Source organism: Mesorhizobium sp. M0016, assembly GCF_040324035.1.
Lineage (GTDB): Bacteria > Pseudomonadota > Alphaproteobacteria > Rhizobiales > Rhizobiaceae > Mesorhizobium.
In genome coordinates, this window is record NZ_JAMYVM010000012.1 from 1 (window position 1) to 109,729 (window position 109,729).

The following is a 109,729-nucleotide window of genomic DNA, read 5'->3' on the forward strand; positions in this document are numbered from 1 at the left end:
GCCCCGGCCTCGGCTGGCGATGCCTCCCGACCCCGCGCCTCGGTGTTCGGCGTCTCTCCGCACCCCTCCCCCGCGCGGCCCCCCCCCTCGACCCATGCGCTCAGTGCCCTTCCGATGTCCGTTCGCGGCGACTGCCAGGTGGTTCCCCCACTCCGTCTCGGCTTCGCCGAGCCACCTCTCCCCCCTCCGGAGGGAGAGGAAAGGAGCCTGGCTGGGACAGCGCCAACGTCCGGAAAGATGGGGGGGGAGCGCCCCGGCCGTAAGCACAGGTCCTGCACGAAAACTGCACATCCCTGCGGAAAACCTCCTCCGCTCCGCCCCGCCGTTTCCATGCGAGCCCGCGACAACAGCGGCATGCAACAGCGAAACGCTCACCTTTGGTCCTTGCCCTATCGCCTGCGCAGCGAAAGCTGGTGGTTGGTCGATCCGCCCCGGGCGGCGGCCCGCCCTTACCTGGAAGCGAGCCTGCTCCCTTTTATCCGCCCACCGGCCGAGCGGACCCAGCCCATCAGGAAAATCCGCGCATGACATCGTTTGCAAGCTTTTCCAGCCGCTTCGGCATCGCCGTCCTGCTCGTGGCGCTGGCGGATTTTTTCTTTTACGGCCAGCCCGCCGGGATCACGGTGCTGCTGTTTGCCATCCTGATCGCCGGCGCGGTGGTCGCTGTGCATCCTGCCGCACTGAATTCCACCCGACCCTGGCTCAAGCCGGCCGCTTTGTTCGTCGCGCTGCTGCCGCTGGCCGAGAACGTCAGCCCGCTGTCGGTGGCGATAGCTGTCGTGGCGCTGGTGGTGTTTGCGCTGTCCCTGTCCGGGCGGCTGCGGCACGGCATCGCCCGCATTGCCGGCCAGGTCGCGCTGTTCCTGCTGGCGGCGCCGCTGCGCCTTATCCGTGACTTTTTCCAATGGCGCCGCACGGTGCGCCGGCTTGGCGGCCGCCGCATCCACCTGGCGTCCATCATCGTCTGGGTCATGCCGGTGACGCTGGGCGCGGTGTTCCTGCTTTTGTTCGGCACCGCCAATCCGGTCATCGAATACTGGCTGTCGCTGATCGACCTGATGAAGCTGCTCGATCTCATCCAGCTGGCGCGGATCGTCTTCTGGCTGTTCGTGCTCGCCGGCGTCTGGGCTTTCCTGCGGCCTCGCCTGCCGCGCTTGCTGCGCCGACCCCCACGCCGCCTTCCACCTTTGGCGCCGCCTGCAGCCGTGGCCGCACCGGCCGCGACAAAATCCGCCACGACGATCGAGGCCGTCGTCTTCGGCAAGGCCGCGATCTTGCGCGCGCTGATCGTCTTCAATGCCCTGTTTGCGCTGCAGACCGGGCTCGACGCCGCCTATCTCTGGGGCGGGGTCGCCCTTCCCGACGGGTTGAGCTATGCCGCTTATGCGCATCGCGGCGCCTATCCGCTGATCGCCACCGCGCTGCTGGCCGCCGGCTTCGTGCTGGCGGCGCTGCGGCCGGGCAGCGAAACGTCAAGCGATCCGCTGATCCGCCGACTGGTCTATGCCTGGGTGGCGCAGAACATCGTGCTGGTCATTTCGTCGATTCTCAGGCTCGATCTCTATATCGGCGTCTATGCACTGACCTACTGGCGCATCGCGGCTTTCGTCTGGATGGGGTTGGTGGCGTCAGGGCTTGTACTGATCATTGCCCGCATCGCGCTTGGAAAATCCAACGAATGGCTGCTCTCCGCCAATCTTGCGACGCTATCGGCGACGCTTTATGCCTGCTGCTTCATCAACTTCGCCGCAATGATCGCCAATTTCAATGTCGACCATTCCCTTGAAATGACCGGCGACGGCACGCCTATCGATACCGAATATCTGCGCTCGCTCGGCGCTGCCGCCATGCCGGCGCTGGACCGCCTCTACATGCACCAATTCGGAAACCAAACCACCTATCTGGCCGACCAAATGATGATCGACGACACTATCGCCGAGCAGAAGCAGTGGCGCGCCTGGAGCTTTCGCGGCTGGAGGCTCGTGCAGGTTCTCGACAAGAGAGGTCCGCTCGTGCTTCCTCCACCTACCCAGCCCTCGCAACCTTCAGTGCCGGACCGTTAGATCCATGCCGCATCAGATCCTGGTCGCCGACGACGATCCGCACATACGCGAGATCATCTGCTTTGCGCTGGAGAGGGCCGGGATGAAGACGCAGGCCGTCGCTGACGGCGCAGCCGCCCTGCAGGCGATCGAAGGCCGCGAGCCCGACCTCGTCGTGCTCGATATCGGCATGCCGGAGATGGACGGGCTGGAAGTCTGCCGGCGGCTGAGGCAGCGCTCCGATGTGCCGATACTGTTCCTGTCGGCGCGAGACGAGGAGATCGATCGCATCCTCGGGCTCGAAATGGGCGGCGACGACTATGTGACGAAACCGTTCAGCCCGCGCGAGCTGGTGGCGCGCGTCAACGTCATCCTGCGTCGCGCCCGCCCGCTGGCGCCGGATCCGGCCGATGACAGGGCCTTTGCGCATGGCAAGCTCAGCCTGGTGCCGGCCAGCCACGGCGCCAGTTTCGACGGCAAGGCGCTGGCGCTGACGGCGATCGAATTCTCGATCCTGAAAGGATTTCTGGCGCGGCCGGCGCATGTGCTGGGGCGCGACCTGGTGGTCGCTAGCGCCTATGCCGCCAACATCCATGTCGCCGACCGTACCGTCGACAGCCACATCCGCAACATCCGCGCCAAGCTGGCGGCGGCAGGCTGTCTCGACGCCATCGAAACCGTGCATGGCGTCGGTTTCCGGCTTGGCCGATGCGGCGCCTGAGCGACGCCAAATGGATCGGCACCAAATGGCGGCCAAGGCTGGCCACGGTGGTCCTCGCCATCCTCATCATGGTGCTGGCGCTGCCGCTGGTCGGCCTGTTCTTCTTCCGGCTTTATGAAAACCAGCTGATCCGCCAGACCGAGGGCGAGTTGATCGCGCAAGGCGCCGTCATCGCCGCCATCTATGCGCAGAATATCAGTGACGCCGCCATTGCCCCGGAGAAGCTTGGGGTGCCGATGCAGGCTGACAGCGGCGAAGCCAGCCGCGGCGACGACACGCCTTACCAGCCGATCGAGCCTACCCTCGATCTCGCTTCCGACTACCTGCTGCCGACCCGACCCGCCGGCATCGCCGCGGCCATCGATCCAGCCTTCGCGGCGATCGGCGCCAGCCTGTCCGGCATTCTCGACACGACGCAAAAAACCACGCTGGCCGGCTTCCGGCTGCTCGATCCGCGCGGCGTTGTCATTGCAGGGCGCGACGAGGTCGGACTATCGCTGGCCAATGTCGAAGAGGTGCGCACCGCCCTTGCCGGCCACTACGCCAGCGTGTTGAGACAAAGAATTCCCGACCAGCCGCCACCGCCCCTCTATTCGGTCAGCCGCGGCACGAAAGTTCGCGTCTTTGTCGCCATGCCGATCGCGGTCGACGGCCATGTCGCCGGCGTGATCTACCTGTCTCGAACGCCGAACAACATCGTCAAGCATCTCTATGGCGAACGCGGCAAGGTGACGCTGGCGGCCATCGCCATGCTCTCTGGCACGCTGCTGATCGCGCTGGTGTTCCTGCGCACCGTGAGCCGGCCGATCTACGCGCTGATGGAGCGCACGAGGCGCATCGCCGCCGGCGACCGCGACGCGATCCGGCCGCTCGACCATCACGGCACGCGCGAAATGGCCGAGCTGTCCGCCGCCTTCCTCGACATGGCGGAAAAGCTGCAGGCGCGCTCCGACTCGATCCAGACCTTTGCCACCCATGTCTCGCACGAGCTCAAATCGCCGCTGACGGCGATCCAGGGCGCGGCCGAACTCTTGCGCGATTCCGGCGAGGCGATGGACGCGGCAGAGCGCAAGCGGTTTTCCGGCAACATCGTCAACGATGCCGGAAGGCTCAATCTGCTGGTACGGCGCCTGCTCGATCTGGCGCGCGCGGAAAACCTGGCGCCGAGCGGCGAAAGCACATCGCTCGATGCGGCGCTGGCATTGCTGCCGGTGGACGGCAGGCTGGCTGTGACCATCGAGACGGGCGGCGAAACCGGTCTGCGCATCTCGGCCGAGAATGCGGCGATCGTGCTTGCCAACCTGATCGACAATTCCGCCAGGCACGGCGCGACCCAGGTTTTGCTGGCGGCTGCCAGCGCCGACGGCAAAGTGACGATTGCGATCAGCGATGATGGCGCCGGCATTTCGCCGAGCAACAGGGCGCGCATTTTCGAGCCGTTTTTCACCACGCGGCGCGAGTCCGGCGGCACCGGCATGGGCCTTGGCATCGTGCTGGCCCTCCTGAAAGCGCATGATGGCACGATCGCGCTGGTTGACTCCGGGCGCGGCACGCGCTTCGAGATTTCCTTGCCAGCCGCGTGAGGGCTGGTGGATCGGAGAACAAAGTGCGCTACGACATCGTCATCATCGGCGGAGCCATCGTCGGCTCCTCGGTCGCCTACTACCTTCGCGAGGAAGGCTTTTCCGGCTCCATCGCGCTGATCGAACGCGACCCGCAATTCGCCCATGCGGCAACGACGCTGTCCATGGCCTCGATCCGTCAGCAATTCTCGATTCCGGAAAATATCCGGCTGTCGCAGTTCACGCTCAACCTGTTCCGGCGGCTGAAGGAGACCTTCGGCACCGACGCCGATATCGGTTTTCGCGAAGGCGGCTATCTCATCCTGGCCGGCGACGCCGGGTTGCCGATCCTGAAAGCCAACCACGAGGCGCAGGTCGCCGAGGGCGCCGACATTCTGCTCGAGGACGCCGACCAGCTGGCAAAGCGCTTTTCATGGCTGTCGACCGAAGGCATCAGCGCCGGCGCCTTCGGCCGTACCGGCGAGGGCTGGTTCGACGCTCATGCCATGTTGACGCTGTTTCGCAAGGCATTGCGTGACAGACAAATAGATTTCATCGCCGCCGATGTCACCGGCATTGAGAGGCAGGGCAACCGCGCCGCCGGAGTGGACCTCGACAATGGCGAAAGACTGCAAGCCGGCATCGTCGTCAACGCCGCCGGGCCGAATGCCGGCAAGGTGGCCGGCATGGCGGGACTCGTGCTGCCCGTCGAGCCGCGCAAGCGCAACGTTTTCGTCTTCGAGGCGCGGGAAAAATACGTCGACATGCCGCTGCTGGTCGACCCATCCGGCATCTATGTCCGGCCTGAAGGCTCGGTCTATCTCACCGGCGGCGCCGAACCGGAGGAGGGCGATGGCCCCGCCGACCCCAGGGATTTCGACGTCGACTGGCCGCTGTTCGAAGAGGTGATCTGGCCCGTGCTGGCAACCCGTATCCCTGCCTTCGAGGCGATCAAGCCGACACGCGCCTGGGCCGGCCACTACGACTACAACGCGCTCGACCAGAATGCGGTGATCGGCCCGCATCCCGAGGTCGGCAATTTCATCTTCGCCAACGGATTTTCAGGCCACGGCCTGCAGCAGGCGCCGGCCGTCGGCAAGGCGCTGGCGGAGTTGTTGGTGCATGGCGGGTATCGGACGGTGGATTGCTCGGCGTTTGGGTACGCCAGAGTGGCTGAGGGAAGGGCGTTCCGGGAATTGAATGTGATTTGAGGCGGCAAAAGCTCACTGTCGAGTTCCCGCCCACCCCCCTCTGCCCTGCCGGGCATCTCCCCCGCAAGGGGGGAGATTGGCAGCTTCGGCGAAGGCGCCATTCTTGCAACGTCGGCGATTGGCGAAAGCGGTCGCGGCATCTGATCTCCCCCCTTGCGGGGGAGATGGTCGGCAGGCCAGAGGGGGGTGCTGTCCCGCGAGAGTCTAAGCAACCATCGCACTGACAGCCATCGCGTTGCCCAGTGCATGCCCGGCGGCCGTGTTGTCGAAAATGCCCCAGACCTCGGCACCGGAAGCGGCCGCTGCTTCCACTTGCCGCGCAAACCGGTCGAGCGTTTCGGCATCGTAACCCGAATAGTAGATGCGCGACGCGCCGTGCCAGCGGAAATAGGCAAGGCCGGGCGAGCCACCCGGCCCTGCTGCCTCCGGAACCGAAGCCGGGTCGGCGGCGACCCGTGCGACCTGGTGACCGGCGAGCAGTGCGTCCGCCTCGGCACCGAACCAGCTGGGATGGCGCGGCTCGCATGCCAGCCTTGCCAGGCTACGCCTGCCCAACATGTCGAAGAAGCCGCCGGCGACCTCCGGCTCGAAGGGCAGGCTTGGCGGCAGCTGCACCAGAAGCACGCTCAGCTTTTCGCCGAGACCTTCGACCTGCCCGAGAAAGTCCTCTGTCAGCCCCTCGCAATCGGCGAGGCGATGCTCATGGGTCATGCTCTTCGGTGCCTTGACCGCGAAGCGGAAGTGCTCCGGCACGGCGTGCGCCAGCGCTCATAGGTCTCGCGGCGGTGCGGTTTGTAGAAGGAGGTGTCGATTTCCACGACCGGAAAGCATTTTGCGTAACGTTCGAGATGCGACCCGGGCTGCGGAAAGTCAGCCTTGTATCGAGACGGAATTCCCCATCCGGCGGTGCCTATCAGAGATCGGCGATTTCCCATGCTGCGGATTTGGACCGGATGAAGCGCGGGTCAAGGGCGACAAGGAGGCGTTGCTCCGCGGGGTCCTGAACACCGTTCCGCATTGCCCGAGAACCTTGCCCGCCTTGACTCCCCAACCCGATCGGCAATTGCGCCCGACGCGCGTCAGTGCTCGCGGGAGAACCAGAACGCGTCGGCCATTCGCTTCATGCCGATACGCTCATAAAAGCCGACGGCGTCGGGCATCGAGATCAAGCTGATGGCGACCGAAGGCCCAAGCTGCCGGCGGGCCTCGTCCATCAGGCCTTTGCCGATGCCGAGGCCTTGCGCAGATTGGGATACGGCGAGCTCTGAAATGTAGCACACCCAGGAAAAATCGGTGATGGCCCTGATAACCCCAATCAGCGGCGTGCCTTCGACATCGAGCCGCGCGGTCAGCACCAGGTTCGCGCCCGAAAGCATCGCCTGCAGCCGGGCGTCGTCATCGACGGGGCGTGTTTCGCCGAGCGTGGATTCAACCAGAACGCGGCGGAATTCAGCGACGTCGAGCTCAGGCTCACTGGCATAGATAATATTCGATTGTGTGGTCATGGGCGCAAGGTGCACCAGCGGCGGCCGGTTTTAAAGACGTTTGCCGCCGATCTTTCGATCGGGCCGCGCACCAACAGTTGCCTTTTATTTGCCGGCGGCTTTGTGTAAACCGGGCGCAGCAAACCCTGACGCAACGAATTCGATCAAGAACGGGCAAAAGCCATGGAAAAATTCACCAAGCTCACCGGCGTCGCCGCACCGATGCCGATCGTCAATGTCGACACCGACATGATCATCCCCAAGGATTATCTCAAGACGATCAAGCGCACCGGGCTCGGCAGCGGCCTGTTCGCCGAAATGCGCTACAAGGACGATGGCTCGGAAAACCCCGACTTCGTGCTTAACAAGCCAGCCTACCGCAAGGCGGAGATCCTGGTCGCCGGCGACAATTTCGGCTGCGGTTCGAGCCGCGAACACGCGCCGTGGGCGCTGCTCGATTTCGGCATTCGCTGCGTCATCTCGACCTCGTTCGCCGACATTTTCTACAACAACTGCTTCAAGAACGGCATCCTGCCGATCACCGTCAGCCCCGAAGACCTGGAGAAGCTGATGGACGACGCCTCGCGCGGCTCCAATGCGACGGTGTCGGTCGACCTCGAGGCCAAGGAAATCCGCGGCCCCGACGGCGGCGTGGTCACCTTCGACCTCGACGACTTCAAGCGCCACTGCCTGCTGAACGGTCTCGACGATATCGGCCTGACCATGGAGAAGGCCGGCGCCATCGCCTCGTTCGAGAAGAAGAACGCTGCCGAGCGTCCTTGGGCCTGAGTGGTACGAGATGGCCCGGCCGCCACAAAGCCGGGTTCGTGGCGGCTGAACGGAGGGGACAGTCATGACACGTTTTCTTCTTGCCGGCGCCTGCGCGCTGGCGTGGATGCTGATGCCGGTGGCCGGCGCGCAAGCACAGACCGACACGGTCCTCGTGCCGGCAGAAGATCCGTCCGCCGCCGATCCGGGCGCGTCGAGCAATGCGGCCCTGGCGGACGATGACAGCCAAGGGCCGGTCCCGTTCGAGGGCGGGCAGCTGACCATCACCCAGCCGGAGCAGGATGGCGAAAAGGTGCTGGCCTATGACGGCAAGCAGCTGGCCAGCAATTACGACGTGTTCTTCGACAGAACAGTCAAGGTCGGCGGCGTCGACGTGGCGCTGGTCGATGTCGGCGACGGCGGCAACCAGTGCGGCCCGGCCAAGGTCATCGTCTGGAAGCCGGAAGGCGGCGAGATACAAAGCCTCAAGGTCGAACAGGACGAATGCGGCGCGCCGCCGGCGGCGGTGGCCGACAACGCCATCTATTTCGTGCCGTATCTGTTGCCGGGCGATACGAAGCAAGCGCTGCAATGGTCACCCAGCGACGGGCTGACGATCTCGGGCGACCTGACCTACGCGCCGGAGCCGGGTACGGACTGGAAGGACGTCGATCCGGCCAAATACCAGAACATCATCGACGCCTTCCACAATGAGGCCGTCTACAAGGCGGCGCAGACGCTGCTCGGCGACACCATGCCCGACATGGCGACCAGCCTGCTGGTCGGCGGCGGCACCGAAAAGACGGCGTCGGGCGCCTTCTACGCCACCGGCTGCGTGCCGCACGCATGCGGCAGCAATGACGATTTCATGGCGGTCGACCCGGCCAAGCACACGCTCTACTTCGCCCGGCGCGGCGACAATGGCGAGCCGCAGGCGTGGCCTGACGTGAAGACCTGGCCTGCGGATGTGAAGGAAGCAATGGACAAGGCGCAGGAGTCGGGGAACTAGGGTTCGCGGCAGCGCGGCGAACACTCGGTGTTCATGCTTGTTCCGTCGCGATCCGTCACACCCCCCTCTGCCCTGCCGGGCATCTCCCGCTCAAGGGGGGAGATCAGACGTCACTCTGGCTTTCGCCAATCGCAAATGTGGAAAGCGAGAAAGGCGTCCGAACTGCTAATCTCCCCCCTTGAGGGGGAGATGGCCGGCAGGCCAGAGGGGGGTGCTGTCCCGCCGACGACCAAGATTTGCACCTGACTTGGCCCATGGCCCGGCCGGCCCTTTCCCTGCAAAAGTGTCCGAAACCACAGCGAGGCTCCATGCGCACACTCATCTCCACCGGTTCGCCCTTCGAAAAAACCGCCGGCTATTCGCGCGCGGTGGTGCAGGGCGACTGGTGCTTCGTCTCGGGAACCACCGGCTATGACTATGCGACGATGGCCATGCCGGAAACGGTGGAGGCGCAGACGCGCAATTGCCTGGCGACCATCGCCGAGGCGCTGAGGGATGGCGGCTTCGACATGGCCGATGTGGTGCGGGCGCATTACTACATCACCGACCAGGCCATCGCGGACGTCGTCTTCCCCATCCTCGGCGAGGCTTTCGGCGAGATCAGGCCGGCGGCGACGATGATCGTGTGCCAGCTCAACAAGCCGGAAATGAAGATCGAGATCGAAGTCACGGCGCTGCGGCGCACGGCTTGAGGAGGCCAAAGCCATGACGGTCCGGCGCATCGTAGCCAATATCGGGACGCAGGACGCGGCGGCGGCGAAACGCTTCTATCAGGACGTGCTTGGCCTCGATGTGCTGATGGATCAGGGCTGGATCGTCACCTACGGGTCCGACGAACGGATGCAGGTGCAGATCAGCTTCATGGCCCAGGGCGGCTCCGGCACGCCGGTGCCGGACCTCTCCATCGAGGTCGACGATGTCGATGCGGCGCTGCAAGGCATGAGGGCCGCCGGCTTTGCCATCGAATACGGTCCGGCCGACGAGCCGTGGGGCGTACGGCGGTTTTATGTGCGCGATCCGTTCGGCCGGTTGGTGAATATTTTGTCGCACAAGTGATTTGTTCCTCTCCCCCGCCTCTGGCCACGGCGAGGAACCCAGGTCTTGAGAGGCGGGCGCCGTCGTAGCGTTCTTCATCCCCTTGCGCCGCAAGCTCTTGGCGTTTAGCAAGGCCGCGGTTTCTCCAAACAGCATCGGACGGTTCTCCATGGCTTCGAAAAATCTTCTCCTGCTCGCCGGCGACGGCATCGGCCCCGAGGCGATGGCCGAGGTGAAGAAGCTGATCGCGGCCATGAACGCAAAGCTCGGCAGCGGTTTTGCCACTGATGAAGGCTTGGTCGGCGGCTGTGCCTACGACGCGCATGGCGCGGCGATTTCGGATGGCGACATGGCAAAGGCGATGGCTGCGGACGCCGTGCTGTTCGGCGCCGTCGGCGGGCCGAAATGGGACAAGGTGCCTTACGAGGTGCGTCCCGAGGCCGGGTTGCTACGGCTGCGCAAGGATATGGAGCTGTTCGCCAATCTCCGGCCCGCCATCTGCTATCCGGCGCTGGCCGCGTCGTCCTCGCTGAAGCAGGAAGTCGTCGAGGGCCTCGACATATTGATCGTGCGCGAGCTTACCGGCGGAGTCTATTTCGGCGAGCCGAAGCAGATCATCGATCTCGGCAACGGCCAGAAGCGCGGCATCGACACGCAGGTCTACGACACGTTCGAGATCGAGCGCATTTCCGGCGTCGCTTTTGAGCTGGCGCGCACGCGCAAGAACCACGTGACATCGATGGAAAAGCGCAACGTGATGAAATCCGGGGTGCTGTGGAACGAGGTCGTCACCCAGACCCACGCAGCCAGATATGCCGACGTCAAGCTCGACCACATGCTGGCCGATGCCGGCGGCATGCAGCTGGTGCGCTGGCCAAAGCAGTTCGACGTCATCGTCACCGACAATCTGTTCGGCGACATGCTGTCCGACATCGCCGCCATGCTGACCGGATCGATCGGCATGCTGCCGTCGGCCTCGCTCGGCGCGCCCGATGTGAAGACCAGGAAGCGCAAGGCGCTGTACGAGCCGGTGCATGGCTCGGCGCCCGACATTGCGGGACAGGGCATCGCCAACCCGATCGCCATGATCGCGTCGTTTGCCATGTGCCTGCGCTACTCCTTCGGCATGGTCGATGAGGCCGACAAGCTCGAAGGCGCCATAGCCGCCGTGCTCGACGACGGGCTGCGGACGAAGGATATTATGTCCGAGGGCATGACCGAAGTCGGCACTGTCGCAATGGGCGATGCCATCATCGCCAAGTTCCTGGCTTAGCGGCCGACTCAGCGGATCTCGCCGGCCAGCCGTTTCAGCAGGCCGACGAGTTGCGCCTCATCCACGGCTGAGAAAAAAGCAGCGTCGGCGGCTTCGACGGCGACGATAGCGCGCTGGACTGCGGCCGTCCCCGTCGTGGAGACGCGGATCACCTTGGCGCGGGAATCCCGCGGGTTGGTGTCCCGCACAATCAGTCCCTTTGCCTCGAGCCGGGCGACGACGTCCGATGTCATCTTCACCTCGGTGCCGGCCTGGGCGGCGAGCTGCACCTGGTTGGGCGGCTCGCCATAGCGGCCGAGCCACATCGCCGAAGCCAGCAGCACGAACTGGACATGGGTAAGGTCAAGCGGGGCCAGCGCCGCCGTCATGACGCGCTGCCAGCGCATGGTGGTTCGCCAGAGCAGCAAGCCGGGGCTCTCGGATGGTCCGCTGAAGCGCGTGTTCAGATCCCCCCGATCAGCCACCGTTCGCCAACACCCTTGCCTGCTCGAACAGTTTGGCCATCGAAGTGTCGAAATCGCCGCTGATCTGCGGCCCGAGCTCTGGTCCGACCTCGGCGGCCGATGGGCCGGAAATCTCGAGGCGATGAGTCACTTGAGTGCCACCCTCGACCGGCGTCAGCGTATGCCTGAACAGCAGTTTCGTGTCGCCGAACGAGGTCTCGTCGGCATACGTCACAGTGTCGACAAGATCGACGATCGTCGATTCGAAGGTGTCCTGCCCGACGGGCGTTACAGAGACGCGGGTGCCCTTGGCGAACGGGCCGTGCAGCACGAACGTATCGGACCCTTCGTAGGTGAGGCGGCCTTCGTGCAGCGCCTTGAGCGCGTTCCAGATGGCCTGCGCCGAAAGGGGGGAAATTGCGGTGTACTCGTTGGTCCACATTTGTCTTGGCTCCATCATCCGTTTTCGATCGTCGATTTGATGAGTGCACAGATTATCTGTGCGCAGACTAAACGGCAAGAGAAATATTTTGTTCGTCCGGTCAAAACAGCAGCTGCCTTCCTGGCTGCGACCTAAGCCATTGTTAAATCGCGGCTGTCCGCAAACAGCCGGCAGTTCATTTCTGGTGCGGTCTAGGCTCCGCCTCCTCCAGGCACCGGCCCCCACTGGTTTTCGTGGGCCTGGGTCGGGATCAATCCGAGTATCAGCGCGAGGATCAGCGTAGCCGGAGCGAACATGAAGGTGATTGCGAAGTAAGGTATTGCCAGCCAGCCGGTCAGGCCGATGTCGTGCAAGCGGCGCACGACGAGCCCGACCCAGGGCAGGAACGTCGCTAGCCAAAACAGCCCCCAGACGCCGATCATCACAATCGGCCAGTTGCCGGCATCGAAATTGCCGACGGCCTGGTCGGCGAGGGCGCCGGCAATTCCGACCAGGATGAAGCTGACGGTCCAGAACAGGCAGTAGCCCCAGAATTCCTTGCGGCGGGCGCGTTCGGCGAAGTTGATGTAGTTGCGCGTCACGCCTCGCCAGAAATAACCCGGCAGTCCGCTATCGCGAACCGCGCCGTCTTCCGCCAGGCGGCCGAAATGCTGTGGCGCGGCTGAAGCGGCAGCCGCCTTGGGCGGCGCGGCGCTTGCCGCTGGCGCAGCGGTGGCGGGACTGGCGGGCTGGGCGCGGATTGAAAAAACGTCGCGCGCCTGACCGCTTGCCGGCAGAAACTCGACCACTGCGCCGTTCGCGATCACGGTATCACGGCGCAGATCCTCGCGCGCGAAGGTGTAGCGGTTGCCGTCCGCCCCGGTGATGAAGCCGAAACCCTGGGCCTCGTCATAGTGAAGAACTTCGCCGCGCATTTAGCCTCGCCCCCGTGTAGGCACAGACTGTTCAAAGTTGCGGCGGACTGCAAGGGGTTGGACGAAATGGAGGGTAAACGGTTCAGGCATGAGTTGCTTCATTTTCCCGTCCGTTGGCGCTGCCCCTCACCTGCCTGCCGGCATCCTCTCCCCGTATAATGGCGGGGAGAGGGGTCGCTGTTATTGACGATTCCGCCAATCGCCAACGTTGCAAGAAGAGCGCCAAGGCTGCGGTCAGCCGTTTCTCCCCGTCACTATACGGGGAGAAACGCCAGGCAGGGCAATGAGGGGCAGCGCCTGCATTTGTAATTGGCCGATAAGAGCCTCAAACCGGCCGCTTCTTCGGCTTCTTGTTCTTCGGCGGTCCCGCCTTGTCGAATTTCGGTTTCCCGGCCCAAGGCTTTGCATCCCCGGCGGGCCGTTCCCGCTTCTCGAATTTCGGCTTGTGTGCGCTTTGCGGCGCCTCGAACGGGCGCTTGCCGCGATGCGGCTTCTTGTCGGGCTTCGGCGCCTGGTAGCCGGCCCGCGACAGGTCGGGCGTGCCGTCCAGGCGTTTCACCGCAATGTTGCCCTGCAATTTCTTGTCGGGGCCGACGGCGGCGAGGAAGCGATCGGCCCAGTCGGCCGCGATCTGCACGTAGGTCTCATCCTGCTGCATCTTGATGGAGCCGATCTCGCGCTTGGAGATGTTGCCGGTGCGGCACAGCATCGGGATCAGCCAGCGCGGCTCGGCATTCTGCTTGCGCCCGATCGACAGCGAGAACCAGACGCTGTCGCCGAAATCGTCGCGGCGGCTGGGCGCTTCGTCGCGGCGTTCGAATTTTTCGCCCGCCGGTCTGTCTCGCGACGGCGTGAAGGCCGCGACCTCCGTCAGTTCCTCGGGCGCCGAGCGGCTGGCGCGGCATTGGCGCACGAAGGCGGCGGCCACCTGTTCGGCGCCATGCCTGGCCAGAAGCGCGTCGATGAAGCCGCGCTCGTCCTCGGCAATCGGCTCTTCGAAGGCTGGATCGGCAAGGATGCGCTCGTCGTCGCGCTTGATGACTTCGTCGGCGGAGGGCGGGCTCGCCCATGTCGCCTTCAGCCCGGCATTCTGCAGCAGCCGTTCGGTGCGCTTGCGGGCGCCGTTGGGCACGATCAGCGCGCTGACGCCCTTGCGTCCGGCTCGGCCGGTTCGGCCGCTGCGGTGCAGCAGCGTTTCGGGATTGGTCGGCAGATCGGCGTGGATGACCAGTTCGAGATTGGGCAGGTCGATGCCGCGCGCTGCGACGTCCGTGGCAATGCAGACTTTGGCGCGGCCGTCCCGCATCGCCTGCAGCGCGTGGGTGCGTTCGTTCTGGCTGAGCTCGCCCGACAGTGCGACGACGGAAAAATTGCGGTTGTTGAAGCGTGCCGTCAGATGATTGACGGCGGCGCGGGTGTTGCAGAACACCAGCGCGTTCTTCGCCTCGTAAAAGCGCAGCACGTTGATGATGGCGTTCTCGCGGTCGGGATAGGCGACATTCAGCGCCCGGTATTCGATATCGAGATGCTGCTTTTCCTCGCCGCCGGCCGAGATGCGTACGGCGTCGCGCTGATAGCCTTGCGCCAGCGTGGCGATCGAGCGCGGCACGGTGGCCGAAAACATCAGCGTGCGGCGCTGAGCCGGTGCGGCATCGAGGATGAATTCGAGGTCCTCGCGAAAGCCGAGGTCGAGCATCTCGTCGGCCTCGTCCAGCACCACGGCTTTCAGCGCCGACATGTCGAGGGAGTTGCGGGTGATGTGGTCGCGCAGGCGGCCGGGCGTGCCGACGACGATGTGGGCGCCGCGCTCCAGCACGCGCCGTTCGGAGCGCATGTCCATGCCGCCGACGCAGGACGCGACGGTGGCGCCGGTCGGCGCGTAGAGCCATTGCAATTCGCGCATCACCTGCAGAGCGAGCTCGCGCGTCGGCGCCACGGCCAGCGCCAGCGGTGCGCCAGCCTGGTCAAAACGTTCGGCGCTTCCAAGAAGGGTCGGCGCCAAAGCGAGGCCGAAGGCGACGGTCTTGCCTGAGCCGGTCTGCGCCGACACCAACGCGTCGGACTCGCCGAGCTCCAGCACGGCCTTCTGCACTGGCGTCAGCTCGGTATAGCCGCGTTTTTCCAGCGCTTCTGCCAGCGCAGGAACAATAGCTTCGAAATTGGACATCTCACTCTTTCGGAATTCAGGGTCTGGGCTCATCATGGAGCACATGCCGGGGCTGACGCACGCCAGCCAAACACTATTTGGGCGTTCGTACTTCTTGCGGCCGCTATTGTACAGGGCAGGCGTGTGCCTGGCCGCAATTGACTCCTGACGCAAACCGCGTAAAAGCCGGCATCGAACGGGATCATTTTCGATGCGCGGCCTTCTGATGGCTCTTCTTGCATTCGACTTCCCCGGCCACAATCATGGGGCCGGGCGCGTTGGCGTGTCTTACCGTTCCAGCAAAACTATGGCCAAAACCACCACCAAAACGGTGTGATTCCCTTGGCCTAACCACCCTCTCCCGGGTCCGGCCCGGGGGACAAAACCCGCATTGGCCGGCGGGTTTTCTCCAAAAACCAAGCGGAGAGGGACAGGAGATTTCTGATGAGTTTCAAAGTTGCGGTAGTCGGCGCCACGGGCAATGTGGGGCGCGAAATGCTCAACATACTGGAAGAGCGCGGCTTTCCGGTAAGCGAAGTCGTGGCGCTGGCCTCGCGGCGCAGCCAGGGCACCGAAGTGTCGTTCGGCGACCGTTCGCTGAAGGTCAAGACGCTCGACCAGTATGATTTTTCCGACACCGACATCTGCATCATGTCGGCCGGCGGCAACGTCTCCAAGGAGTGGTCGCCGAAGATCGGCAAGCAGGGCTGCGTCGTCATCGATAACTCGTCGGCCTTCCGCTACGACCAGGACGTGCCGCTGATCGTGCCGGAAGTGAACCCGGATGCGATCTCGCTGTTCACCCGCAAGAACATCATCGCCAATCCGAACTGCTCGACGGCGCAGCTGGTCGTGGCGCTGAAGCCGCTGCACGATGTCGCCACCATCAAGCGCGTCGTCGTCGCCACCTATCAATCGGTATCCGGCGCCGGCAAGGAAGGCATGGACGAACTCTTTACACAGACCCGCGCGGTGTTCGTCGCCGATGGCGTCGAGGTCAAGAAGTTCACCAAGCGCATCGCCTTCAACGTCATTCCGCACATCGACGTCTTCCTCGACGACGGCTCGACCAAGGAAGAGTGGAAGATGGTCGCCGAGACCAAGAAGATGCTCGACCCCAAGATTAAGCTGACGGCGACCTGTGTGCGCGTGCCGGTGTTCATCGGCCATTCCGAAGCCGTCAACATCGAGTTCGAAAAGCCGATCACCGCCGACGAGGCGCGCGATATCCTGCGCGAAGCGCCGGGCTGCCAGGTCTTGGACAAGCGCGAGGATGGCGGCTACATCACGCCGCTGGAATCGGCCGGCGAGGACGCCACCTTCATCTCGCGCATCCGCGAGGATTCGACCATCGACAACGGCCTGTCGATGTGGATCGTCTCCGACAATCTGCGCAAGGGCGCGGCGCTCAACGCGGTGCAGATCGCCGAGCTTCTGGTCGAGCGCGGCCTGATCCAGCCGAAGAAGAAGGCGGCCTGACGGCTGGTTTGTTTTCGCTCACGGGGTTCGGCTTTCGGCCGATTCCGTTTATCGCTCACGGGCCGTATCGCCGCTGCCGCGGCTGGCCCTCCGCGGGGCGCCGGAAAGCCGGCGGCCCGTAGTCGCGGGCTCGGCCTTCGGCCGAAGCCTTCCTTCTCCCCGTTCACGGGGAGAAGGTCCCGGCAGGGGGATGAGGGCAGCGCTGACCTCTGTTGAGAAACGCCTTTGAACGATCCCACCAAAATCGTGCTGCGCCCCGCCACGGCTTTGGATGCCGCGACCATCGCCATTGTCATGCGGGCCGCACTTGGCTCGTTCTCCTGGATGCCGGTCATCCACACGCCGGATGAGGATCTTGCCTTCATCCGCGAGATCGTGCTGTCCCGGCAGCAGGTGACGGTCGCCGAGGCCGGCACCGGCATTGTCGGCTTCATTGCCCTGAGCGGCGATTGGGTGGAACAGCTCTATCTCGACCCCGCCTGGACGGGGCAAGGCATCGGCAGCCGGCTGCTGGTGCAAGCGACCGCCGCGCTACGGATCGTTAAACTGCATTGCTTCCAGGCCAACACCGGCGCGCGTCGCTTCTACGAGCGCCATGGCTTTCGCCCCGAGGCGTTCGGCGCGGGCACCACCAACGAAGAAGGCCTGCCGGATATTCTCTACGTGCGTCGAGCTTGATATTCAGCCGGCGTTATCCTTGGCCAGTTGGCGCAATAACTCCATCGCTTCCTCGGCCCGCTCAGCGGGCACGAACAGATGGTCATGATAGAAAGCAGAGACCGGATTGACGCCCATGCCGGCGGCGGCCAGCCGGGCGGTGATGGCGGCGAGGAAGCCGACGGCTTCCAGCGAGGAGTGGACGTTCAGGGTGATCATGCGGCAGCGGAACGAAGCGGTCAGCCCGGCCGCCCGTGCCGCGTCCTCGGTCACGATCAGTGTCACACCCTCGCGCTCGCGAAAGACCATCACGGGATCGAGGCCTGCCTGCCGGCTGATTCCAGGTGTGAGCGTAGCGAACACGTAGACGTCCGGCAGCAGTTCCGGCGTCATCGCCGCCAGCAGCTTTTTCAGATCAGTCTCGCCGGCCATTCGCTCGTCTCTCGCCCAGCCCTATCAATAGCCGTGACTGGTGGATGTCGATAGTCCGTCAAGGTGGAGGGACAGCGCCCCCCTCTGCCCTGCCGGGCATCTCCCCCGCAAGCAGGGAGATCGGCGGTTTCGATGCTCCGCTCATTCATGGAACATTGCCGAAGCGGTCGAGCGTGTAATCTCCCCCCTTGCGGGGGAGATGGCCGGCAGGCCAGAGGGGGGTGTGAAGGATCGCCATGCAGCGGCTTTTGCTTGCTGCTACCCAAAAAGAATCCGCACCCTGTAGGATCGCCGCCCCATCGCTCGTCCTTGGTCCGAAGCCAGCAAACGGCTCGAACCGCTTAGGAGGGAACACCCGTGAGTATTTCTCAAACCATGCCCGTCTCATCGGGCGCCCTGTGGACCGGCCGCGTGCTCAGCGGCCTCATCATCCTGTTCATGATCTTCGACGGCGTCATCAAGCTGCCGCCGCTCGATGTCGTCACCCAGACCATGGTGCCGCTCGGCTGGCCGGCCGATGTCAATGTCGCGCGCACGCTCGGCATTATCGGGCTGATCTCGACCGCGCTCTATGCGCTGCCCCGCACCTCGGTGCTCGGCGCCATCCTGCTCACCGGCTATCTCGGCGGCGCCATCGCCACAAATATGCGCGTCGGCAGCCCGTTGTTTTCGCACACGCTGTTTAGCGTCTATCTCGGCATCATCCTGTGGGGCGGTCTCTATCTGCGCGACCCAAGCGTGCGCGCCCTGATCCCGTTCAGCCGTTAAGCGAGGAGAAAAACATGCTCAGCACCATTCTCATCCTCCTGGTCGTCATCATCGCCGCCGTGCTCATCTATGCAGCGACGAGGTCGAATGATTTCGTCACCGCCCGCACCGCCAGCATCAAGGCCGCGCCGGAAGCGATCTTTCCGCTGATCAACAATTTCAAGCAGTGGCCGGAATGGTCACCCTACGAAAAGCTCGACCCGCTGATGAAGCGCACGCTGTCGGGCGCTGATGCCGGCAAGGGCGCCGCCTACGCCTGGGAAGGCAATGCCAAGGCCGGCAAGGGACGCATGGAGATCGTCAATTCCGTGCCATCCTCGCTGGTGTCGCTGAAGCTCGACTTCGAGAAGCCGTTCCGGGCCAACAACAGCGTCGACTTCACCCTGAAGCCCTCGGGCGACACCACCGCAGTCACCTGGGCAATGCGCGGCAGCCGGCCCTTCATTGCCAAGCTTTTGGGCCTCTTCATGAATTTCGATACGCTGATCGGCAAGGATTTCGAGGCTGGCCTCGCCAATCTGAAGAAGGCCACTGAAAGGTAAAACGTCCTGCATTTCAACAAGCTCGGCGGCGGTCGTTACGAATGTGACAGGCACGCGCACCGGGATCTCTCACGTCTTCGGGATCAAATCAGCTGTCTGGGAGTTAGAGCCGTGGCGGCGAGGACGGCGATCCGCGTGAGAGAGGAACGACAATGAAAAAAGCGATGATCATTCTGGTACTGGCGACCGCACTGGGTGCGTGCTCGCAAACCGAAAAGGGTGCCGCGGTCGGCGGTCTCGGCGGCGCGGCGGTTGGCGCAGCTGTGGCAAGTGATCCGGTTCAGGGCGCCGTCGTCGGCGGCGCCGTCGGCGCCGTAGCCGGCGCGCTGATCGGCCGTGCCAGCGAAAGCGGTCAATGTCGCTACCGCGGCCGCAACGGGCGCACCTATATCGCCAGCTGCCCCGACGGTTATTGAACACAGCCAGGTCCAACATCGGAAACCGGCGGCTATAGATCGCCGGTTTCGCTGTTGCCCAAGGCAGCTGGACCATGGATGCTGCGCTACAGCAATCCCCGGATATGCTCCCAAGCCAGGCGGCCCAGGCGTGTGTCGGCGTCGTCATTGCCGCCATGGGCGTGCAGCCCCGAGCGCGGCGTGTTTTCGCCCGGCAGCAGAATGCGGTGGCCGGCGTCGGGCACTGAGACGAGGCAGGTGGTCATTGCTGTGTCCTGGCGACGCCGAACGATCGACTGGGCAAAATCCAGCGATGGCCATAGCGCGTCGTCGCCGCCCGCAACCAGAACAATGTCGGCTGAAATAGCTTCGGCGGGAATGGCAGCCTTGGCCGCTGCGTCCTTGAAGGTTTGCAAGGCACGTAGGAAGAGCCCCCGGTAGGACACCAGACCATGGACATACTCAGCGTTCCAAGCGGGATTGCTTGGGACAAACGGCAACGGAATCCCTCGAGCGTCCACGACGATCGTTCCGGCCAGCTGACGCCGTCGCGGCCCGGCCCGATATTGCCCCAGACCACCGATGTCGGGCTGATCGCAACCACGAGGCCGATGCGTGGATCGTGAGCCGCCGCAAGCAGGGAGGCCTCGGCGCCTTTCGAGGTCCCGACATAGACGATGCGCCGGCATCCCATCTGGACAAGATAGTCGGTCGCCGCGAAAAACGTTTCGAGCGGGATCTCGCAAATGCCGGGCACCTGACCTTCGCCGTCAAACCATTGCAGCGCGAGAGCGGATGCTCCTTCCTTGGCAAAGAGCCGGGCGCGGGTGACGTCGATGCGGCCGCTCGATCCGCTGAGCACGACGACGCCTGTCGTGGCGCCGGCGCATCGCAACAGCGTTCCGGCTACGCCGCCGAAAAGGGTCTCTTCCGTGACGGTCCGCTCAGTCATCTTTCGTTCGAACGCATATGACATCGCCGCACATTAGCAAAACGGCGGGCACAGGCCCGCCGTTTTGTCGATGCGATGACGCGATGCTTATTCGGCGGTGGCGGCTTCCGCTTCGGCCGGGGCTGCAGCAGCGGCGGCAACGGCGGCGGCAGCGTCTTCCTGGGCCTTCTTCAGCAGAGAGGCGCGTTCCTGCGCCTTCTTGCCGGGCTCGGCCTTCTTCGGGTTGGAGCGGGCTTCGCGCTTGAGGAGGCCGGCCTCATCGAGGAAGCGCAGCACGCGGTCGGTCGGCTGAGCGCCGTGCGACAGCCAATGCTTGACGCGGTCGGCGTCGACCTTGACGCGCTCGCCGTCCTTGGGCAGCAGCGGGTTCCACGAGCCGATCGACTCGATGAACCGGCCGTCGCGCGGCGAACGGGCGTCGGCAATGACGACGTGGTAGTAAGGGCGCTTCTTCGAGCCCGCACGGGCCAGTCTGATCTTCAAGGGCATTTCATCTCTCCTAAATTTCTGATTTCAGTGTTGGGTTAATGGCTTTGTCTGGTGCAGGTCGTTGTCCCAAAACCGCTGCGCACTTTTGGGCGACATGCACTTTGTTAGCCGGTTTTGCTTGCGCCGTTGGACGCGGCGATCTGCTCGTGATGGCGGATCACTTCGCGGACGACGAAGTTGAGGAATTTTTCCGCGAAATCGGGGTCGAGATGAGCGTCCTTCGCCAGCTGGCGAAGGCGGGTGATCTGCTCCTGCTCGCGCGCCGGGTCGGCGGGCGGCAGGCCATGCTCGGCCTTGAGCACGCCGACCGCCTTGGTGCAGCGGAAGCGCTCGGCCAGCATATGAATGAGGGCGGCGTCGATGTTGTCGATCGAGGCGCGATAGCCGGCCAGGATGGTGCGTGCGTCGGCCATGTCTTTTTCTTCGTTCATAGCGTCCTCACTTCTTCTTTCCGAGGCCGGGCAGACCACCGCCGCCAAGGCCGGGAAGCTTCATGCCGCCGGGCAGACCGGGCAGGCCACCGCCGCTCGGGGTGGGCGGGCCCTTCATGCCGCCAAGGCCGGGCATCTGCTTCTGCAAGGCTTCGAGCTGCTTGGGATCCATCTTGGAGAGGTCGGGCATGCCGCCACCCATCATGCCGCCGGGGCCACCCGGCATCATGCCGCCGAGGCCCATCTTGGAGGCAAGGCCGCCCATCATGCCGCGCATCAGGCCGCCGCCTTTGCCCTTGCCGCCCATCGCCTTCATCATGTCGGCCATGCCGCGATGCATTTTCAAGAGCTTGTTGATCTCGGCCGCATCCGTGCCTGAGCCGGCGGCGATGCGCTTCTTGCGCGAATGTTTCAGCATGTCCGGATTGGCGCGCTCGGCCTTGGTCATCGACGAGATGATGGCGAGTTGGCGGCCGAACATCTTGTCGTCGAGGCCGGCGGCCGCCATCTGGTCCTTCATTTTGCCCATGCCGGGCATCATGCCCATGATGCCGCCCATGCCGCCCATTTTCGACATCTGCTGAAGCTGGCCGGCAAGGTCGTTCAGGTCGAACTTGCCCGACTGCATCTTTTTGGCCATCGCCGCCGCCTGCTCGGCGTCGATGTTTTCGGCGGCCTTTTCGACCAGCGAGACGATGTCGCCCATGCCGAGGATGCGGTCTGCAATACGCTTGGGGTGGAATTCCTCCAGCCCGTCCATCTTTTCGCCGGTGCCGATCAGCTTGATCGGCTTGCCGGTGACGGCGCGCATCGAAAGCGCGGCACCGCCACGGCCATCGCCGTCCATGCGGGTCAGCACCAGGCCGGTGATGCCGACGCGCTCGTCGAAGCTTTTGGCAAGGTTGACGGCGTCCTGGCCGGTCAGCGAATCCGCGACCAGCAGGATTTCGTGCGGGCTCGACATCTTCTTGATGTCGGCCATCTCCACCATCAGCGGCTCGTCAATATGGGTGCGGCCGGCGGTGTCGAGGATGACGACGTCATGACCGCCGAGCTTGGCTGCCTGGACGGCGCGCCTGGCGATGTCGACCGGGTTCTGGCCCGCAATGACAGGCAGGGTCGCGACTTTGACCTGCTCGCCGAGCTGGCGCAGCTGCTCTTGCGCCGCGGGCCGCCGCGTGTCGAGCGAGGCCATCAGAACCTTCTTGTTCTGGCGCTCGGTCAGGCGCTTGGCGATCTTGGCGGAGGTCGTCGTCTTGCCGGAGCCCTGCAGGCCGACCATCATGATGACGACCGGCGCCGGCGCATTGAGGTCGATGGCGACGCCCTCGGCGCCGAGCATGTCGACCAACTCGTCATGGACGATCTTGACGACCATCTGTCCAGGCTTGATCGACTTGACGACGGCGGCGCCGACGGCCTTCTCGCGCACCTTGTCGGTGAAGGAACGCACCACTTCCAGCGCAACGTCGGCTTCGAGCAGCGCACGGCGCACCTCGCGCAACGCCGCCGAGACATCAGCCTCCGACAGCGCGCCGCGGCCTGTCAGGCCGTTCAGGATGGAGCCAAGGCGCTCCTGAAGTGATTCAAACATTGGTCAACCCGCCGCGCGAGAGCGCCTTGGATTCATGGTGATCCCTGTCGGGCCGATGGCCCTCCACGCCTCTTGTGCGCTCCTGCAGCGATTCAAACATTCCGTTTCCTTTTTCTCAGGCACCCCGATGGTGCCCGAGAGGTAGTGCGTTCGCGCCGCTCATCCAAGCAAAGCTCAAAACCAAAAAGCACCCGGGGGCGCTCAGCGCTGCCGGGTGTTGGCCTCCAGGATCTGTTTACAGCACCCACCTCAAAAGGTTTTGGCGTCCTGGTCGGCTTGCTCGGAGGGATACTCGTCGCGGATTTCGGGGCTGTAGACAGGAAATCGGCCGAAGAGTCAAGACAAGGGCGGCTTCCCGGTCTCTGGATCGGTCCCTGTTTAGTTCACCCTGCATCCCGAGGGTCGGCCGTAACCTTCAGCGGCGAGCGCGGGTGCAGAAGCAGCAGGATCGTCAGCAAGGTGCAGACGATACCGATGGCGGCGATGATGACGGCATCCGCCGTCGTCCAGCCCGGACCTTCCAGCGGCTTGGCGTTGAACAGGGCGAAGGAATTGTAGTTCTCCTGATGCGAGATCAGCAGGAAGCCGGTGAGATTGTTGCCGAGATGGGCGCCGAAGGCGGCGCCGAGATTGCCGGTGACATAAACCACCAGCGTCAACAGCAAGGCGAAGGCGGCGATCGAGGCCAGCACGCAGGCGTTGATGGCGGGGGTCGAGCCCGGGCTCCAATGCAAGGAGGTGAACAGCAAAGCGGGCAATAGCGCCCACACGTAAGGGCTCTCGAAGCGCCTGGCCAGGCCGCGCAGCAGATAGCCGCGAAACAGCATCTCCTCGGACGAGGTCTGCAGCAGGGTCAGCGCCACGATCGGGAGCAGGAACAGCAGCCAGGTCGACAGGTTGATCGTGCCGCGGGCGATTTCGGGCTGTAGCCAGTAGAGCAGGATTTCGGAAAGCGCCGATGTGATCAGCACCGCGACCAGGCCCTTGAGGAAGCCCGACAAGGACACGCGGCGACTGGCGCCGAAAAGCGCCGAGAGCGGCTCGCCATGGACGAAACGCATGGCAAGCCAGAGGCCGAGCCAGATGCCGGTAAACGAGGTGAGTGCGGCGAGTATGCCGATGGGCGAGGCCAGAAAGCCCTGAAGCGGCCCGCGCGGATCGTCCGGCAATACATGCCAGACGATCGCGACATAGGTGCCGCCAAGCACCACAACCAGGGTGATCGCCACCCAGAACAGGACGACGACCGCCGTTCCGATTATCAGCCGCGGCAGGTTCGTCTTTTCGGTGGCCGTGTTGCTATAGCGCTCGAAGGCGGCTGGATCTGATATCACGCGAGTTCCTCTGCCGAACGCATCGGGTCGCATGATCTAGGGGATCGTCGGCTCTCGCGCAATTGCTGCTGTTCAGCGACCCTTTTGCCGCCCTCAGCCTCGGCAGGAGGGCGGCACGAGTTCACTTGTCATTCTTTCCAGGCAAAATCAGCGCACGACGTACATGATGCGCCGTGTCTGCGGGTCGACCAGCGCCTGCTGGCCATTCACATAGACGTAGCGGTAGCGGTAGTCGGGGATTTCGCGCAGTTCGACCGTGTCGGGCAAGGTGGCACCGGTCACCACCTCGCCCTCGAGATAGACAGGATCGAGCCGGTGCGTGCTGACATAGGTGCCGACTTCCGCCGGTGGCCTGTCGATGGCGTCGACGGGGCCGTCGTCGGACAGAATCGCACCGGTATAGGTATCGGGATAATCATCCTGCGGCGGTGTAACCACGGTGATGGCGGCGTCGGCGGGGCGGCGTGTCAGAACGACCCGGTTGCCGCCGAAATCGGCCGTGACATAGTCGGAATAGACCCAGCCCTGGCCTCCGGCTTCGGCAATGGTGCACCATTTGCTGTTTTCGATGCAGCCATTGAGCGTCGCCGACTGGCCGGCGGCGAGCACGCCGATCACAGGATATTGCGGGCCGGGGCCGGCGCGCACATTAAGATCGGTGACGGCCGAGACGGCGGTATCGGCGAGTGCCGCACCCGACATCGCGACAAGCGCCCCGGCGACGGCCGGAAACAATATGCGTCTCATGGTTTCTCTCCCTTTCATGGTCCCTCGCGACACCAAACGAAACCAGAACGCATGCGTTCCGGCTAAAATACCGACGCCAGCTCACGATTTGTTCCGGTTTCTTTCGGCAAACCGGTCAAAAGCTCATGCACGAAGCTGAGTTTCTGCGCCGTCACGTCCGAAATGACGAAGGGATAAAGGTCGGGCAGGCCCATGCAGCGGTTGATCGAGTTGGAGGCTTCCGAGAGTACCAGCCAGCGGGCGAGAATCTTTTCGAAGGGCTCGGGCACGGCGTCAGGTTCCGCGGGCGCCGCCTGCAACCGGCCGCCGGTGTCGCCTTGCGGCAGCACATTGGTCTCCATCGTCTCAAGCTGGCCGAGTGGAAAATTCAGCGCGTGCACCATCTCCAGCGTGTCGGTGATGTGGAGATGGTGCGCCCAGGTCTCGGCCCAGTCTTCCCATGGATGCGACGTCGCATAGGCGGAGATGTGGTTCTGCTGCCAGTCGGGCGCAGCGCCATTGGCGTAATAGGCCTTCAGCGCCTGCTCGTAGTCGGGGCGTTCGTCGCCGAACAGCGCCCGGAAGGCATCGAGCCGTTGCGGCTCGTCGCGGATCAGCCGGTCCCAGTAGTAATGGCCAAGCTCATGACGGAAATGACCGAGCAGCGTGCGGTAATTTTCGCCCATCTCGACGCGACGCCGCTCGCGCTCGGCCGAGTCCGCCTCGGCGACGTTGAGCGTGATCAGGCCGTTGTCGTGGCCGGTAAGGATGCGTTCGCCGCCGGGACCGCCGCCGATCGGATCGGCAATGAAGTCGAAGGCGAGGCCGATTTCGTCGCCGTGCTTGTGCTTGGGCGCGACCGGAAGGCCGAAGGCGAGCAGCGAATAGACGGCGCGCTTCTTGGCCGCCTCGACGCGAATCCAGCGGCGGCGGTTGCCGTCGACGGAGAGGTCGGGGATCAGCTGGTTCAGCAAGCAGGCGCGGCAGTAGGTATGGCCCGGTTCGGCCATCCAGTTGCAGGCGCATTCATCCGCATTGGTGCAGTGGAAGATGCCGTCGACGTCAGACAAGGCAAAGCGCGCATGCTCGGGATCGTAAAGCACGAGACTCCCGCAATTCAGGCACTGCGCATTCTCGAAGTAGAGGCGGTGGCCGCAATGCGGGCAGTCGAACAGTTTCATGTCGATCTCGATGCGTCAGGCGTTGGCGTATGGCGTCAGAGGAGGAATATGGTGCGGAGCGGCGCCTCGCCCAAACGCCCGCCACGGGCCGCCGTTCCATGCCCCCGTCACCTCTTTTTACCCGAGCAGCGAATTCGCCTGCCCGGCGCCCGGGCGTTTCGGCCACAATAAGCACTTGATCGTAAGCAAATTCCGCTGCATTGGCCAGGGTAGCGCCGGGGGTACGGTGACAATGGCGCGTTTCGCTGGCAAGTTCGCAACCGGGACGTGATTCAGGCAATCAGGAGAAAAAGCATGGCATTGCTTGCCAAGGGAAAGATTATTGCTGCCGCGGTGGTCGCGGTACTTGCGCTGGCGACGGGCGCGCAGGCGGCGGCCAGCTGCGGCAAGACCGGCGCGGGCTTCGAAGCGTGGAAGCAGGACTTTGCCGCGCAGGCCAGGTCCGAAGGTGTCGGCGGGAAGGGTCTGGCTGCTCTGGCCGGTGCCAGCTACGCGACAAAGACAATCTCCGTCGACCGCGCCATCCACAAGGCTTTCAGCGGTTCGGTGGACGCCTTCATGAAGCGCCGTGGCGGAGCTGCGATCATTTCCAGGGGCCGTGCGCTGAAGAAGTCGAATGCGGCGATGTTCGACAGGATCGAGAGCAATTACGGCGTGTCGCCGGGCGTGTTGCTGGCCATCTGGGGCATGGAAACCGGCTTCGGAGCCTCCCTGGGCAACCAGAACACGGTCTCCGCCATTCTGACGCTTGCCTATGATTGCCGTCGCCCGGGCTTCTTTTACCCGCATGCCATTGCGGCGCTGAAGCTGGTCGATCGCGGCGCGCTGAGCGCCTCGTCGGTCGGCGCTGCGCATGGCGAGATCGGCCATACGCAGTTCCTGCCCGGCAATGTCCTGAAGTATGGCGTCGGCAACGGAAATCTGCGCGACAAGGCGACGGCCTTGGCTTCGACGGCCAACTTTCTCAAGGCTCATGGCTGGCGGGCGGGTGCGAGCGCAAGTGCGAATATGGGGGCCATCGCCGGCTGGAATTCCGCCAGCGTCTACCAGCAGGCCATCGCCCAGATCGCCGACGCGATCGACGGCGGCTGATAGAAATATCCAGATCGAAGAACGGAAAGCCCGGCCATGCGCCGGGCTTTTCTGCAAGGACTGGAGCTTTTGGCGTTCAAACCGTTCAGCAGCCGAGCGGCTACCCGCCTTTTATGACCTTCCAGATGTCCGTGGACTGGTCGAACTGGAGGCGGTTTATGTCGGAGAAGGTCAGCCGGCCGCTCTTCATGGCATCGGCAAGGCGGCGGCACAGCAGTGGCGGCATGCGCTCCAGGGAAACGCCCATAAAAGCGGCGATCTCGTGTTTGGCCGATATATTCGATATAGCCACCTTGGTGATGCAGCGATCGAATGCCGCCTCGGGATCCTGTTTCACTTGCTCCTGCCCAGTCTGGCAACCGGCCAGCATGACGACCATTGCAGGCAGCGCCACAAACCACGGCTTCATTGTCAGCTGCCCCCATCGATTGTGAGGAGGCTAGATAAGGGCCCGAAAAGATCAAGCAGGAAAAGCACTGAGTTCTTTGCCGGCGCTCTATTTCTTTGTTTTTACGCAGTTACGGACGAAGTCGGGCATGCTCTTTCTCGAATTGCTCGATCGTTGGCGCAAATGCCGGCTGAGCGACTGGGCTCTCAATAATGTGCGTAGCCGCTCAACGGGCACTTCTCGGAAATAGGAACCTCGAAGGCGCCTTCAGTACCTTTGCAGCTCCGGAATTTGGAGTTGCGCAGCACCGGCGCGGCCCTGGCAGCCGCCTTTGACTTGCCCTTGATGACCAGCCATATCTCGGTCGGCAGGTCTAGCTGCACTCTGTTCAAATCGGAGTAGCTGATCCGCCCGCTGCGTACTCCTTCGGTGATGCGCTGGCAGAACAGGGCCGGCATGCGCTCCTGCGAGACGCCCATGAAAGAGGCGATTTCGTGCTTGAACGTGATGCTCCATAGATGGACGGCGGAGATGCACCCGTCCTGCTCGCGTTTTGCGGCCGCCTGCGAGGACTGGCATCCGGTAAAGACGATGGCCGCCGCAAGCATGAGAAAAATGGCGTTTTTCACGATCAGAATCCCTCCGTCCCGCGAAGGAATTTAGATGAGGCTTTTAAAAGGTCAAACGGAAACCATGTCAGCCAGCTTGGCCTCTTATATTAGAGGTACCAAATAAAAACCCTGCGTGACCGCCGGGTTTTCCTGGAACACTAGTTTGGTTCACCCTTGCGGCTCCTTGCCGCCAGCGTCCTCAGCCGCAGCGCATTGAGGCGGATGAAGCCGGCGGCGTCCTTCTGGTCGTAGGCGCCGCGGTCATCCTCGAAGGTGACCAGCGCGTCGGAATAGAGCGTCTTCTTGGATTTGCGGCCGGTGACCATGACATTGCCCTTGTAGAGTTTCAGGCGCACCGTGCCTTCGACGTCTTCCTGGCTCTTGTCGATCATCGCCTGGAGCATCAGCCGCTCGGGCGAGAACCAGAAGCCGTTGTAGATCAGCTCGGCGTAGCGCGGCATGAACTCGTCCTTGAGGTGGCCGGCGCCGCGGTCGAGCGTGATCGATTCGATGGCGCGGTGGGCGACGATCAGGATGGTGCCGCCGGGGGTCTCGTAGACGCCGCGCGATTTCATGCCGACGAAGCGGTTCTCGACCAGATCGAGCCGGCCGATGCCATTGTCGCGGCCAAGATCGTTAAGCGCCGTCAGCATGGCGGCCGGCGACAGCTTCTTGCCGTTCAGTGCAATCGGATCGCCCTTCAAAAATTCGATCTCGATCTCGGTGACCTTGTCCGGCGCCTCCATCGGCGAGACGGTGCGCTGATGGACGAATTCCGGCGGCTCGCTCCACGGGTCTTCCAGCACCTTGCCCTCGGAAGAGGAGTGCAGAAGGTTGGCGTCGACCGAGAACGGCGCCTCCCCCCGCTTGTCCTTGGCCACCGGGATCTGGTGCTGCTCGGCGAAGTTGATCAGGTCGGTGCGCGACTTGAACGACCAGTCGCGCCACGGCGCGATAACCTTGATGTCGGGATTCAGCGCATAGGCCGACAGCTCGAAACGCACCTGGTCGTTGCCCTTGCCGGTGGCGCCATGCGCAATAGCATCGGCGCCGACCTCCTGGGCGATCTCGACCAGGTGTTTGGAGATCAGCGGCCGGGCGATCGAGGTGCCGAGCAGGTAGGTGCCTTCATAGACGGCATTGGCGCGAAACATCGGGAAGACGAAGTCGGCGACGAATTCCTCGCGGACATCGACGACGCGGATATCCTTGATGCCCATCATCTCGGCCTTCTGGCGCGCCGGCTCCAACTCGCCACCCTGGCCGAGATCGGCGGTGAAGGTGACGACTTCGGCGCCGAGCTCGGTCTGCAGCCATTTCAGGATGATGGAGGTGTCGAGACCGCCGGAATAGGCGAGCACGACCTTCTTGACGTCTTTTGTCTTGGGCATTGCTGGGGACATTTTGGCGGTTCCGCGATGAGTTTCGGGGGCGAGGTATCACGGCATTTCCGGCCAGCGCAAGGGATGAACGGGCTCCGGCCGCCGCAGCCGCTGGACCAGATGCCACGCCAGTCAGTTGCTGGCGTGAGCCGGGAGGCTGCGTTATAGACCGACGATCATTCGCCAGGGCCCACCGATGTCCTTCATTCCCGACACCACCACGCTGATCCAGTTCGCCATCGCCACCATGATCCTGGCGATCACGCCGGGGCCGGATATGACGCTGTTCGTCTCGCGCACACTGAGCCAGGGCCGCGCCGCCGGCTTTGCCTCGCTGGCGGGTGCTCTGTTCGGAACGCTGATCCACACAACTTTGGTGGCGGTCGGCATCTCGGCGCTGATCGTCGCCTCGCCAATGGCCTTCCTCGTGCTGAAAACGTTCGGCGCCGCCTATCTGGTGTTCCTGGCCTGGCAGGCAATCACCAAGGGCTCGGCGTTTTCACCGCAGAAGAAGAACGGGCCGCAAATTTCGCTGTTCCGCAGCTGGGCCGCCGGGCTTGGCGTTAATCTGCTCAACCCGAAGATCATCCTGTTCTTCATGACGTTTCTGCCGCAGTTCGTCTCCGCTCACGATCCGAACGCGCCGGGAAAACTGTTCTTCCTCGGCCTCATGTTCATCGTGCTGTCGGTCCCGGTGACAGCGCCGATGGTCTTTGCTGCGGAAAGGTTTTCGGCGGCGATGAAGGCCAGCCCGCGCGTAACGCGGGTCGTCGACTATCTCTTTGCCGGTGTGTTTTCGGCCTTCGCGCTCAAGATCCTGACCGCTCAGGCGAAGTAGCGGCCTGCCACCAGCTTCCGGCCCAGCGGCCGGCGCTTAGCCAGTAGAAGATGCCGCCGACCATGCCGCAGCCGATCACCGCGGCGATGGCGCGCGGTTCGGTGACGTCGAAATCCACGTTCTGGTGGACGAAGCCGAGGAAGGCCGCGGCCACCAAGCCGCCCGCGAGTGCATAGAACAGCCAGTCGCGGCGGCTGAGGACCTCGGAGATCAGGATTGCGACCACCGCCGGTATGAAAGCGAAATAGGCGACAAACAGCGCCACGAACGGGATCGAAAAATACAGCGCCGCGGCCGCCGCTGGGTGCGCATCGTCCGGCATATAACCGGCGGAAGCCAGGAACAGCACGTTGAGAAAGGCGCTCGCCGCCAATGAGGCGACGACATAGCCGAACAGGATGACAGCGAAACGGAGGATATAGGCGAAGAGGCGGCTCACGCCTCGCCATGCCCCGCAATCATCATGGCTTCCAGCGCCAGGCGGTCGACCTTGCGCATGCGTTCGGAGTCGGATTTGAGCTGCCCGCAGGCGGCCAGGATGTCGCGGCCGCGCGGCGTGCGGATCGGCGAGGCATAGCCGGCATTGTTGATGTAGTCGGCAAACTTCTCGATCGTCTCCCAGTCCGAGCACTGATAGTTGGTGCCCGGCCACGGGTTGAACGGGATCAGATTGATCTTGGCTGGAATGCCTTTGAGCAGCTTGATCAGCCCCTTGGCGTCCTCGATGGAATCGTTGACGTCCTTCAGCATCACATATTCGAAGGTGATGCGCTTGGCGTTGGACAGGCCGGGATAGGCGCGGCAGGCCTCGATCAGTTCCTTCAGCGGATACTTCTTGTTGATCGGCACAAGCAGGTCGCGCAGATCGTCATTGGTGGCGTGCAGCGAGATCGCCAGCATGACCCCTATCTCCTCGCCGGTGCGGAAGATCTCGGGCACCACGCCGGAGGTCGAGAGCGTAATGCGGCGCTTCGACAGCGACAGTCCGTCGCCGTCGGAGGCAATCAGCAGCGCCTTCTTCACGGCTTCAAAATTGTAGAGCGGCTCGCCCATGCCCATCATGACGACGTTGGAAACTTTGCGGCCCTCGGCCGGGACGATGGCGCCGTCGGGTGTGTCGCGGTCGGGGAAGTCACCGAGCCGGTCGCGGGCGGTGAGCAATTGCGCCAGGATCTCTTCCGCCGTCAAATTGCGCACCAGCTTCTGCGTGCCGGTGTGGCAGAACGAACAGGTCAGCGTGCAGCCGACCTGCGAGGAGATGCAGAGCGTGCCGCGGCCTTCTTCGGGAATGTAGACGGTCTCGATCTCGACCGGACGGCCGGCACCGCGCGGCGGAAAGCGGAACAGCCACTTGCGCGTGCCGTCGGAGGAAATCTGCTCCTCGACGATTTCGGGCCGGGCGACGGTAAAATGCTTGTCGAGTTCGGCGCGCAGATCCTTGGAGATGTTGAACATGCCGGCAAAATCGGAGACGCCGCGCACATACATCCAGTGCCAGAGCTGTTGGGCGCGCATTTTCGCCTGGCGCTCGGGCACGATGCCGGCACTGATGAGGGCGTCACCGAGCTCGGCCCGGGTCAGGCCGATCAGCGACGGCTTCTCGGGCGTGGCGCGGGCGCGCAACGCATCGCGTGCGCCCTCAGTGGTGAGATCGAAGGAAAGGGTCATATCAGCGCCAATATAAGCGAATTGCGGCCGATTTCATCCATCGTGCCGAAAAGAAGCGCGGCGCATAGCACAGGTTGCGGCGAGAGTCATGCGGCGGGAACGCGCCAGCCTACTTGCACTTGGCGATCGACGTCAGCGCGGCCGAGATGCCTTTCAGCGAAAACACATAGGTCGTCGGATTGCCGCGGCCAGACTTCGCCGAGACCTTCATGTCGGTGCCGGTCTTCATGGCGGCGATCAGCACCGGCTCTTCGGCGGCGTTCTCAACCCAGGCCGACTTGCCGCGGGTGAACATCGAGAACGTCTTCTTGTCGATGGTGACGGTGGCCTTGGAACCTTCCTGGAAGGTGTAGCCGGCGATGAATTGCGGCTCGTAGGACACTTGCTGGCCCGGCCGCTGGCTGACGAAGAAGAACATGTCACCATGATCGAGCGTCGGCGGCTGCTTGTCGGTCGGCACGGTGAGCACATAGCAGACCTTGCCGCCCTGCGCCTGGTAGCTGTAGGTGCCCCAGGCATTGTGCTGGCCGATCTTGGTCGCCTGCTGCGCCAGCGCCGGCGCGGCAAAGGCCACCAGGACCAGGCTCGAGACTAGTGCAATCAATCCGCGCATCGCTTTTCCCGTATTCCAAATGGTGCGGGGCAGGCCGGCTTGGCGTCCTGCCCGTCGCTTCATTTTGATTTAATCTGGGTTACCAAACGGTGAATTTCCCTCGGAAAAGGACATTCACCCATGGAAACCACCGCCATTTCCGCGCCGCTTCTTGAAAAAACGGCTTTCGCAATGTCCCTGCGGCGACTTGGAGGCCACGAAAGCGGCAAGAGTTTGACTTTTTGAACGGCCGCAGCGGAACCCGAAGCCAAGCCGCTATCGTCCTGTTTGAGCGGAGGATTTCTTCTGAACCCAGTTGTTAACGCGACCGCCGATTCAGCTCTTGTCGGCGATCGCCTCCTTGGCGGCCTTGCGGTGCGCAGGGGTGATATGGGCGCTTACGGCGGTGATCGCGGCGGTCAGCACGGCGATGTCGTCGGTGAAGCCGAGGCCGAAGACGAAATCGGGGATGACATCGACCGGCAGCACGAAATAGCCAAGCGCTGCCAGCAATATGCCCTTGGCACGCAAAGGCGTCTTCCTGTCGAGCGCGCAGTAATAGCCGGCGACGACCTCTTCCATGAACGGAATCTGTCGGGCGGCCTTCTTGGCCGTGCGCCAGAATTTGGCGCGCACTTCACTTTCGTCGCCGAGCTTGCTGCCGAAGCCGAAGAAATCAAAACCGCGCTGCTGCGCCATCAATCCTCTCCTTGCCGGCCGTCGCGCTGCGTGTTGCGCGGCTGCCATGGAAAATGTGGTGAAAGCCCCGGTCCACTGCAAGAGGATAGCGCCGATTTGGCGTTGCCGCCCCAGCGTTCAGCCGCCTGCATACCCATTCATCTTCTTGGCCAGCGCGATGTCGAGCGCGGTGACACCGCCGGCATCATGGGTGTTGAGCGTCACGTCGACAGTCTTGTAGACGTTCGACCAGTCGGGATGATGGTCCATCTTCTCGGCGGCCAGCGCAACGCGGGTCATGAAGGCGAAGGCCTCGGAGAAATTCTTGAAGTCGAAGCTGCGCTTGATGGAGGCGCCATCGGCTGCCTGCGACCAGCCAGGCAGTTCGGCCAGTGCGGCGGCGATGGCGTCCTTGCTGAGTTTCTCTCTCGTCATGATGATTTCCCGTGCTATCCCAGATATCGACCCTCACCATAATGCAAGTCGCCCAAAAGTCCTTTGCGTTTTGGGCTTCCAAATGCACGAACGGCGCATATCGAATGAGCGTAAAGCCGATAAATTCCATACTCTTCGTCTGCCTCGGCGCCATCTGCCGCTCACCCCTGGCCGAAGGCGTGTTTCGCGCCGTGCTGGCGGAACGCGGCCGCGACATGGTGCTGGACGATATCGTGCTCTGCGGCGACCGGCGGCTGGAACCTCGGCGAAGCGCCCGACCCGCGCTCGATCGCGATTGCGGCCCGCCACGGCATCGACATATCAGGGCAGCGGGCACGCAAGGTCAGGCCGGGGGATTTTTCGCGCTTCGACCTGATCCTCGGCATGGATCGGCAGAATGTCCGCGACCTCAAGGCGTTGGCGCCGGCCGGTGCGCGCGAACGTATTCATCTCTTGGCAGAGTTTGCGCAGGGCAAAACCCGCGACGTGCCGGATCCCTATTATGACGGGGCCGAAGCGTTCGCTTCGGTCTACCGCATGATCCGCGAAGCGTCGGAGGCGCTGGCGACGAGATTGGTGGCGCGGGCGTCGACGCCGGAGAGCGGCCATGCCTCCTCGACAATGTAGGGACCGCCGCCGACCGAATCGCGCGACGACATCAGCACGAAGCGGCCGACGCGAAACGGCAGCGTCGCAAAATTGCCGCGCGCCGACAGGTACTGGGCGACGTCGAGCGGGCTCGAATTGCGCAAGCGTGCCAGCGTAACATGCGGGGTGAACTTGCGCGGGTCGGCGGGCAGGCCGAGCCGCTGGCAGATGCGGTCGATTTCGCTCTGCAGCGCCGAAAGGTCGGGCGAGGCGAAGACGCCGGCCCAGACGGCGTGCGGCTTCTTCTGGCCGAAAGCGCCAACTCCGGACAGGGTGAGCGAGAAGGATGGGCGGTGCACCCGGTCGAGCGCGTTGGCGATTTCGTCGGCGATATGGCCTTCGACGTCGCCGATGAAGCGCAGCGTCAGATGGTAGTTTTCGACATCGATCCAGCGGGCTCCGGGCAGGCCGCCCCTGAGCAGGGACAGCGAAAGAGCGGCGTCACGGGGTATTTCGAGGGCGGTGAAAAGACGCGGCATGGTGAGCCTCCCTTCCTCGAATCGAACTGTGCCCCTAGCGAATCATCGATAGTCAAACGGGGCAAGTGGTTTGTTGGTTGCAGGCATTTTTACGAACAGGCGCCTCCAAGCGATGAATAAGCACTATTGCCGTGCCGCTTCGGCGCTTGCATTACCCAGATGCTGCATATGCTCTTCGAGCGCAGCATGAATGACTCGGGTCATCGGCAGCCCGGTCTTTTGTTTCAAAGTTCGCGCGAGGCGAACGCCGCGTTATTCTCGTCAGGCCGGCGTTCAACCGCCACCCTGAACTGCCGCAACAGCCTTCTCCACGGCGGGCAGGATGCGCTCGACCATCACTGCGACGCCCTTCGGATTGGGATGCAGGCCGTCCTCCAACTGCAGGCCGGACTGTCCGGCGACGCCATCGAGAAAAAACGGATAGAGCGGCACATCGTATTTCGCGGCCAGCTTTGGATAGATCGCATCGAAGGCGTTCTGGTAGTCGGCGCCGAGATTGGGAGCGGCGCGCATGCCGGCCAAAAGCACCGCGATCTTGCGCGCTTTCAGCTTCGCCAGCATGTCGTCCAGGTTCTTTTCCGTAATGCTGGGCGAGACGCCGCGCAGCATGTCGTTGGCGCCGAGTTCGAGGATAACCAGCCTTGTCCCATCCGGCACCGACCAGTCAAGCCGCGCCAAGCCGCCGCTCGAGGTGTCGCCTGAAACGCCGGCGTTGGCTACGGTGACGTCATGGCCTTTGGCGCGCAGCGCAGCTTGCAATTTGTCGGTAAAGCCATCGCCAGGCCCGAGGCCGAAACCGGCCATCAGGCTGTCGCCGAAGCCGACGATGGTGAACGTCTCGGCGCTCACGGACGAAATGGCGCCGCAAAGGGTGACGAAAAGGACGAGCCCTGCGGCATTCAAGCGTTTGAAAGATATCTTGCGTTTGAAAGACATGTGGCAGGCCCCATATACCCGAGGAATTCTTCCGGCGGCGGCTTCCGGCAAGCAGAGCCTTCATCCTGATATAGGACGCTTTAATTGTGACAGAAGCCGTCATCGCGCTGAAAGACATATCCCTGACCCTGGGCCAAGGGGCTTCGTCGGTGCATGTGCTGAAAGGCGTCAGCCTTGACGTGACGCGCGGCGAGGCGACCGGCATTGTCGGCCCTTCGGGTTCCGGCAAGTCGACCTTGCTGATGGTGCTTGCCGGGCTGGAGCAGGTCGATTCGGGGACGGTGCGGATCGCCGGCGAATTGCTGAACGGCAAAAGCGAGGACGAGATCGCATCGTTTCGGGGCCGAAACATCGGCATCGTCTTCCAGTCGTTCCATCTCATTCCCAACATGACGGCGCTCGAAAATGTCGCGGTGCCGCTGGAACTGGCCGGCCATGCCGATCCGTTCGGTGTCGCGGCGCGCGAGCTGGCAGCGGTGGGCTTGAGCGACCGCGTCACCCACTATCCGGGCGAGCTGTCCGGCGGCGAACAGCAGCGCGTGGCGATCGCCCGCGCGCTGGCGCCGTCGCCGCGCATTCTCATCGCCGACGAGCCGACCGGCAATCTCGACCATGCGACGGGGCGGCAGGTTGCCGACCTTTTGTTCGCCAAGGCGGCCGAGCGCGGCATGACCTTGTTGCTGGTCACGCACGATCCGGCCCTTGCGGCGCGCTGCTCGCGCCAGGTCTCGATGCGCTCGGGCCGCATCGAGGATGCGCCGGTAGCGCAGGTCAAGGTGCCGGCCTGATGCCACTGTCGCAGACGCTGAAGCTCGCGTTCCGCTTCTCGCTGCGCGAGATGCGCGGCGGGTTGTCGGGTTTCCTGATCTTCCTTGCGTGCATCGCGCTCGGCGTCGCTGCAATCGGCGGGGTCAATTCGGTGGCGCAGGCGATCACCGCAGGCGTTGCAGGCCAGGGCCAGACGCTGCTTGGCGGCGACTTGCGCTTCCAGCTCAACCAGCGCGATGCGACGCCAGCCGAAAGCACCTTCCTCGACCGCCTCGGCACTGTGTCGCACAGCGCCAATATGCGCTCGATGGCGCGGCTGGATGACGGCTCCGACCAGGCGTTGGTTGAGGCCAAGGCCGTCGACGACGCCTATCCGCTCTATGGCGCGCTCGAGACCGCGCCGCAGCTTGGCCGAGAGGATTTGTTCGGCGAGAAATCAGGCGTCTTTGGCGCCGCCGCGCCCGACCTGTTGTTCGACCGGCTGAATGTGGAGATCGGTGACCGGCTGAAGGTCGGCAGCGCGACATTCGAATTGCGGGCCAGGCTGGTGAGCGAACCGGATGCGGTGTCGGACGGTTTCGGCTTCGCGCCGCGGCTGATGGTTTCGATGCAAGGGCTCGCCGCCTCTGGTCTGATCCAGCCAGGCAGCCTGGTCGAGAATGCCTACAAGGTTCGGCTGCCGGCCGGCGCCAGCGAGGCCGATCTCAAGGCCATCCAGGATCGGGCGGCGAGCGATTTCCCCGAAGCCGGCTGGTCGATCCGCACCCGCTCGAACGCCGCGCCGGCGCTGTCGGCCAACATCGAGCGCTTCTCGCAATTCCTGACGCTGGTCGGGCTGACGGCGCTGGTGGTCGGCGGCGTCGGCGTTGCCAATGCGGTGCGCGCCTATCTCGACGGCAAGCGCGGCGTCATCGCCACCTTCAAGAGCCTTGGCGCCTCGGGCGGCTTCGTCTTCACCGTCTATCTCGTGCAAATCCTAATGATCGCCGGCCTCGGCATCGCGCTTGGCCTCATCCTCGGCGCCGCCATGCCGTTTGCGGCGAGTGCGGCGCTTCAGTCGGTCATTCCGGTGCCGGCGCAAGGCGGTCTCTATCCGGACGCGCTGGCTATGGCGGCGCTGTTCGGGCTGCTGGTGACGCTGGCTTTCGCGCTGTTGCCGCTCGGCCGCGCCCGCGATGTGCCGGCGACCGCTTTGTTTCGCGAAATGGGGTTCGAGGGCCGCGGTTTTCCGCGCCTGCCCTATCTCACGGCGGCAGTCGGTATCGCGCTCGCTTTGGCGGCGCTCGCCATCCTGTTTTCCGGCGACCGGCGCATCGCCACGATCTTCGTCGGCGCGACGATCTTTGCCTTTCTGGTGTTGCGCCTGGTCGGTGCGCTGGTGCAGTGGGTGGCGCGCAAAAGCCCGCGTGTGCGCTCGGTCGCGCTCAGGCTCGCCATCGGCAACATCCACCGGCCCGGCGCGCTGACGCCGTCCGTCGTGCTGTCGCTGGGCCTCGGGCTGACGCTTTTGGTGACGCTGGCGCTGATCGACGGCAATCTCAGGCAGCAGATCTCCGGCAGTCTGCCGGAACGGGCGCCGAATTTCTTCTTCGTCGACATCCAGAATAGCGAGGTCGATGCCTTCTCGACACTGATCGGCAAAGAGGCGCCGAAGGGAACGCTGGTCAAGGTGCCGATGCTGCGCGGCCGGGTGATGGCGCTGAACGGCGTTAGTGTCGACAAGGCCAATGTGCCATCGGAAGGCGCCTGGGTGCTGCGCGGCGATCGCGGCCTGACCTACGACGCCAAACAGCCGGCCAATGCGACATTGACCGAGGGCAGCTGGTGGCCGGAGAACTACAGCGGCGAACCGCTGGTCTCGTTCTCCAACGATGAAGGCAAGGCGCTCGGCCTGAAGCTCGGCGATACCGTCACCGTCAATGTGCTCGGACGCAATGTGACGGCCAGGATCGCCAATTTCCGAGAGGTGCAATGGGAGACGATGGGCATCAATTTCGTCATGGTGTTCTCGCCCAGCACCTTTGCCGGCGCCCCGCATGGCTGGCTGGCGACGCTGACCGAAAAGGATGCCACGGCAGCAGAGGATGCCCGCCTGCTCAACGCCGTCACCCGCGCCTTCCCGGCGGTGACGACAGTTCGGGTCAAGGACGCGCTCGACGTCGTCAACCGGCTGGTCGGCCAGCTCGGCACGGCGATCCGGGCCGCGGCCGGCGTGGCGCTGATCGCTTCGGTGCTGGTGCTGGCCGGCGCGCTCGCCGCGGGAAATCGCGCCCGCATCCACGATGCCGTGGTGCTGAAGACGCTGGGCGCCACGAGGCGCACGCTGATCGCGGCGTTTTCGCTGGAATACATGCTGATCGGCCTGGCCACCGCGGTGTTTGCGTTGGCTGCCGGCGGCATCGCCGCCTGGTACATCGTTGCCCGCATCATGACACTGCCGTCGCATTTCATGCCGGAGGTGGCAGTGGCGACCTTGGTGTTTGCGCTGGTGATCACGGTCGGCATCGGCCTTGCCGGCACCTGGCGGGTGCTCGGGCACAAGGCGGCGCCGGTGCTGCGCGACCTCTAGGCCCCAAGCGGCAAGGTTGGCCGAATCTGCCGTTTCCGATTAAATCTTGGTAATGTGCAGTCATGGAAGCCCAAGAAAACCGGCTTCCTGCGATTCACCAAGCGTTGCAGCCTGTTACGGTCTTGTTCTTGACGTCAAGAACCATCATATTTCGCCACAGGCATGCTGGAGCCCCGCCAGCGGCGCCCAGGTCCGAAAGGGCCTGACACCGTACGGGGCAGAAGCAACAGAGGATTCCAATGGCTGAGCCCATTCGCAACTACCAGACTTCGGCCGTGCCGGGCGCGCGCGCCGACATCGACCAAGGCCTGCGCACTTACATGCTCAAGGTCTACAATTTGATGGGGCTTGGCCTCCTCATCACCGGCGTCGCCGCCTGGGGCGCTTTCCAGCTCGCCGTCACCGGCGACGGACAGCTGACCGCTTTCGGCACGCTGATCTATGCCAGCGCCTTCCGCTGGGTGGTCATCCTGGCTCCGCTCGCCGCCGTCTTCTTCCTGTCGTTCAGGATCCAGTCGATGAGCGTGGCCGCGGCGCAAACCACCTTCTGGGTCTATTCGGGCCTGGTCGGCCTGTCGCTGTCGACCATCTTCCTGGTCTACACCGGCGCCTCGATCACCCAGACCTTCTTTGCCACGGCGGCCGCCTTCGGCGCGCTGTCGCTCTACGGCTACACGACCAAGCGCGACCTTTCGGCCTTCGGCTCGTTCCTGGTCATGGGCGTGGTCGGCCTGGTGATCGCCATGCTGATCAACATCTTCCTGCAGTCGTCGGCGCTCGGCTTCGCCATCTCGGCGATCGGCGTGCTGATCTTCGCCGGCCTCACCGCCTACGACACGCAGACCATCAAGGAAATGTACTACGAAGGCGATCAGGCCGACGTTGCCGGCCGCAAGGCGATCATGGGCGCGTTGAGGCTATATCTCGACTTCATCAACCTGTTCATGTTCCTGCTGCAGTTCATGGGCGATCGCCGCTAGGCGGTCTTCCCATCAGGCAACTGGACCAGCTGATATCAAGAGGGCGGCCCAACGGCCGCCCTTTTCTTTTGTGCCGGCCTTTGCTGTCATGGAGGCAGAAATTATGAGCACTATTTCCATCCGCGCGGCCTTGGAAGGCGACCTCGGCCGAATCACCGAGATCTACGCTGACGCCGTGACGCATGGCACCGCGAGCTATGAGCTGGAGCCGCCCAGCCGCACTGAGATGGGTACGCGCTTCGACAGCCTGACGGTGGGGGGCTTTCCCTATCTGGTGGCGGAACGAGGTGGCGCGCTGCTCGGCTACGCCTATGCCGGCGCGTTCCGGCCGCGCCCGGCCTACCGCTTCATCGTAGAGGATTCCGTCTATGTCGCGCCTGATGCGAAGGGCCAGGGCGTCGGGCTGCTGCTGATGCAGGCGCTGATTGAAGCCTGCCGTATGGCGGGCTTTCGCCAGATCGTCGCGGTGATCGGCGACGGCCATGCAGACAGCGCCTCGGTGCGGCTGCATGAAAAGCTCGGCTTTCGCCATTCCGGTCGCCTGGAAGGCTCCGGCTACAAGCATGGGCGCTGGCTTGACACGGTGTTCATGCAGCTGTCGCTGAATGGCGGCGTAACGGTTCCGCCCGATCCGCATTCGCTGCCGGAGCGGAAGTTTCGTGAGAGCCTGAGGAGGGGGAATTGAGGAGTTGAAGAACTGAAGAATTGAGGATTTGAATAGCTGAGAACAAACCCGGCGGTATTTCGACCGTTACATCCTCTTTTTTCAATTCTTCAGTTCTTCAATTCCCCAATTCTCAATTAGGCCTGGACAATCTTCAGCTTAGCATCGAAGACGTTGAGCACGCGACCGAGTTCCTGGCCGCGCTTGAGGATTCGGCCGCCGGCGGCGATGACGGCGAAGGCGCCTTGCCGGCGCGCCAGTTTCGGATCCTTGACGATCTGGAACAGCGGCACTTCGCTGGCCCGGCGGAAGACTGAAAACACAGCCCGATCAGACAGATGATCGATGGCATAGTCGCGCCATTCGTTGGCGGCGACCATGCGTCCGTACAGCCTCAGGATCTCGTCGAGTTCACGCCGGTCGAAACGGACCGGCTGGTCGAGGCGTTCGCGTCGCGCCTCGTGCAGCGGGATCAATATTGCGGATGCGTCCCCATCCTCCGTCCCACCGCTGCGATCGGTCATCCCGCGATCCCTTTGAAAATGAATCTCGCTTGCAGAAGTTGGCGTGTTCACCGTGGAATTGCAAGGCCCGGCTAACCATCCCGGGACTGCGCTGTTTTCGCAACGTCCAGTCACTTTTATAAAACGCGGTGTTTGAATTGGTGATGCCTCGCCACATTTCCGCCTTTTTTTATCCGCGCTCATGCCCCAATGTCCGACGAATTTACCGGCGTTGCCTGAGACGGTTCGGTCCGGCACCGGCTCGTAAACCCCAAGCCCCCCGCCCACGGGTCTGCGTCGGATCGAACCAACCTCGGACTTTCCTCAGGGAGAGACCGGGTGCGACGATCCCAAAACCTAAATGACCGACGTCAGAAGCAAGCTGACGTCGGTTTTTTTGTTTTTGGCTGCTTGAAGAATTTGCCGGAGGCTGCGGTGCCCAGTTTGCGGGCGCATCCCCTCACCCGGATTGCCAGCCGAATTGCAACAGCAATTCGGGCCAATCCGACCTCCCCCGAGCGGAGAGGAGTTCGCGCCAGCGCTGATTCAGCCCCTTCTCCCCTCGGGGAGAAGGTGGCCGAGAGCGGCCGGATGAGGGGGCCTCTTAAGGCTTGTGAATAAACGCAGCGCCCAGAATAGGGCCCGGCAGGCCGTCCTTGCCGACCGACTGCAGCAGCACGGCGCAGCCGCCTTTCTTGGCGATCTCCGTCATCGGCAATTCGTAGCGCTGCGCCTTGCCGTGCCACATGCCGGCGGTCTGGATGCCGGTGACGGCGTTCCAGTAGGTCATGCTGCGGCCGGTGTTCTCGCCCTTGGCGATGGTCACCGTCTGCGGTGGTTCGAAATAGACGATGACGACATGGGCGTCGCTGGGGCCGCTACCGGCGTCGCCGGCATCGATCATGACGCGATCGCTGGTGCGGCTGACCTTGACGCTGACCCGCATGCCTTCACCGGATTTCTCCATGCGGGCAAGCGCGCCGTCGACCTCCTTGCGGCTGGCGCCGTTGACATGGCTGCGACCATTGATGACGGCTTGCGGCGTGTAGACGGAGCGGGTGCCGAAGGCGCGCATATAGTCATATTGCCGGTCGGTATTGTCCTTGCTGCTCAGCGTGTCCTGCCAGCCGAGATAGTCCCAGTAATTGACGTGGTAGGCGAGCGCGACGACGTTGTCCTTGGCCGCCAGTTCGGCAAAGAACGCGTCCGCCGGCGGGCAGGAATTGCAGCCCTGGCTGGTGAACAGCTCGACCACGCCCAAGGGCCTGTCAATCTGCGGTTTGTCGGTCTGAGTCGTTCCCGATTCCTCGGCGAACCCGGTACCGGCAAGCGCCGAGAAGGCCAGCGCAAAAGCCGCAAGCCGCAGAGGGTGTCGAGGTGCCATGATCGTTCCGATTCCCGCCGGTGACGCCGGCCTTGTTCTGGTTGCCCAGATTTGTGGCAGAAGCGACAGTCAACGGGAAGTCACGTTGCGGTGAAATTTTTGCTGCGCAACCATGGGTATGGCCCCTACAGGCGGAGCACTTCACCGCCCGGTTCGATCGGGAGCATGGCATCATGAGCGTGGGGCAGATCTTGCTGAGCCCAGCCGGTTTTTACTCCTGTCGTACAGGGCGGAGCTTCGATCGGGTCGGGCAATGCTTTGGAAAGGCTGGGAGTAGGGAGTAGGGAGTAGGGAGTAGGGAGTAGGGAGTAGGGAGTAGGGGGATGTCGTTCCCCGCTACCGCCCAATCCCTACTGCCTAAGCCCTGGCCGCTACGCGGCCAGATCGCGCAGCACGTATTGCAAAATGCCGCCATTCTTGAAGTAATCGAGTTCGTCCAGCGTATCGATGCGGCAGATGATCGGCACGTTCTTCACGGTGCCGTCGCCATAAGTCACCTTGGCGATCATCGTCTGGCGTGGCTTGATGGTGCTTATGCCGTCGATCTCGACCAGCTCGTCACCCTTGAGGTTGAGCGAGGCCCATGAGGTGCCTTCCTCGAAGACGAAGGGGATGACGCCCATGCCGACTAGGTTGGAGCGATGGATGCGCTCGAAGGACTGGGCGATGACGGCACGGACACCGAGGAGATTCGTTCCTTTAGCTGCCCAGTCGCGCGAGGAGCCGTTGCCGTATTCGACGCCGGCGAAGATGACCAGCGGCACGCCTTCCTTTTTGTATCTCATCGCCGCGTCGTAGATCGATTCCTCTTCCTTCGACGGGTAGTGGATGGTGTAGCCGCCCTCGCGGCCGTTCTCGCCCAGCATGTGGTTGCGGATGCGGATGTTGGCGAAGGTGCCGCGCATCATCACCTCATGGTTGCCGCGCCTTGTGCCGTACTGGTTGAAGTCGGCAACGCCGACGCCATGGTCGGTGAGGTATTTGCCGGCCGGGGAAGCGGCCTTGATCGAACCCGCCGGTGAGATGTGATCGGTGGTGATCTTGTCGCCGAACAGGCCGAGCACGCGCGCGCCCTTGATGTCGCCGATCTTGCCGAAACCGGAGGTCATGCCGGCGAAATAGGGCGGGTTCTGCACATAGGTCGAGTTGTCGTCCCAGGCATAGGTCTGGCCTTCCGGCGCCTTGACGTTCTGCCAGTATTCGTCGCCCTTGAAGACGTCGGCATATTTGCGGGCGAACAGCTCACGTGTGACGTTCTTCTCGATGAACTCCTGGATCTCGGCCGAACTCGGCCAGATATCCCTGAGATAGACCGGCTTGCCGTCACGGCCTTCGCCGATTGGCTCGGTGGTCAGGTCCTTGGTGACGGTGCCGGCCAAAGCATGGGCTACCACCAGCGGCGGCGACGCCAGATAGTTCGCCTGCACGTCAGGCGAAACGCGGCCTTCGAAATTGCGGTTGCCGGAGAGCACCGCGGCGGCGATCAGGCCCTTATCGTTGATGGTCTTGGAGATCGGCGCTGGCAACGGGCCCGAATTGCCGATGCAGGTGGTGCAGCCGAAACCAACCAGGTTGAAGCCGATCTGGTCGAGCTCCTTCTGCAGGCCGGACTTTTCCAGATATTCGGCGACCACCTGGCTGCCCGGCGCCAGCGAGGTCTTCACCCACGGCTTCTGCTTGAGGCCGAGCCGGTTGGCGTTGCGCGCCAAGAGGCCGGCGCCGATCAGCACGCTCGGGTTGGAGGTGTTGGTGCAGGACGTGATGGCGGCAATGACGACATCGCCATGACCGAGATCATGGTCGGTGCCTTCGACGGCATAGCGCTTGTGGATTTCGGCAGCCTTCTTGTACTCGGTCTCCATCGCCTTGGCGAAGCCGGCCGGAATGCCTTCGAGCGGAACGCGGCCTTCGGGGCGCTTGGGACCTGCCATCGACGGCACGACGCTGTCGAGCTCGAGTTCGAGCAGGTCAGTGAAGACAGGGTCGGCCGAGCCGGCGTCACGCCACATGCCTTGCGCCTTGGAATAGGCCTCGACCAGGGCGATGCGGCTTTCCTCGCGGCCCGACATTGTGAGGTAGCGGATGGTCTCGCCGTCGACCGGGAAGAAGCCGCAGGTGGCGCCATATTCGGGCGCCATGTTGCCGATGGTGGCGCGGTCGGCCAGCGTCATGTTGGACAGGCCCGGGCCGAAGAACTCGACGAACTTGCCGACGACGCCCTTCTTGCGCAGCATCTGGGTGACGGTCAGTACGAGGTCGGTGGCGGTGATGCCCTCCCTGAGCTTGCCGGTAAGGCGGAAGCCGATGACTTCGGGCAACAGCATGGAAACCGGCTGGCCGAGCATCGCCGCCTCGGCCTCGATACCGCCGACGCCCCAGCCGAGCACGCCAAGGCCGTTGATCATAGTGGTGTGCGAATCGGTGCCGACGCAGGTGTCGGGATAGGCGGTCGTTTCGCCGTCTTCCGTGTTGGTCCAGACGACCTGACCGAGATATTCGAGGTTGACCTGATGGCAGATGCCGGTGCCGGGCGGCACGACGCGAAAATTGCGGAACGCCTGCTGGCCCCATTTCAGGAATTTATAGCGCTCTTCGTTGCGCTCATATTCGAGCTCGACATTCCTGGCAAAGGCCAGTGGCGTGCCGAATTCGTCGACGATGACGGAGTGGTCGATGACGAGGTCGACCGGCACCAGCGGATTGATCTTCTGCGGATCGCCGCCGAGCGCCTTGAGGCCGTCGCGCATGGCGGCCAAGTCGACCACCGCCGGGACGCCGGTGAAATCCTGCATCAGGACACGCGCGGGGCGATAGGCGATCTCGACGCCGGCGGTGCCCTTGTCGGTCAGCCAGCCGGCAACAGCCTGGATAGAGTCCTTGGTGACGGAGCGGCCGTCTTCATTGCGCAAAAGGTTTTCCAGCAGCACCTTCATCGAATAAGGCAGCTGGGCAATGCCGGTGAGGCCGTTCCTCTCGGCCTCGACCAGATTGTAATAGACATAGTCCGCGCCACCCACGGTGAGGGTGCGGCGGCAATTGAAACTGTCGAGGGATTTTGACACGTGCGGTCCGTCCTTGTCTGTTCAGCCTGAAAGGGAACGGACGCCGATGGGCATGCAATCACGCGCAAAGGTGCGGGTACGGCCATTTCCGCTGTCCGTTCCCAGCCAACCCGAGCCGTTCAAGGCGGCGCGTGCGCTGGTTCGGCGCAAATTCTGTTCCCGTGCCGACCGCTGGCACGGATGTCCCGCATATAGAGAATTTTCTGGAATAGTTCTAGACAGTTGCGGAGCAAATTTGTGCGATGCGGCAGCTATCGCGCGGTAAAGTTTTCGGGACGGGCAGGCATGCGGCTGATTGCCGAAAATCTGGGCGGCGAACGCGGCGGCGAGACGGTCTTTTCCGGCATCGGTTTTGCGCTCGACAAGGGCCAGGTGCTGGTCGTCACCGGGCCGAACGGCTCGGGCAAATCGACGCTGCTCAGGGTCATCGCCGGGCTGCTGCCGAAGGCGCAAGGCGATGTGCGCATCGAGGGCGGCGAGAGGTTTCCGACGATCGCTTCGGCGGTCCACTATCTCGGCCACCTCAATGCAATGAAGACGGCGCTCAGCGTGGCGGAGAATCTGCGCTTCTGGCGCGATTTCAACGGCGACGGGCAGTCGGGTGTGGGGGAGGCGCTGGAGACGGTTGGTCTCGGCGGCATCGGCCATCTGCCTTTCGGATATTTGTCGACCGGGCAAAGGCGGCGGGCGGCGATTGCGAAATTGCTGGTCAGTCATAAGCCGCTGTGGCTGCTGGATGAGCCGACGGCTGGGCTGGACAAGGCCTCGGAGGCGCGGTTTGCGGGGCTGATGACGAGGCATTGCGCGGAGGGCGGGATTATTGTCGCGGCGACGCATTTGCCACTGGGATTGGATGGGGCGAAGGAATTGAGGATGGGAGCAATAGGGTGATGTCGGCATTCCCGCCCACCCCCCTCTGCCCTACCGGGCATCTCCCCCGCAGGGGGGGAGATCAGATGTCATGCCGGCTTTCGCCAATCACCGGCATTGAAAAAGAGGCGTCAGCAACGGAACTGCCAATCTCCCCCCTTGCGGGGGAGATGACCGGGAGGACAGAGGGGGGTGTGAAGGAACGCCACCTTCGGCAAGATGGCGATCAAACCGCAGGCGCGGCTCGCCAATGCTAGCCCTCTTCCTGCGCGACGTCCGTCTCTCAATCCGTGCCGGGGGCGGGGCGCTCACCGGCGTCATCTTCTTCCTCGCCGTCATCGCCACCATCCCCTTCGGTGTCGGACCGGACCTGAAGCTGCTCGCCCGCATCGGTCCGGCGATCCTTTGGATCGGCGCTCTGCTCGCCTGCCTGCTCGGCCTCGACCGGCTGTTTCAGGCCGATCGCGAAGACGGTTCGCTCGATCTTCTGGTGCTGGGCAATGACCGCCACATGCTGGCGCTGACGGTGCTGGTGAAGTGCCTGGCGCACTGGATGGGCAGCGTTCTGCCGCTGGTGGTTGCGGCACCTCTGCTCGGCCTGTTCATGAACATGGAGCCGCTCAGCATCGGCGCCACCGCGCTCACGCTGCTGGTCGGCACGCCGGCCATCACTTTCATCGGCGCGGTCGGGGCGGCGGTGGCGGTGGCGCTGCCGCGTGGCGGGCTGCTGATCTCGGTGCTGGTGTTGCCGCTGACCATCCCGGTGCTGATCTTCGGGGTGTCGGCGAGCTACGGCGCGGTGGCCGACCCTGATCCGTTCCTGCAGCCCTTCCTCATTCTTGCCGCGCTGACGCTGTTTCTTGCCGTGCTGGGTCCGGTGGCGGCAGCACTGGCGCTGCGGCATGGAACGGATTGATATGACCGCTGCGGCGCGACGATCAATTGCGAAGCCCCAGCCGCAAAGCTAAGAAAGCCGCAAAGCCATGGGAAGGCCATGATCGAGCACGACGAAGTGACGGTGGAAGGGGAGCGAAGCGCATGAGTGCACACGCACTCTATGTCGCGGCCGCCTATGGCATCACGGTGATCGTGCTGGCCGGGCTGATCGGCTGGATCCTGCTCGACCAGCGGACCCGCAAGCGCGAACTGGCAGACCTCGAAGCGGCCGGCGTGCGGCGTCGCTCGGACAAAGCCGGTACTGGGGCCAGCACTGGGGCCAGCAAGCCATGAGCACGGAAAGCGAAACGCCGGCGTCGCCGCGCCGCCGCCTGATCGTGCTGTTGCCGCTGCTGGTTTTTCTCGGCCTCGCCGGATTGTTCCTGTCGCAGCTTTTGTCGGGACGCGATGAGGCGGCAGTGCCGTCGGCGCTGATCGGCCTGCCGGCGCCGCAGACCAACCTGCCGGCGCTGGAAGGGTCAAACCTGCCCGGGCTGGATTCGAAAGCCTTCGCCGGCAAGGTAACGCTGGTCAACGTCTTTGCATCGTGGTGCGCGCCGTGCCGGGAAGAGCATCCGGTGCTCTTGCAGCTGTCGCAGGACAAGCGCTTCGTCATGGCCGCGCTAAACTACAAGGACCAAGCGCAAAACGCGCGCCGGTTCCTTGGTGATCTCGGCAATCCGTTCCAGGCGATAGGTGTCGACGAGGCCGGCCGCACGGCCATCGACTGGGGCGTCTACGGCGTGCCGGAAACCTTCGTCATCGGCAAGAACGGCAAGATTGCCTACAAGCATGTCGGGCCGCTGACAGGGGAGTCGGCGAGGGATGTTCTGTTGCCGCAGATTGAAAAGGCGCTCGCGGCACCGGGCTGACGTTGGCGCCATGCCCCCTCATCGGGCCGCTACGCGCCCCCTCCTCCCCGTGGGGGAGAAGAGGGAAGCATCGGCACAGGCTAGCTCCTCTCCCCGGGGGGAGAGGTCGGATTGCCCGAATTGCTCATGCAATTCGGTTTGGCAATCCGGGTGAGGGGGCGGTGCCCCGCTGAGGTCTGAAATGCTCAGCCGTAGATCTGCCTGTGGACCTGGTAGAGCATTTCCGAGCGGTCGGCGCGCAGGTCGGCCAGATCGCGGCTCGTCAGGTTTTCGATTTCCGCGACGAGGCGGTTGTAGTGGCGGCGCTTGGCCATCGAGGTGCGCGCGCGGGAGAAGAGGTTGTCAAAAGCCACAGCAAGGGTCCTTTCGTGCCGCATATCGGCGGTGAATTTGTTCCTCCCTTGATCGTTCGCACCATGACATAGGAATGGTGCGATGCAAAAAGAAGATGTTGCAATGCACCATTGCACAGGGCGCATAGCGGGTTAATACAGAGCTACAGCACCATAAACGGCCGGACAGGCTGGCGGGCCATGCCGGCCGGGCACCTTTTGTCTTACAAATTGCGCCTGCGGCACCTTGCCATCGCGCCCGCAGGCTGGCTTGATCCGCGCGTCACGTGATGCCCGGAGGAAATGCATGGCGACCGCAGACTATTACGAAATTCTCGATCCGCGTTTCGCGCGGCTTTTCAACGGCAACGCCCAGGTGGAAAAGCTGTTTACCGGATGTCAGTGGGCGGAAGGGCCGGCCTGGTTCGCCGCCGGCCGCTATGTCGTCTGGTCCGACATCCCCAACAACCGCATGCTGCGCTATGACGAGACCGACGGCAATGTCAGCGTCTTCCGTCAGCCCTCCGGCAATTCCAACGGCAACACCGTCGACCGCCAGGGCCGACTGGTGACGTGCGAGCATTCCGGCCGCCGCGTCAGCCGCACCGAGCATGACGGTTCCGTCACCACCATCGCGGCCGAATGGAAAGGCAAGCGGCTGAATTCGCCCAATGACGCGGTCGTGAAATCCGACGGCTCGATCTGGTTCACCGATCCGAGCTACGGCATCGACACCGACTATGAGGGCGACAAGGCCGAAAGCGAGATCGGCGCTTGCAATGTCTACCGGGTCGATCCGGATACGGGCGAGGTCGAGGCCGTCATCACCGACATGGTCCGGCCGAACGGGCTTGCCTTTTCACTGGATGAAAGCCAGCTCTATGTCGTCGACACCGGCCGCACCCATGGCGCGCAGAACCCCGCGCATATGCGGGTCTTCAACGTCGGCAAGCACGGCAAGAAGGTGTCGGGCGGCAAGGTGTTCGCCGACTGCACGGCCGGCCTGTTCGACGGCTTCCGGCTCGACGAGGCCGGCCGCATCTGGACCAGTGCCGCCGACGGCATCCATTGCTACGATCCCGACGGCACGCTGATCGGCAAGGTGAAGGTGCCGGAAGTGACCGCCAATTGCGTGTTCGGCGGCAACAAGCTGAACTGCCTCTACATCGCCGGCACCACGTCGCTCTACATGGTGCGGCTGATGGTGAACGGGGCGAAGACGTATTGAGGCTGCTGGAAACGCTTCTCTGGCGGCCCTTGATGGCGTTTCTGCGCATGTCCGCGGCGCCTGTTGCGCGGCGGCCGCCGGAACCGCCGCCAAGCGGTTCGCCGGAGCGGATTTCGAAGCCGCCCAGCGGCGGCGGTATCAGACACAATTCAAGGGGAGGACGTCATGCCATTCGTCAACATCCGCATCGTCAAGGAAGTGATCGCCGCTGATCCCGCTGGCAAGAAGGCCGACATTGCCAAAAAGGTCACGGCGGCCATCATGGACGCCACCGGGCTTAGCAATGACGACGTCTGGGTGGTGTTCGAAGAGGTCAACGCGCGCGACTGGTATGTCGGTGTGACCGATGTCGAGACGTTGCGGAAGGGGTAGCACAGCGGCACGTTGGGGTGCGGCCGCACCCTTTCGTTCGTCATCCTAGGGTCTGCGCCGCGTCGCTTCGCTCCTTGCTCCGCCCTAGGACGAGGCAACGTCTGCGCGTATAAAACTCGCGAAAACCTGCACCGCTTCGCGCATGGCCCGCAGGTTCTCGTCCTCTCCCAGGATCGCTTCCATCTCCGGCGGTTTCTTGCCGAGCAAGGCAATCTCCAGAACCGCGTCCTCACAAAGCGCAAACGACATCGTCCGCATGATCTCCGCAAGCGCTGCGCGGGCGTAGAGCGAGCGCGCGGAGGCGTGGGCCAGCATGGCGGGCTTGCCGACTGCGGCGTCGCGCGAGACCAGCCAGTCGAGCGCGTTTTTCATGCCGCCGGGCACGCCATGGGCATATTCGGGGCAGGAGACGATGATGCCGTCGGCGCCGGTGACGGCCTCGATCAGCCGCATGGCCTCGGCCGGTGTGCGCTCGCCTTCGTCATCCGGGTTGAAGATCGGCAGCAGGCCGAGCCCGTCATAGACAGTTACGCGGCAATCCGAAGGCGCGTTCGCGGACAGCGCCGCCAGCAGCGCCGAATTGGTCGAGGCGGCGCGCAGGCTGCCGGAGATGGCGAGGAGTTCGATCACGGGGAAACAGGGCTAGGGAAAACCGGCAAAGGACCGCAATGGCGAATCGTACCCGAAATCTACCACAGGGTCTTGCTGTAGGCTTCGTCCAGCGAGCGGTCGAAATCGTCGGCAGTTTCGGCATGCGCCATCTGATCGGACAGCATCTGACCCAGCGTCGGCAACGTCGCGCGGTCATGCCAGCTGTCCGGCTTCCACAATTCGGAGCGCATGAAGGCCTTGGCGCAGTGCATGTAAGCGGCCTTGACGCTCACCACGACGACGCTTTGCGGTTGCTTGCCGTCGACGGTGAGGCGCTCGCGCAAACCGGCATCGACGGTTATGCGGGCGTCGCCATTGATGCGCAGCGTCTCGTTCATGCCGGGGATGAGAAAAAGCAGCCCGACCGAAGGATTGAGCAGGATGTTCTCCAGCGTGTCCAGCCGGTTGTTGCCAGGCCGGTCGGGAATGGCGATGGCCTTGTCGTCAAGGACAAGGGCGAAGCCGGGCCTGTCGCCTTTAGGCGTCACGTCGGCATTGCCGGCGCCGTCGGAAGAACCGATCAGCACGAAAGGGCTCTTGCCGATGAAGGAGCGGCAGTGGCCGTCAAGCGCCTTGAGCTCCTTGCGCATCGATGCGTCGGTCGGCCGCGGCGTTTTGTAGATCGCCCTCAGTTCATCGCGCGTGGTAACGAATTCCATGGCCGTCTCCGTTTATTCGGACGCAATTCCGGACGGCTTCACACTTTTCCTGGAATTGCTCTACTTGCCGGCTTCTTCCACCTTCTCGGCCTTATCCTCGATCGAATGGTGCAGGATCAGCGGCATCTGGCTGAAGGTGAACAACAGGGTGATCGGCATGATGCCCCAGACCTTGAAGGTAACCCAGAAGTCGGTGGAAAAATTCCGCCACACCACTTCATTGGCAAGAGCCAGGAACAGGAAGAACAGGCCCCAGCGGAAAGTCAGCTTGCGCCAGCCTTCGGCATCGAGGCGAAAGGCCGAATCGAAGACATAGCCGAGCAGCGATCGGCCGAAATACAGACCGCCGAGCAGCACGCCGCCGAACAGGGTGTTGACGATGGTCGGCTTCATCTTGATGAACACGTCGTCCTGCAGATAGAGCGTCAGCGCGCCGAAGATGAAGACGACGACGCCCGAGACCATCGGCATGATCGGCAAGGTGCGCAGCAGCAGCCAGGAGGCGATCAGCGCGATCGCCGTCGCCGCCATGAACAGGCCGGTGGCGACGAAGATCGGCCCGCCGAATTCGGCCAGGACAGGAAATTTCTGCACCAGCCAGGCGCCGCGTGCATTGGCGAAGAAGAACACCATCAGCGGCCCGAGTTCCAGCACCAGCTTGAGCAGCGGATTGACGCTTTCTTTCTTCTTTCGCGGGTCGGACGGGTCGCGTTCGAGGATGGGTGGGTTCATGACTTCCTTCTGACGCATGATCTTGTCCAAAAAGCCGTCAGCTCTTCGGGATCATTGCCTGTTACGCTACGCCGGCGATCGCCCTGGCGAATTCGCCGGCCGAGAATGGTTCGAGGTCGTCGACCTGTTCGCCGACGCCGATGAAGTAGACCGGCAGTTTGTGCTTTGCCGCGATCGCGACCAGAATACCGCCGCGCGCCGTGCCGTCCAGCTTGGTCATCACCAGGCCGTTGACGCCGGCGACATTGCGGAAAATCTCGACCTGATTGAGCGCATTCTGGCCGGTGGTGGCGTCGACCGTCTGCAGCACGGTATGCGGCGCTTCCGGATCGAGCTTGCCCAGCACGCGCACGATCTTTTCCAGCTCCGCCATCAGTTCGGTCTTGTTTTGCAGCCGGCCGGCGGTGTCGATGATCAGCACGTCGGAGCCGGCCTCCTTGGCGCGTTCGAAAGCGTCGTAGGCGAGGCCGGCGGCATCCGCGCCTATCTTCGAGGCGATGACCGGCGACTTCGTCCTCTCGCCCCAGATCTTCAGCTGCTCGATGGCTGCAGCGCGAAAGGTATCGCCGGCGGCCAGCATCACCGACAGGCCACCATCGGTCAGTTTGGCGGCGAGCTTGCCGATGGTCGTGGTCTTGCCGGTGCCGTTGACGCCGACCACCAGAATGACATGGGGCTTGTGCGAAAGGTCGAGCTCCAGCGGCATGGCGACATGGGCCAGCACCTTCTCCACCTCGGCCGCCATGATGGTGCGGACATCCGCGTCGGAGACATCCTTGCCGTAGCGGCTGGCGGCGAGCGCATCGGTGACGCGCAAGGCTGTTTCCATGCCGAGATCGGCGCGGATCAGCACGTCTTCGAGGTCCTGTAGCGTCTCTTCGTCGAGCTTTCGCTTGGTGAAGACGCCGGCAATGTTGCCGGTGAGTTCTTTCGAGGAGCGGGCAAGCCCGTCGCGCATGCGCTGGAACCAGGAGCGTCGCGGCGCCGGTTCGGGCGCCTTTTGCGGCTCGGCTTTCTGCTCGACCTTTTTGGTTACGGTGACTTTGCCGACTGACGGTGTGGGCTGTGGTGTCGGCGGAAAACCCGGTTCAGGCATGGGCGCAACCCCCGCCGTGACAGCCCGGACTTCGACCGGCGCGGGTGTGGCTTCGACCGGAGTGCGCTTTACCTCCCCCTCGATGGGGGAGGTCCCAAGCGAAGCTTGGGGGTGGGGGTGATTTGCGCTGGCGTCAGCGCTGTCACCCCACCCCGCCGCTTCGCGTCGACTCTCCCCATCGAGGGGAGGGTGGGGCGCCTCGTCCTTCTCCCCGTGGCTATACGGGGAGAAGGTGCCGGCAGGCGGATGAGGGGCGGCGCTGACCTCTGAGGTAGGCTGTGCGGGAGGCGCGGACGGTTGCGGCACTTCGATCGGGTCGGCCGGTTCTGCTGGAGTCTCGGCAGGCGTCGGCACTTCGACGGGAGCGGGCTCCAGCTGCGGTTCCGGACGCGATGGTTCGATCTCCGGCTCGGCCGGCGCCGGCGGCACTTCTTGGGGCTGCGGCTCGGGAGCCGGCTCCGGAACCGCTGGCGGCGCAGGAACTTCTTCCGGTGCAGGCGGCTCGGGTATCTCCGGCTCAGGCTGCGGTTCTTCTACCGGCGCGGGCTCCGGCAACGGTTCCGGCTCGGATGGGACGACCGGTTCCGGCGCGGGCGGGATGGTCGGCGCGGGTTTGGGCTTCGGTTCTTCTGGCGCCGACTGCGGCGCAGGCTTTACCTCCCCCTCGATGGGGGAGGTCCCAAGCGAAGCTTGGGGGTGGGGGTGAGTGGCGCCGGCGTCGGCGCTCTCACCCCTCCCCGCCACTTCGTGGCGACCCTCCCCATCGAGGGGAGGGTGGGGCGTCGGCGGCTCGGGCTCCTCGCGCTTCAAGAACTCCGGAACGATCTGCTCGGCCGCCGGCTTCAGCGCCTCAAGCGCATCCCATTTGATCGGCGGCAGGGGAGCGGTTTCGTCGATGCGCTCCTCGACGACTTCCTTCTTGCCGAACGAAAATATGTTCTTGAAAAAACCGGCCATGCTTCAATCGTCTCAGGCGGCGCGGGCAGTGAGCGGGGCCGCTATCAGGCGCACGCCGTCATGGCCGGTGATGTCTGCCTCGACGATCTCGCCCGGCGCGCCTGTGCCGAGCCCGGCAAGCGTGAACCCTTCGGTGCGGCCGACGCCGTCGCGCTCGATAAGGATCGTTTGGCGCGTTCCGGGAAGCGACGACAGATGGCGGCGATACGCAGCCTCACCAGCGGCGCGCAGCTGGGCCGCGCGCTGCTTGACCAATTCGCGGCGGACCTGCGGCATGCGCGCGGCGGGCGTGCCTTCGCGCGGCGAAAACGGGAAGACATGCAGGTGCGTCAGCCCACATTCCTCGACGATCTTTATCGAATTCTGAAACATTTCCTCGGTCTCGGTCGGGAAGCCGGCGATGATGTCGGCGCCGAAGACGATTGCCGGGCGCAATTTGCGCACATCCTCGCAGAAGCGGATCGACTGGTCGCGCAAATGCCTGCGCTTCATGCGCTTCAGGATCATGTCGTCACCTGATTGCAGCGACAGATGCAGATGCGGCATCAGCCTGGGCTCGGTGGCGATGGCGTCCAGCAGATCGTCGTCGGCCTCGATCGAATCGATGGAGGACAGCCGCAGCCGCCTCACATCAGGCACCTGCTTCAGGATGGTCTTCACCAGCTTTCCCAGCTTCGGCGCGCCCGGCAGGTCGGCGCCGAAAGAGGTCATGTCGACGCCGGTCAGCACGATCTCGGCGTAGCCGTTGCCGACGAGACGCTTGACCTGCTCGACAACCGCGCCCATCGGCACCGAATGTGAGTTGCCGCGGCCATAGGGGATGATGCAGAAGGTGCAGCGATGGTCGCAGCCGTTCTGCACCTGGACGAAAGCACGTGCCCGGCCCTCAATGGCGTCGACCATGTGGCCGGCGGTCTCGCGCACCGAGAAAATGTCGTTGACGCGTGCCTTCTCGGTGTTGTTGACGCCGAAATCCGGCAGCGCGCGGTAGGAGTTCGCCTTCAGCTTCTCCTCATTGCCGAGCACGAGGTCGACCTCGTCCATGGCGGCAAAATTCTGCGGTTCGGTCTGCGCGGCGCAGCCGGTGACGATGATGCGCGCCGCCGGGTTTTCGCGGCGGGCTTTGCGGATCGACTGCCTGGCCTGGCGCACCGCTTCCGAAGTGACGGCGCAGGTGTTGAAGATGATAGCCCCGCCTTTGAGCGCGCCGAGGCCGGCACTTTCGGCCTCGCGCCGCATCACCTCGGATTCATAGGTGTTGAGACGGCAGCCGAAGGTGACGACGTCTATGCCTTGGGAGTTGAGGCCCTTGGTATCGGCAAGTGCAGACATCAGGCCGCGCTTTCGGTGTCGCGGGCCCAGGTGCCGGTCGACGGATCGAAACTGCCGGAAAATTCCCATTCAGCGGCGCCGGTCAGGATGACGTGGTCGTCGTCGCGCCATTCCACATGCAGCGAGCCGCCGCCGGGCGTCATCAGCGTGACGCTGCGGCCGGTGCGCCGGGTGCGGGCAGCGGCGACGACGGAAGCGCAAGCGGCCGAGCCGCAAGCCTTGGTCAGGCCGGCGCCGCGCTCCCAGGTGCGGATGATCATCGTCTCCGGCGACGTTACCTGTGCGATGGTGATGTTGGCGCGCTCGGGGAAGACCGGATGGTTTTCGAGCAGCGGGCCGAAACGCTCGAGTTTATAGGACCAGACATCGTTGTCGACCCAGAAGATGGCGTGCGGGTTGCCCATCGAAAGAGCCGAAGGCGAATGCAGCACCGGCGCGTCGATGGGGCCGATCTGCAACTCGATCATGCGGGTGTCGCGGAATTCCTCGGCCAGCGGAATGTCCTGCCAGCCGAAGCGCGGCGTGCCCATGTCGACCGAGATGGTGCCGTCGGCATGTTCGACGGCGTTGAGGATGCCGGCGCGGGTCTCGAAGGTGAAAGTCTTCTGGCCCGTTTCGGCGGCCAGCGCCTGGACGACACAGCGCATGCCGTTGCCGCAGGCCTGCGCGCCCGAGCCGTCGGAATTCAAGATGTCGATGTAAAAGGCGGTGCCCGGCGTGCGCGAATCGTGGATCGCCATGATCTGGTCGAACCTGGTCGCCGCATCGGCGTTCAGCGCGACAGCCGACGCCGCCGTGACCCTATCGGCACGGCCACGCATGTCGGCGACGATGATTTCGTTACCGATGCCGTTCATCTTGGCGAAGGGGGCAGTGCCTGCCATGATCTGAGGTAATTCCTGTACGTTTCGCCGCTATATGGCGGAAACGGGCGGGAATTACCAGTGTGGGCTGCGTCTAGGTTACCGCGAAAACGCCGAGCACGATCAGCAGGAAGATGACGAGAACGATGCCGATCAGCACGCGCGCGCCGGTGGCGGCGGCCCCGGCCAGCGCCGGCATGCCGAGCAGGCTGGCGGCGGCAGCAACGATCAGAAGAATGATGATCCATTTGATCATGGACAATGCCTCGCAAATTGACTGCAGCGGCTTAAGAACGCATCTGCCGCGCTCTGGTTCCCTCTTGCCGCGAGGCTCTCTCCGACTGGGCGCGCTATTCGGCAATCTCGAAGTCGGTCGCGAAAGGCGCCGTCTTTTGCGAGTTCTCATCATGCATGAGGAAATCCGCTCGGTATTTGCCGGGGGGAACGCCATCCAGGGAGACGTTTAATTTGAAGAACATCTCTCGGTTATGCGAGCGCGAGGCGAGCTGGACCCGGCCAAGCTTTTCGACGGTTCCCAGCTTCTCGCCCGACTGGGAAAGCACGGTAAGGTCAACGTAAAGCGCGATCTGGTTGTTGCCGAGCCCATCCGAGCCGTAGCCGTAACCGACCGGCTCCATATAAAGCACAATCTCTTCGCCCGGCTTGTAGACATGGTTCGGGCGCTCGGCGTAGGCCCCGAACCCGCTGGCCGACATGATGTGCTTCACATTTTGCACGCCAAGCGGCATCGCTTGCCACAGAGCGTCCTCGGCGCTGCGGAATTTGTCCAGCGCGCCGGCACCATCACCCGCCTGCAGTGCCTTTTCGGCTTCAGCGGCGCGATCGGTGATTTCACCCGCGAAAGCGGCCGGCGTCGAAATTACCAGCGCGATCAAACTGCCAAGATTGATTTCATCTGTTCCCTCTGTTGCGATAGACCATCGGCTAAAATGGCAGTGCCGTAAACGGCCAAATGCAGACTTCAGCCGCGCTCGATCTCGGGAACGTCCCAAAGCTCGCCCGGACGGAAGGCGCGAAACCGCTCACCCAGGCCTTGCGCCTCAAGCGCTTCAGTCAGTTTTGCGCCGGCATTTGCGCTCGACCGCCGATGCGCCGACCTGCCCCGGGCTCCGGTGCCGCTTTCGCAACCGATGTACCGGTTGGAACCGCGCTAGAGCGAAGACATGCCTTTCGTCCGCCATCCCTTTTGCGACAAATTTACAACAATTCGTGGTGCAAACCCTATTTTAACCATATCGGGTTGAAATTTCGCCACCTTCTCCATCTTGGTGAGGGGTGAGATTGTGCGGACGGCTTCCCCCCAGCCGGATCCGACGGAGGTTGGAATGATTTTTTCGAGAAGCGGGCTGATGGCCGTATCGCTGGCAGCGCTCGTTGCGAGCGGCTGTTCGACCTCGCGTTTTTCATCGATGGATGACCAGCAGCCCGCCCCGCTGCAGCCCGCGCCCGCCGGCACGGTGAGCGGAAGCCAACTGCCGCCCCCGGCAGCGCCGGGCACCACCGACCCATCGCAATTCCCGACCGCGCCGGCAGGCGCGCAGGTCGCCTCGCTGCCGCCGGACGGATCGGCGCCGGCCGGAGCCTCCGACCTTACCGCTGCGAGCGTTGCCGGCGTTTGGAACGCCAGCGTGTCCGGACAGAGCTGCAAGGTGGCGACGCCGCAGACCAAATTCGGCGCCGGCTTCCGCGCCGGGCCGCTGCATTGCCCGCCGCCCATCGACGGCATCAAATCGTGGAACGTCGCCGGCAAGCAGCTGACGCTCTATGACGAGAATGGCGGCACGCTGGCGCGGCTCTATTCCTCGGGCGGTTCGAAATTCGACGGCCAGACTACCAACGGCTTGCCGATATCGCTTACAAGATAGGCTGCCTATCCCTGACAGCGACGTGACCGATGCATCTGCGTGACGGCCTCCAGACCCATGCGACCGTCAGGCAGCGCTACGACCATCTGGTCGCAACCGGCGCCATCGAGCGCGATCCTGCGCAGGAGCGCATCGCCGCCGCGCTCGACCGGCTGACCGACGAGATCTCGGTCAAGCGGCTGGCGCACAAGTCGAGCGCGCTCGGTTGGCTGTTTGCCCGCAAGCGCGAGACGCGCGAGGCCGTCAAGGGCCTCTACATCCATGGCGGCGTCGGTCGCGGCAAGACCATGCTGATGGATATGTTCTTCGAGCTGTTGCCGGTCAGGCGCAAGCGCCGCGTTCATTTCAACGACTTCATGGCCGATGTGCAGGACCGCATCCAGAAGCACCGGCAGGCGCGCAAGAACGGCGACGTCAAGGAGGACGACCCGATCCCGCCGGTCGCGCTTCAGCTTGCCGAACAGGCCTGGGTGCTGTGCTTCGATGAGTTTTCGGTCACCGACATTGCCGATGCGATGGTCCTGTCGCGGCTGTTTTCGGCGCTGTTCGCCAATGGCATGGTTCTGGTCGCCACCTCGAATGTCGCGCCGCAGGACCTTTATCGCGACGGGCTGAACCGCCAGCTCTTCCTGCCCTTCATCAGCATTCTCGAGCGCCACGCCCATGTGCTGACGCTCGATGCCGACAAGGACTACAGGCTGGAAAAGCTCGCCCGCACGCCGGTTTATGTCACCCCGGCGGATGCCGAAGCCGACCGTGTGCTCGACGAGGCCTGGCAGGCGATGACGCGTGGAGCGCCGACGGCCGAGACCTCGCTGACGCTCAAGGGGCGGCAGGTGAGAATACCGGCTGCTGCCGGCAATGCGGCGCGGTTTTCCTTCGCCGACCTCTGCGAAAAGCCGCTCGGCGCACGCGATTTCCTGGCCATTGCCGGCCGCTTCTCGACCGTCTTCATCGATCACGTGCCGGTGCTGGGCGAAGGCAAGCGCAACGAGGCCAAGCGCTTCATCCTGTTGATCGACACGCTCTACGATCATCACACGCGGCTGGTGGTGAGCGCTGAGGCTCCCCCGCCTGAGCTTTACACGGCCAGGCGCGGCGTCGAGGTGTTCGAATTCGAACGCACCGCCTCGCGGCTGATCGAGATGCAAAGCCGCGACTGGCTGGAGGACTGGGCGGAACGGCAGAAGGACAACGCGGAAGCGCAGGTCTGAGGGTTCCAAGTGGTCATTATGTAGTGATCCTTCGCGCCCCTCTGTCCTGCCGGACATCTCCCCCACACGGGGGGAGATTGGCGGTTTCGGCGCTCCGCTCATTCCTGCGGCCATTGGAGATTGGCGAAAGGTCGCGTGACGTCCGATCTCCCCCCTCGTGGGGGAGATGCCTGGCAAGGCAGAGGGGGCGCTGTCCCGCCGACGCCTAAAGCTCGTACACATACATCACAAACGACTCCGCCTGCCCATGCTCCTCCCTGCGTTTTTCATAAAGCCCGCGCGATGGAACATTGTCCGGCTCGGTTCCAACACAGGCTTCGCCGCAACCTTTGCTCGCGGCCGAGCGCGAACATCGCGTCGAGCATTTTTCGCGCGATGCCTTGGCGCTGGTAGGCGGGTGAGACGCCGACTTCGTCGATGTAGAGTCCGTTGACCTTGTCGGGATGGCGGTGGATGATTGTGGGGCATTGGTCGACGACGCCGTCGGCCATGCCACGATCATGAGATGACCTGATGATGAGGCGAGGTAGGCAGCAAGCCTGTCTGCCCGGACCGGCTCGTCGAACACGTCCTCGGCGATGCGCTTCACAAGGGCGTCATCGCCTGGATATAGTCTTCTGATTTCCACGCTCATTGTTTAAAATCTCCCAAGCTGGCCTACAAACTTTGACGTTTACGTAAGTCCCAATGTTTCTAACCGATTGAAATCATTCACTCGAAAATAATCGATTGAATATATTTTCCACCGGGGCTACTGGATGCGGCGAAATCTAGCTGAGACCATAGCATTCCGGCCTCTTCTTCGACGCCGTCAACAGATCGCCAGGGATTTTGGGCGTCGTCACAGACAAAGGGAAAATTTCCTCACATGGCACGCAACAAGATAGCGCTCATCGGCTCCGGCATGATCGGCGGCACGCTCGCTCACATGATCGGCCTCAAGGACCTCGGCGACGTGGTGCTGTTCGATATTGCCGAGGGCATTCCGCAAGGCAAGGGGCTCGATATCGCGCAGTCGTCGCCGGTCGACGGTTTTGATTCCCGGCTGACCGGCGTCAATGATTATGCCGGCATCGAGGGCGCCGACGTTTGCATCGTCACCGCGGGCGTGCCGCGCAAGCCAGGCATGAGCCGCGACGATCTGCTGGGCATCAACCTCAAGGTCATGGAACAGGTCGGCGCCGGGCTGAAGAAATATGCACCCAAGGCCTTCGTCATCTGCATCACCAACCCGCTCGACGCCATGGTCTGGGCGCTGCAGAAGTTTTCCGGCCTGCCCAAGACCCATGTCGTCGGCATGGCCGGCGTGCTCGACAGCGCGCGCTTCCGCTATTTCCTCGCCGAGGAATTCAAGGTCTCGGTCGAGGACGTTACCGCCTTCGTGCTCGGCGGCCACGGCGATTCCATGGTGCCGATGATCCGCTACTCCACTGTGTCAGGCATTCCGTTGCCCGATCTCATCAAGATGGGCTGGACCTCGAAGGAAAAGCTCGACCAGATCGTCCAGCGCACCCGCGACGGCGGCGCCGAGATCGTCGGTCTGCTCAAGACCGGCTCGGCCTTCTACGCGCCAGCCGCCTCGGCGATCTCGATGGCCGAATCCTACCTCAAGGACAAGAAGCGCGTGCTGCCTTGCGCGGCGCATCTCTCGGGCCAGTATGGCGTCAAGGGCACCTATGTCGGCGTTCCCGTTGTGATCGGCGCCGGCGGCGTCGAGCGCATCATCGAGATCGACCTCAACAAGGCCGAGCAGAAGATGTTCGACGCTTCGGTGGCGACAGTGCAGGGCCTGACCGAGGCTTGCGTCAAGATCGCCCCGCACCTCGCCTCGAAGTAATCCCCCAAAGCAGCCGATCCGGAGACCATCCAGATGAACATCCATGAATATCAAGGCAAGGCGCTGCTGAAGTCGTTTGGTGCGCCGGTGGCCGAAGGCGTGCCGGTGTTCAAGGCAAGCGAGGCGGAAGCCGCGGCACAAGCGCTGCCCGGCCCGCTCTATGTGGTGAAGAGCCAGATCCACGCCGGTGGCCGCGGCAAGGGGAAGTTCAAGGAACTGTCGCCCGACGCAAAGGGCGGCGTGCGGCTGGCTAAGTCGGTTGCCGAAGTCGTTGCCAACGCCAATGAGATGCTCGGCCACACGCTGGTGACCAAGCAGACCGGCCCCGCCGGCAAGCAGGTCAACCGTCTTTATATCGAGGACGGCGCCGACATCGAGCGCGAGCTTTATCTGTCGATCCTGGTCGACCGCTCGGTCGGCCGCATCGCTTTCGTCGTCTCGACCGAGGGCGGCATGGACATTGAAGGCGTCGCCCACGACACACCGGACAAGATCATCACCCGCGCCATCGATCCGCTGGCCGGCGTGACGACCATCGACGTCGACATATTGGTGGAAGCGCTGGGACTAAACGGCGATGCCGCCAAGGATGCCGGCACGCTGTTCCCGATCCTCTACAAGGCCTTTGTCGAGAAGGACATGAGCCTGCTCGAGGTCAACCCGCTGATCGTGATGAAAAACGGCCGCCTGCGCGTGCTGGACGCCAAGGTGTCGTTCGACAACAACGCGCTGTTTCGCCACCCCGAACTGATGGAATTGCGCGACACCACCGAAGAGGACGAGAAGGAGATCGAGGCGTCGAAATACGACCTCGCCTATGTCGCGCTCGACGGCAATATCGGCTGCATGGTCAACGGCGCCGGCCTTGCCATGGCGACGATGGACATCATCAAGCTCTACGGCGCCGAACCCGCCAACTTCCTCGATGTCGGCGGTGGCGCGTCGAAGGAGAAGGTGACGGCGGCGTTCAAGATCATCACCCGGGATCCGGCGGTCAAAGGCATTTTGATCAACATCTTCGGCGGCATCATGAAGTGCGACATCATCGCCGAGGGCGTGATTGCCGCGGTCAAGGAAGTCGGCCTGGAAGTGCCGTTGGTGGTGCGCCTCGAAGGCACAAACGCCGAACTCGGCAAGAAGATCATCAACGACAGCGGCCTCAACGTCGTGTCGGCCGACGATCTCGACGACGCAGCCAAGAAGATCGTGGCGGCGGTGAAGGGCTGAAGGCGAATGCCTCCGAGCAAGATAAACCTGGTCGAGGCGGCGGATCGAACGATCACCAAGGTCTTCGATCCGCATATCGCCGGCGACGTCAATGACAGCCAGGCGAAGGTCGCCAAGTTCGGCGAGACCTTCGACTGGCATGCACATGAGCATGAGGACGAGGCCTTTCTCGTGCTGCGCGGACGCATCGCCATCGATTTTCGCGACGGTCCGGTCGAGCTCGGCGAGGGCGACTTCATCGTCGTGCCAAGGGGTGTCGAGCACCGGCCGCGGTCGCTGACCGCCGAGCCCGTGGTGCTGATGTTCGAGCCGGCAACGACGCTCAACACCGGCAATGCCAAGAGCGACCTCACCGTCACCGACCTGAAGCGGCTCTGACCATGAACGCGGCTTCCTTTTCCTCGCTCTCGGCCGATCACCAGCGCCTGCAGGCGCTGGTCGGCGCGTGGCGCGGCGAGGAAGAGGTGGCGGAAACGCAATGGGCCGATGGCGGCACGGCGACGTCGGAGGTGCTGGCGGAGGCGCAGTTCGGCGGCCTGTTCGTGGTGCAGCGCTATCGCCAGCGCCGCGACGGCACGGTCTCGTTCGGGTCGCACTCAGTGTTCGGCTTCGACCAGCCAAACAGCCTCGTCACCATGCATCAGTTCGATTCCATGGGTTTTATGCCGGCCTCGCCGGCCACAGGTGCATGGAACGGCGCAGAACTGATTCTGGAGCGGTCATCGCCGCGCGGCTCAGCGCGCGTGACGTATATTTTCGACACTCCCGATGCCTACCGGATGCGACTGCATTTCAAACCTGCCGGCAGCGACAGCTGGCAAGACATGGTGAGCGGCGTCTACCGGCGCGTTTCGCCTTCCTCGATCAACGGTTTTTAGAAAAGGGCTCCGATGTCCATTCTCATCGACAAGAACACCAAGGTGCTGGTTCAGGGCCTGACCGGCAAGACCGGCACGTTCCACACCGAGCAGGCCTTGGCCTATCACGGCACCAGGATGGTCGGCGGCATCCATCCCAAGAAGGGTGGCGAGACCTGGACCGGCGCCAAGGGCGAAAACCTGCCGATCTTCGGTTCCGTTGCCGAGGGCAAGGAAAAGACCGGCGCCAATGCCTCGGTGGTCTATGTGCCGCCGGCGGGCGCCGCCGAAGCCATCCTCGAAGCCATCGAAGCCGAGATCCCGCTGATCGTCTGCATCACCGAAGGCATTCCGGTGATGGACATGGTTAGGGTCAAGGCGCGGCTCGACCGCTCGACCTCGCGGCTGATCGGCCCGAACTGCCCCGGCGTGCTCACCCCCGACGAATGCAAGATCGGTATCATGCCCGGCAACATCTTCCGCAAGGGCTCGGTCGGCGTTGTTTCGCGCTCGGGAACGCTTACCTATGAGGCAGTGTTCCAGACCACCAATGTCGGCCTCGGCCAGACCACCGCCGTCGGTATCGGCGGCGACCCCGTCAAAGGCACCGAGTTCATCGACATGCTCGAAATGTTCCTCGCCGACGACGAGACCAAGTCGATCATCATGATCGGCGAGATCGGCGGTTCGGCCGAGGAAGACGCCGCGCAGTTCCTCAAGGACGAGGCCAAGCGCGGCCGCAGGAAACCGATGGCCGGCTTCATCGCCGGGCGCACCGCGCCGGCCGGTCGCACCATGGGCCATGCGGGCGCGGTCATATCCGGCGGCAAGGGCGGCGCGGAAGACAAGATCGCGGCGATGGAATCGGCCGGCATTAAAGTATCGTCATCGCCGGCGCGTCTGGGCACGACGCTGGTCGAGGCGATCAAGGCCAAGTGAGTAGCGAGTAGTGAATAGCGAATAGGGAAAAGAGAGTAACGGCGCGACCCGGGAAAAATCCCTACTCGCTATTCGCTACTCACTATTCGCTTTTGAAAAGGAGACGGAGCCAGGCTCCGCGGACAAAAATGGCAAGACAAGATCAGGCCAACGACCAATTTTCGCTCACCTCTTTCCTGTATGGCGGCAATGCCGACTATATCGACGCGCTGTACGCCTCCTATGAGGATGATCCAGAGTCGGTAAACCCCGAATGGCAGGACTTCTTCGCCGGGCTGAAGGACGACGCCGGCGATGTGCGCAAGAACGCCAAGGGCGCTTCCTGGGCAAAGCCGTCCTGGCCGCTGCAGGCCAATGGCGAACTGGTGTCGGCGCTGGACGGCAATTGGGGCATCGTCGAGAAGCATCTGGAAAAGAAGGTCAAGGACAAGGCGGTCACCAATGGCGTCGTGCTGTCGGATGCCGACGTGCATCAGGCGACGCGCGATTCGGTGCGCGCCATCATGATGATCCGCGCCTTCCGCATGCGCGGCCATCTGCACGCCAATCTCGACCCGCTCGGCATCGCCAAGCCGCTTGAGGACTATAACGAACTGTCGCCGGAAAATTACGGTTTTACCGCAGCCGACTACGACCGGCCGATCTTCCTCGACAATGTGCTCGGCCTCGAATTCGGCACCATCCGGCAGATGCTGGAGATCCTGACCCGCACCTATTGCTCGACGCTCGGTGTCGAGTTCATGCACATTTCCGATCCCGAGGAGAAGGCCTGGATCCAGGCGCGCATCGAGGGTGCCGACAAGGAGATTTCCTTCACCGCTACGGGAAAAAAAGCGATCCTGCAGAAGCTGGTCGAGGCCGAAGGCTTCGAGCAGTTCATCGATGTCAAGTACAAGGGTACCAAGCGCTTCGGCCTCGATGGCAGCGAAGGCCTGATCCCGGCGCTGGAGCAGATCATCAAGCGCGGCGGCCAGCTCGGCATGAAGGAGATCGTGCTCGGCATGGCGCATCGCGGCCGGCTGAACGTGCTGTCCCAGGTGATGGCCAAACCGCATCGCGCCATCTTCCACGAATTCAAGGGCGGCTCGGCCGCTCCTGACGAGGTCGAGGGCTCGGGCGACGTCAAGTACCATCTCGGCGCCTCGTCGGACCGCGAATTCGACGGCAACAAGGTGCATCTGTCGCTGACCGCCAATCCCTCGCATCTGGAAATCGTCGATCCGGTTGTGATGGGCAAGGCGCGCGCCAAGCAGGACTATCTGTTCGGCCGCAGCCGCGAGGAGATCGTGCCGCTGGAAGAGCGCGCCAAGGTGCTGCCGCTGCTTCTGCATGGCGATGCCGCCTTTGCCGGCCAAGGTGTGATTGCCGAAATCCTCGGCCTGTCGGGGTTGCGCGGCCACCGCGTCGCCGGCACGCTGCATTTCATCATCAACAACCAGATCGGCTTCACCACCAATCCGCGCTTCTCGCGCTCGTCGCCCTATCCGTCCGACGTCGCCAAGATGATCGAGGCGCCGATCTTCCACGTCAATGGCGACGACCCGGAAGCGGTGGTGCATGCCACCAAGGTGGCGATCGAATTTCGCATGAAGTTCCACAAGCCGGTGGTGGTGGACATGTTCTGCTATCGCCGCTTCGGCCACAATGAGGGCGACGAGCCAGCCTTCACCCAGCCGATCATGTACGCCAACATCCGCAACCACAAGACGACGGTGCAGATCTATGGCGAGCGGCTGATCGCCGAGGGCCATATCAGCCAGGCCGAACTCGACAAGATGAAGGCCGACTGGCGCGCCCATCTGGAATCCGAATGGGAAGTCGGCCAGCACTACAAGCCTAACAAGGCCGACTGGCTGGACGGTGCCTGGTCCGGCCTGCGCACCGCCGACAACCAGGACGAACAGCGCCGCGGCAAGACCGCCGTGCCGGTCAAGGTGCTGAAGGACATCGGCAAGAAACTGACCGAGGTGCCGAAAGGTTTCGAGGCGCACAAGACCATCATCCGCTTCCTCGAAAACCGCCGCCAGGCGATCGACTCCGGCGAAGGCATCGACTGGTCGACGGCCGAGGCGCTGGCCTTCGGCGCCATCCTGCTCGACGGCAATCCGATCCGGCTCTCCGGCCAGGATTCAGAACGCGGCACCTTCTCGCAGCGCCATTCCGTGCTCTACGACCAGCGCGACGAGACCCGCTACATCCCGCTCAACAATCTCTCGGCCGCACAGGCCGGCTACGAAGTCATCAACTCGATGCTGTCGGAAGAGGCGGTGCTCGGCTTCGAGTATGGCTACAGCCTGGCCGAGCCTAAGGCGCTGACGCTCTGGGAAGCGCAGTTCGGCGATTTCGCCAACGGCGCCCAGGTGGTGTTCGACCAGTTTATCTCGTCGGGCGAGCGCAAGTGGCTGCGCATGTCGGGCCTGGTCTGCCTGCTGCCGCATGGCTATGAGGGCCAGGGGCCGGAACATTCCTCGGCCCGGCTCGAGCGTTTCCTGCAGCTCTGCGCCGAAGACAATATGCAAGTCGCCAACTGCACCACGCCGGCAAACTACTTCCACATATTGCGCCGGCAACTGAAGCGCGACTTCCGCAAGCCGCTGATCCTGATGACGCCGAAGTCGCTGCTGCGCCACAAGCGGGCAGTGTCGACGCTGCCGGAGATTTCGGGCGAAAGCTCGTTCCACCGGCTGTTGTGGGACGACGCCCAGCTGTTGCAGAACCAGGCGATCAAGCTCACCAAGGATTCCAAAATCCGCCGCGTCGTGCTGTGCTCGGGCAAGGTCTATTACGACCTGTACGAGGAGCGCGAGAAGCGCGGCATCAACGACATCTATCTCTTGCGCGTCGAACAGCTCTATCCGTTCCCGGCCAAGGCGCTGATCACCGAACTGTCGCGCTTCCGCAATGCCGAGATGGTGTGGTGCCAGGAGGAACCCAAGAATATGGGCGCCTGGTCGTTCATCGATCCGTATCTGGAATGGGTGCTGGCTCATATCGACGCCAAGCACCAGCGGGTGCGCTATACCGGACGTCCTGCGGCGGCATCGCCGGCGACCGGCTTGATGTCGAAGCATTTGGCGCAGCTCGCCGCCCTGCTCGAAGACGCGCTCGGCGAATAGAACAAACCCGGCGAATAGAACAGACAGAGAAGAAACGGAACAGGCACAATGGCTACCGAAATCCGCGTTCCCACTCTCGGCGAATCCGTCACCGAGGCGACCATCGGCAAGTGGTTCAAGAAGGTCGGCGATGCCATTGCCGTCGACGAGCCGCTGGTCGAGCTCGAAACCGACAAGGTGACGGTGGAGGTGCCTGCCGCCGCCGCCGGCACGCTGGGCGAGATCACCGCCAAGGAAGGCGAGACCGTCGGCGTCGGCGCGTTGCTGGGTTCGATCTCGGCAGGCGTCGCCACGGCCGCCCCGGCGTCCAAGCAGGAGACCAAGCCGCAAGCGGTGTCGCAGGCTTCGAGCCCGGACGCAGCGCACACGACCAGGCAGGCTGCGGCTGAGACCGCCAAGATAGCCGGCGACGCCGGGCCGGTCGAGCCGCGCACCATGCCGCCGGCGCCAGCTGCCGCAAAGCTGATCGCCGAGAACAATCTGTCGGTCGACCAGGTTTCTGGCTCGGGCAAGCGCGGCCAGGTGCTGAAGGGCGACGTGCTCGACGCGATTTCCAAGGGCGCGCCGTCGCAGCCGGCCGAAATTCCGAAGGCCGCACCGGCTCCGGTCGCTGTGCGTGCGCCGTCTTCGGGCGACGATGCGTCGCGCGAGGAGCGCGTGCGCATGACCAAGCTGCGCCAGACCATTGCGCGCCGGCTGAAGGAAGCGCAGTCGACCGCCGCCATGCTGACCACCTTCAACGAGGTCGACATGTCGGCGGTGATGGCGCTCAGGACCAAGTACAAGGACATCTTCGAGAAGAAGCATGGCGTGAAGCTCGGCTTCATGGGCTTCTTCACCAAGGCGGTTACGCACGCATTGAAGGAAATCCCCTCGGTCAATGCCGAGATCGACGGCACCGACATCATCTTCAAGAACTATGCCCATATCGGCGTTGCCGTCGGCACCGAAAAGGGTCTCGTCGTGCCGGTGGTGCGCAATGCCGACCAAATGTCGATTGCCGAGATCGAGAAGGATATCGGCCGGCTGGGCATCGCCGCGCGGGACGGCAAGCTGTCGGTCGCCGACATGCAGGGTGGTACGTTCACGATTTCCAACGGTGGCGTCTACGGTTCGCTGATGTCGACGCCGATCCTCAATGCGCCGCAGTCGGGCATTCTTGGCATGCACAAGATCCAGGACCGGCCCGTCGTGGTCGGCGGCCAGATCGTGATTCGGCCGATGATGTACCTGGCGCTCAGCTACGATCACCGTATCGTCGACGGCAAGGAAGCCGTGACCTTCCTGGTCCGCGTCAAGGACAGCCTGGAAGATCCCGAACGGCTGGTGCTCGATCTGTGAGTGATCCGGGATGGCCGAGCCCGCCCAGCCGATCGACCTGTTCGAACTCCTGACGACTGGCCGCGCGGGTCCTCTCGAACTCGGCAAAAGCAGCCGTGAGGCGGTTCGACAACTGATCGACGCGGAGGATGTGCGGGTGGACGGTCATTATCGCCACGGGGACACGGAGTCCGCGTGGTGTATCTATGGCGCCAATTGCGAATTCTTCTTCAGCCCCGATTTTCGCTTGCGATCGATCAGCGTCGAGCCTTCCAAGACCGCCTTGGCACTCAACGGCATGATGGCGACCTGGCGCGGCGATTTCGAACTCAATCTGGGAAGACATCCAACCATTCTGGCTGGCAACGACCCGATTGCATTTCACGCGTTGCCGAAAGCGCTGCAGGTCCTGAACAAGCCTGAGTTCAATTGGACAATCGGTGGCGGCGATGAGCGCGACATCTATATCGAACTGTCGGAAGGCTCCCGCTATTTGACCCTCAAATATGAGATCAACACCATTCCGGTGGACGGGGATGCGAAAATTGTCTTTGAGATAGATTACTTTCTAGCAGCGGTCTTCCTTGTCGACCGGGATGTTCAGGGCGACGAATGACAATCCGGTCCTTCCGCATTTCGCAGCGTGTTCTGGCCCTGTCGCTAGCAGCAGCGGTGGCGACGCCGATCCCCGCCCAGGCCGCCTGCCCGCTGGCGCTCGCCGTCTATGGCGATGCCGAGAGGGATGCCGGCATCGATTTCCGGCCGACGACGGATGCGGTCACCGTCACCAACTCCTTCACGATGGTGCTCGATAAAGGTGTCGTCCTCGACGGCATCGTCATGTGGACATCGGGCGTTTCGCGGCCGCACGGATCGCTGATGTACAAATGCCCGACCGGCGACGTCACCGGCGACGAGCTTGCCGCCTGCACGGTCTGGCAGGGCGTGGTCTACAGCGCCGACGACAAGGGCAACATTGCGCTGCTGGCGGCCGAAGGCACGGACGCGCCGCAGAGCCTGATTTTCCCCGATCTCGGCCCGTCGCTGCAGATGTCGTCGGCCTTCGGTCCGAAAGGCTTCTCGAAACTGCCGTGGGATGTGTTTCTGCTGAAGGGCTGCCAGGAATGAGTGCATCGCAAAAAGTGCTTCTGGTCACCGGCGGCAGCCGCGGCATTGGTGCGGCCACTTGCCGGCTTGCGGCGAAGGCCGGCTACCGCGTCGCGGTCAACTATGCCGCAAACGAGGCCGCGGCCCAGGCGCTGGTCGCCGAGATCGAGGTCGGTGGCGGTGAAGCGATAGCGGTCAAGGGCGATGTCGGCGTCGAGGCTGACATCGTCGCCGTGTTCGAAGCCGTCGATGGCGCCTATGGCCGGCTCGACGCCCTGGTCAACAATGCCGGAATCGTCGACGTCAAGGCGCGTGTCGACGAGATGAGCCTGGCGCGGCTGGAGCGCATGATGCGCATCAATGTCATCGGCTCGTTTCTGTGCGCCCGCGAAGCGGTGCGGCGCATGTCGAGCAAGCATGGCGGCCAGGGCGGCGCCATCGTCAACATCTCGTCGGCTGCGTCGCTACACGGCTCGCCAGGCGAATATGTCGACTATGCCGCGTCCAAGGCGGCGATCGACACCTTCACGCTCGGACTGGCGCGCGAAGTCGCGACCGAAGGCGTGCGGGTCAATGCGATACGGCCGGGCATCATCGACACCGAGATCCACGCTTCGGGCGGCCAGCCGGACCGGGTCGAGCGGTTCCGCGACATGCTGCCGATGAAACGAGCCGGCACGGCGGATGAAGTCGCGCATGCCGTTCTCTATCTTTTGTCGGATGAAGCGTCCTACACGACGGGCGCAATCCTGAATGTAAGCGGCGGCCGCTGAGCCCCAAGCTAAGGGAAACGAACATGGCTTATGATGTCGTTATCATCGGGTCGGGACCGGGCGGCTATGTCTGTGCCATCAAGGCGGCACAACTCGGGCTCAAGGTCGCGGTGGTCGAGAAGAACGCCACTTTCGGCGGCACCTGCCTGAACATCGGCTGCATCCCATCCAAGGCGCTGCTTTATGCCTCGGAGATGTTCGCCGAGGCCGGCCATTCCTTCGATGCGCTGGGCGTCGAGATACCGGCGCCGAAACTCAATCTGAAGAAGATGATGGCGCACAAGGACGCGACCGTTTCGGCCAACGTCAATGGCGTCGCCTTCCTGTTCAAGAAAAACAAGATCGATAGTTTCCGTGGCACCGGGAAGGTGGTTGCGGCCGGCAAGGTGTTGGTGACGGCTGAGGACGGCAAGGTCGAGGAGATCGAGACGAAAAATATCGTTATTGCCACGGGCTCCGATGTCGCCGGCATTCCCGGTGTCAAGGTCGACATCGACGAGAAGGTGATCGTATCGTCGACCGGCGCGCTATCGCTGGAGAAAGTGCCGGGACATCTGGTGGTGGTCGGCGGTGGGGTCATCGGTCTGGAGCTCGGCTCGGTTTGGGCACGGCTCGGCGCCAAGGTCACCGTGGTCGAATTCCTCGACACCATCCTGGGCGGCATGGACGGCGAGGTCTCCAAGCAGTTCCAGCGCCTGCTTTCCAAGCAGGGTTTCGAGTTCAAGCTCGGCGCCAAGGTGACAGGGGTGACCAAGGCCAAAAAGGGCGCCGCCGTTACCTTCGAGCCGGTCAAGGGTGGTGCGGCCGAGACCATCGAGGCCGACGCGGTGCTGATCTCGACCGGACGCCGGGCCTATTCCGACAGCCTCGGGTTGAAAGAAGCCGGCGTCGAGGTCGACGAGCGCGGCCGGGTCAAGACCGACGGGCATCTCAGGACCAACGTGGCCGGCATCTACGCCATTGGCGACGTCATCGCCGGGCCGATGCTGGCGCACAAGGCCGAGGATGAAGGCGTGGCGGTGGCCGAGACCATTGCCGGCCAGGCCGGCCATGTGAATTACGACGCCATTCCGAGCGTCGTCTACACCAGCCCGGAAATCGCTTCGGTCGGCAAGACAGAGGAAGAGCTGAGGAAGGCCGGCATCGACTACAAAAGCGGCAAATTCCCGTTCACCGCCAACGGCCGGGCGCGCGCCATGCTGCACACGGACGGCTTCGTGAAGATCCTCGCCGACAAAGCCAGCGACCGCGTGCTCGGCGTCCACATTGTCGGCTTCGGCGCCGGCGAGATGATTCATGAGGCGGCGGTGCTGATGGAATTCGGCGGCTCATCCGAAGACCTCGCCCGCACCTGCCACGCGCATCCGACAATGTCGGAAGCGGTGAAGGAAGCAGCGCTGGCGACGTTCTTCAAGCCGATCCATATTTAAGGAAACGCTGGAGGGACGGCACCCCCCCCTCTGGCCTGCCGGCCATCTCCCCCTCAACGGGGGAGATTGGACTTCACCGCCGCGTCGCGAGCCTTCAAGTTTCTCACGTTTCTAACCCGGCGCTGTTCGTGAGACAGCCGATCTCCCCCTTGAGGAGAGATGTCCGGCAGCACAGAGGGGCGGTGAAGAATCGCGACGCTCGCCGACAGGTGCCCCAAACAAAACGGCCCGCTTTTCAGCGGGCCGTTCTTGGGCTGGAAGCAAGATGCCAGATCAGTTGGCCAGATTACGGGCTCGGCGCCGGAGCAGGCGCGGGCGCCGGGGCTGGCGCAGGAGCCGGTGCGGGCGCAGGCGCTGGTGCGGGAGCCGGTTCGGCGGGCTTCATCGGCTCAGCCGGTGCAGGTGCGGGCGCCGGTGTGCTGGCTGCCGGCGGCTCTGCGGGCGCAGGATGTTCGCCGCTTCTGCCGAAAACATAGTACGCGACAATCGCAAGGATGACGACGACCAGCGCAATCAGCCAGCCGCTGCCACCACCCGACCTGGGCGCTGGATCGTTAGGGTTCGCCATAAAAGTGTCCTCCGTGGATGAAAAGCATCAATCAACACCCCTCAACGCGCAACCGTTGAACGGGTTCATACTAGGCCTTCAAATTGACGAACGCAGGAAAATTCTGATTCGCAACCGCTTGTTGGCCTGTATTTCCCCCGCAAAATCAATCACGAACGAGGTAGAACGAGCTTAGCTGGCCTTTTCCGCCAAAAATAGGGCCAACCGCCTCCGCTTTGCGAATCAGTTGCGCACCGCACAGAGCCGGGCTTACGTGATTCGGTATTCAAGACGGGCGCTGCTCAGTCGACGGCGGTGACGGTATAGCCGGCCTTGCGAAAATCCTCGACCAGGCCTTCGGGGCCGGGAAGATGCATGGCGCCGACGGCCATGAAGGCATTGCCCTTGGCCAGGATCGGTGCGGCATGGTCGGCCATGACCTTGTTGCGGCCGGTGATCATCGTCCGGTCGAATTCGGCGTAACCTGCGTCGTCTTCGTCGGGCGAGATCGAACGCAACAGCGGCCAGAAGGTGCCGGTGTCGCCGCGCTGGTAAAGCACGATCATGGTTTCGTTGATGTCGTTTATCTTGTCGCCGAGCTTCAGGGTCTCGACCAGCCCTTTGATGTGGAACGCAATCGGCAGCGAGGCCATGGCGTGCAGCTGGCTGGCAGCGGTCTCCAACCCTTCCACCGGCTTCCCCAAGGCCTTGGCGTCCTGCGCCAGCTTGACGTCCAGAACCGGTGCGCCGCCTGCCTGACGGGCGACCTCACAGACCGGCAGCGCGACCATGGCCGACAGCAGCCACGGCTTCATCTTGGAGACGCTCGCCGGCGGAATGCCGCGCGCATCGAGCCCTTTGTTCACCACCGCCGCATCCTCCGGCGACAACAGCGACGACAACGTCGTGTTGTCGGTGAACATCATCAGCTCGGGTTCCTTGAGCATGGCCTCCATCATCTTCTGCTTGTCGAGCACGTCGGTGGTCTCGATGATGATGGTGCCGGCAGCGTCATAGGCTTTCCTGGCTGCCGGCGGCAGAGTGGTCACGCGCGGGTCGGTCATGTGCATGGTGCCGAACAGGAAGGACGGCTTTTCGCCTGATTTCTCCAACTTCCACAACAGGCCCTTGCCGTTCAGCGTCGCTGCTGCTTCCGTCTCGATCCTGGCATAGGCGGCGGGGTCTTCCTTCTGCAGGGCCGATAGCAGATCGGCGCCGGCGCAGGCCGGGGCTTCGGCATGCGCCTTGCCCATGGCAAGCAGCAACGCGACGAGAAAAGACAGGAAAAACAGGGCGTTGAGCGCGACGAGCAGCTTCAGCGACACAAGGGCCGCGCGGTCGGCGATGGCAAGGGCGCGTTTCATGGTGCGGTTCTAGGACTGAAAAGCGGCGAAACGGTTAACCGGCGTGGGGAAATTGTCCTCGACTTATACAGTGTCACGCGCGGGGATGGGCAGATTCGTAGATCTCGAGCAGCCTTGCCGTGTCGACGCCGGTATAGACCTGCGTCGTCGACAAGCTGGCGTGGCCGAGCAGTTCCTGGATGGTGCGCAGGTCGCCGCCGCGCCCGAGCAGATGGGTGGCGAAGGAATGGCGCAACGCGTGCGGCGTCGCGGTGTCGGGCAGGTTCAGCGCCGAGCGCAGCCTGGCCATGTCGCGCTGGACGATGGCCGGGTTGAGCGGCCCGCCGCGGGCGCCGCGAAACAGCAGGCCCTTGGGATCGAGATGGTAGGGACACAGTTTTCGGTATTCGGCGATTGCCCTGAGCGCCACCGGCAGCACCGGCACCAGCCGTGTCTTGCCACCCTTGCCGGTGACGCGCAGCACGGTGTCGGCTTCCGATGCCAGGTCGGCGGCGCTGAGGCCCAGCGCTTCGGAAATGCGCAGGCCCGATCCATAAAGCAGCGTCAGCACGGCGGCGTTGCGGGCGGCGATCCAGGGCTCTTCAGCCAGCTGGCCTTCCACCGACACGACATGTTTGGCATCGCTGGCGGTCAGCGGCTTGGGCAGCGATTTCGGCTGGCGCGGCGCGCGCAACGCAGCGGCACCGGCGGCATTGGCGAGACCGCGCCGTTCGAGGAAGCGCAGCAGCGAGCGGATGCCGGCGAGGCCGCGTCCGAGCGTGCGGGCGCCGGCGCCGGCGTTGCGCCGCGCGGCAAGAAAGCCGCGCAGATCGGCCGGGCGCAGAGTGGCGATGTCGGAAAGACCAGGCGAGCCGCCGCAATGCCCTGTGAGGAAATGCAGGAACTGGCGCGTGTCGCGCTCATAGGCTTCGACGGTCGCCGGCGCCAGCCGGCGCTCGCGCGCCAGCATCTTCAGCCAGCTTTCGCGCGCTGCCTGGAGGTCGGGTTTTGCCGGGATGAGAAATTCCTGCATGCCGCCATTGTCAGGCAGCCGGGTTAGGAAGCGGTGAAGAACCTGTCATTGAAATGGCCACGGGCGATCATTGAAATGACGCCGGTAGGGCGTTAGAGCAGGGCAAAGGATATCAGCCATGTCGAAGCCCCAGAACCCCGTGCAAATGGCCGTGATCGGCGCCGCCCACGGCATCAAGGGCGAATTGCGGGTGAAGACTTTCACTGGCGAGCCGATGGCGCTGGCCGATTATGGGCCGCTCTATGCCAAGGACGGCCGCGCCTTCCAGATCATCGACATCAGGCCCGCCAACACCGTCGTGGTGGTGCGCTTCAAGGGCATTGCCGACCGCAACGCCGCCGAGGCGCTGGCCGGAACCGAGCTGTTCGTCGACCGCTCGATGCTGCCCGACGATGGCGAGGAGGACGAATTCTACCACGCCGATCTCGTCGGACTTGAAGTCCGCGACGATAAGGACGCGGTCATCGGCAAGGTGGTGGCGGTGCACAATTTCGGCGGCGGCGACATTCTCGATGTCACGCTTGGCGGGCGCAAAGGCGTGCTGATCCCGTTCACGCAGGCCGCCGTGCCGCAGGTGGTGGTTGCCGAAGGTTTTGTCCGTGTCGATCCGGCGGCGGCCGGGCTGGTCGAGGACGAGGATGGCGAGGCGCCGCGCGAAGAAGACTTCGACGCGAAGGGCCGACCGCGCGGGCCGCGCGAAGCCGGAGGCAACCGGTGACGTTCAAGGCGTCGGTGCTGACGCTCTATCCCGAGATGTTTCCGGGCGGGCTAGGCCTGTCGCTGGCCGGACGGGCGCTCGAAGTCGGGACATGGTCGCTGGAAGCTATCCAGATCCGCACCTTCGCCAGCGATCGCCATCACACCGTCGACGACACGCCGGCCGGCGGTGGCGCCGGCATGGTGATGCGCGCCGATGTGCTGGCCAAGGCGATCGACCACACGTCGCCGGCGGGCGATCCGCGGCCGCGTTTGCTGATGAGCCCGCGTGGAAAGCCGCTGACGCAGGCGCGCGTGCGCGAACTGGCTGGCGGGCCAGGCGCCGTCATCGTTTGCGGCCGGTTCGAGGGCGTCGACCAGCGGCTGATCGAGGCGCGTGGACTGGAAGAGGTCTCCATCGGCGATTTCATCCTGTCGGGCGGCGAGCCGGCGGCGCTTGTGCTGCTCGACGCCGTTGTGCGGCTGTTGCCCGGCGTCATGGGCAATGCGGTGTCGGGCGAGGAAGAAAGTTTCGAGAACGGCCTGCTCGAACACCCGCATTACACGCGGCCACAGGAGTTCGAGGGCAGGCCGATCCCCGACGTGCTGGTCTCCGGCAACCACAAGAAGATCGCCGCCTGGCGGCGTGCGGAGTCCGAGAAGCTGACCAGGGAGCGCCGGCCGGATTTGCTCGCCGCTCAGCCCTTGGCAAAATAGTAGACGGCGAGAAACAGGCCGACGGCGATGACGAAGCCGCGTACTGCGTTTTGCGGCACGCGCTTGGCGATCCATACGCCGGCATAGCCGCCGAGCGCGCCGCCGGGGATCATGATGATTGCCTGAGGCCAGGCAACAACGCCGCCGGAAACGAAGACCAGTATGGCAACGGCGGCGATGACCACGGCCAGCATGTTCTTCAGCGCGTTCAGCCGGTGATAGTCGCCGGCTTGCGTCAGGCCGAGCGTCGCCAGCATCATCACGCCCATGCCGGCGCCGAAGAAGCCGCCATAGATGGCGGTGGCGAACTGTGCCAGCGAACCGGCCAGCGAGCCGACCGTGGCTTCATGCCCAGGCTTCGGCGCCGGTTTCAGCCACGGCCCGGCGGCGAACAAGGCGGTTGCGGCCAGCAGCAGCCACGGCACCAAGGCGCGGAACGACGGGTTGGAGAGCGCCAGCAGGATGAGCGCACCGGCCAGCGCACCCAAAGCCGAGATCAGACAGAGCAGCAGCGCGCCGCGCCAGAAATGCTTGATGTCGGTCCAGTAAGCCAGCGTCGAGGTGATGTAGCCGGGAAACTGCGTCACCGAAGAGGTGGCGTTGGCGACGATCGGCGGCAGGCCGGCCAGCGTCATGGCGCCGAAGGTGATGAAGGTGCCGCCGCCGGCAACGGCGTTGACGGCGCCTGACAGAAAACCCGCGAGGAAGAGCAGGACTGCGTCGAAAACAGACATTGTGAGGCCGCCGGACAAGAGTGCTGCCCCCGGATTAGGAAGCTTGAAGGGTCGGCGCAACCCCGCACTGGACGATTGCGTGGTGGCATGCGACCAAAAAAGACAGGGCCAAGGCGTGACAAAGCCTCGAAATAGCTGTATGTGCCCGCCCGTACTGGCGAGAAAAATCTCCCGGACCCGTCAACAATGACGGTGTAGTCGCCCCTGCCCAATGTTTCGAAGACAAGATGTCTCTGGACAAAAGGCATAGCCGAGCGGTCATAGGAACTGCAAGGCGAGTGTCGGACGCTCTGACTGTCGGAAGAACAAGAAGTGGATTACTGACATGGATATCATCCGTCAGCTCGAGGCCGAACAGGCCGCCAAGATCGAAGCCAAGCGCAAGCTTCCCGAATTCCAGCCCGGCGACACCGTGCGCGTCCAGGTCCGCGTGACCGAAGGCACCCGCACCCGCGTCCAGGCCTATGAGGGCGTCGTCATCGCCCGCGCCGGCGCCGGCTTCCAGGAAAATTTCACCGTCCGCAAGATCTCCTACGGCGAAGGCGTCGAGCGCGTGTTCCCGGTCTATTCGCCGATGGTCGAGGGCGTCGAGATCGTGCGCCGCGGCAAGGTGCGCCGCGCCAAGCTCTATTATTTGCGCGACCGTCGCGGCAAATCGGCCCGTATTTCGGAAAATACCGGCGTGCGCGCCCGCAAGCTGAACGATGAGGAGCGCGACGCGCTGAACGCCGAAAAGGCCCGCATCGAAGCTGAGAAGGTTGCCGCTGCCCAGGCGCTGGCCACCGAGACGGCCGCCAAGGAAGCTGCCGAGAAGAAGGCCGCCGACGAAGCCGCCAAGGCCGCCGACGAGGCTGCAAAGGCGGCGGAAGCGACCCCGGCCGAATAAACCTGGTCCAAGGATTTTGAAAAGGCGGCTTCGGCCGCCTTTTTTCGTTTCACCAGACTGTGAACGATTGCCGGCCGAGAGTTTGGCCACGGCTGTTGATCCGAATTAAATTGTACACTAAATAATCGTTACAAACCAAATGGAGAACTGACATGGCACTCTACACCACACAGGCTCGCGTCACCGGCGGCCGCGCCGGCCACGGCGAGACCAGCGACGGCCTGCTGAAGGTCGACCTCGCTTTGCCGAAGGAGCTCGGCGGACAGGGTGGCGCCACCAATCCCGAGCAGCTGTTCGCGGTCGGCTATGCCGCCTGCTTCGAAAGCGCCATCCGCTTCGTCGCGCGCAAGCAGAAGCTGCCGCTGCAGGATGCGGCGGTGAGCGCCACCGTCAGCCTGCTTCCCAATGGTGAAGGCTTCAAACTTGGTGTCGCACTCGCCGCGGAGACGAAAGGCCTTGATCAGGCGGTGGCGGAAGCGCTTGTATCGGCCGCGCATCAGATTTGCCCCTATTCCAATGCGATCAAAGGCAATGTCGAGGTGGCGCTTTCGACCGTGGCGCTTCCGGCAAAGGCAGCATGACGACGAAGACCGAAACCAGGGCCAGCGAAGTCCCGGCGGACACCGCCGGGAGGATCGCCGTTCCGCGCCTCGACCAGCAGCTCTGCTTCGCGCTCTATTCGGCGAGCGGGCTGATGACCAAGCTCTATCGGCCGCTGCTTGACCCGCTCGGCCTGACCTATCCGCAATATTTGGCGATGCTGGCGCTGTGGCAGCATGCGCCGAGCACGGTCGGCGGACTCGGCGAGGCGCTGGGGCTGGATTCGGCGACATTGACGCCTCTGCTCAAGCGGATGGAAGCGGCTGGTCTCGTCACTCGCCGTCGCGATCCGGCCGACGAGCGCCGCGTGCTGGTCGAACCGACTGCCAAGGGCCAGGCGCTGCGCGCCCGCATCAAGGACGTATCCGCAGGCCTTGCCTGCGCCATGCCGCTGGAAGTCGAGGAGCTGAAGTCGCTGCACCGGACCTTGACCGGATTTGTCGCCAAGCTGCGTGAGGCTACGTCACCATCCTGATCCGTCATCTGACGGGTTCCCGTGTCCAGGAGGGGCCTGGTTTGCCGGCGGCGCAATCACGGAATAAATTCCGACCACGGGGCGTTCTAAAACCGCGTTGGTTGAAGGCATTGGAATCCGCTTTCACCGGACGCTGAGCACCGGACCGGCTTGCAAGCCGTCTGCGGACGGCTAAAGTCGCGCCTGGATTTTCATGCGAGCCCGGCTGCAAGCGGGCTTCTCATCCTGGAGCGTGTCATGACCAAATCGAAGCTGCTGCTGGCCGCCCTCGCGGCCTGTTTCCTCGCGCCCGTCGCTGCATGGGCGGCCGATGCGCTGCCCGATCTCGGCGGCAAGAAGGTCGTGGTGGTGACGGAAAACGCCTATCCGCCGCTGCAGTTCATCGACGCCAAGACCGGCAAGCAGATCGGCTGGGAATATGACGCGATGGACGAAATCGCCAAGCGGCTGAACTTCAAGGTGGAGTACCAGAACACCTCCTGGGACGCGATGATCCAGGCGGTTTCCGACAACCAGTACAACATTGGCATGACCGGCATCACCATCAAGGACGACCGAAAGGAGAAGGTCGATTTCTCCGACCCCTATATGCGTTCGGAGCAGTTCATGCTGGTGCGCGCCGATGAAAGCCGCTTCACCGACGCCAAGACCTTCGCCGCCTTCAAGGACGGGTTGATCGGCGCGCAGGCCGGAACGACGCCGTTCTACACCGCCGTCTACAGCGTGCTCGACGGCAATGAGCAGAACCCGCGCATCAAGCAGTTCGAGACCTTCGGCGCTTCGGTGCAGGCACTGAAATCCGGCGACGTCGATGTCGTCCTGACCGACGGCACCGCCGGCAAAGGCTATGTCGATGCCTCCGGCGGCAAGCTCAAGCTGATCGGCGGCCCGCTCGGCACCGAGGATTTTGGCTTCATCTTCCCGAAGGGCTCGGACCTGGTGAAGCCGGTCAACGCGGCGATCGCGGCGCTGAAGGCCGACGGCACGATCGAGGCGCTGAACAAGAAGTGGTTTCTCGACTACAAGATGGGGCAATAGGCCGTCTTGGCGCGACGGCCGCTGACCCCCCTTGCGGGGGAGATGCCCGGCAGGGCAGAGGGGGGTGTGAAGGATCGCCTCCCTTTTGTTTTGAGCTTTTCCAAAGAGGCCAAAGGTTGTGACTGTAACCGTTTGACAGGTTGGAGGGACAGCACCCCCCTCTGTCCTGCCGGACATCTCCCCCGCAAGGGGGGAGATCGGCAGATCTTGCGAGCGCAGCTGTTCACCAGCGTTGGGCATTGATGCTCGCCTCAACCCCAAAATCCGATTTCCCCTGGTGGCTTGCCGCTGCGATCGCGCTCGCCATCGTGGCTGCGCTCTGCATTGCCGCCAGCGATCTCTACGCCCAGGTTTTTGCCACCGTCGCCAAAGGCATCGGCATCACCATTCTTGTCACCGTGGTCGCCTTCGCGCTGGCTTCCGCCACCGGGCTCGGCATTGCGCTGATGGGGCTGTCGGGGTCGCGTTGGCTCAAGCAGATCGCTCGTTTCTATGTCGAGATCATCCGCGGCGTGCCGATCCTGGTGCTGTTGTTCTGGATCGCCTTCGCCGGCGCGCCGGCCTTCGTGGCTGCGTGGAATGCGCTGACCGCGCCGCTGCAAAACGCCGGCTATCTCGGCGAGCTTTTGGTGCGCGACGTGTCGCTGTTGTGGCGTGCAATCATGGCGCTGACCATCGGTTATTCCGCCTTCATCTCCGAGGTCTTCCGCGCGGGCATCCAGTCGGTCGAGAAAGGCCAGATCGAGGCTGCCAAGGCGCTCGGGCTGACGCGCACGCAGCGCTTCCGGCTGATCGTGTTCCCACAGGCGATCCGCACCATCCTGCCGCCGCTCGGCAATGACTTCGTCGCCATGGTCAAGGATTCCTCGCTGGTCTCGGTGCTCGGCGTCGCCGACATCACGCAGATGGGCAAGATCTACGCCGCCGGCTCGTTCCGCTTCTTCGAGACCTATTCGATCGTCGCCTATATCTATCTCATCCTCACTGTCAGCCTGTCGTTGGCACTGCGGGGGCTGGAGCAACGACTGCGGCGGGCGCAGCAGGAATAGAAGTCCGACGCGGGCACGGCTACGATCGCGGAGGACAGGATTCCGGAGGATGCAGGCGATGACGATCGACAAGGCCAATGCGGCGCTGGGCACCGTCTATTCGGCCGACACGCCGGAAGGGCTGGCCAAGGCCTATGCGGACTGGGCCGCGACCTATGACAGCGAAACCGCTTCGCTAGGCTATCTGCTGCCGTTCCTGATCACCGCCTGGGTGGCGCGCCATGTGCAGGTGGGCGAAGGACCGCTGCTCGACGCCGGCTGCGGCACCGGCCTGTCGGGCCCGTCATTGAAGGCGCTGGGTTATCACGACATTGCCGGGCTCGACCTCTCCGACGACATGCTGAAGATCGCCGGCAGCCGCAATGCCTATGGCGATCTGAAGCAGGCAATGCTCGGCGGGCCGCTGCCCTGGCCAGACGGGCATTTCCGCGCCTTCTTCTCGACTGGCGTGTTCACCATCAGCCATGCGCCGGCGTCCGGCCTGCACGAGCTTGTCCGCATCACCAGAAAAGGCGGCCACGCCATCTTCACCGTGCGCGACCAGGTTTTCGAAAGCGGCGGCTTCCAGGACGTGTTCGATGAGTTGGAACGGGCCGGGAAATGGCAGCCGGTCGAGCAAAGCCCATGGTTCCGCTGCTATGCGATCGCCGAGCCGGATGCGTTGGTAAAGACTTTTGTGTTCGAGGTGCTTTGAGCGCCGCCCTCTTCGCCTTCTCTCACAAGGGGAGAAGCGAAAACACGCCGCAATTGCCGAAAACCGAAAACATTGGTATGAGCCACGCCATGGAAGAGCTTTTTGGCGATCCGGCCTATAAGGGTTTCGTGCTGCAGGACCGAAAACGCCTGCCGTCGCGTTTCTCTTCGCGCATTTCCGGCGCGCTCACCAGCCGACTTAGCTAAGCCGCTTTCGCCGGGCCGAAGGCTTCGGCGCGTCTGCCCTTCCCCTTTTTGCAAATCGACGGACTTACGCACATGAGCGCACCGCGCACCCTCTACGACAAGATTTTCGACGACCATGTCGTCGACCGCCAGGATGATGGCACCTGCCTGCTCTACATCGATCGCCATCTCGTTCACGAAGTGACCAGCCCGCAGGCCTTCGAAGGCCTGCGCATGACCGGCAGAAAAGTCCGGCATCCGGAAAAGACGCTAGCCGTGGTCGATCACAATGTCTCAACCTCGCCCGAGCGCAAGTTCGGCATCAAGAACGAGGAAAGCCGCATCCAGGTCGAGGCCTTGGCCAAGAACGCTAGGGATTTCGGCGTCGAATATTACTCCGAAAACGATATCCGCCAGGGCATCGTCCACATCATCGGGCCGGAGCAGGGCTTCACGCTGCCCGGCATGACCATCGTCTGCGGCGACAGCCACACCTCGACGCATGGCGCCTTCGGCGCATTGGCACATGGCATCGGCACCTCCGAGGTCGAGCATGTGCTGGCGACCCAGACGCTGATCCAGCGCAAGGCCAAGAACATGCTGGTGCGTGTCGATGGCCAGTTACCGGAAGGCGTCACCGCCAAGGACATTATCCTCGCCATCATCGGCGAGATCGGCACCGCCGGCGGCACCGGCTATGTCATCGAATATGCCGGTGAGGCGATCCGCGCGCTGTCGATGGAAGGCCGCATGACGATCTGCAACATGTCGATCGAGGGCGGCGCGCGCGCCGGCCTGATCGCGGCCGACGAAACCACCTTCGCCTATGTCAAGGGCAAGCCGCGCGCGCCGAAGGGCGCGTCGTGGGACGCCGCGCTCGAATACTGGAAGACGCTGCAGTCCGACGAGGGCGCGCATTTCGACAAGGTGATCGTGCTCGACGCGGCCAAGCTGCCGCCGATCGTCTCCTGGGGTTCCTCGCCCGAGGACGTCGTTTCGGTGCAGGGCGTCGTTCCCAATCCGGAAGAGATCACGGACGAGAACAAGCGGACGTCAAAGATCCGCGCGCTCGACTACATGGGACTGACGCCGGGCACGAAGATCACCGACATCACGCTCGACCGCGTCTTCATCGGCTCCTGCACCAATGGCCGCATCGAGGATCTGCGTGCGGTGGCCAAGGTGGTCGAAGGCAAGACGGTGAGTGCGCATGTCGATGCGATGATCGTGCCGGGCTCCGGTCTGGTCAAGGAACAGGCGGAGGCCGAGGGTCTCGACAAGATCTTCATTGCCGCCGGTTTCGACTGGCGCGAGCCGGGCTGCTCGATGTGCCTGGCCATGAACGACGACCGGCTGAAGCCGCATGAGCGCTGCGCCTCGACCTCGAACCGCAATTTCGAAGGCCGGCAGGGCTTCAAGGGCCGCACCCATCTGGTATCGCCGGCGATGGCGGCAGCGGCGGCGATCGCCGGCCATTTCGTCGACATCCGCGACTGGAAATAGCGCAGACTGGTTCAAGCCTGATCTGAGCGTATGCAAAACCCCGAACGGCAAAACCGTTCGGGGTTTTGTTTAAAGCGCGCCGCTCTAAGACCCTTGGGGTATATGCCCTAGCCGGCACGCCGGATGATTTCATGAAATTCCTCCCGGCTGCCGGGTTCGTCGGCCGCGACCACCAGCGCCAGTTCGCGCTCGTCGAAGATCTTGAACCACTCGTCCCATTCGACCAGCTCGTAGCCGCCTGCGTTGACCGGGCGTTCAGGCTGATCCTGGTCCTGATAGGCGTGCTGGCCGAAGACGAGCCTCAGCAACGGCTGCGTTCCGGTTTCGGGCGATACATCGACGATCGCCGGAAATCCGGCGCGCCCTGCGGCCCATGAGCGAATTGCTTCGTGGTCGGTCAGCGTGATCGTGTCGGCCATGAATAACTTCTCCTTGATTGCTGTCACGAAACGCCTGCCTCAGGTCCCGGTTCCGTGCAGCAGCTTCATCAGTGGCGACTTGCATATTCGTCCCGGCTTAACCGCTTGTTGGGGCTTGCGCTCTAAGGTCTTCCCTGACGTCAAGCGGGGAAGTCACCGTCCTTTGGACACCGGCCTGTTCATAGCGCTGCTCAATCCGACGATCGCGCTGGCGCTCGGCGCGGCGTTCCTCGTGCTATGGTTCTATCAGCGCCACCGGCCCTATCTGGCTGTGCTCGGCACGAGCTATTGCGTGTCCGCGCCCGGCTTCCTGCTGCAGTATTTCACGCTGCCCGGCGGCATGGTGCTGACCAAGCTGGTCTCCAACCTCTGCTTCACGCTTGCCGCCTGTTGCCTCGTCGGTGCGATCATCTCACGCTACGGCAGGCGCGTGCCCTATATCGCGATCGGCATTCTGGCGGGTGGCGGGATGGTGGCATTCTGCTGGTTCCTGTTCGTCCAGCCGGACTTGACTTGGCGCATCCTGTCGATCAATTTCGGCTTTGGCGGCCTCAGCCTGCTGGTCGCCGCCGAGCTGCGCGCCGTGCGCAAGAACGGCCCGACGGAAAAAATCCTGTTCGTACTGTCGCTGCTGTCCGGGCTGAACTTTATCGGCCGCACGCTGCTCGTCGTCATCTCGCACGGGCCGTTCACCAGCTATGACGGGTTTTATGGCTCGTCCTACTGGACGACGGCGCTTTTGTCGCACGCGCTGCTGTCGTTGCTGATCGCGCTCTGCCTGTTCTCGGCAGCTGCGCTCGACGTGATGAAGGCGCTGAAGACCGAGACGCACACCGATCCCCTGTCTGGCCTGCTCAACCGCAGGGGTTTCGAGGAGCGCGCCTTGCTGGTGCTGCAACACTGCGCCGCCGCCAAGGTGCCGGTCGCGCTGGTGCTGGCCGATCTCGATCACTTCAAGGCGCTCAACGACAAATACGGACATGCCGCGGGCGACCAGGTGATCGCCGACTTCGCCGCCAAGCTTCGCGCGGCCGCCGGCACGCGTGCGGTTGCCGGCCGCATCGGCGGCGAGGAGTTCGCTGTGCTTCTGTCGCTGAGCGATCTTGCCACGGCGCGGCTGTTTGCCGAAGCCGTGCGCACGCACTATTCGGCCGGCAGTGTCGACGGGTTGCCGCCGGGCACCAGGGTGACCGCGAGCTTCGGCGTCGCGGTGCGCACCGGCGACGAAGGGCTGGAGCCGCTGAGGCGGCGCGCCGACGAAGCGCTCTACAAGGCCAAGAAGAACGGCCGCGACAGCGTGCGGCTTTCCTATGAGCGGGCCGAAACGGTGTTCATCCCGGATACAGGCAGCGTCGGTTAGCGTCTCGCTTAAACGGCCTCTCGGCCGTGCCGGATCATCAGCGGCAAGGGCTGAGGTTGGGCATTTCGCCGTCGGAGAGGCCGTACATATAGGAGCGGCCCTTCACGAACACCGGCGGCTGGTAGCAGCCACGCCTGGAGATGTGATCCGCCTCGTCTTCATAAAGGACTTCCGGTCCCGCTTCCGGCTGCCCGGCGCTGGTGTAGTCGGACAATTTCTTGGCCAGCCTGCCTTGGCCGACAATGATGCGCTTGTAGCCGGCGGCGCTGTCGATGACGAGATTGCCCAGGGAATCGGCATAGACGCGGTCATGATGGCGCGACCAGGCCATTGCCGGGGCGGCGAAGCCGAGACTGGCTGTCGCCAGCACAAGCGCCGCAAGGCGCGCTCTTCCTGAATTCGAAAGCATGGTGTCCTCTCTGCTGTGGACCCGATCGAATCGGAAATTAACCTTTTCTTAACCTTTGTTAAGAGGGCAGGCGCATCCGGCGGCGATCTCTCGCCAAACATGGTTAATATCCGACGGGATGGAAAACCCGGGCGTCATCATTCGGCCATGCTTGCCCGCACCATCGGCCGCGACGCACACAACTACGCTGACGTTGGGTGAGCTTGATCTTGGTGGAACATCGCGGCTAGTTAGCCGCGCAGGAGGACAGCATATGGCGTTACGCCGGACGTTTCGGGTGACGCTGTTGTCGATCCCCTTGCTGACTGCCGCAGCCTGCGTGCCGCAGAACGGCGCGCCGACGGCGGTGAATACCGTACCACCCACTGTCGCGCCCGCGCCGGCTCAGCAGTCCGCCGCACCTGTGGCGCCCCCGGCTTCCGCAACGGCTCCGACAGCACCTGCCGCACCTTCAGCCAAGATCGTCACCGATCTTACCGCGCCGCGGTCTGCTGTCGGCACGGCAACTTACAGATGCGGCAATGGCGGCATGATCACCATCCAGAACCTCGGCACGGCGTTGCGTGTTGTCAGGCCCGATGGCACGACCGAGGAGTTTGCCGCATCACCCGCCAACCAGTCCAGCCGCTACCAGGAAGCCGCGTCGCATGACGCAATCGTGATCGACGCGCGCGAGGCGCTGGTGATGAAGAGGGGCTCGACACCACAGACCTGCAAACGATAGCCTGGCGTCGATTGCAAAGGAAATGCCGCACTGCAGCGAACGGTGCGCCGGCTTTCGACGGTGGCCAAATCGATTGAAGCGAAACAGCAGCCTTTTGTCAGACTAAATGACGTTTTCAAAACGATTTTCCGGCTTTGACGCGGTGCAAAAAGAGCATTAGAAACCGGCTGTCTGAAGTCATATATCGAGGCGGTAAGTGCCGCTTTCCACCGCGGCTCCGGACATCGAACTGGGGCAGCCATGAGCAAATCACCAGCCACCCGAACCGCCAGACGTGAACGGCCGCTCTCGCCGCACCTGACGATTTACCGCCCACCGATCACCATGACGATGTCGATCATTCACCGCATCACTGGCGGGGCGCTGTATTTCGGCACGCTGCTGGTCGCCGCGTGGCTGATGGCGGCGGCGAGTTCGCAAGGCGCTTTCGATTGGATCAACTGGGCCTTCGGCACCTGGCTCGGCCGGCTCATCCTGTTCGGCTACACCTGGGCGCTGATGCACCACATGCTGGGCGGCGTGCGCCATCTCGTCTGGGACACCGGCGCCGGGCTGGAGAAACACACGGCATCGAAGATCGCCTGGGCGACGCTCGCCGGTTCCATCCTGCTCACGCTGCTGATCTGGGTCGCCGGCTACATGGCGCGGGGAACCTTGTGATGAGCGGCACGAACAACAACGATATGCGCACGCCGCTGGCCAAGGTCCGCGGTCTGGGCTCGGCCCGCGAAGGCACCGGGCATTTCTGGCGACAGCGGCTGACGGCCATTGCCAACATCCCGCTGATACTGTTCTTCGTCGGGTTCCTGATCGCGCTCAATGGCGCCGGCTTCGCCGAGGTGCGGGCGGCGCTCGCCAGTCCGTTCGTGGCGCTGGTGTTGGCGCTGGTGCTCGTTTCCGGTCTCACCCATATGCGTGTCGGCATGCAGGTCATTATCGAGGATTACGTGCATGCCGAAGGCATGAAGCTGGCGCTGATCGCACTCAGCACGTTTTTCACCATCGCGGTCGGCGTCGCCTCGATCTTCGCCCTGCTCAAACTGGCATTCGGAGGCTGATTTGGCCAAGGACGCGAAATCGGCCACCGGCTATACCTTTGTCGACCACAAGTTCGACGTGGTGGTCGTCGGCGCCGGCGGCGCCGGCCTGCGCGCCACGCTCGGCATGGCCGAGCAGGGCCTGCGCACGGCCTGCATCACCAAAGTGTTCCCGACCCGCTCGCACACGGTGGCGGCACAAGGCGGCATTGCCGCGTCGCTGTCCAACATGGGTCCGGACTCCTGGCAGTGGCACATGTACGACACCGTCAAGGGTTCGGACTGGCTGGGCGACGTCGACGCCATGGAATATCTGGTGCGCGAGGCACCGGCGGCGGTCTACGAGCTCGAGCATTACGGCGTGCCGTTCTCGCGCACCGAAGAGGGCAAGATCTACCAGCGGCCGTTCGGCGGACACATGATGAATTATGGCGACGGCCCGCCGGTGCAGCGCACCTGTGCTGCCGCCGACCGCACCGGTCACGCCATCCTGCACACGCTCTACGGCCAGTCGCTGAAGAACAATGCACAGTTCTTCATCGAGTATTTTGCGCTCGACCTGATCATGGAACCGGACGGCACCTGCACCGGCGTCGTCGCCTGGAACCTCGACGACGGCACTATCCATCGCTTCTCCGCCAAGATGGTGGTGCTGGCGACCGGCGGATATGGCCGCGCCTATTTCTCGGCGACGTCGGCGCACACCTGTACAGGCGACGGCGGCGGCATGGCGGCACGGGCCGGCTTCCCGTTGCAGGATATGGAGTTCGTGCAGTTTCATCCGACCGGCATCTACGGCGCCGGCTGCCTGATCACCGAAGGCGCGCGCGGCGAGGGCGGCTATCTCGTCAATTCCGAGGGCGAGCGCTTCATGGAGCGCTACGCGCCGTCGGCCAAGGACCTGGCCTCGCGCGACGTCGTCTCGCGTTGCATGACGCTGGAGATCCGCGAAGGCCGCGGGGTCGGCAAGAACAAGGACCATATCTTCCTGCATCTCGACCATCTCGATCCGGCCGTGCTGCATGAGCGGCTGCCGGGCATTTCGGAATCGGCCAGGATTTTCGCCGGCGTCGACCTGACCAAGGAGCCGATCCCCGTGCTGCCGACGGTGCACTACAATATGGGCGGCGTGCCGACCAATTACTGGGGCGAGGTGCTGAACCCGACTGTCGAGAATCCTGACCGGGTGTCACCCGGGCTGATGGCGGTCGGCGAGGCCGGCTGTGCCTCCGTGCACGGCGCCAACCGGCTGGGCTCGAACTCGCTGATCGATCTGGTGGTGTTCGGCCGCGCCGCCGCAATCCGCGCCGGCCAGGTCATCGACCGCAATTCGGCGATCCCTTCGCCCAACGAAGCCTCGGTCGAAAACATCATGGACCGCTTCGACCGGCTGCGCCACGCCAATGGCTCGACGCCAACCGCCGTTCTGCGTGAGAAAATGCAGAAGGCGATGCAGGAAGACGCCGCCGTGTTCCGCACACAGGAGTCGCTCGAAAACGGCTGCAAGCGCATTTCACAGATATGGACCGAGCTCAAGGACCTGAAAGTCTCCGACCGCTCGATGATCTGGAATTCCGACCTGGTCGAGACGCTGGAGCTGGAAAATCTGATGGCCAACGCCATCACCACGGTCTACGGCGCCGAGGCGCGCAAGGAGAGCCGCGGCGCGCATGCGCGCGAAGATTTTTCGGCCCGAGACGACATTATCTGGCGCAAGCATACGCTGGCCCGGCTAAGCGAGGACGGCCAGGTGAGCCTCAGCTATCGTCCCGTGCACACCGAGCCGCTGGTGGCGGAAAAGGACGGCGGCATCAGTCTTGCCAAGATCGCGCCGAAGGCCAGGGTATACTGACCATGGTGCCGAAGCCCGTCATCCGAAAGGATCTGAGGTAATGGTCGAACTCACGCTTCCCAAGAACTCCAAGGTGCAGCCGGGCAAGACCTGGCCGAAGCCGGAGGGCGCCACCAACCTGCGGGAATACCGCATCTACCGCTGGTCGCCCGACGATGACGAGAACCCGCGCATCGACACCTATTTCGTCGACATGGACGATTGCGGGCCGATGGTGCTCGACGCGCTGCTCTGGATCAAGAACAAGATCGATCCGACGCTTGCCTTGCGCCGCTCATGCCGCGAAGGCATTTGCGGCTCCTGCGCCATGAACATCGATGGCTCCAACACGCTGGCCTGCACCAAGGGCTGCGACGACATTTCCGGCGCCGTCAAGGTCTACCCGCTGCCGCATATGCAGGTGGTCAAGGATCTGGTGCCCGACCTCACCAATTTCTACGCCCAGCACGCCTCGATCCAGCCATGGCTGAAGACAGTGTCGCCAGAGCCAGCCAAGGAATGGCTGCAGAGCCATGAGGACCGCGAAAAGCTCGACGGGCTCTACGAGTGCATCCTGTGCGCCTGCTGCTCGACCTCGTGCCCGAGCTATTGGTGGAACGGCGACCGCTATCTCGGCCCGGCGACGCTGCTGCAGGCCTATCGCTGGCTGATCGACAGCCGCGACGAAGCCACGGGCGAACGGCTCGACGATCTCGAAGACCCATTCCGGCTCTACCGCTGCCACACCATCATGAACTGCGCCCAGACCTGCCCGAAGGGGCTCAACCCGGCCAAGGCGATTGCCGAAATCAAAAAGATGATGGTGGAGCGGCGGGTTTAGTTGAGACGAGTTCGCTCGCGGCAATCTCGTACGCGGCGATCCTTCGCGCCCCCCTCTGTCCTGCCGGACATCTCCCCCACGGGTGGGGAGATTGGCCGTCATCGCGGCTTTCGCCAATCTCCAAGGTTGAAGGATGGCGCGCTGTCGGCGAAGCTGCCGATCTCCCCCCGCGTGGGGAGATATCCGGTAGGACAGAGAGGGGGGCGCTGTCTCGCCGGCGCTAGAAAGGATACTCAACCCAATGAGCGAAGAGCTTCCAATCCTTAATTCGGTCGAAGCCCGTGTGCTCGGCTGCCTGATCGAGAAGAAGGAGCTGACGCCGGATGTCTATCCGCTGACGCTGAATGCAGCACTTGTAGCCGCCAACCAGAAGACGGCGCGCGAGCCTGTGATGGCGCTCGAGCCGACAGAGGTGCATCGGACGCTGAAGCTGCTCGAGCAGAAGGGGCTGGTGCGTCAGATGTTCGGCTCGCGCGTCGAGCGCTATGAGCATCAGATGGCGCAGCGCTTCTCGCTGACGAGGCCGCAGACTGCGGTGATCGGCCTGCTTTTGCTGCGCGGGCCGCAGACGGCGCATGAGTTGCTGGCGCGAACTGAGCGCATGGCGCGGTTTTCGTCGATCGAAGACCTGCGCGCTGAACTCGACATGCTGATCGGCCGCCGACCGCCGCTCGTCCAGGAAATACCGCGCGGGCCGGGGCAGCGCGAGGACCGTTTTGTGCATCTGCTCGCCGGCCCCGTGGACGTTGCTGCCCTCTCTGCACAACGGAGTTCGCCGGTCCTGCCGGCCTCTGACCTGGAAGCAAGGATTGAATCGCTGGAGCAGGAAGTCGCAGCGCTTCGCGCCCGGCTTGATGCGCTGGGGGCTTAACTATCACCGGAGCGTTGGCGCGACGGATCGCTGGCCTCTGAAAATGCAAACGCCGGCGTTAAGCCGGCGTTTCTCACTTCGAATCCCTTCGTTTCACCCCAGCTTCGCGTCGAGCGATACTTTGATGGCGCCGAGTGCCTTCGAAACCGGGCACTCCGCCTTGGCCTTCTCGGCCAGTTCCTTGAACTTCGCCGCGTCAATGCCCGGCACCTTGCCGATCAGGGTGATGGCGCTGCCGGTGATGCCGGTGCCGGGCACCAGCGTCACCACCGCCTTGGCGTCGAGCTCGGTGGCGGGCGTGCCGTTCTCGGCCAGGAAATGCGACAGCTGCATGGCGTAGCAGCCGGCGTGTGCCGCAGCGATCAACTCTTCGGGATTGGTGCCGGATTTGCCGCTCTCGTCCTCGAAGCGAGCCTTGAACGAATAGGGCGTGCCCTTCAAGGTGCCGCTCTGGCTGTCGAGCGTGCCCGTGCCCTCCTTCAGATTGCCTTTCCAGACGGCGTTTGCGGTGCGGTCCATAAGATTCTCCTTGATTACAGCGACAGCGCCGGCCACGCGGCGTTCCCTCCAACTATAGCGCGGCGGCAGGGGAAGACCACCGCGCTGTTTCGGCCGGATGCGACGCCGGCGAGCCCTGCAAATCTTTTCTGAAAAATGTGCGTGCAAAAATGTCGACTTGCATCGGCGCCGGCCGTCCTGCGAGCGTCCACGGATTCTCGTGGCGGATGGAGATCCAAGATGAACAATCTGTTTTCTGCCCATTGGAACGACGCCGACAAAAGCGCGCGTCTACGCGAGATCGAGTGCTCGCGATCTTCCGGCTTCGGCCGGCTGCTTGCTGCGGTCGCCGTGATCGGCATTGCGGTCTGCGTGCTCGACCACGCTGCTGCCGGCAAGGATGCCGCCGGCACCGTGATCGCCTATGGGTCGTCACAGCAAGGGAGCTGGAAATGAAATATGTCTGTCTGGTCTACGGCGAGGAAAAGGACCTCCATGCCATGACGCCGGAGCGTCTGGCCAAGCTCGACGCCGATTCGATGGCCTATGACCGGTCATTGGACCAGCAAGGCAAGCTGATCATCGCGCAGGCGCTGCAATCGGTGAAGACGTCGAAGACGGTGCGGCGGCGCCAAGGCAAGCGGCTGATCACTGACGGTCCGTTTGCCGAAACCAAGGAGCAGTTGCTTGGTTTCGTCATGATCGAAGCCGACACTCTCGACAAGGCGCTGGAGATCGCCGGCAAAATTCCGCTGGCCGAAATCGGCACCGTCGAAGTCAGGGCGATCTACGACGTGCCGGGGTCGTAAGGCAGCAGCGGCGAGGTCATGCAGGCCGGCGGATCATATCCGCCGCCTTCTCGGCGATCATCACCACTGGCGAGGCGGTGTTGCCGGAGACGATGCGCGGCATGATCGAGGCGTCGACGACGCGCAGGCCCTCGACACCGGTCACCCGCAGGTCCGGGCTGACGACGGCGCGGCCGTCGACACCCATCCGGCAGGTGCCGACCGGGTGGAAGATGGTCGTCGCGATCGAGCCGATCTGGTGCAGCAGGTCCTCGTCCGACTGGTGGGCGAGGCCCGGCAGGATCTCCTCCGGCTGGAAACCGGCAAGCGCCTTGGCGGTCATGATGCTGCGCGCCTGGCGCACCGAGCGCAGCGCGATCTCGCGGTCGCGCACCGTAGAGAGGTAGTTCAGCCGGATCTCGGGCTGCACGGCCAGGTCGCGCGTCGTGGCATGCACGGAGCCGAGGCTGTCGGGGCGCAAATTGCAGACCGACATGGTGATTGCCGGGAACGGGTGCAGCGGGTCGCCCAGCCGGTCGGTAGACAAGGGCTGGACGTGGTACTCCAGGTCCGGCGTCGCCATCGACGGATCGGATTTCGAGAACATGCCGAACTGGCTCGGCGCCATCGACATCGGTCCCGAGCGGCCAAAGGCATATTGCAGCGCGATCGTCGCCTTGCCGCTCAGGCTGTTGGCAAGCGTGTTGAGTGTCAGCGCCGCCGACACTTTATAGACGGTACGGATCTGCAGATGGTCCTGAAGGTTCTCGCCGACGTTGGGGCTGGCGTGAACCACATCGATGCCGAGCGCGGCGAGGCGATCCGGCTCGCCGACCCCGGAAAGCTCCAGCAGTTTCGGCGTGTTGATCGAGCCGGCGGTCAGCAGCACCTCGCTCCTGGCCTTTGCCTCTATGGCTTGGCCGCCGGCGCGGTAGCGGACGCCGATAGCACGCTTGCCCTCGAACAGCGCTGTCTCGACATGCGCGTTGACGACCAGCCGAAGGTTGGGCCGTCGCAGCGCCGGGCGCAAGAATGCCTTGGCTGTGTTCCAGCGCACGCCCTTGCTCTGGTTGACTTCGAAGAAGCCGGACCCCTCATTGTCGCCGTCATTGAAATCCTCGCGCGGCATGATGCCGAATTCCTTGGCCGCCTCCTGCACCGTGTTCAGGATCGGCCAGGACAGGCGTTGCCGCGCCACTTTCCATTCGCCGCCGGAGCCATGCAGCTTGGTCTTGCCGCCATGATGGTCCTCGGATTTGAGGAAGTAGGGCAGCACATCGTCCCAGCCCCAGCCGACATTGCCCATCTGCCGCCAGCCATCGTAGTCCGCCGCCTGGCCGCGCATGTAGATCATGCCGTTGACCGAGGTGCAGCCGCCCAGCACCTTGCCGCGGGGATAGACCAGCGAGCGGCCGTTCAGGCCGGCTTCGGGGGCAGTCTTCATCATCCAGTCGGTGCGCGGATTGCCGATGCAATAGAGATAGCCGACCGGGATATGCACCCAGTGATAATTGTCGCTGCCGCCGGCCTCGAGCAGCAGCACGCGCGTCGCCGGGTTTTCGCTCAGCCGATTGGCCAGCACGCAGCCCGCCGTGCCTGCGCCGACGATGATGTAGTCGTAGTCGCCATCGAGCCGTTGGGTCATTGCGGTGGTTTACTCGGCGGTGTTCTACTCGGTTCTGCCGCCTGTTCGGCCCAGAACGATCGCAGCGTATCGGCAAGGCCGCAATAGGCGCGATAACGCCTGTTGTAGTGGTCCTGCATGGCCGGGTTCGGACGATAGGCGGCGCTTGACCGGGTCATGGCGTCGACGCCGGCCTCATAGTCGGCGAACAGGCCGGCCGCGACCCCGGCGCCGATTGCCGCGCCAAGCGCGCCGGTCTCGCGCGCCTCAGGCACGGTGATCGGCACCCCAAGCCCGTCGGCGAAGATTTGCGGCCAGTGCTCGCTGCGCGAGCCGCCGCCGGATAGCACGGCTCTTTCGAAGCCGACGCCGGCTTTTTTCAAGACTTCGATGTGGCGCCGGTGCTCGAACATCACGCCCTCGAACAATGCGCGCAACAAATGGCCTTCCCCGTGCCAGCCGGCGAGGCCGTAGAAGCCGGCGCGAAACTCCGCCCCTTGTCCGGAGCCGTAGAGAAACGGGTGGAAAATCGGATCGTCCCAGGCCGGCGTCACCGCGCCGACAGCCGCGTTGCAGTGGCCGAACGGATCGTCATAATGGGCACCGCGCTCGATGCGAAGTCGGCGTTATCGCCAAGCGGTTGCACCATCAGATGCCCGTGACGAGCGACCTGAACCCAGGACGTCCGATCTCGGCGTCTGGATGATTAGGGGGCCAGCTCTGTTTTTCATCAGATACAATTCTTGCGTGTTGAAGCAACGCCGGAGTTCTCCTATCGTCGCCGCAATTTTCGGGGGAATTCGACATGCCTTTCCTGATTGCTATTCTCGGCGTGCTGGGAGCCGGGGCGTTCTGGTGGTATCGCATGAAGGCCATGAACGAAGCCGCGCGCGAGGTCGCCGACGTCGTCGGCCGCGTCCAGGGCAACATAAGGCGCAAGAAGCTGCGCAAGCAGGCGGCGCTGTCGCCGCTGACGGCGATCGACGATCCGGTGGTGGCGGCGGCAACGCTGATCACCGCACTGGCAGCGGAGCACGGCCCGATCCTGCCGAAGCGCGAAACGGTCATCCGCGAGGTGATCTCGCAGATTGCGGACAACCAGAAGAAGACCGATGAAGCCGTCGTCTACGCCAAATGGGCCGCGGCGCAGATCGACGACACGACGATCGTCATCGACAAGCTGGCGCCCTTCCTGCGCGAGCGCCTCGATCCCCACGAGCGCGAAGATCTGCTGCAGATGGTGGATCGTGTTGCCAAGAGCGGCGAGCAGAGTTTCAAGGTCGCCGACCAACGCATGCTGCGACTGCGGCAGAAGCTGGGGTTTGAGGTCAACTGAGAAACAGCCCGGGCGCATGTCATTCTGGATAGCGAGCGTGGCAGGATCGGCTGCCGCTTACCTTATCGGCTCTACGCCTGCCGGCTATCTGCGGGGAAACTGCTTAAGGGCATCGATATCCGGGAGCACGGCTCCAAGTCCACCGGTGCGACAAATGTATTGCGCACACTCGGGAAATGGCCAGCATTGGTGGTGCTTCTGGTGGACGTGCTGAAAGGGGCGGCAGCGGTCATCTTTGCCCGTTGGTTTTGTTTCTAGTCTTCCGCAACGCCGCCGTCGGCAATATCTGATATGCCCGTTTGGGCTCCTTGGGTTGTATGCCTGGCCGGACTCGCTGTTTTGCTTGGGCATAGCCGTTCGATCTGGCTGAATTTCACCGGCGGCAAATCGGCTGCGACGGGGTTGGGTGTTTTGTTGGCGATGTCCTGGCCTGTGGGTCTAGGCGCGGCGACGGCATTTGCCGTGGTGTTGGCAGTTTCCCGAATTGTGTCCCTGAGTTCGATGCTGGCGGCGCTCACCGCGATCGCCCTCGTCGGCGGCATGGAACAACCATTGCCCTACCGGTTGCTGGTCATCGCCGGCGGCATCTACGTGATCGTGCGCCACCGCGCCAACATTGCGCGGCTGATGTCAGGAGCCGAGCCGCGTCTATGACAAAGCGGCACTCATTCCCGGCCTAAATCGCCTCACCCTTGAGCAGCCGTGGTGTGCCGTTGGACAACCCCGACGCCTGGCGGATGAAGAACTCCTTCAGCCTGGGCATCCGTTCGACAAGGCCGAGGCCTATGTCGCGGAGCTGGCGCAGCGGGCCGATGTCGTTGGAAAACAGCCGGTTCAGCACATCTGTGGTGACGCCCATCTGCACCGTGTCGAAGCGGCGCCATTGCTGGTAGCGCTCGAGCACGTCGAGCGCGCCGATATCCTGTCCCAAGCGATCGGCCTCGACCACCACTTCAGCAAGGGCCGCCACATCCTTGAAGCCGAGATTGAGGCCCTGGCCGGCGATCGGGTGGATGCCGTGCGCGGCGTCGCCGGCAAGCGCGATGCGCGGGGCGACAAAGGCGCGCGCGATGGTCAGGCCGAGCGGCCAGGCGCGCGGCTTGTCGGTGACGCGGATTTCGCCGAGCTTCAGGCCGAAGCGCAATTCAAGCTCCTGCTCGAAGACGAGGTCGTCGCCCGAGACCAGCTTTTCGGCATCCTCGGAACGTTCGACCCAGACCAGCGACGAACGGTTGGTGCCGTCCTCGGTCGGCTTGAGCGGCAGCGTTGCAAACGGGCCGGCCGGCAGAAAATGCTCTTCGGCGCGGCCATTGTGCGGGCGCTCATGCGCCACCGTGCAGACGATGCCGGACTGGCCATATTCCCATTTCACCGTCTTGATGCCGGCCATGTCGCGCAATTTGGAATTGACGCCGTCGGCGGCGACCAGCAGCCGCGCCTCAATCGCCGCGCCGTCGGCCAGATGCACGGTGATGCCGGCGCCATTGCCGTCGAACGATGCGACCGCGACACCTTCGATGATGTCGATGCCGAGCTTTTGCGCGCGGCGGCGCAAGGCGCTGTTCAGGTCCTTGTTGGCGACCATGTGGGCGAACGGTTCGCCCGGCGCGACCTCGCCATCGAAGGTGAGAAACACCGGACGCACCGGATCGGCGGTGCGCGAATCGGTGACGATCATCTCGGTGATCGCCTGCGATTGCCCGACGATTTCCTGCCAGACGCCGAGCTGGTCGAGCATGCGGCAGGCGGCGGCGGCGATCGCCGAGGCGCGGCGGTCCTTCTGCCAGACGCCGGCGGGGGCAGCATCAACGACCGCCACGGCGAGGCCCGGCCGCGCCTGTTTCAGCGACACGGCGGCGGCGAGGCCGACATAGCCGGCGCCAGCGACCAGCACGTCGAGCGGGGTTTTTGCGTCCGGGTTGCGGTTCGCCATGTCAATTCCTTTCGAAGTCTCGACCATCCCCGCCCACTGGGGCATTCCGGCCTTGACTGCCCGCCATTCCTGTCGGAAACCGCCATAGCATCTTACGGCGAGGTCACGAAGCATGACGGCGGCCATGGACGAGCTTCTCAGCATTCTCGACCTCGAGCAGCTGGAACACAATCTGTACCGTGGTCGCAGCCCCAAGCTCGACTGGCAGCGCGTTTTCGGCGGCCAGACCATCGCCCAGGCGCTGGTCGCCGCGCAGCGCACCGTCGAGCCCGAGCGCCACGTGCATTCGCTGCACGGCTATTTCATGCGGCCCGGCGACACCAAGGTGCCGATCGTCTACGAGGTCGACCGCATCCGCGATGGCGGCTCCTTCGCCACGCGGCGCGTGGTGGCGATCCAGCACGGCCAGGCGATCTTTTCGCTGGAAGCCTCGTTCCAGCAGGACGAGGTTGGCCTTGAGCATCAGCTGCCGATGCCGCGCGACGTGCCGCCGCCCGACAGCCTGTTGTCGCAGCGCGAATTGCTGGGTTCGGCGAGGCGGTGCCGGACGGCATCAAGCGCTACTGGGAGCGTGACCGGCCGATCGAGATGAAGCCGGTGATGCTGAAGCATTACACCAGCCGCGAAAAGCTGGAGCCGCAGCAGAACATCTGGATCCGCACCACCGGCCCGGTGCCGGCCGACCGCGGCATCCAGGCGGCGGTGCTTGCCTACCTCTCCGACATGACGCTGCTCGACACCTCGACCTTTGCGCACGGCCGCGCCATTTTCGACCGCGACATCCAGGCGGCGAGCCTCGACCATGCGATGTGGTTCCATCGCAGCCATCCGCTCGATGACTGGATCCTGTACACGCAGGACAGCCCGTCGACGCAGGGGTCGCGCGGCTTCACCCGCGGCTCGCTGTTTGCCCGCGACGGCACGCTGATCGCCTCGGTTGCCCAGGAAGGCTTGATCCGGCTGAAGCGGCCGCCTGCCGAATAGGCATTTTCGAAAAATTGCCTACTTTTTAATCAGTGACTGTCCGTTGACGGTGCCCATCGTGCCGCCGCGACTCGAGCGATCCGTTTATTTACAATGAGTTAACACCCTGCTTCGGCAACTGGCACGGAGCTTGAATCCTGTTGGGCACTCTCCGGGCTTTTTGGGATCGGTGAAGGTGTGCAAACGCGGGGGACCGCAACAGCAAAGGGTGAAACCTTATGAAAATCGTGATGGCAATCATCAAGCCGTTCAAGCTCGACGAGGTGCGCGAAGCACTCACCGCCGTCGGCATCCAGGGCCTGACCGTCACCGAAGTCAAAGGCTACGGGCGTCAGAAGGGACACACGGAAATCTATCGCGGGGCGGAATACGCGGTCAGTTTCCTGCCGAAAATCAAGATCGAAGTCGCGGTTAGCACAGATCTGGTCGACAAGGCCGTCGAAGCCATCACGGCGGCGGCCAAGACCGGCCAGATCGGCGACGGCAAGATCTTCGTCTTCGGCATCGATCAGGCGGTGCGCATCCGTACCGGCGAAACAGACACCGACGCACTTTGAGCGGCGAACACGTATTCCAATGGAGAGTTCAATGAATATACCTTCCACCTTGAAGTCAGTGGCGCGCTCCGCGCTGCTGGGCTCCTTAGCGCTCGGAGCATTGGGCACGGTTGCTGCCTTCGCGCAGGAGGCGGCTCCCGCCGTCGCGGCGGCAGCGCCAGCAGCGCCGGCTTTTACCGTCGACAAGGGCGACACCACGTGGATGATGATTTCCACCGTGCTGGTGCTGTTGATGACCATTCCCGGCCTTGCGCTTTTCTACGGCGGCCTGGTTCGTACCAAGAACATGCTGTCGGTGCTGATGCAGGTCTTCACCATCACCAGCGTGGTCATGATCATCTGGGTCTTCTACGGCTACAGCCTCGCCTTCACCCCGGGCAACGCCTTCGTCGGCGGCCTTTCGAAGATGTTTCTCTCCGGCGTCAACGTATCGACGCTTTCGGAAACCTTCAGCAAGGGCGTCGCCATTCCTGAACTGGTGTTCGTCGTCTTCCAGATGACCTTCGCCTGCATCACGCCCGCCCTGATCGTCGGCGCATTCGCCGAACGCGTCAAATTCTCCGCCTTGATCCTTTTCGTTATCCTGTGGGTGACGTGCATCTACTTCCCGATCGCGCACATGGTCTGGTTCTGGGGCGGCCCGAGCGCCTATGCCGACCCGTCCGGCCTGATCTTCAGCTTCGGCGCCATCGACTTCGCCGGCGGCACGGTCGTTCACATCAATGCGGGCATTGCCGGCCTCGTCGGCGCGCTGATGATCGGCAAGCGCATCGGCTACAAGAAGGACATCATGGCGCCGCACTCGATGACGCTGACCATGGTCGGCGCTTCATTGCTGTGGGTCGGCTGGTTCGGCTTCAACGCCGGTTCGAACCTCGAAGCGAACGCCTATGCGGTGCTGGCGATGATCAACACCTTCGTCGCCACGGCGGCGGCGGCAGTGGCCTGGATCGTGCTTGAATCGCTGCTGCGCGGCAAAGCCTCCATGCTCGGCGCTGTTTCGGGCGCGGTCACCGGCCTCGTCGCGATTACGCCGGCTGCAGGTTTTGCCGGCCCGATGGGCGCTATCGTGCTTGGCATTGTCGCCACCTTCGTCTGCTACTTCTTCGTCTCGGTGGTGAAGAACACGTTCGACTATGATGACAGCCTCGATGTCTTCGGCGTCCACTGCGTCGGTGGCATCATCGGTGCGCTAGGCACTGGCATTCTGGTCAATCCCGCCCTCGGCGGCGCCGGCATCGTCGACTATTCGACGGCCGACTTCGCCGCCGGCTATGCCGGCACGGCCACGCAGCTCCTGGCGCAGGGCAAAGGCGTCCTGGTAACCCTGCTGTGGTCGGGCATCGGCAGCGCAATCCTCTACAAGGTCGTCGACTTGATCATCGGTCTGCGTCCGACAGCCGACGCCGAGCGCGAAGGCCTCGACCTGACTTCGCATGGCGAAGCGGCCTACCACTCGTAAGCCTTGCGGGGCGGCCTCGGCCGCCCCGCATTCTCCCATCCCGTCGTGACGCTCCCGAAAGGAGTTCACGCTTTGAGGCCCGGGTCATTCCGGGCCTCTCTTTTTGGCAACCGTGCTGGCAGGCCTCGGTCCCTGCGCAATCACGTTCTAGTGATGGCCGCCGGCGGGGAGACGTCGACCGGATTGGTTCTGAACTGTTGAGACTGCCTACAGTGGAGTGAGCAAGATCCGTGGCTCTGGGTGCGTATAGTTAATGCGGCCTTAACCTTCCCCCCGATAGTCTGACATCCGAATCTGCCGGAGTGCGTCATGCGCCCGGCCAGTCCATGACAGACGGGGAACGAAGCATGCGTTCAGGGGCTTCAGCACCGCTCGCGCTGACCGATACGGGGCACGGCATCCAGGCATTCGCGCGGCGCCAGGTCGGGCGGCTGGTCGGCGCCGGCCTGTTTGCGCTGGTCGCCTTTGGCGTCGCGGCGCTGGCGACCTGGAACGTCGCCGATCCCAGCTTCTCGCACGCCACCGCCAACATCGTCACCAACGCCATGGGTTATGCGGGCGCGGTATTCTCCGACCTCGCCATGCAGTTCTTCGGCCTTGCCGCGGTCGCCGCCCTGGTGCCGGCGGTGATCTGGGGCTTTCTCCTGTTTTCGGCGCGCGGCGTCGACAGGCTGCCGAAGCGCGGCCTTGCGTGGTTCGGCTTCGCGCTGCTCGCGGCGGCGATGGCCGGCTGCGTGGTGCCGCCCAAGACGTGGCCGTTGCCGACCGGCCTCGGCGGTGTGTTCGGCGACATGGTGCTCAATATTCCGGGCGTGGTCATTGGCGGCTACCCGACCGGCATCGTTGCCAGCATCATTGCCATGGTGCTCATTGCGCCGGCGCTGTGGCTGTTTGCCTATGGCTCGGCGCTGATTGCGCGCAAGAACGGCTTTGCCGTCATGGAGCGCACCGCGGAGCCCGATCCCCGAGAGGACGATCTGCTCTTCGACGAAGACGAGGACGAGGGCGACGAGGGGATACTGGCGCTCGGCGCCGTTACCCACTGGTGGCTGTCTTTCCGCGCCTGGATGCATCGCCGGGCTGTGCGCCGCCAGCAGGAGCGCGACGAGTTCGAGCCGGAGATGGAGCAGCGCTCCACCGCATGGCGCCGCGCCGCCGAACGGGTCGAATCGGCGGAATTCGCCGAAGCGCGGATGAGCCCGGATGGCCGCGCCCGCGTCGAGCCGGAATTCTTCGCCGCCATGGTCAATGACCGCAGCGTTTCCGTCGATCCGGACGATGACGACGTCCTCGATGCCGGTTTCGACAATGGCGACGAGGAGGTCGAACTCGACGACGAGCCGGTCCAGCGCCGTGCCGCGCCGAACGCCAAGGTGCAAAACTTCCGGTCAGATGCGGCGACCCGCGTCGCCGCACCTGCGCCGCGTCCCGCTCCCGGCGCGCGCGTCCAGCGCGAGGCGCAGACCTCGCTGATCGGCTCGGAAACATTCGAAATGCCGTCGCTGCATTTCCTGTCGGAGCCGAAGAACGTGGTGCGCGACGCCAGCCTGTCCAAGGACGCGCTGGAGCAGAATGCGCGCCTGCTCGAAGGCGTTCTGGAGGATTTCGGCGTCAAGGGCGAGATTATCGCGGTACGGCCCGGCCCGGTGGTCACGCTCTATGAACTGGAACCGGCGCCCGGCATCAAATCGTCGCGCGTCATCGGCCTGTCCGACGACATCGCCCGCTCGATGAGCGCCATTGCCTGCCGCGTCGCCGTGGTGCCCGGCCGCAACGCCATCGGCATCGAATTGCCGAATGCCAAGCGCGAGACCGTCTATCTCCGGGAGATCCTGGCCAGCCGCGATTTCGAGACGACCAAGTCCAAGCTGGCGCTGGCGCTGGGCAAGACCATCAATGGCGAGGCGGTGATCGTCGACATCGCCAAGATGCCGCATGTGCTGGTCGCCGGCACCACCGGCTCCGGCAAGTCCGTCGCCATCAACACCATGATCCTGTCGCTGCTCTACAAGCTGACGCCGCAGGACTGCCGGCTGATCATGATCGACCCGAAGATGCTGGAACTTTCGGTCTATGACGGCATCCCGCACCTTCTGACGCCGGTGGTCACCGACCCGAAGAAGGCGGTGGTGGCGTTGAAATGGACCGTGCGCGAGATGGAGGACCGCTACCGCAAGATGTCCAAGGTCGGCGTGCGCAACATCGACGGCTTCAACGCGCGCGTGCAGTTGGCTGAAAAGAAGGGCGAAAAAATCTCGCGCACCGTGCAGACCGGCTTCGACCGCCAGACCGGCGAGGCGATCTACGAGACCGAGAACCTCGATCTCGAGCCAATGCCCTACATAGTGGTCATCATCGACGAGATGGCCGATTTGATGATGGTCGCCGGCAAGGACATCGAAGGCGCGGTGCAGCGCCTGGCACAAATGGCGCGCGCGGCCGGCATCCATGTCATCATGGCGACGCAGCGTCCGTCGGTCGACGTCATCACCGGCACCATCAAGGCCAATTTCCCGACCCGTATCTCCTTCCAGGTGACGTCGAAGATCGACAGCCGCACCATTCTGGGCGAGCAGGGCGCCGAGCAGCTGCTCGGCATGGGCGACATGCTGTACATGGCCGGCGGCGGCCGCATCCAGCGCGTGCACGGCCCGTTCGTCGCCGACGACGAGGTCGAGAAGATCGTCGCCCATCTGAAGCTGCAGGGCGTGCCCGAATATCTCGACGCCATCACCGAGGATGACGGCGAGGACGATGACGAGCCGTCGGGCAAGGGCGGCGCTGGCGGTGGTGGCAACAGCAATTTCGAGGATTCCGACGATCCCTACGACCAGGCGGTCTCGGTCGTGCTGCGCGACGGCAAGGCGTCGACCAGCTATATCCAGCGCCGGCTCGGCATCGGCTACAACCGCGCCGCCTCGATCATCGAGAAGATGGAGAAGGAAGGCATTGTCGGCCCGGCCAACCATGCCGGCAAACGCGAAATTCTGGTGCCGACCGAGGACGACAAGTTCTGATCAGCCGATACGGCCCGGCGGCAACCTTGAACCTTTTGGCGCGTTACAGCGACTGAGCGCTGTCCGGCCCGCCAAACTTAAGTCTAACTGGGGGTCCACGGACTGCAACGAGACACACACCACACGAGAGTGACCGGCATGAAAAACGATCTTTCCGCGATCAGCGATTTCGCTCCAAACCGTCGCCAGTTGCTTGGCCTTGGCCTGATGCTTGCCGGCGCCGCGGCCATCAACGTCGTGCCGGGGTTCCAGCTCTTGGCCTCGGCGCAGGCGGCGGTGCCGCCGACGGCGCAAAAGATCGCCGACCATTTCTCCTCGGTCAAATCGATGAGCGGCGAGTTCGTCCAGTTCGGCCCCAACAACCAGCAGACCGGCGGCAAGTTCTTCCTTGAGCGGCCAGGCAAGATTCGCTTCAACTATGACGGCAAGTCGAATTTCCGGGTGATTTCCGACGGCAAGTCGGTGGTCATCCTCAACAAGCGGCTGAAAACGTCCGATCTCTATCCGTTGTCGAAGACACCGCTGAAGCTGTTGCTCGACACCAAGATCGACCTCTCGGGCGGCCGCGTCAAATCGATCAAGGAAGAGAGCGACCTCACCACCATCCAGCTTGCCGACAAGTCGGTGTTCGGCAATTCGAAGATCACCATGATGTTCGATCCGAAATCCTATGATCTGCGCCAGTGGACCATCACCGACGCGCAGGGCAAGGACACCACGGTGATGATCTACAACACCAAGGAAGGCGTCAGCTTCCCTGCGGATACGTTCGCCATCGACTATACGGCGAACCGCGAGCTGAACACCAACCACCGCTAGATCCGGTGAGGCCGGCCTGCAAATGGCGATCTCCTGCGCTTCCGGTGCTCACGTGGTTTAAGTACGCTCCGCTCCGGTTCTCGGAGACCACCATTTTCGACTCGGCCTGACCTGAATCAGGGCCGCCGCCCGCAAAGGCTGGCTTGTGTTTGTGGCGCTCGGCTGGCAGTAGATCGGCGACCTTGTTCGGATCGCCGCATGCCCTTCTCCATCGCCACCTGGAACATCAATTCCGTGCGCCTGCGCATGCCGATCGTCGAGCGGCTGCTGACGGAGCAGGCGCCCGATGTGCTTTGCCTGCAGGAGACGAAGGTTCCCGACGAGCTGTTTCCGGAAAAGGCGTTCCGCAAGGCCGGCTACGAGCACATCGCATTCCATGGCCAGAAGGGCTATCACGGCGTTGCGACGGTGGCGCGGCGGCCGATCGAGATTGTCGAGAAACGGCGTTTCTGCGAGATCGATGACAGCCGGCATCTGTCGGTCAAGGTGCAGGCCGGCGGCAAGGCAATCCTGGTCCACAATTTCTACGTGCCGGCCGGCGGCGACGAGCCCGATCCGGAGATCAACCGCAAGTTCCGCCACAAGCTCGATTTCGTTGCCGAGATGAACGCCATCCACGCCGCGCATGACGAGGTGTCGGCTTCGATCCTGGTCGGCGACCTCAACATCGCGCCGCAGGAGCACGATGTCTGGTCGCACAAGCAATTGCTCAACGTCGTCAGCCACACGCCGGTCGAGACGCAAAATTTCGACGCGATGCGGATCGCCGGCGACTGGGTCGACCTGATGCGGCTCGACGTGCCGCCAGAGCAGAAGCTCTACACCTGGTGGAGCTATCGCGCGCGGGACTGGGAAGCCTCGAACCGCGGCCGCCGGCTCGACCATGTCTGGTCGTCACCGAACCTGGTGCCGAGCTTTGCCGGCTATGAGATCCTGCGAGAGGCGCGTGGCTGGGAGCGGCCCTCGGACCATGTGCCGGTGATTGCGCGGTTCGACCTGGATTAGGCGTGCCGATATTCAGGTGAGGCCGGCCTGCAATGGCCGATACCTGCGCTTCCGGTGCGTACTTTGAGTACGCTCCGCTCCGGTTCTCGGTATCAACCATTTTCGACTCGGCCTGACCTGAATCTCGACACACCCAAGCGTGAGCGCGGTCGCGGGGACCTACCCGCCAAACCTTGGGGCCAACTTCTCGATGCGGGCGATCATGGCCTGAAAATCATCGAGGATTCGCTGGTGCAGTTTCACCGCCACTTCGGGATATTCCTCCAGGATGCGGCGAAACATCTTGCGGCTCAACCTTATCACTTCCGAATCGGTCTCGGCCGAGGCGCTGGTCAGCCGTCTTGAGTCGGCGATCAGCGCCAGTTCGCTGAGGATCGTGCCGGGGCCGGCGGTGCCGATCGGGATGCGGTCGCCGTCATGCTCGCGGTAGAGCACGATGCGGCCACTGACCACGATATAGGCTGAGTCGGCTTCGTCATCCTCGCGGTACAGCTTGCGGTCGGCCTGCAGATGGGTGGCTTCGGCGCCGAAGGCGAGCAGGCGCAGCTGTTCCTGCGTGAAACCCTCAAAGAGCTTCACGGCGGACAGGATGCGGATGTCGTCATCCAGCGCCATCTCTAGCTGCGTCCCCGAACGGTCAGTCCAATCCCTCCCTTAGAGCGCCGCGTGTCCAATTGGAGGCGCAAAGGACGCTCTAACACTTCAATCTGCGAAGCGGGCCGATCCAGGCTCCCCCAGCCGGATCCTCCCCGAAACAGTCCCGCCCCGACCGCCTATTGAACAATGAAAAGTTTAAGGAACCAGCTTGTAGCCGCCGCTTTCTGTCACAAGAATTTCAGCATTGGAAGGATCGCGCTCGATCTTCTGGCGCAGCCGGTAGACGTGCGTTTCCAGCGTGTGCGTGGTGACGCCGGAATTGTAGCCCCACACTTCCTCAAGCAGGACGTCGCGCGTCACCACCTTCTGGTCGGCTCGATAGAGATATTTGATGATGGAGGCTTCCTTCTCGGTCAGCCGCACCTTGCCGCCGCGCTGGTCGATCAGAAGCTTCTGGCTGGGCTTGAACGTGTAGGGCCCGACCGAAAAGGTGGCGTCCTCGCTCTGCTCGTGCTGGCGCAGTTGTGCGCGTATGCGGGCGAGCAGCACGGCGAAGCGGAACGGCTTGGTGACATAGTCGTTGGCGCCGGCCTCGAGGCCCAGAATTGTGTCGGAATCGGTATCGTGGCCGGTCAGCATGATGATCGGCGCCTTGTAGCCGCCCTTGCGCAGGATCTTCACCGCCTCGCGGCCATCCATGTCGGGCAGCCCGACATCCATGATGAGCAGGTCGATGAGCCCGCCGCGCGCCGCGGCGACGCCTTTGGCGGCGGTCGCTTCCTGCAAGACGTCGAATTCTTCGTAAAGGGCCAGTTGCTCGACGAGGGTTCCGCGCAGGTCGTCATCGTCGTCAACGATCAGAATGGTACGTGATGTCATGGATCAATCCATTGTTTTGAAAAGAATTTTCAGTTGACCGCCCCCCATTTATGCGGAAGCTGACCGGCGCAACAGTCCGATCACAGTGATTTGTTCCGTGACACGATCATACAAGAAAAAACGCGATCGCAATGCAGCCGGCGCAATTTTGCCGAAAGGGCTGCGTGTGCTGGTGGTTCGGGCGAGGCCGGGCAACCCCAGCCAGGGGATATTGCAGGCCGGCAGCAAGGTGTTTGCCTGTGCGCTCGGACGCGGCGGCATCTCGGCCAATAAGCGCGAAGGCGACGGTGCGACGCCGCTTGGCGAGATGCGGATTTTGTCAGGATATTTTCGGGGCGATCATTTCGCGGCCGGCCGCAAAACCCGGCTGGCGATGGCGCCGATCGGCGCCGATCTCGGCTGGTGCGAGGTGCCGGACGACCGCAACTACAACCGGCCGGTGAAAATCCCTTATGGCGCCAGCCATGAGCGAATGCGGCGCGACGACCGCCTCTATGACGCCTGCCTGGTGCTCGACTGGAACATGGCGCCGCGCCGGCGCGGCCGCGGCAGCGCCATCTTCTTCCATCTGGCGCGCCCAGGCTTCACACCGACGCAAGGCTGCGTGGCGGTGACGGCGCGGACAATGGCGCGGCTGTTGCCGCTGGTGTCGGACCGGACGGTGGTGAGGGTGGTGAGGTAGGGAGTAGGGAGTAAGGGAGTAGGGAGTAGGGAGTAGGATGGCCTCGGCGTCGTTTCAATCCTTCACTACTCACTACTCACTACTCACCATTGCCTAACGCCTTCTCGGCTTCTGCCACCCAGTGTCCAGCAATCCAAGCCGGCCGAGTTCCCGGTCCACGGCCCGCGTTACGTCCTTGCGCTGCGCGCCGACGTCGCGCAGCTGGCGATCCGACAGATCCTCCACGTCCTGGCGCGGCAGGTTGACGGCGACTTTCGCCTGGCGAAGCCAGTCCGTTACGGCATGGAACCAGTTCGAGCGAGCTGCTGGCGAGTTCAAAACGAAGATGGACATGATGCGCTCCGTGTTCCGCCGGATATCAAATCCGGCTTGATGGTGTTTCGATGGATGCATCATGCCGCATTGAAATCCATAAGAGAAACGAGTAGTTCTTTTCGGATCGTCAAGTTTTATTTGAGGATACGGTGATGTCCCGTCTGTTGCCCGGAACGCGCGCGCTGAGGACTCTGGAAGCCGCCGCCCGCCACCTCAATTTCACCCGCGCTGCCGACGAGCTCGGGCTGACGCCGGCGGCGGTCAGCCACCAGATCAAGGAAATCGAGGATCAGCTCGGGCTGGTGCTGTTCACGCGAACCAGTCGTACCATCCGGTTGACCGAGGCAGGTACGGTGCTGTTCGAGGCCTCGATCGATGCGCTCGACCTGCTCAACCGGGCGGTGTCGCGGGCGCGCAAGCTGACGCGCGGCACGGCATTGCTGAAGGTAACGCTCGACGCGCAGTTCGCGTCAAAATGGCTGATGCGGCGCGTCGATGATTTTCGCAAACTTCAGCCCAATATCGAACTGAGGTTCGACATCGGCTACGAAGTGCGCGATTTCGAACTCGACGATGTCGATGTCGGCATCCGGTTCGGGGTTGGCAAGTATCCGGGGCTTCGCGCCCATCGCCTGTTCGACAACATCCTCATTCCGGTGTGCAGCCCGAGCCTGCTGACCTCCGGCCCGCCGCTGCGCGAACCGCGCGACCTCTTCAACCACACGCTTGCCCATATCGAATGGTCGCGCCAAGGCGTGACATGGCCGAACTGGCGCATGTGGATGGCGGCGGCCGGTATCAACGATTTCGACGACAGCCGGACCATCGTGTTTGGAACCTCTACCGATGCCGTGCAGGCGGCGCTCGACGGCAATGCCGTGGCGCTCGCCGAGTTCGCCATGGTGGCAAACGACCTTTCCCAGGGAAGGCTGGTGCAGCCCTTTGAACTCGGTCTGCGCGTAGGGCCGGAGTTCGGCTACTTCCTGGTCTATCCCGAGAGCACTGCCAACGATCCGCGCATCATCGCTTTCCGTGAATGGATCCTCGACGAAGTCGCCAGGACGCAGACCTGACGACTTCTGCAGGCCTCAGCCGGCGACCGGCGTCCCGAACCAGCCGATCACCGCGCCGATGATCAACAGCACGCCGAGCCAGTGGCCGCCGTCGATGACGGTCAGGTCCCAGCCGAAATTCTCATAGCGATGGTTGGCCGTCAGCGTCGTGGCGACGAAACCCAGCCAGAGGACGAAGCCGAAGACCAGCCCTGCGACAAGGACCGGCTCGCCGCCGGTCATCGCGCCGACGACCAAGGCTAAGACCAGCGCCATGATTAGCTCGGCGATGAAGGAGATGATGAAGGGCAATATCGATTTCTTTGACGTTGACGGATCGATCCTGGCCGCCCTCATCCAAGGCTTGCTGAGGGCCGTGTACCAGACGGCGCCAAACAGCCACGCCGCGACGGCCGCGACAACCACCGCCAGCCAGTTCACCACTGAAAAATCCATAAAGTCCTCCCCTCAAGCATGCAGCCCAAAGCCTGACGGTTCTGGGATAACGACATGCGTATTCTTCAAATCAATGCGCGATGGAACGCCTGTTCGGCAATGCCGTCAAGCGAAGCGCCACACCGTGGTGCGCTTGACCAGGGCGTCCTCCAGCGCCCGCGTCACCGCCACTTCGTAGACGGCGAGCGGCTCCAGTCCCGCCTTCGGCATGTAGGAGCGGCCCGGATCGCCGACGAGGATGTCAGCGCCGCGCGCCTTCAGTGTCGAAAACCACGGCATCAGCGTGTCGGCGAAGGATTTGTCGTAGAAGACGTCGCCGGCCAGCACCACGTCCCAGCCGGCGTCGGTGCCGACGCAGTCCGTGCCGCAAAAGTCGATGGCAACGCCATTGGCCTCTGCGTTGAGGCGGACCGCCGTTTC

Annotated in this window: 114 protein-coding genes and 6 pseudogenes (1 of these 120 cut by a window edge); 69 read left to right on the plus strand and 51 right to left on the minus strand. The window is 63.5% G+C overall.

Annotated elements, in window-relative coordinates; all coding sequences use genetic code 11:
• Window positions 1–524: 524 nt before the first annotated feature.
• From NKJ88_RS18055 to NKJ88_RS18070, 4 genes are read left to right on the plus strand one after another with little or no spacing between them, the layout of a single operon-like run.
• Window positions 525–2,063, plus strand: coding sequence for a DUF4153 domain-containing protein (locus NKJ88_RS18055; protein WP_023702573.1), 1,539 nt, complete (start codon window positions 525–527; stop codon window positions 2,061–2,063).
• Window positions 2,064–2,067: 4 nt separating this feature from the next.
• Entirely contained in the window at window positions 2,068–2,763 is a 696-nt protein-coding gene (locus NKJ88_RS18060) for a response regulator transcription factor (RefSeq protein ID WP_023702574.1), read from the plus strand.
• Entirely contained in the window at window positions 2,751–4,346 is a 1,596-nt protein-coding gene (locus NKJ88_RS18065) for a HAMP domain-containing sensor histidine kinase (RefSeq protein ID WP_023702575.1), read from the plus strand. The genes NKJ88_RS18060 and NKJ88_RS18065 overlap by 13 nt, the downstream gene beginning before the upstream one ends.
• 23 nt (window positions 4,347–4,369) lie before the next feature.
• Window positions 4,370–5,536, plus strand: coding sequence for an NAD(P)/FAD-dependent oxidoreductase (locus tag NKJ88_RS18070; RefSeq protein WP_031209772.1), 1,167 nt, complete (start codon window positions 4,370–4,372; stop codon window positions 5,534–5,536).
• Between the two features lie 204 nt (window positions 5,537–5,740).
• On the opposite strand, the pseudogene NKJ88_RS18075 reads toward NKJ88_RS18070, so the two are convergent.
• Window positions 5,741–6,471, minus strand: a pseudogene (locus tag NKJ88_RS18075) (DUF72 domain-containing protein).
• A 144-nt stretch (window positions 6,472–6,615) separates the two neighbouring features.
• Window positions 6,616–7,041 carry a GNAT family N-acetyltransferase gene (locus NKJ88_RS18080; protein WP_352444947.1) on the minus strand — a complete coding sequence of 142 codons (426 nt, stop codon included), beginning with the start codon at window positions 7,039–7,041 and terminating at the stop codon, window positions 6,616–6,618.
• A gap of 162 nt (window positions 7,042–7,203) precedes the next feature.
• Between NKJ88_RS18080 and leuD the strand changes: the two genes are divergently transcribed.
• From leuD to leuB, 5 genes are all read left to right on the plus strand, one after another.
• Window positions 7,204–7,809, plus strand: a complete 606-nt coding sequence (leuD, locus tag NKJ88_RS18085) for a 3-isopropylmalate dehydratase small subunit (protein ID WP_023683818.1) — start codon at window positions 7,204–7,206, stop codon at window positions 7,807–7,809.
• 64 nt (window positions 7,810–7,873) lie between these two features.
• Window positions 7,874–8,797 (plus strand): Ivy family c-type lysozyme inhibitor, encoded by a 924-nt coding sequence (locus NKJ88_RS18090; RefSeq protein WP_352444949.1) that lies wholly within the window; start codon window positions 7,874–7,876, stop codon window positions 8,795–8,797.
• A 308-nt stretch (window positions 8,798–9,105) separates the two neighbouring features.
• A complete protein-coding gene (locus NKJ88_RS18095) occupies window positions 9,106–9,489 on the plus strand; it encodes a RidA family protein (RefSeq protein WP_023699291.1) in 384 nt (127 codons plus the stop codon).
• A gap of 13 nt (window positions 9,490–9,502) precedes the next feature.
• The gene (locus NKJ88_RS18100) at window positions 9,503–9,853 is read left to right on the plus strand and encodes a VOC family protein (protein ID WP_023824384.1); all 351 of its coding nucleotides are present in this window, start codon (window positions 9,503–9,505) and stop codon (window positions 9,851–9,853) included.
• A 148-nt stretch (window positions 9,854–10,001) separates the two neighbouring features.
• Window positions 10,002–11,105, plus strand: coding sequence for a 3-isopropylmalate dehydrogenase (gene leuB / locus NKJ88_RS18105; protein WP_023706813.1), 1,104 nt, complete (start codon window positions 10,002–10,004; stop codon window positions 11,103–11,105).
• Window positions 11,106–11,113: 8 nt separating this feature from the next.
• Here the strand turns inward: leuB and NKJ88_RS18110 are convergent, their stop codons facing one another.
• From NKJ88_RS18110 to NKJ88_RS18125, 4 genes are all read right to left on the minus strand, one after another.
• A complete protein-coding gene (locus NKJ88_RS18110; protein ID WP_245259985.1) occupies window positions 11,114–11,512 on the minus strand; it encodes a MarR family winged helix-turn-helix transcriptional regulator in 399 nt (132 codons plus the stop codon).
• 49 nt (window positions 11,513–11,561) lie between these two features.
• Window positions 11,562–11,990 (minus strand): SRPBCC family protein, encoded by a 429-nt coding sequence (locus tag NKJ88_RS18115; RefSeq protein ID WP_023694553.1) that lies wholly within the window; start codon window positions 11,988–11,990, stop codon window positions 11,562–11,564.
• 191 nt (window positions 11,991–12,181) lie between these two features.
• Window positions 12,182–12,904: a DUF805 domain-containing protein gene (locus NKJ88_RS18120; RefSeq protein ID WP_023683826.1), complete on the minus strand. Its 723-nt coding sequence runs from the start codon at window positions 12,902–12,904 to the stop codon at window positions 12,182–12,184.
• Window positions 12,905–13,229: 325 nt separating this feature from the next.
• The gene (locus NKJ88_RS18125) at window positions 13,230–15,071 is read right to left on the minus strand and encodes a DEAD/DEAH box helicase (RefSeq protein ID WP_023671696.1); all 1,842 of its coding nucleotides are present in this window, start codon (window positions 15,069–15,071) and stop codon (window positions 13,230–13,232) included.
• Window positions 15,072–15,494: 423 nt separating this feature from the next.
• On the opposite strand from NKJ88_RS18125, the gene NKJ88_RS18130 reads away from it, so the two are divergent.
• Together NKJ88_RS18130 and NKJ88_RS18135 are read left to right on the plus strand one after the other, a co-directional pair.
• The gene (locus NKJ88_RS18130; RefSeq protein WP_023671698.1) at window positions 15,495–16,529 is read left to right on the plus strand and encodes an aspartate-semialdehyde dehydrogenase; all 1,035 of its coding nucleotides are present in this window, start codon (window positions 15,495–15,497) and stop codon (window positions 16,527–16,529) included.
• A 225-nt stretch (window positions 16,530–16,754) separates the two neighbouring features.
• Window positions 16,755–17,207, plus strand: coding sequence for a GNAT family N-acetyltransferase (locus NKJ88_RS18135; RefSeq protein ID WP_023671699.1), 453 nt, complete (start codon window positions 16,755–16,757; stop codon window positions 17,205–17,207).
• 3 nt (window positions 17,208–17,210) lie between these two features.
• Here NKJ88_RS18135 and NKJ88_RS18140 read toward each other — a convergent pair whose 3' ends face one another.
• Window positions 17,211–17,618, minus strand: coding sequence for an ACT domain-containing protein (locus NKJ88_RS18140; protein WP_023671700.1), 408 nt, complete (start codon window positions 17,616–17,618; stop codon window positions 17,211–17,213).
• A gap of 357 nt (window positions 17,619–17,975) precedes the next feature.
• Between NKJ88_RS18140 and NKJ88_RS18145 the strand changes: the two genes are divergently transcribed.
• The 3 genes from NKJ88_RS18145 (at window position 17,976) to NKJ88_RS18155 (ending at window position 19,344) form a co-directional block, all read left to right on the plus strand.
• Entirely contained in the window at window positions 17,976–18,386 is a 411-nt protein-coding gene (locus NKJ88_RS18145) for a DoxX family protein (RefSeq protein ID WP_023687655.1), read from the plus strand.
• Window positions 18,387–18,400: 14 nt separating this feature from the next.
• Window positions 18,401–18,928 (plus strand): SRPBCC family protein, encoded by a 528-nt coding sequence (locus tag NKJ88_RS18150; RefSeq protein ID WP_352444953.1) that lies wholly within the window; start codon window positions 18,401–18,403, stop codon window positions 18,926–18,928.
• Window positions 18,929–19,080: 152 nt separating this feature from the next.
• Window positions 19,081–19,344: a YMGG-like glycine zipper-containing protein gene (locus tag NKJ88_RS18155; protein ID WP_023824379.1), complete on the plus strand. Its 264-nt coding sequence runs from the start codon at window positions 19,081–19,083 to the stop codon at window positions 19,342–19,344.
• An 86-nt stretch (window positions 19,345–19,430) separates the two neighbouring features.
• On the opposite strand, the pseudogene NKJ88_RS18160 reads toward NKJ88_RS18155, so the two are convergent.
• The 7 genes and pseudogenes from NKJ88_RS18160 to NKJ88_RS18190 all read right to left on the minus strand — a co-directional run bounded on the left by NKJ88_RS18160 (window position 19,431) and on the right by NKJ88_RS18190 (window position 26,030).
• A pseudogene (locus tag NKJ88_RS18160) lies at window positions 19,431–20,275 on the minus strand (acyl-CoA thioester hydrolase/BAAT C-terminal domain-containing protein).
• Between the two features lie 87 nt (window positions 20,276–20,362).
• Window positions 20,363–20,764, minus strand: coding sequence for a 30S ribosomal protein S16 (gene rpsP / locus NKJ88_RS18165; RefSeq protein ID WP_023671705.1), 402 nt, complete (start codon window positions 20,762–20,764; stop codon window positions 20,363–20,365).
• A 104-nt stretch (window positions 20,765–20,868) separates the two neighbouring features.
• Window positions 20,869–21,195, minus strand: coding sequence for a chorismate mutase (locus NKJ88_RS18170; RefSeq protein ID WP_023671706.1), 327 nt, complete (start codon window positions 21,193–21,195; stop codon window positions 20,869–20,871).
• A 7-nt stretch (window positions 21,196–21,202) separates the two neighbouring features.
• Window positions 21,203–22,789: a signal recognition particle protein gene (ffh, locus tag NKJ88_RS18175; RefSeq protein ID WP_023671707.1), complete on the minus strand. Its 1,587-nt coding sequence runs from the start codon at window positions 22,787–22,789 to the stop codon at window positions 21,203–21,205.
• A 383-nt stretch (window positions 22,790–23,172) separates the two neighbouring features.
• On the minus strand, window positions 23,173–24,123 hold the full coding sequence (locus NKJ88_RS18180) for a CPBP family intramembrane glutamic endopeptidase (protein ID WP_023726016.1): 951 nt from the start codon (window positions 24,121–24,123) through the stop codon (window positions 23,173–23,175).
• Between the two features lie 147 nt (window positions 24,124–24,270).
• Window positions 24,271–24,870 (minus strand): DUF1236 domain-containing protein, encoded by a 600-nt coding sequence (locus tag NKJ88_RS18185; RefSeq protein ID WP_023683834.1) that lies wholly within the window; start codon window positions 24,868–24,870, stop codon window positions 24,271–24,273.
• Window positions 24,871–24,932: 62 nt separating this feature from the next.
• The gene (locus NKJ88_RS18190) at window positions 24,933–26,030 is read right to left on the minus strand and encodes a zinc-binding metallopeptidase family protein (RefSeq protein WP_023726017.1); all 1,098 of its coding nucleotides are present in this window, start codon (window positions 26,028–26,030) and stop codon (window positions 24,933–24,935) included.
• 294 nt (window positions 26,031–26,324) lie between these two features.
• Between NKJ88_RS18190 and NKJ88_RS18195 the strand changes: the two genes are divergently transcribed.
• A complete protein-coding gene (locus NKJ88_RS18195; protein WP_023671711.1) occupies window positions 26,325–27,122 on the plus strand; it encodes a lytic murein transglycosylase in 798 nt (265 codons plus the stop codon).
• A gap of 100 nt (window positions 27,123–27,222) precedes the next feature.
• Here NKJ88_RS18195 and NKJ88_RS18200 read toward each other — a convergent pair whose 3' ends face one another.
• The 3 genes from NKJ88_RS18200 to NKJ88_RS18210 all read right to left on the minus strand — a co-directional run bounded on the left by NKJ88_RS18200 (window position 27,223) and on the right by NKJ88_RS18210 (window position 29,512).
• Window positions 27,223–27,501, minus strand: a complete 279-nt coding sequence (locus tag NKJ88_RS18200) for a hypothetical protein (protein ID WP_023824376.1) — start codon at window positions 27,499–27,501, stop codon at window positions 27,223–27,225.
• A gap of 215 nt (window positions 27,502–27,716) precedes the next feature.
• On the minus strand, window positions 27,717–28,139 hold the full coding sequence (locus NKJ88_RS18205; RefSeq protein WP_023755652.1) for a hypothetical protein: 423 nt from the start codon (window positions 28,137–28,139) through the stop codon (window positions 27,717–27,719).
• Between the two features lie 140 nt (window positions 28,140–28,279).
• Window positions 28,280–29,512: an argininosuccinate synthase gene (locus NKJ88_RS18210; protein WP_352445050.1), complete on the minus strand. Its 1,233-nt coding sequence runs from the start codon at window positions 29,510–29,512 to the stop codon at window positions 28,280–28,282.
• 187 nt (window positions 29,513–29,699) lie between these two features.
• Here NKJ88_RS18210 and NKJ88_RS18215 point away from each other — a divergent pair, with 187 nt between their 5' ends.
• On the plus strand, window positions 29,700–30,341 hold the full coding sequence (locus NKJ88_RS18215) for a LysE family translocator (protein WP_023694540.1): 642 nt from the start codon (window positions 29,700–29,702) through the stop codon (window positions 30,339–30,341).
• Here NKJ88_RS18215 and NKJ88_RS18220 read toward each other — a convergent pair.
• The 5 genes from NKJ88_RS18220 to NKJ88_RS18240 form a co-directional block, all read right to left on the minus strand.
• Window positions 30,313–30,780: a hypothetical protein gene (locus NKJ88_RS18220; RefSeq protein ID WP_352444957.1), complete on the minus strand. Its 468-nt coding sequence runs from the start codon at window positions 30,778–30,780 to the stop codon at window positions 30,313–30,315. The genes NKJ88_RS18215 and NKJ88_RS18220 overlap by 29 nt on opposite strands.
• Window positions 30,777–32,009 carry a dual-specificity RNA methyltransferase RlmN gene (gene rlmN / locus NKJ88_RS18225; RefSeq protein ID WP_023828747.1) on the minus strand — a complete coding sequence of 411 codons (1,233 nt, stop codon included), beginning with the start codon at window positions 32,007–32,009 and terminating at the stop codon, window positions 30,777–30,779. Before rlmN ends, NKJ88_RS18220 begins: the two co-directional genes overlap by 4 nt.
• 109 nt (window positions 32,010–32,118) lie before the next feature.
• Window positions 32,119–32,622 carry an invasion associated locus B family protein gene (locus tag NKJ88_RS18230; protein ID WP_023671718.1) on the minus strand — a complete coding sequence of 168 codons (504 nt, stop codon included), beginning with the start codon at window positions 32,620–32,622 and terminating at the stop codon, window positions 32,119–32,121.
• 315 nt (window positions 32,623–32,937) lie between these two features.
• Window positions 32,938–33,300 (minus strand): YkvA family protein, encoded by a 363-nt coding sequence (locus NKJ88_RS18235; RefSeq protein WP_352444959.1) that lies wholly within the window; start codon window positions 33,298–33,300, stop codon window positions 32,938–32,940.
• A gap of 117 nt (window positions 33,301–33,417) precedes the next feature.
• On the minus strand, window positions 33,418–33,714 hold the full coding sequence (locus NKJ88_RS18240) for a 4a-hydroxytetrahydrobiopterin dehydratase (protein WP_023745436.1): 297 nt from the start codon (window positions 33,712–33,714) through the stop codon (window positions 33,418–33,420).
• 104 nt (window positions 33,715–33,818) lie between these two features.
• On the opposite strand from NKJ88_RS18240, the pseudogene NKJ88_RS18245 reads away from it, so the two are divergent.
• Window positions 33,819–34,341: pseudogene (locus NKJ88_RS18245) on the plus strand (low molecular weight protein-tyrosine-phosphatase).
• Here the strand turns inward: NKJ88_RS18245 and thpR are convergent.
• Both thpR and NKJ88_RS18255 read right to left on the minus strand, forming a co-directional pair.
• Entirely contained in the window at window positions 34,245–34,841 is a 597-nt protein-coding gene (gene thpR / locus NKJ88_RS18250) for an RNA 2',3'-cyclic phosphodiesterase (protein ID WP_023671722.1), read from the minus strand. The pseudogene NKJ88_RS18245 and the gene thpR sit on opposite strands and share 97 nt — an antisense overlap.
• Before the next feature lie 273 nt (window positions 34,842–35,114).
• On the minus strand, window positions 35,115–35,777 hold the full coding sequence (locus NKJ88_RS18255; RefSeq protein ID WP_460221912.1) for an arylesterase: 663 nt from the start codon (window positions 35,775–35,777) through the stop codon (window positions 35,115–35,117).
• Window positions 35,778–35,863: 86 nt separating this feature from the next.
• On the opposite strand from NKJ88_RS18255, the gene NKJ88_RS18260 reads away from it, so the two are divergent.
• The 4 genes from NKJ88_RS18260 to NKJ88_RS18275 all read left to right on the plus strand — a co-directional run bounded on the left by NKJ88_RS18260 (window position 35,864) and on the right by NKJ88_RS18275 (window position 40,779).
• Entirely contained in the window at window positions 35,864–36,565 is a 702-nt protein-coding gene (locus tag NKJ88_RS18260) for an ABC transporter ATP-binding protein (RefSeq protein WP_023747389.1), read from the plus strand.
• Complete coding sequence (locus tag NKJ88_RS18265; protein ID WP_352444961.1) at window positions 36,565–39,114, plus strand: ABC transporter permease; 2,550 nt, start codon at window positions 36,565–36,567, stop codon at window positions 39,112–39,114. The genes NKJ88_RS18260 and NKJ88_RS18265 overlap by 1 nt, the downstream gene beginning before the upstream one ends.
• A gap of 239 nt (window positions 39,115–39,353) precedes the next feature.
• Entirely contained in the window at window positions 39,354–40,094 is a 741-nt protein-coding gene (locus NKJ88_RS18270; protein WP_023671726.1) for a Bax inhibitor-1/YccA family protein, read from the plus strand.
• Window positions 40,095–40,197: 103 nt separating this feature from the next.
• Window positions 40,198–40,779: a GNAT family N-acetyltransferase gene (locus NKJ88_RS18275; RefSeq protein ID WP_023807682.1), complete on the plus strand. Its 582-nt coding sequence runs from the start codon at window positions 40,198–40,200 to the stop codon at window positions 40,777–40,779.
• Between the two features lie 116 nt (window positions 40,780–40,895).
• Here NKJ88_RS18275 and NKJ88_RS18280 read toward each other — a convergent pair whose 3' ends face one another.
• The 3 genes from NKJ88_RS18280 to acnA form a co-directional block, all read right to left on the minus strand.
• Entirely contained in the window at window positions 40,896–41,282 is a 387-nt protein-coding gene (locus NKJ88_RS18280) for a DUF2794 domain-containing protein (protein WP_023683844.1), read from the minus strand.
• A gap of 583 nt (window positions 41,283–41,865) precedes the next feature.
• Window positions 41,866–42,645 carry a DUF1223 domain-containing protein gene (locus NKJ88_RS18285; RefSeq protein ID WP_023683845.1) on the minus strand — a complete coding sequence of 260 codons (780 nt, stop codon included), beginning with the start codon at window positions 42,643–42,645 and terminating at the stop codon, window positions 41,866–41,868.
• A gap of 371 nt (window positions 42,646–43,016) precedes the next feature.
• Entirely contained in the window at window positions 43,017–45,707 is a 2,691-nt protein-coding gene (gene acnA, locus NKJ88_RS18290) for an aconitate hydratase AcnA (RefSeq protein ID WP_023824366.1), read from the minus strand.
• A 285-nt stretch (window positions 45,708–45,992) separates the two neighbouring features.
• Between acnA and ccmA the strand changes: the two genes are divergently transcribed.
• The 4 genes from ccmA to NKJ88_RS18310 all read left to right on the plus strand — a co-directional run bounded on the left by ccmA (window position 45,993) and on the right by NKJ88_RS18310 (window position 48,385).
• Complete coding sequence (gene ccmA / locus NKJ88_RS18295; protein ID WP_023824365.1) at window positions 45,993–46,598, plus strand: heme ABC exporter ATP-binding protein CcmA; 606 nt, start codon at window positions 45,993–45,995, stop codon at window positions 46,596–46,598.
• 229 nt (window positions 46,599–46,827) lie between these two features.
• On the plus strand, window positions 46,828–47,493 hold the full coding sequence (ccmB, locus tag NKJ88_RS18300; RefSeq protein ID WP_023824364.1) for a heme exporter protein CcmB: 666 nt from the start codon (window positions 46,828–46,830) through the stop codon (window positions 47,491–47,493).
• A gap of 122 nt (window positions 47,494–47,615) precedes the next feature.
• On the plus strand, window positions 47,616–47,807 hold the full coding sequence (gene ccmD / locus NKJ88_RS18305; protein ID WP_023671735.1) for a heme exporter protein CcmD: 192 nt from the start codon (window positions 47,616–47,618) through the stop codon (window positions 47,805–47,807).
• Complete coding sequence (locus NKJ88_RS18310; protein ID WP_352444965.1) at window positions 47,804–48,385, plus strand: DsbE family thiol:disulfide interchange protein; 582 nt, start codon at window positions 47,804–47,806, stop codon at window positions 48,383–48,385. Before ccmD ends, NKJ88_RS18310 begins: the two co-directional genes overlap by 4 nt.
• A 185-nt stretch (window positions 48,386–48,570) precedes the next feature.
• Here the strand turns inward: NKJ88_RS18310 and NKJ88_RS18315 are convergent, their stop codons facing one another.
• The gene (locus NKJ88_RS18315) at window positions 48,571–48,738 is read right to left on the minus strand and encodes a hypothetical protein (protein WP_023671737.1); all 168 of its coding nucleotides are present in this window, start codon (window positions 48,736–48,738) and stop codon (window positions 48,571–48,573) included.
• A gap of 286 nt (window positions 48,739–49,024) precedes the next feature.
• Between NKJ88_RS18315 and NKJ88_RS18320 the strand changes: the two genes are divergently transcribed.
• Window positions 49,025–49,945, plus strand: a complete 921-nt coding sequence (locus NKJ88_RS18320; RefSeq protein ID WP_023671738.1) for an SMP-30/gluconolactonase/LRE family protein — start codon at window positions 49,025–49,027, stop codon at window positions 49,943–49,945.
• Window positions 49,946–50,110: 165 nt separating this feature from the next.
• On the plus strand, window positions 50,111–50,317 hold the full coding sequence (locus tag NKJ88_RS18325; RefSeq protein ID WP_023683852.1) for a tautomerase family protein: 207 nt from the start codon (window positions 50,111–50,113) through the stop codon (window positions 50,315–50,317).
• A gap of 84 nt (window positions 50,318–50,401) precedes the next feature.
• Here NKJ88_RS18325 and NKJ88_RS18330 read toward each other — a convergent pair whose 3' ends face one another.
• From NKJ88_RS18330 to NKJ88_RS18365, 8 genes are all read right to left on the minus strand, one after another.
• A complete protein-coding gene (locus tag NKJ88_RS18330) occupies window positions 50,402–50,947 on the minus strand; it encodes an NADPH-dependent FMN reductase (protein WP_352444966.1) in 546 nt (181 codons plus the stop codon).
• 59 nt (window positions 50,948–51,006) lie between these two features.
• Complete coding sequence (locus tag NKJ88_RS18335; protein ID WP_352444968.1) at window positions 51,007–51,627, minus strand: pyridoxamine 5'-phosphate oxidase family protein; 621 nt, start codon at window positions 51,625–51,627, stop codon at window positions 51,007–51,009.
• A 60-nt stretch (window positions 51,628–51,687) separates the two neighbouring features.
• Entirely contained in the window at window positions 51,688–52,359 is a 672-nt protein-coding gene (locus tag NKJ88_RS18340) for a septation protein A (protein ID WP_023687683.1), read from the minus strand.
• A 61-nt stretch (window positions 52,360–52,420) separates the two neighbouring features.
• Window positions 52,421–54,412, minus strand: coding sequence for a signal recognition particle-docking protein FtsY (ftsY, locus tag NKJ88_RS18345; RefSeq protein ID WP_352444970.1), 1,992 nt, complete (start codon window positions 54,410–54,412; stop codon window positions 52,421–52,423).
• A gap of 12 nt (window positions 54,413–54,424) precedes the next feature.
• Window positions 54,425–55,744, minus strand: coding sequence for a tRNA (N(6)-L-threonylcarbamoyladenosine(37)-C(2))-methylthiotransferase MtaB (mtaB, locus tag NKJ88_RS18350; RefSeq protein WP_352444972.1), 1,320 nt, complete (start codon window positions 55,742–55,744; stop codon window positions 54,425–54,427).
• Entirely contained in the window at window positions 55,744–56,628 is an 885-nt protein-coding gene (dapF, locus tag NKJ88_RS18355; RefSeq protein ID WP_352444973.1) for a diaminopimelate epimerase, read from the minus strand. The genes mtaB and dapF overlap by 1 nt, the downstream gene beginning before the upstream one ends.
• Window positions 56,629–56,701: 73 nt before the next feature.
• The gene (locus tag NKJ88_RS18360; RefSeq protein ID WP_023683859.1) at window positions 56,702–56,863 is read right to left on the minus strand and encodes a DUF1328 family protein; all 162 of its coding nucleotides are present in this window, start codon (window positions 56,861–56,863) and stop codon (window positions 56,702–56,704) included.
• A gap of 94 nt (window positions 56,864–56,957) precedes the next feature.
• Window positions 56,958–57,620, minus strand: coding sequence for a hypothetical protein (locus tag NKJ88_RS18365; RefSeq protein WP_352444974.1), 663 nt, complete (start codon window positions 57,618–57,620; stop codon window positions 56,958–56,960).
• Between the two features lie 333 nt (window positions 57,621–57,953).
• Between NKJ88_RS18365 and NKJ88_RS18370 the strand changes: the two genes are divergently transcribed.
• Both NKJ88_RS18370 and zapE read left to right on the plus strand, forming a co-directional pair.
• Window positions 57,954–58,493: a protease inhibitor Inh/omp19 family protein gene (locus NKJ88_RS18370; protein ID WP_023687689.1), complete on the plus strand. Its 540-nt coding sequence runs from the start codon at window positions 57,954–57,956 to the stop codon at window positions 58,491–58,493.
• A gap of 29 nt (window positions 58,494–58,522) precedes the next feature.
• Window positions 58,523–59,707 (plus strand): cell division protein ZapE, encoded by a 1,185-nt coding sequence (gene zapE, locus NKJ88_RS18375; protein WP_352444975.1) that lies wholly within the window; start codon window positions 58,523–58,525, stop codon window positions 59,705–59,707.
• Window positions 59,708–59,973: 266 nt separating this feature from the next.
• Here zapE and NKJ88_RS18380 read toward each other — a convergent pair whose 3' ends face one another.
• Complete coding sequence (locus NKJ88_RS18380) at window positions 59,974–60,198, minus strand: GNAT family N-acetyltransferase (RefSeq protein WP_352444976.1); 225 nt, start codon at window positions 60,196–60,198, stop codon at window positions 59,974–59,976.
• Between the two features lie 377 nt (window positions 60,199–60,575).
• Between NKJ88_RS18380 and mdh the strand changes: the two genes are divergently transcribed.
• The 11 genes from mdh to lpdA all read left to right on the plus strand — a co-directional run bounded on the left by mdh (window position 60,576) and on the right by lpdA (window position 72,313).
• On the plus strand, window positions 60,576–61,544 hold the full coding sequence (gene mdh / locus NKJ88_RS18385; protein ID WP_023670541.1) for a malate dehydrogenase: 969 nt from the start codon (window positions 60,576–60,578) through the stop codon (window positions 61,542–61,544).
• Window positions 61,545–61,577: 33 nt separating this feature from the next.
• Window positions 61,578–62,771, plus strand: coding sequence for an ADP-forming succinate--CoA ligase subunit beta (gene sucC / locus NKJ88_RS18390; RefSeq protein ID WP_023745421.1), 1,194 nt, complete (start codon window positions 61,578–61,580; stop codon window positions 62,769–62,771).
• Between the two features lie 6 nt (window positions 62,772–62,777).
• The gene (locus NKJ88_RS18395; RefSeq protein ID WP_023824357.1) at window positions 62,778–63,149 is read left to right on the plus strand and encodes a cupin domain-containing protein; all 372 of its coding nucleotides are present in this window, start codon (window positions 62,778–62,780) and stop codon (window positions 63,147–63,149) included.
• Window positions 63,150–63,151: 2 nt separating this feature from the next.
• Window positions 63,152–63,649, plus strand: coding sequence for a DUF1579 family protein (locus NKJ88_RS18400; protein WP_023752711.1), 498 nt, complete (start codon window positions 63,152–63,154; stop codon window positions 63,647–63,649).
• A gap of 12 nt (window positions 63,650–63,661) precedes the next feature.
• Window positions 63,662–64,567 carry a succinate--CoA ligase subunit alpha gene (gene sucD / locus NKJ88_RS18405; protein WP_023824356.1) on the plus strand — a complete coding sequence of 302 codons (906 nt, stop codon included), beginning with the start codon at window positions 63,662–63,664 and terminating at the stop codon, window positions 64,565–64,567.
• Between the two features lie 128 nt (window positions 64,568–64,695).
• A complete protein-coding gene (locus tag NKJ88_RS18410; protein ID WP_023736764.1) occupies window positions 64,696–67,683 on the plus strand; it encodes a 2-oxoglutarate dehydrogenase E1 component in 2,988 nt (995 codons plus the stop codon).
• Between the two features lie 48 nt (window positions 67,684–67,731).
• Window positions 67,732–69,024, plus strand: a complete 1,293-nt coding sequence (gene odhB, locus NKJ88_RS18415) for a 2-oxoglutarate dehydrogenase complex dihydrolipoyllysine-residue succinyltransferase (RefSeq protein WP_023670535.1) — start codon at window positions 67,732–67,734, stop codon at window positions 69,022–69,024.
• Window positions 69,025–69,034: 10 nt separating this feature from the next.
• Window positions 69,035–69,619 (plus strand): hypothetical protein, encoded by a 585-nt coding sequence (locus NKJ88_RS18420; RefSeq protein ID WP_023706736.1) that lies wholly within the window; start codon window positions 69,035–69,037, stop codon window positions 69,617–69,619.
• Window positions 69,616–70,131 carry a hypothetical protein gene (locus tag NKJ88_RS18425; RefSeq protein ID WP_352444980.1) on the plus strand — a complete coding sequence of 172 codons (516 nt, stop codon included), beginning with the start codon at window positions 69,616–69,618 and terminating at the stop codon, window positions 70,129–70,131. The genes NKJ88_RS18420 and NKJ88_RS18425 overlap by 4 nt, the downstream gene beginning before the upstream one ends.
• Window positions 70,128–70,883, plus strand: a complete 756-nt coding sequence (locus NKJ88_RS18430) for an SDR family oxidoreductase (RefSeq protein WP_023706734.1) — start codon at window positions 70,128–70,130, stop codon at window positions 70,881–70,883. The genes NKJ88_RS18425 and NKJ88_RS18430 overlap by 4 nt, the downstream gene beginning before the upstream one ends.
• 23 nt (window positions 70,884–70,906) lie before the next feature.
• On the plus strand, window positions 70,907–72,313 hold the full coding sequence (lpdA, locus tag NKJ88_RS18435) for a dihydrolipoyl dehydrogenase (RefSeq protein WP_352444982.1): 1,407 nt from the start codon (window positions 70,907–70,909) through the stop codon (window positions 72,311–72,313).
• Window positions 72,314–73,162: 849 nt separating this feature from the next.
• Here the strand turns inward: lpdA and NKJ88_RS18440 are convergent.
• Window positions 73,163–74,224, minus strand: a complete 1,062-nt coding sequence (locus NKJ88_RS18440; protein WP_352444984.1) for a TraB/GumN family protein — start codon at window positions 74,222–74,224, stop codon at window positions 73,163–73,165.
• A gap of 73 nt (window positions 74,225–74,297) precedes the next feature.
• Complete coding sequence (locus NKJ88_RS18445) at window positions 74,298–75,236, minus strand: tyrosine recombinase XerC (RefSeq protein WP_023747380.1); 939 nt, start codon at window positions 75,234–75,236, stop codon at window positions 74,298–74,300.
• Between the two features lie 118 nt (window positions 75,237–75,354).
• Between NKJ88_RS18445 and rimM the strand changes: the two genes are divergently transcribed.
• A complete protein-coding gene (gene rimM, locus NKJ88_RS18450) occupies window positions 75,355–75,954 on the plus strand; it encodes a ribosome maturation factor RimM (RefSeq protein ID WP_352444986.1) in 600 nt (199 codons plus the stop codon).
• On the plus strand, window positions 75,951–76,649 hold the full coding sequence (gene trmD, locus NKJ88_RS18455) for a tRNA (guanosine(37)-N1)-methyltransferase TrmD (RefSeq protein WP_023732893.1): 699 nt from the start codon (window positions 75,951–75,953) through the stop codon (window positions 76,647–76,649). Before rimM ends, trmD begins: the two co-directional genes overlap by 4 nt.
• Here trmD and NKJ88_RS18460 read toward each other — a convergent pair.
• The gene (locus tag NKJ88_RS18460; RefSeq protein ID WP_023706728.1) at window positions 76,631–77,383 is read right to left on the minus strand and encodes a sulfite exporter TauE/SafE family protein; all 753 of its coding nucleotides are present in this window, start codon (window positions 77,381–77,383) and stop codon (window positions 76,631–76,633) included. The two genes, trmD and NKJ88_RS18460, sit on opposite strands and share 19 nt — an antisense overlap.
• Window positions 77,384–77,708: 325 nt before the next feature.
• On the opposite strand from NKJ88_RS18460, the gene rplS reads away from it, so the two are divergent.
• The 8 genes from rplS to leuC all read left to right on the plus strand — a co-directional run bounded on the left by rplS (window position 77,709) and on the right by leuC (window position 83,813).
• Window positions 77,709–78,269, plus strand: coding sequence for a 50S ribosomal protein L19 (gene rplS / locus NKJ88_RS18465; RefSeq protein ID WP_352444989.1), 561 nt, complete (start codon window positions 77,709–77,711; stop codon window positions 78,267–78,269).
• A gap of 152 nt (window positions 78,270–78,421) precedes the next feature.
• Window positions 78,422–78,850, plus strand: a complete 429-nt coding sequence (locus NKJ88_RS18470; protein WP_023706727.1) for an organic hydroperoxide resistance protein — start codon at window positions 78,422–78,424, stop codon at window positions 78,848–78,850.
• A complete protein-coding gene (locus tag NKJ88_RS18475; protein WP_023670523.1) occupies window positions 78,847–79,344 on the plus strand; it encodes a MarR family winged helix-turn-helix transcriptional regulator in 498 nt (165 codons plus the stop codon). Before NKJ88_RS18470 ends, NKJ88_RS18475 begins: the two co-directional genes overlap by 4 nt.
• Before the next feature lie 237 nt (window positions 79,345–79,581).
• On the plus strand, window positions 79,582–80,382 hold the full coding sequence (locus NKJ88_RS18480; protein ID WP_023687705.1) for a transporter substrate-binding domain-containing protein: 801 nt from the start codon (window positions 79,582–79,584) through the stop codon (window positions 80,380–80,382).
• Between the two features lie 242 nt (window positions 80,383–80,624).
• Window positions 80,625–81,431 carry an amino acid ABC transporter permease gene (locus tag NKJ88_RS18485; protein WP_023670521.1) on the plus strand — a complete coding sequence of 269 codons (807 nt, stop codon included), beginning with the start codon at window positions 80,625–80,627 and terminating at the stop codon, window positions 81,429–81,431.
• Window positions 81,432–81,489: 58 nt separating this feature from the next.
• A complete protein-coding gene (locus NKJ88_RS18490) occupies window positions 81,490–82,125 on the plus strand; it encodes a class I SAM-dependent DNA methyltransferase (protein ID WP_031215009.1) in 636 nt (211 codons plus the stop codon).
• The gene (locus NKJ88_RS18495; protein WP_032996200.1) at window positions 82,122–82,331 is read left to right on the plus strand and encodes a hypothetical protein; all 210 of its coding nucleotides are present in this window, start codon (window positions 82,122–82,124) and stop codon (window positions 82,329–82,331) included. Before NKJ88_RS18490 ends, NKJ88_RS18495 begins: the two co-directional genes overlap by 4 nt.
• A 72-nt stretch (window positions 82,332–82,403) precedes the next feature.
• Window positions 82,404–83,813 (plus strand): 3-isopropylmalate dehydratase large subunit, encoded by a 1,410-nt coding sequence (gene leuC / locus NKJ88_RS18500; protein ID WP_023670518.1) that lies wholly within the window; start codon window positions 82,404–82,406, stop codon window positions 83,811–83,813.
• A gap of 107 nt (window positions 83,814–83,920) precedes the next feature.
• On the opposite strand, the gene NKJ88_RS18505 is transcribed toward leuC, so the two are convergent.
• Window positions 83,921–84,232, minus strand: a complete 312-nt coding sequence (locus NKJ88_RS18505; protein WP_023670517.1) for a hypothetical protein — start codon at window positions 84,230–84,232, stop codon at window positions 83,921–83,923.
• Window positions 84,233–84,395: 163 nt separating this feature from the next.
• Between NKJ88_RS18505 and NKJ88_RS18510 the strand changes: the two genes are divergently transcribed.
• Window positions 84,396–85,592: a GGDEF domain-containing protein gene (locus NKJ88_RS18510; protein WP_352444992.1), complete on the plus strand. Its 1,197-nt coding sequence runs from the start codon at window positions 84,396–84,398 to the stop codon at window positions 85,590–85,592.
• Between the two features lie 37 nt (window positions 85,593–85,629).
• Here the strand turns inward: NKJ88_RS18510 and NKJ88_RS18515 are convergent, their stop codons facing one another.
• A complete protein-coding gene (locus NKJ88_RS18515) occupies window positions 85,630–86,001 on the minus strand; it encodes a hypothetical protein (protein ID WP_023726052.1) in 372 nt (123 codons plus the stop codon).
• 253 nt (window positions 86,002–86,254) lie between these two features.
• Here NKJ88_RS18515 and NKJ88_RS18520 point away from each other — a divergent pair, with 253 nt between their 5' ends.
• From NKJ88_RS18520 to NKJ88_RS18545, 6 genes are all read left to right on the plus strand, one after another.
• Window positions 86,255–86,725 carry a hypothetical protein gene (locus NKJ88_RS18520; protein WP_023687710.1) on the plus strand — a complete coding sequence of 157 codons (471 nt, stop codon included), beginning with the start codon at window positions 86,255–86,257 and terminating at the stop codon, window positions 86,723–86,725.
• 240 nt (window positions 86,726–86,965) lie between these two features.
• Window positions 86,966–87,385: a succinate dehydrogenase, cytochrome b556 subunit gene (sdhC, locus tag NKJ88_RS18525; RefSeq protein ID WP_023683884.1), complete on the plus strand. Its 420-nt coding sequence runs from the start codon at window positions 86,966–86,968 to the stop codon at window positions 87,383–87,385.
• Window positions 87,385–87,783 carry a succinate dehydrogenase, hydrophobic membrane anchor protein gene (gene sdhD / locus NKJ88_RS18530; RefSeq protein WP_023683885.1) on the plus strand — a complete coding sequence of 133 codons (399 nt, stop codon included), beginning with the start codon at window positions 87,385–87,387 and terminating at the stop codon, window positions 87,781–87,783. The genes sdhC and sdhD overlap by 1 nt, the downstream gene beginning before the upstream one ends.
• A gap of 1 nt (window position 87,784) precedes the next feature.
• Window positions 87,785–89,614, plus strand: a complete 1,830-nt coding sequence (gene sdhA, locus NKJ88_RS18535; protein WP_023687711.1) for a succinate dehydrogenase flavoprotein subunit — start codon at window positions 87,785–87,787, stop codon at window positions 89,612–89,614.
• 40 nt (window positions 89,615–89,654) lie between these two features.
• Window positions 89,655–90,434, plus strand: a complete 780-nt coding sequence (locus NKJ88_RS18540) for a succinate dehydrogenase iron-sulfur subunit (protein ID WP_023670510.1) — start codon at window positions 89,655–89,657, stop codon at window positions 90,432–90,434.
• Between the two features lie 241 nt (window positions 90,435–90,675).
• Window positions 90,676–91,305: a YceH family protein gene (locus tag NKJ88_RS18545; RefSeq protein ID WP_352444995.1), complete on the plus strand. Its 630-nt coding sequence runs from the start codon at window positions 90,676–90,678 to the stop codon at window positions 91,303–91,305.
• A 93-nt stretch (window positions 91,306–91,398) separates the two neighbouring features.
• Here the strand turns inward: NKJ88_RS18545 and NKJ88_RS18550 are convergent, their stop codons facing one another.
• Window positions 91,399–91,824: an OsmC family protein gene (locus NKJ88_RS18550; RefSeq protein ID WP_023670508.1), complete on the minus strand. Its 426-nt coding sequence runs from the start codon at window positions 91,822–91,824 to the stop codon at window positions 91,399–91,401.
• A gap of 219 nt (window positions 91,825–92,043) precedes the next feature.
• Between NKJ88_RS18550 and NKJ88_RS18555 the strand changes: the two genes are divergently transcribed.
• Both NKJ88_RS18555 and NKJ88_RS18560 read left to right on the plus strand, forming a co-directional pair.
• Window positions 92,044–92,259, plus strand: coding sequence for a hypothetical protein (locus NKJ88_RS18555; protein WP_023726056.1), 216 nt, complete (start codon window positions 92,044–92,046; stop codon window positions 92,257–92,259).
• Window positions 92,256–92,612, plus strand: a complete 357-nt coding sequence (locus NKJ88_RS18560; RefSeq protein WP_023698373.1) for a YciI family protein — start codon at window positions 92,256–92,258, stop codon at window positions 92,610–92,612. Before NKJ88_RS18555 ends, NKJ88_RS18560 begins: the two co-directional genes overlap by 4 nt.
• 16 nt (window positions 92,613–92,628) lie before the next feature.
• Here NKJ88_RS18560 and NKJ88_RS18565 read toward each other — a convergent pair whose 3' ends face one another.
• Together NKJ88_RS18565 and NKJ88_RS18570 are read right to left on the minus strand one after the other, a co-directional pair.
• Window positions 92,629–94,236 (minus strand): GMC family oxidoreductase, encoded by a 1,608-nt coding sequence (locus NKJ88_RS18565; protein ID WP_352444997.1) that lies wholly within the window; start codon window positions 94,234–94,236, stop codon window positions 92,629–92,631.
• Window positions 94,233–94,823 (minus strand): annotated as a pseudogene (locus NKJ88_RS18570) (FGGY-family carbohydrate kinase); the annotation flags it as partial. The gene NKJ88_RS18565 and the pseudogene NKJ88_RS18570, both read right to left, overlap by 4 nt.
• Window positions 94,824–95,020: 197 nt before the next feature.
• Between NKJ88_RS18570 and NKJ88_RS18575 the strand changes: the two are divergent.
• The gene (locus tag NKJ88_RS18575) at window positions 95,021–95,551 is read left to right on the plus strand and encodes a hypothetical protein (RefSeq protein WP_352444999.1); all 531 of its coding nucleotides are present in this window, start codon (window positions 95,021–95,023) and stop codon (window positions 95,549–95,551) included.
• A gap of 16 nt (window positions 95,552–95,567) precedes the next feature.
• Window positions 95,568–96,205 (plus strand): annotated as a pseudogene (plsY, locus tag NKJ88_RS18580) (glycerol-3-phosphate 1-O-acyltransferase PlsY).
• A gap of 22 nt (window positions 96,206–96,227) precedes the next feature.
• Here the strand turns inward: plsY and NKJ88_RS18585 are convergent.
• A complete protein-coding gene (locus NKJ88_RS18585; protein WP_023726060.1) occupies window positions 96,228–97,484 on the minus strand; it encodes a ubiquinone biosynthesis hydroxylase in 1,257 nt (418 codons plus the stop codon).
• Between the two features lie 112 nt (window positions 97,485–97,596).
• On the opposite strand from NKJ88_RS18585, the pseudogene tesB reads away from it, so the two are divergent.
• From tesB to xth, 6 genes and pseudogenes are all read left to right on the plus strand, one after another.
• A pseudogene (gene tesB, locus NKJ88_RS18590) lies at window positions 97,597–98,468 on the plus strand (acyl-CoA thioesterase II).
• A 218-nt stretch (window positions 98,469–98,686) separates the two neighbouring features.
• Window positions 98,687–99,025, plus strand: a complete 339-nt coding sequence (locus tag NKJ88_RS18595; protein ID WP_023670499.1) for a P-II family nitrogen regulator — start codon at window positions 98,687–98,689, stop codon at window positions 99,023–99,025.
• 13 nt (window positions 99,026–99,038) lie between these two features.
• Window positions 99,039–100,487, plus strand: coding sequence for an ammonium transporter (locus tag NKJ88_RS18600; protein WP_502902458.1), 1,449 nt, complete (start codon window positions 99,039–99,041; stop codon window positions 100,485–100,487).
• A gap of 347 nt (window positions 100,488–100,834) precedes the next feature.
• Window positions 100,835–103,504 carry a DNA translocase FtsK gene (locus tag NKJ88_RS18605; protein ID WP_023670497.1) on the plus strand — a complete coding sequence of 890 codons (2,670 nt, stop codon included), beginning with the start codon at window positions 100,835–100,837 and terminating at the stop codon, window positions 103,502–103,504.
• A gap of 138 nt (window positions 103,505–103,642) precedes the next feature.
• Window positions 103,643–104,323 (plus strand): outer-membrane lipoprotein carrier protein LolA, encoded by a 681-nt coding sequence (locus NKJ88_RS18610; RefSeq protein ID WP_023683897.1) that lies wholly within the window; start codon window positions 103,643–103,645, stop codon window positions 104,321–104,323.
• Window positions 104,324–104,521: 198 nt separating this feature from the next.
• Complete coding sequence (gene xth / locus NKJ88_RS18615) at window positions 104,522–105,328, plus strand: exodeoxyribonuclease III (RefSeq protein ID WP_023698380.1); 807 nt, start codon at window positions 104,522–104,524, stop codon at window positions 105,326–105,328.
• A gap of 159 nt (window positions 105,329–105,487) precedes the next feature.
• Here the strand turns inward: xth and NKJ88_RS18620 are convergent, their stop codons facing one another.
• Together NKJ88_RS18620 and NKJ88_RS18625 are read right to left on the minus strand one after the other, a co-directional pair.
• Window positions 105,488–105,943 (minus strand): cyclic nucleotide-binding domain-containing protein, encoded by a 456-nt coding sequence (locus tag NKJ88_RS18620; protein WP_023670494.1) that lies wholly within the window; start codon window positions 105,941–105,943, stop codon window positions 105,488–105,490.
• 177 nt (window positions 105,944–106,120) lie between these two features.
• A complete protein-coding gene (locus tag NKJ88_RS18625; RefSeq protein WP_023670493.1) occupies window positions 106,121–106,804 on the minus strand; it encodes a response regulator transcription factor in 684 nt (227 codons plus the stop codon).
• Window positions 106,805–106,949: 145 nt separating this feature from the next.
• On the opposite strand from NKJ88_RS18625, the gene NKJ88_RS18630 reads away from it, so the two are divergent.
• The gene (locus tag NKJ88_RS18630; RefSeq protein WP_196813612.1) at window positions 106,950–107,486 is read left to right on the plus strand and encodes a L,D-transpeptidase family protein; all 537 of its coding nucleotides are present in this window, start codon (window positions 106,950–106,952) and stop codon (window positions 107,484–107,486) included.
• 93 nt (window positions 107,487–107,579) lie between these two features.
• On the opposite strand, the gene NKJ88_RS18635 is transcribed toward NKJ88_RS18630, so the two are convergent.
• Window positions 107,580–107,819 carry a hypothetical protein gene (locus NKJ88_RS18635; RefSeq protein ID WP_023824350.1) on the minus strand — a complete coding sequence of 80 codons (240 nt, stop codon included), beginning with the start codon at window positions 107,817–107,819 and terminating at the stop codon, window positions 107,580–107,582.
• 134 nt (window positions 107,820–107,953) lie between these two features.
• Here NKJ88_RS18635 and gcvA point away from each other — a divergent pair, with 134 nt between their 5' ends.
• Window positions 107,954–108,874, plus strand: coding sequence for a transcriptional regulator GcvA (gene gcvA / locus NKJ88_RS18640; RefSeq protein ID WP_023670490.1), 921 nt, complete (start codon window positions 107,954–107,956; stop codon window positions 108,872–108,874).
• A gap of 15 nt (window positions 108,875–108,889) precedes the next feature.
• On the opposite strand, the gene NKJ88_RS18645 is transcribed toward gcvA, so the two are convergent.
• Together NKJ88_RS18645 and NKJ88_RS18650 are read right to left on the minus strand one after the other, a co-directional pair.
• On the minus strand, window positions 108,890–109,309 hold the full coding sequence (locus tag NKJ88_RS18645) for a DUF1761 domain-containing protein (RefSeq protein WP_023824349.1): 420 nt from the start codon (window positions 109,307–109,309) through the stop codon (window positions 108,890–108,892).
• A gap of 105 nt (window positions 109,310–109,414) precedes the next feature.
• Window positions 109,415–109,729, minus strand: the final stretch of a protein-coding gene (locus NKJ88_RS18650) for a class I SAM-dependent methyltransferase (RefSeq protein ID WP_352445005.1). 384 nt of this gene lie beyond the right edge of the window; only the last 315 of its 699 coding nucleotides appear in the window; the start codon falls outside the window, past its right edge; its stop codon occupies window positions 109,415–109,417.

What these genes read in the sequence shown, in the direction of transcription:
- NKJ88_RS18155 (WP_023824379.1), top strand. Translation starts at nt 19,081, where the DNA reads ATGAAAAAAGCGATGATCATTCTGGTACTGGCGACCGCACTGGGTGCG.
- sucC (WP_023745421.1), top strand. Translation starts at nt 61,578, where the DNA reads ATGAACATCCATGAATATCAAGGCAAGGCGCTGCTGAAGTCGTTTGGT.
- NKJ88_RS18235 (WP_352444959.1), bottom strand. Translation starts at nt 33,300, where the DNA reads ATGGCGCAGCAGCGCGGTTTTGATTTCTTCGGCTTCGGCAGCAAGCTC.
- NKJ88_RS18125 (WP_023671696.1), bottom strand. Translation starts at nt 15,071, where the DNA reads ATGTCCAATTTCGAAGCTATTGTTCCTGCGCTGGCAGAAGCGCTGGAA.
- NKJ88_RS18185 (WP_023683834.1), bottom strand. Translation starts at nt 24,870, where the DNA reads ATGAGACGCATATTGTTTCCGGCCGTCGCCGGGGCGCTTGTCGCGATG.
- lpdA (WP_352444982.1), top strand. Translation starts at nt 70,907, where the DNA reads ATGGCTTATGATGTCGTTATCATCGGGTCGGGACCGGGCGGCTATGTC.
- thpR (WP_023671722.1), bottom strand. Translation starts at nt 34,841, where the DNA reads ATGCCGCGTCTTTTCACCGCCCTCGAAATACCCCGTGACGCCGCTCTT.
- NKJ88_RS18240 (WP_023745436.1), bottom strand. Translation starts at nt 33,714, where the DNA reads ATGACGAGAGAGAAACTCAGCAAGGACGCCATCGCCGCCGCACTGGCC.
- NKJ88_RS18470 (WP_023706727.1), top strand. Translation starts at nt 78,422, where the DNA reads ATGGCACTCTACACCACACAGGCTCGCGTCACCGGCGGCCGCGCCGGC.
- leuD (WP_023683818.1), top strand. Translation starts at nt 7,204, where the DNA reads ATGGAAAAATTCACCAAGCTCACCGGCGTCGCCGCACCGATGCCGATC.
- NKJ88_RS18440 (WP_352444984.1), bottom strand. Translation starts at nt 74,224, where the DNA reads ATGAAACGCGCCCTTGCCATCGCCGACCGCGCGGCCCTTGTGTCGCTG.
- NKJ88_RS18055 (WP_023702573.1), top strand. Translation starts at nt 525, where the DNA reads ATGACATCGTTTGCAAGCTTTTCCAGCCGCTTCGGCATCGCCGTCCTG.
- NKJ88_RS18115 (WP_023694553.1), bottom strand. Translation starts at nt 11,990, where the DNA reads ATGTGGACCAACGAGTACACCGCAATTTCCCCCCTTTCGGCGCAGGCC.
- rpsP (WP_023671705.1), bottom strand. Translation starts at nt 20,764, where the DNA reads ATGCCCTTGAAGATCAGACTGGCCCGTGCGGGCTCGAAGAAGCGCCCT.
- NKJ88_RS18585 (WP_023726060.1), bottom strand. Translation starts at nt 97,484, where the DNA reads ATGGCGAACCGCAACCCGGACGCAAAAACCCCGCTCGACGTGCTGGTC.
- NKJ88_RS18265 (WP_352444961.1), top strand. Translation starts at nt 36,565, where the DNA reads ATGCCACTGTCGCAGACGCTGAAGCTCGCGTTCCGCTTCTCGCTGCGC.
- NKJ88_RS18380 (WP_352444976.1), bottom strand. Translation starts at nt 60,198, where the DNA reads ATGGCCGACGGCGTCGTCGACCAATGCCCCACAATCATCCACCGCCAT.
- rlmN (WP_023828747.1), bottom strand. Translation starts at nt 32,009, where the DNA reads ATGACCCTTTCCTTCGATCTCACCACTGAGGGCGCACGCGATGCGTTG.
- ccmA (WP_023824365.1), top strand. Translation starts at nt 45,993, where the DNA reads ATGCGGCTGATTGCCGAAAATCTGGGCGGCGAACGCGGCGGCGAGACG.
- ccmD (WP_023671735.1), top strand. Translation starts at nt 47,616, where the DNA reads ATGAGTGCACACGCACTCTATGTCGCGGCCGCCTATGGCATCACGGTG.
- rplS (WP_352444989.1), top strand. Translation starts at nt 77,709, where the DNA reads ATGGATATCATCCGTCAGCTCGAGGCCGAACAGGCCGCCAAGATCGAA.
- NKJ88_RS18505 (WP_023670517.1), bottom strand. Translation starts at nt 84,232, where the DNA reads ATGGCCGACACGATCACGCTGACCGACCACGAAGCAATTCGCTCATGG.
- NKJ88_RS18285 (WP_023683845.1), bottom strand. Translation starts at nt 42,645, where the DNA reads ATGGCACCTCGACACCCTCTGCGGCTTGCGGCTTTTGCGCTGGCCTTC.
- NKJ88_RS18560 (WP_023698373.1), top strand. Translation starts at nt 92,256, where the DNA reads ATGAAATATGTCTGTCTGGTCTACGGCGAGGAAAAGGACCTCCATGCC.
- NKJ88_RS18645 (WP_023824349.1), bottom strand. Translation starts at nt 109,309, where the DNA reads ATGGATTTTTCAGTGGTGAACTGGCTGGCGGTGGTTGTCGCGGCCGTC.
- NKJ88_RS18475 (WP_023670523.1), top strand. Translation starts at nt 78,847, where the DNA reads ATGACGACGAAGACCGAAACCAGGGCCAGCGAAGTCCCGGCGGACACC.
- NKJ88_RS18550 (WP_023670508.1), bottom strand. Translation starts at nt 91,824, where the DNA reads ATGGACCGCACCGCAAACGCCGTCTGGAAAGGCAATCTGAAGGAGGGC.
- NKJ88_RS18325 (WP_023683852.1), top strand. Translation starts at nt 50,111, where the DNA reads ATGCCATTCGTCAACATCCGCATCGTCAAGGAAGTGATCGCCGCTGAT.
- mtaB (WP_352444972.1), bottom strand. Translation starts at nt 55,744, where the DNA reads ATGTCTGCACTTGCCGATACCAAGGGCCTCAACTCCCAAGGCATAGAC.
- NKJ88_RS18555 (WP_023726056.1), top strand. Translation starts at nt 92,044, where the DNA reads ATGAACAATCTGTTTTCTGCCCATTGGAACGACGCCGACAAAAGCGCG.
- NKJ88_RS18340 (WP_023687683.1), bottom strand. Translation starts at nt 52,359, where the DNA reads ATGAACCCACCCATCCTCGAACGCGACCCGTCCGACCCGCGAAAGAAG.
- leuB (WP_023706813.1), top strand. Translation starts at nt 10,002, where the DNA reads ATGGCTTCGAAAAATCTTCTCCTGCTCGCCGGCGACGGCATCGGCCCC.
- leuC (WP_023670518.1), top strand. Translation starts at nt 82,404, where the DNA reads ATGAGCGCACCGCGCACCCTCTACGACAAGATTTTCGACGACCATGTC.
- NKJ88_RS18490 (WP_031215009.1), top strand. Translation starts at nt 81,490, where the DNA reads ATGACGATCGACAAGGCCAATGCGGCGCTGGGCACCGTCTATTCGGCC.
- NKJ88_RS18210 (WP_352445050.1), bottom strand. Translation starts at nt 29,512, where the DNA reads ATGCCCAAGACAAAAGACGTCAAGAAGGTCGTGCTCGCCTATTCCGGC.
- NKJ88_RS18275 (WP_023807682.1), top strand. Translation starts at nt 40,198, where the DNA reads ATGAGCACTATTTCCATCCGCGCGGCCTTGGAAGGCGACCTCGGCCGA.
- NKJ88_RS18065 (WP_023702575.1), top strand. Translation starts at nt 2,751, where the DNA reads ATGCGGCGCCTGAGCGACGCCAAATGGATCGGCACCAAATGGCGGCCA.
- NKJ88_RS18410 (WP_023736764.1), top strand. Translation starts at nt 64,696, where the DNA reads ATGGCAAGACAAGATCAGGCCAACGACCAATTTTCGCTCACCTCTTTC.
- NKJ88_RS18095 (WP_023699291.1), top strand. Translation starts at nt 9,106, where the DNA reads ATGCGCACACTCATCTCCACCGGTTCGCCCTTCGAAAAAACCGCCGGC.
- ffh (WP_023671707.1), bottom strand. Translation starts at nt 22,789, where the DNA reads ATGTTTGAATCACTTCAGGAGCGCCTTGGCTCCATCCTGAACGGCCTG.
- NKJ88_RS18540 (WP_023670510.1), top strand. Translation starts at nt 89,655, where the DNA reads ATGGTCGAACTCACGCTTCCCAAGAACTCCAAGGTGCAGCCGGGCAAG.
- NKJ88_RS18515 (WP_023726052.1), bottom strand. Translation starts at nt 86,001, where the DNA reads ATGCTTTCGAATTCAGGAAGAGCGCGCCTTGCGGCGCTTGTGCTGGCG.
- sdhD (WP_023683885.1), top strand. Translation starts at nt 87,385, where the DNA reads ATGAGCGGCACGAACAACAACGATATGCGCACGCCGCTGGCCAAGGTC.
- NKJ88_RS18200 (WP_023824376.1), bottom strand. Translation starts at nt 27,501, where the DNA reads ATGGTCGTCATGCTGGCCGGTTGCCAGACTGGGCAGGAGCAAGTGAAA.
- NKJ88_RS18370 (WP_023687689.1), top strand. Translation starts at nt 57,954, where the DNA reads ATGATTTTTTCGAGAAGCGGGCTGATGGCCGTATCGCTGGCAGCGCTC.
- NKJ88_RS18400 (WP_023752711.1), top strand. Translation starts at nt 63,152, where the DNA reads ATGAACGCGGCTTCCTTTTCCTCGCTCTCGGCCGATCACCAGCGCCTG.
- NKJ88_RS18080 (WP_352444947.1), bottom strand. Translation starts at nt 7,041, where the DNA reads ATGACCACACAATCGAATATTATCTATGCCAGTGAGCCTGAGCTCGAC.
- NKJ88_RS18195 (WP_023671711.1), top strand. Translation starts at nt 26,325, where the DNA reads ATGGCATTGCTTGCCAAGGGAAAGATTATTGCTGCCGCGGTGGTCGCG.
- dapF (WP_352444973.1), bottom strand. Translation starts at nt 56,628, where the DNA reads ATGGCAGGCACTGCCCCCTTCGCCAAGATGAACGGCATCGGTAACGAA.
- NKJ88_RS18610 (WP_023683897.1), top strand. Translation starts at nt 103,643, where the DNA reads ATGAAAAACGATCTTTCCGCGATCAGCGATTTCGCTCCAAACCGTCGC.
- sucD (WP_023824356.1), top strand. Translation starts at nt 63,662, where the DNA reads ATGTCCATTCTCATCGACAAGAACACCAAGGTGCTGGTTCAGGGCCTG.
- odhB (WP_023670535.1), top strand. Translation starts at nt 67,732, where the DNA reads ATGGCTACCGAAATCCGCGTTCCCACTCTCGGCGAATCCGTCACCGAG.
- NKJ88_RS18060 (WP_023702574.1), top strand. Translation starts at nt 2,068, where the DNA reads ATGCCGCATCAGATCCTGGTCGCCGACGACGATCCGCACATACGCGAG.
- NKJ88_RS18280 (WP_023683844.1), bottom strand. Translation starts at nt 41,282, where the DNA reads ATGACCGATCGCAGCGGTGGGACGGAGGATGGGGACGCATCCGCAATA.
- NKJ88_RS18430 (WP_023706734.1), top strand. Translation starts at nt 70,128, where the DNA reads ATGAGTGCATCGCAAAAAGTGCTTCTGGTCACCGGCGGCAGCCGCGGC.
- sdhC (WP_023683884.1), top strand. Translation starts at nt 86,966, where the DNA reads ATGAGCAAATCACCAGCCACCCGAACCGCCAGACGTGAACGGCCGCTC.
- NKJ88_RS18520 (WP_023687710.1), top strand. Translation starts at nt 86,255, where the DNA reads ATGGCGTTACGCCGGACGTTTCGGGTGACGCTGTTGTCGATCCCCTTG.
- NKJ88_RS18595 (WP_023670499.1), top strand. Translation starts at nt 98,687, where the DNA reads ATGAAAATCGTGATGGCAATCATCAAGCCGTTCAAGCTCGACGAGGTG.
- NKJ88_RS18425 (WP_352444980.1), top strand. Translation starts at nt 69,616, where the DNA reads ATGACAATCCGGTCCTTCCGCATTTCGCAGCGTGTTCTGGCCCTGTCG.
- NKJ88_RS18445 (WP_023747380.1), bottom strand. Translation starts at nt 75,236, where the DNA reads ATGCAGGAATTTCTCATCCCGGCAAAACCCGACCTCCAGGCAGCGCGC.
- NKJ88_RS18625 (WP_023670493.1), bottom strand. Translation starts at nt 106,804, where the DNA reads ATGACATCACGTACCATTCTGATCGTTGACGACGATGACGACCTGCGC.
- NKJ88_RS18485 (WP_023670521.1), top strand. Translation starts at nt 80,625, where the DNA reads ATGCTCGCCTCAACCCCAAAATCCGATTTCCCCTGGTGGCTTGCCGCT.
- NKJ88_RS18230 (WP_023671718.1), bottom strand. Translation starts at nt 32,622, where the DNA reads ATGCGCGGATTGATTGCACTAGTCTCGAGCCTGGTCCTGGTGGCCTTT.
- NKJ88_RS18090 (WP_352444949.1), top strand. Translation starts at nt 7,874, where the DNA reads ATGACACGTTTTCTTCTTGCCGGCGCCTGCGCGCTGGCGTGGATGCTG.
- NKJ88_RS18310 (WP_352444965.1), top strand. Translation starts at nt 47,804, where the DNA reads ATGAGCACGGAAAGCGAAACGCCGGCGTCGCCGCGCCGCCGCCTGATC.
- NKJ88_RS18100 (WP_023824384.1), top strand. Translation starts at nt 9,503, where the DNA reads ATGACGGTCCGGCGCATCGTAGCCAATATCGGGACGCAGGACGCGGCG.
- mdh (WP_023670541.1), top strand. Translation starts at nt 60,576, where the DNA reads ATGGCACGCAACAAGATAGCGCTCATCGGCTCCGGCATGATCGGCGGC.
- NKJ88_RS18620 (WP_023670494.1), bottom strand. Translation starts at nt 105,943, where the DNA reads ATGGCGCTGGATGACGACATCCGCATCCTGTCCGCCGTGAAGCTCTTT.
- NKJ88_RS18545 (WP_352444995.1), top strand. Translation starts at nt 90,676, where the DNA reads ATGAGCGAAGAGCTTCCAATCCTTAATTCGGTCGAAGCCCGTGTGCTC.
- NKJ88_RS18270 (WP_023671726.1), top strand. Translation starts at nt 39,354, where the DNA reads ATGGCTGAGCCCATTCGCAACTACCAGACTTCGGCCGTGCCGGGCGCG.
- NKJ88_RS18575 (WP_352444999.1), top strand. Translation starts at nt 95,021, where the DNA reads ATGCCTTTCCTGATTGCTATTCTCGGCGTGCTGGGAGCCGGGGCGTTC.
- NKJ88_RS18460 (WP_023706728.1), bottom strand. Translation starts at nt 77,383, where the DNA reads ATGTCTGTTTTCGACGCAGTCCTGCTCTTCCTCGCGGGTTTTCTGTCA.
- NKJ88_RS18320 (WP_023671738.1), top strand. Translation starts at nt 49,025, where the DNA reads ATGGCGACCGCAGACTATTACGAAATTCTCGATCCGCGTTTCGCGCGG.
- ccmB (WP_023824364.1), top strand. Translation starts at nt 46,828, where the DNA reads ATGCTAGCCCTCTTCCTGCGCGACGTCCGTCTCTCAATCCGTGCCGGG.
- NKJ88_RS18335 (WP_352444968.1), bottom strand. Translation starts at nt 51,627, where the DNA reads ATGGAATTCGTTACCACGCGCGATGAACTGAGGGCGATCTACAAAACG.
- NKJ88_RS18170 (WP_023671706.1), bottom strand. Translation starts at nt 21,195, where the DNA reads ATGAACGAAGAAAAAGACATGGCCGACGCACGCACCATCCTGGCCGGC.
- NKJ88_RS18565 (WP_352444997.1), bottom strand. Translation starts at nt 94,236, where the DNA reads ATGACCCAACGGCTCGATGGCGACTACGACTACATCATCGTCGGCGCA.
- NKJ88_RS18605 (WP_023670497.1), top strand. Translation starts at nt 100,835, where the DNA reads ATGCGTTCAGGGGCTTCAGCACCGCTCGCGCTGACCGATACGGGGCAC.
- NKJ88_RS18420 (WP_023706736.1), top strand. Translation starts at nt 69,035, where the DNA reads ATGGCCGAGCCCGCCCAGCCGATCGACCTGTTCGAACTCCTGACGACT.
- xth (WP_023698380.1), top strand. Translation starts at nt 104,522, where the DNA reads ATGCCCTTCTCCATCGCCACCTGGAACATCAATTCCGTGCGCCTGCGC.
- NKJ88_RS18120 (WP_023683826.1), bottom strand. Translation starts at nt 12,904, where the DNA reads ATGCGCGGCGAAGTTCTTCACTATGACGAGGCCCAGGGTTTCGGCTTC.
- ftsY (WP_352444970.1), bottom strand. Translation starts at nt 54,412, where the DNA reads ATGGCCGGTTTTTTCAAGAACATATTTTCGTTCGGCAAGAAGGAAGTC.
- NKJ88_RS18360 (WP_023683859.1), bottom strand. Translation starts at nt 56,863, where the DNA reads ATGATCAAATGGATCATCATTCTTCTGATCGTTGCTGCCGCCGCCAGC.
- zapE (WP_352444975.1), top strand. Translation starts at nt 58,523, where the DNA reads ATGCATCTGCGTGACGGCCTCCAGACCCATGCGACCGTCAGGCAGCGC.
- NKJ88_RS18255 (WP_460221912.1), bottom strand. Translation starts at nt 35,777, where the DNA reads ATGTCTTTCAAACGCAAGATATCTTTCAAACGCTTGAATGCCGCAGGG.
- rimM (WP_352444986.1), top strand. Translation starts at nt 75,355, where the DNA reads ATGTCGAAGCCCCAGAACCCCGTGCAAATGGCCGTGATCGGCGCCGCC.
- NKJ88_RS18130 (WP_023671698.1), top strand. Translation starts at nt 15,495, where the DNA reads ATGAGTTTCAAAGTTGCGGTAGTCGGCGCCACGGGCAATGTGGGGCGC.
- NKJ88_RS18215 (WP_023694540.1), top strand. Translation starts at nt 29,700, where the DNA reads ATGTCCTTCATTCCCGACACCACCACGCTGATCCAGTTCGCCATCGCC.
- NKJ88_RS18480 (WP_023687705.1), top strand. Translation starts at nt 79,582, where the DNA reads ATGACCAAATCGAAGCTGCTGCTGGCCGCCCTCGCGGCCTGTTTCCTC.
- NKJ88_RS18190 (WP_023726017.1), bottom strand. Translation starts at nt 26,030, where the DNA reads ATGAAACTGTTCGACTGCCCGCATTGCGGCCACCGCCTCTACTTCGAG.
- gcvA (WP_023670490.1), top strand. Translation starts at nt 107,954, where the DNA reads ATGTCCCGTCTGTTGCCCGGAACGCGCGCGCTGAGGACTCTGGAAGCC.
- NKJ88_RS18140 (WP_023671700.1), bottom strand. Translation starts at nt 17,618, where the DNA reads ATGGCCGGCGAGACTGATCTGAAAAAGCTGCTGGCGGCGATGACGCCG.
- NKJ88_RS18635 (WP_023824350.1), bottom strand. Translation starts at nt 107,819, where the DNA reads ATGTCCATCTTCGTTTTGAACTCGCCAGCAGCTCGCTCGAACTGGTTC.
- NKJ88_RS18395 (WP_023824357.1), top strand. Translation starts at nt 62,778, where the DNA reads ATGCCTCCGAGCAAGATAAACCTGGTCGAGGCGGCGGATCGAACGATC.
- NKJ88_RS18150 (WP_352444953.1), top strand. Translation starts at nt 18,401, where the DNA reads ATGCTCAGCACCATTCTCATCCTCCTGGTCGTCATCATCGCCGCCGTG.